The organism is uncultured Endozoicomonas sp. (assembly GCF_947495845.1).
Lineage (GTDB): Bacteria > Pseudomonadota > Gammaproteobacteria > Pseudomonadales > Endozoicomonadaceae > Endozoicomonas.
In genome coordinates this window covers 1-115,343 of record NZ_CANMAO010000001.1, presented here as the reverse complement: position 1 = coordinate 115,343, position 115,343 = coordinate 1, and the positions used below count along the sequence as shown (strand labels likewise).

General features: G+C 47.9%; 95 protein-coding genes and 1 tRNA gene (1 of these 96 running past the window's edge). 54 read left to right on the top strand and 42 right to left on the bottom strand.

The window, feature by feature from the left end:
* Positions 1-300: the end of a dipeptide ABC transporter ATP-binding protein gene (locus Q1B11_RS00480; protein ID WP_299725674.1), read on the top strand. 711 nt of this gene lie to the left of the window's left edge; 300 of the gene's 1,011 nt are visible here — the last part of the coding sequence; its start codon lies beyond the left edge, outside the window; the stop codon is at positions 298-300.
* Positions 301-595: 295 nt separating this feature from the next.
* Positions 596-1,849, top strand: coding sequence for a conjugal transfer protein TraF (gene traF, locus Q1B11_RS00475; RefSeq protein WP_299725671.1), 1,254 nt, complete (start codon positions 596-598; stop codon positions 1,847-1,849).
* 102 nt (positions 1,850-1,951) lie between these two features.
* On the opposite strand, the gene Q1B11_RS00470 is transcribed toward traF, so the two are convergent.
* The 6 genes from Q1B11_RS00470 to Q1B11_RS00445 all read right to left on the bottom strand — a co-directional run bounded on the left by Q1B11_RS00470 (position 1,952) and on the right by Q1B11_RS00445 (position 9,398).
* On the bottom strand, positions 1,952-3,445 hold the full coding sequence (locus tag Q1B11_RS00470) for a DUF1302 family protein (RefSeq protein ID WP_299725667.1): 1,494 nt from the start codon (positions 3,443-3,445) through the stop codon (positions 1,952-1,954).
* A gap of 114 nt (positions 3,446-3,559) precedes the next feature.
* A complete protein-coding gene (locus Q1B11_RS00465; protein WP_299725664.1) occupies positions 3,560-4,945 on the bottom strand; it encodes a DUF1329 domain-containing protein in 1,386 nt (461 codons plus the stop codon).
* A gap of 271 nt (positions 4,946-5,216) precedes the next feature.
* Positions 5,217-6,113 carry a VOC family protein gene (locus tag Q1B11_RS00460; protein WP_299725662.1) on the bottom strand — a complete coding sequence of 299 codons (897 nt, stop codon included), beginning with the start codon at positions 6,111-6,113 and terminating at the stop codon, positions 5,217-5,219.
* Positions 6,114-6,158: 45 nt separating this feature from the next.
* The gene (locus Q1B11_RS00455) at positions 6,159-7,985 is read right to left on the bottom strand and encodes a long-chain-acyl-CoA synthetase (RefSeq protein WP_299726380.1); all 1,827 of its coding nucleotides are present in this window, start codon (positions 7,983-7,985) and stop codon (positions 6,159-6,161) included.
* A 6-nt stretch (positions 7,986-7,991) separates the two neighbouring features.
* Positions 7,992-8,630: a nuclear transport factor 2 family protein gene (locus Q1B11_RS00450; RefSeq protein WP_299725659.1), complete on the bottom strand. Its 639-nt coding sequence runs from the start codon at positions 8,628-8,630 to the stop codon at positions 7,992-7,994.
* Between the two features lie 36 nt (positions 8,631-8,666).
* Entirely contained in the window at positions 8,667-9,398 is a 732-nt protein-coding gene (locus tag Q1B11_RS00445) for an SDR family NAD(P)-dependent oxidoreductase (protein WP_067514780.1), read from the bottom strand.
* Positions 9,399-9,592: 194 nt separating this feature from the next.
* Between Q1B11_RS00445 and Q1B11_RS00440 the strand changes: the two genes are divergently transcribed.
* Complete coding sequence (locus Q1B11_RS00440) at positions 9,593-10,423, top strand: alpha/beta hydrolase (RefSeq protein ID WP_299725652.1); 831 nt, start codon at positions 9,593-9,595, stop codon at positions 10,421-10,423.
* A 17-nt stretch (positions 10,424-10,440) separates the two neighbouring features.
* Positions 10,441-12,561, top strand: coding sequence for an FAD-dependent oxidoreductase (locus tag Q1B11_RS00435; protein ID WP_299725649.1), 2,121 nt, complete (start codon positions 10,441-10,443; stop codon positions 12,559-12,561).
* 307 nt (positions 12,562-12,868) lie between these two features.
* Here Q1B11_RS00435 and Q1B11_RS00430 read toward each other — a convergent pair whose 3' ends face one another.
* From Q1B11_RS00430 to Q1B11_RS00395, 8 genes are all read right to left on the bottom strand, one after another.
* Positions 12,869-13,309 carry a hypothetical protein gene (locus Q1B11_RS00430; protein WP_299725646.1) on the bottom strand — a complete coding sequence of 147 codons (441 nt, stop codon included), beginning with the start codon at positions 13,307-13,309 and terminating at the stop codon, positions 12,869-12,871.
* Positions 13,310-13,486: 177 nt separating this feature from the next.
* On the bottom strand, positions 13,487-14,254 hold the full coding sequence (locus Q1B11_RS00425) for an SDR family oxidoreductase (protein WP_299725643.1): 768 nt from the start codon (positions 14,252-14,254) through the stop codon (positions 13,487-13,489).
* A gap of 13 nt (positions 14,255-14,267) precedes the next feature.
* Positions 14,268-15,257: a flavin reductase gene (locus tag Q1B11_RS00420; RefSeq protein ID WP_299725640.1), complete on the bottom strand. Its 990-nt coding sequence runs from the start codon at positions 15,255-15,257 to the stop codon at positions 14,268-14,270.
* Positions 15,258-15,290: 33 nt separating this feature from the next.
* Positions 15,291-16,874, bottom strand: coding sequence for a FadD3 family acyl-CoA ligase (locus tag Q1B11_RS00415; RefSeq protein WP_299725638.1), 1,584 nt, complete (start codon positions 16,872-16,874; stop codon positions 15,291-15,293).
* A gap of 17 nt (positions 16,875-16,891) precedes the next feature.
* A complete protein-coding gene (locus Q1B11_RS00410) occupies positions 16,892-18,583 on the bottom strand; it encodes an FAD-binding protein (RefSeq protein ID WP_299725636.1) in 1,692 nt (563 codons plus the stop codon).
* Positions 18,580-20,352, bottom strand: a complete 1,773-nt coding sequence (locus tag Q1B11_RS00405) for an FAD-dependent oxidoreductase (protein ID WP_299725633.1) — start codon at positions 20,350-20,352, stop codon at positions 18,580-18,582. Before Q1B11_RS00405 ends, Q1B11_RS00410 begins: the two co-directional genes overlap by 4 nt.
* Positions 20,353-20,638: 286 nt before the next feature.
* Positions 20,639-22,339, bottom strand: a complete 1,701-nt coding sequence (locus Q1B11_RS00400) for a class I adenylate-forming enzyme family protein (RefSeq protein WP_299725630.1) — start codon at positions 22,337-22,339, stop codon at positions 20,639-20,641.
* Between the two features lie 138 nt (positions 22,340-22,477).
* Positions 22,478-23,551: an MBL fold metallo-hydrolase gene (locus tag Q1B11_RS00395; RefSeq protein WP_299725627.1), complete on the bottom strand. Its 1,074-nt coding sequence runs from the start codon at positions 23,549-23,551 to the stop codon at positions 22,478-22,480.
* A gap of 251 nt (positions 23,552-23,802) precedes the next feature.
* Between Q1B11_RS00395 and Q1B11_RS00390 the strand changes: the two genes are divergently transcribed.
* Positions 23,803-25,173 carry an MFS transporter gene (locus tag Q1B11_RS00390; RefSeq protein WP_299725624.1) on the top strand — a complete coding sequence of 457 codons (1,371 nt, stop codon included), beginning with the start codon at positions 23,803-23,805 and terminating at the stop codon, positions 25,171-25,173.
* A gap of 52 nt (positions 25,174-25,225) precedes the next feature.
* Positions 25,226-26,317 (top strand): Rieske 2Fe-2S domain-containing protein, encoded by a 1,092-nt coding sequence (locus Q1B11_RS00385; protein ID WP_299725621.1) that lies wholly within the window; start codon positions 25,226-25,228, stop codon positions 26,315-26,317.
* A 70-nt stretch (positions 26,318-26,387) separates the two neighbouring features.
* Here Q1B11_RS00385 and Q1B11_RS00380 read toward each other — a convergent pair whose 3' ends face one another.
* Positions 26,388-27,662, bottom strand: a complete 1,275-nt coding sequence (locus Q1B11_RS00380; protein WP_299725618.1) for an L-serine ammonia-lyase, iron-sulfur-dependent, subunit alpha — start codon at positions 27,660-27,662, stop codon at positions 26,388-26,390.
* Positions 27,663-27,798: 136 nt separating this feature from the next.
* On the opposite strand from Q1B11_RS00380, the gene Q1B11_RS00375 reads away from it, so the two are divergent.
* Positions 27,799-28,266, top strand: coding sequence for an Lrp/AsnC family transcriptional regulator (locus tag Q1B11_RS00375; RefSeq protein WP_299725615.1), 468 nt, complete (start codon positions 27,799-27,801; stop codon positions 28,264-28,266).
* A gap of 206 nt (positions 28,267-28,472) precedes the next feature.
* Here the strand turns inward: Q1B11_RS00375 and Q1B11_RS00370 are convergent, their stop codons facing one another.
* Positions 28,473-30,905 (bottom strand): efflux RND transporter permease subunit, encoded by a 2,433-nt coding sequence (locus Q1B11_RS00370; protein ID WP_299725612.1) that lies wholly within the window; start codon positions 30,903-30,905, stop codon positions 28,473-28,475.
* A 29-nt stretch (positions 30,906-30,934) separates the two neighbouring features.
* Complete coding sequence (locus Q1B11_RS00365; protein WP_299725609.1) at positions 30,935-31,903, bottom strand: YCF48-related protein; 969 nt, start codon at positions 31,901-31,903, stop codon at positions 30,935-30,937.
* Positions 31,904-32,312: 409 nt separating this feature from the next.
* Here Q1B11_RS00365 and Q1B11_RS00360 point away from each other — a divergent pair, with 409 nt between their 5' ends.
* The 7 genes from Q1B11_RS00360 to Q1B11_RS00330 all read left to right on the top strand — a co-directional run bounded on the left by Q1B11_RS00360 (position 32,313) and on the right by Q1B11_RS00330 (position 40,055).
* Positions 32,313-33,536 carry an acyl-CoA dehydrogenase family protein gene (locus Q1B11_RS00360; protein WP_299725606.1) on the top strand — a complete coding sequence of 408 codons (1,224 nt, stop codon included), beginning with the start codon at positions 32,313-32,315 and terminating at the stop codon, positions 33,534-33,536.
* Between the two features lie 84 nt (positions 33,537-33,620).
* A complete protein-coding gene (locus Q1B11_RS00355) occupies positions 33,621-34,754 on the top strand; it encodes a dienelactone hydrolase family protein (RefSeq protein WP_299725603.1) in 1,134 nt (377 codons plus the stop codon).
* Between the two features lie 35 nt (positions 34,755-34,789).
* Entirely contained in the window at positions 34,790-35,563 is a 774-nt protein-coding gene (locus tag Q1B11_RS00350; protein WP_299725600.1) for an SDR family NAD(P)-dependent oxidoreductase, read from the top strand.
* A gap of 10 nt (positions 35,564-35,573) precedes the next feature.
* A complete protein-coding gene (locus Q1B11_RS00345) occupies positions 35,574-36,644 on the top strand; it encodes an alkene reductase (RefSeq protein WP_299725597.1) in 1,071 nt (356 codons plus the stop codon).
* 413 nt (positions 36,645-37,057) lie between these two features.
* A complete protein-coding gene (locus tag Q1B11_RS00340) occupies positions 37,058-38,257 on the top strand; it encodes a helix-turn-helix transcriptional regulator (RefSeq protein WP_299725594.1) in 1,200 nt (399 codons plus the stop codon).
* A gap of 17 nt (positions 38,258-38,274) precedes the next feature.
* A complete protein-coding gene (locus Q1B11_RS00335) occupies positions 38,275-38,772 on the top strand; it encodes a GAF domain-containing protein (protein WP_299725591.1) in 498 nt (165 codons plus the stop codon).
* Positions 38,773-38,873: 101 nt separating this feature from the next.
* On the top strand, positions 38,874-40,055 hold the full coding sequence (locus Q1B11_RS00330; protein WP_299725588.1) for an MFS transporter: 1,182 nt from the start codon (positions 38,874-38,876) through the stop codon (positions 40,053-40,055).
* A 34-nt stretch (positions 40,056-40,089) separates the two neighbouring features.
* Here the strand turns inward: Q1B11_RS00330 and Q1B11_RS00325 are convergent, their stop codons facing one another.
* Positions 40,090-40,875: an enoyl-CoA hydratase gene (locus Q1B11_RS00325; RefSeq protein ID WP_299725585.1), complete on the bottom strand. Its 786-nt coding sequence runs from the start codon at positions 40,873-40,875 to the stop codon at positions 40,090-40,092.
* A 144-nt stretch (positions 40,876-41,019) separates the two neighbouring features.
* Between Q1B11_RS00325 and Q1B11_RS00320 the strand changes: the two genes are divergently transcribed.
* From Q1B11_RS00320 to Q1B11_RS00295, 6 genes are all read left to right on the top strand, one after another.
* On the top strand, positions 41,020-42,018 hold the full coding sequence (locus Q1B11_RS00320; protein ID WP_299725582.1) for an OB-fold domain-containing protein: 999 nt from the start codon (positions 41,020-41,022) through the stop codon (positions 42,016-42,018).
* Between the two features lie 3 nt (positions 42,019-42,021).
* The gene (locus Q1B11_RS00315; protein WP_299725579.1) at positions 42,022-43,155 is read left to right on the top strand and encodes an acyl-CoA dehydrogenase family protein; all 1,134 of its coding nucleotides are present in this window, start codon (positions 42,022-42,024) and stop codon (positions 43,153-43,155) included.
* On the top strand, positions 43,127-43,555 hold the full coding sequence (locus Q1B11_RS00310) for a MaoC family dehydratase (protein WP_067582942.1): 429 nt from the start codon (positions 43,127-43,129) through the stop codon (positions 43,553-43,555). The genes Q1B11_RS00315 and Q1B11_RS00310 overlap by 29 nt, the downstream gene beginning before the upstream one ends.
* 21 nt (positions 43,556-43,576) lie before the next feature.
* Positions 43,577-44,752 (top strand): lipid-transfer protein, encoded by a 1,176-nt coding sequence (locus Q1B11_RS00305; protein ID WP_216636479.1) that lies wholly within the window; start codon positions 43,577-43,579, stop codon positions 44,750-44,752.
* 10 nt (positions 44,753-44,762) lie between these two features.
* On the top strand, positions 44,763-45,932 hold the full coding sequence (locus Q1B11_RS00300; protein WP_299725564.1) for an acyl-CoA dehydrogenase family protein: 1,170 nt from the start codon (positions 44,763-44,765) through the stop codon (positions 45,930-45,932).
* 330 nt (positions 45,933-46,262) lie between these two features.
* Positions 46,263-46,640, top strand: coding sequence for a polymer-forming cytoskeletal protein (locus tag Q1B11_RS00295; protein WP_299725561.1), 378 nt, complete (start codon positions 46,263-46,265; stop codon positions 46,638-46,640).
* A gap of 78 nt (positions 46,641-46,718) precedes the next feature.
* Here Q1B11_RS00295 and metE read toward each other — a convergent pair whose 3' ends face one another.
* Positions 46,719-49,037 (bottom strand): 5-methyltetrahydropteroyltriglutamate--homocysteine S-methyltransferase, encoded by a 2,319-nt coding sequence (gene metE / locus Q1B11_RS00290; RefSeq protein WP_299725558.1) that lies wholly within the window; start codon positions 49,035-49,037, stop codon positions 46,719-46,721.
* Between the two features lie 138 nt (positions 49,038-49,175).
* Between metE and Q1B11_RS00285 the strand changes: the two genes are divergently transcribed.
* Together Q1B11_RS00285 and Q1B11_RS00280 are read left to right on the top strand one after the other, a co-directional pair.
* Complete coding sequence (locus Q1B11_RS00285; RefSeq protein ID WP_299725555.1) at positions 49,176-50,108, top strand: LysR family transcriptional regulator; 933 nt, start codon at positions 49,176-49,178, stop codon at positions 50,106-50,108.
* Positions 50,109-50,285: 177 nt separating this feature from the next.
* A complete protein-coding gene (locus Q1B11_RS00280; RefSeq protein WP_299725551.1) occupies positions 50,286-52,277 on the top strand; it encodes a hypothetical protein in 1,992 nt (663 codons plus the stop codon).
* A 13-nt stretch (positions 52,278-52,290) separates the two neighbouring features.
* On the opposite strand, the gene Q1B11_RS00275 is transcribed toward Q1B11_RS00280, so the two are convergent.
* Both Q1B11_RS00275 and Q1B11_RS00270 read right to left on the bottom strand, forming a co-directional pair.
* On the bottom strand, positions 52,291-53,883 hold the full coding sequence (locus tag Q1B11_RS00275; RefSeq protein ID WP_299725548.1) for an ATP-binding protein: 1,593 nt from the start codon (positions 53,881-53,883) through the stop codon (positions 52,291-52,293).
* 38 nt (positions 53,884-53,921) lie between these two features.
* Positions 53,922-54,638, bottom strand: coding sequence for a winged helix-turn-helix domain-containing protein (locus tag Q1B11_RS00270; protein WP_067517047.1), 717 nt, complete (start codon positions 54,636-54,638; stop codon positions 53,922-53,924).
* 548 nt (positions 54,639-55,186) lie between these two features.
* Between Q1B11_RS00270 and Q1B11_RS00265 the strand changes: the two genes are divergently transcribed.
* The 4 genes from Q1B11_RS00265 to yfaE all read left to right on the top strand — a co-directional run bounded on the left by Q1B11_RS00265 (position 55,187) and on the right by yfaE (position 59,331).
* The gene (locus Q1B11_RS00265; RefSeq protein ID WP_299725540.1) at positions 55,187-55,387 is read left to right on the top strand and encodes a hypothetical protein; all 201 of its coding nucleotides are present in this window, start codon (positions 55,187-55,189) and stop codon (positions 55,385-55,387) included.
* A gap of 20 nt (positions 55,388-55,407) precedes the next feature.
* The gene (nrdA, locus tag Q1B11_RS00260) at positions 55,408-57,678 is read left to right on the top strand and encodes a class 1a ribonucleoside-diphosphate reductase subunit alpha (RefSeq protein ID WP_299725537.1); all 2,271 of its coding nucleotides are present in this window, start codon (positions 55,408-55,410) and stop codon (positions 57,676-57,678) included.
* Between the two features lie 180 nt (positions 57,679-57,858).
* Entirely contained in the window at positions 57,859-58,989 is a 1,131-nt protein-coding gene (nrdB, locus tag Q1B11_RS00255; RefSeq protein WP_067517043.1) for a class Ia ribonucleoside-diphosphate reductase subunit beta, read from the top strand.
* Positions 58,990-59,052: 63 nt separating this feature from the next.
* Complete coding sequence (gene yfaE, locus Q1B11_RS00250) at positions 59,053-59,331, top strand: class I ribonucleotide reductase maintenance protein YfaE (protein ID WP_299725532.1); 279 nt, start codon at positions 59,053-59,055, stop codon at positions 59,329-59,331.
* A gap of 140 nt (positions 59,332-59,471) precedes the next feature.
* On the opposite strand, the gene Q1B11_RS00245 is transcribed toward yfaE, so the two are convergent.
* Together Q1B11_RS00245 and Q1B11_RS00240 are read right to left on the bottom strand one after the other, a co-directional pair.
* Complete coding sequence (locus Q1B11_RS00245; RefSeq protein ID WP_299725529.1) at positions 59,472-60,788, bottom strand: anaerobic C4-dicarboxylate transporter; 1,317 nt, start codon at positions 60,786-60,788, stop codon at positions 59,472-59,474.
* Between the two features lie 390 nt (positions 60,789-61,178).
* A complete protein-coding gene (locus Q1B11_RS00240) occupies positions 61,179-61,952 on the bottom strand; it encodes a Nif3-like dinuclear metal center hexameric protein (protein WP_299725526.1) in 774 nt (257 codons plus the stop codon).
* A gap of 70 nt (positions 61,953-62,022) precedes the next feature.
* Here Q1B11_RS00240 and Q1B11_RS00235 point away from each other — a divergent pair, with 70 nt between their 5' ends.
* A complete protein-coding gene (locus tag Q1B11_RS00235) occupies positions 62,023-63,132 on the top strand; it encodes a trypsin-like peptidase domain-containing protein (protein WP_299725523.1) in 1,110 nt (369 codons plus the stop codon).
* Positions 63,133-63,429: 297 nt separating this feature from the next.
* On the opposite strand, the gene Q1B11_RS00230 is transcribed toward Q1B11_RS00235, so the two are convergent.
* Entirely contained in the window at positions 63,430-64,728 is a 1,299-nt protein-coding gene (locus Q1B11_RS00230) for an OprD family outer membrane porin (protein ID WP_299725520.1), read from the bottom strand.
* 599 nt (positions 64,729-65,327) lie between these two features.
* On the opposite strand from Q1B11_RS00230, the gene Q1B11_RS00225 reads away from it, so the two are divergent.
* From Q1B11_RS00225 to Q1B11_RS00190, 8 genes are all read left to right on the top strand, one after another.
* Complete coding sequence (locus Q1B11_RS00225) at positions 65,328-65,636, top strand: PTS sugar transporter subunit IIB (RefSeq protein ID WP_299725517.1); 309 nt, start codon at positions 65,328-65,330, stop codon at positions 65,634-65,636.
* Positions 65,637-65,693: 57 nt separating this feature from the next.
* The gene (locus Q1B11_RS00220) at positions 65,694-67,025 is read left to right on the top strand and encodes a PTS sugar transporter subunit IIC (protein ID WP_299725514.1); all 1,332 of its coding nucleotides are present in this window, start codon (positions 65,694-65,696) and stop codon (positions 67,023-67,025) included.
* Between the two features lie 68 nt (positions 67,026-67,093).
* Positions 67,094-67,408, top strand: a complete 315-nt coding sequence (locus tag Q1B11_RS00215) for a PTS lactose/cellobiose transporter subunit IIA (RefSeq protein WP_095210295.1) — start codon at positions 67,094-67,096, stop codon at positions 67,406-67,408.
* 72 nt (positions 67,409-67,480) lie between these two features.
* A complete protein-coding gene (locus Q1B11_RS00210) occupies positions 67,481-68,479 on the top strand; it encodes a LacI family DNA-binding transcriptional regulator (protein ID WP_299725507.1) in 999 nt (332 codons plus the stop codon).
* Between the two features lie 25 nt (positions 68,480-68,504).
* Positions 68,505-69,815, top strand: a complete 1,311-nt coding sequence (locus Q1B11_RS00205; protein ID WP_299725504.1) for a 6-phospho-beta-glucosidase — start codon at positions 68,505-68,507, stop codon at positions 69,813-69,815.
* 70 nt (positions 69,816-69,885) lie between these two features.
* Positions 69,886-70,623 (top strand): chitin disaccharide deacetylase, encoded by a 738-nt coding sequence (gene chbG / locus Q1B11_RS00200; RefSeq protein ID WP_299725501.1) that lies wholly within the window; start codon positions 69,886-69,888, stop codon positions 70,621-70,623.
* Positions 70,624-70,638: 15 nt separating this feature from the next.
* Positions 70,639-71,520 (top strand): BadF/BadG/BcrA/BcrD ATPase family protein, encoded by an 882-nt coding sequence (locus Q1B11_RS00195; RefSeq protein ID WP_299725498.1) that lies wholly within the window; start codon positions 70,639-70,641, stop codon positions 71,518-71,520.
* A gap of 301 nt (positions 71,521-71,821) precedes the next feature.
* Positions 71,822-73,369 carry a hypothetical protein gene (locus Q1B11_RS00190; RefSeq protein ID WP_299725495.1) on the top strand — a complete coding sequence of 516 codons (1,548 nt, stop codon included), beginning with the start codon at positions 71,822-71,824 and terminating at the stop codon, positions 73,367-73,369.
* A 90-nt stretch (positions 73,370-73,459) separates the two neighbouring features.
* On the opposite strand, the gene hisD is transcribed toward Q1B11_RS00190, so the two are convergent.
* From hisD to ilvA, 3 genes are read right to left on the bottom strand one after another with little or no spacing between them, the layout of a single operon-like run.
* Positions 73,460-74,776, bottom strand: coding sequence for a histidinol dehydrogenase (gene hisD, locus Q1B11_RS00185; RefSeq protein WP_299725492.1), 1,317 nt, complete (start codon positions 74,774-74,776; stop codon positions 73,460-73,462).
* On the bottom strand, positions 74,773-75,414 hold the full coding sequence (hisG, locus tag Q1B11_RS00180; protein WP_067516977.1) for an ATP phosphoribosyltransferase: 642 nt from the start codon (positions 75,412-75,414) through the stop codon (positions 74,773-74,775). Before hisG ends, hisD begins: the two co-directional genes overlap by 4 nt.
* Before the next feature lie 54 nt (positions 75,415-75,468).
* Positions 75,469-77,031 carry a threonine ammonia-lyase, biosynthetic gene (gene ilvA / locus Q1B11_RS00175; RefSeq protein ID WP_299726378.1) on the bottom strand — a complete coding sequence of 521 codons (1,563 nt, stop codon included), beginning with the start codon at positions 77,029-77,031 and terminating at the stop codon, positions 75,469-75,471.
* Positions 77,032-77,148: 117 nt separating this feature from the next.
* On the opposite strand from ilvA, the gene rpiA reads away from it, so the two are divergent.
* From rpiA to Q1B11_RS00160, 3 genes are all read left to right on the top strand, one after another.
* Positions 77,149-77,823, top strand: a complete 675-nt coding sequence (gene rpiA, locus Q1B11_RS00170; RefSeq protein WP_067516973.1) for a ribose-5-phosphate isomerase RpiA — start codon at positions 77,149-77,151, stop codon at positions 77,821-77,823.
* 507 nt (positions 77,824-78,330) lie between these two features.
* Positions 78,331-79,467, top strand: a complete 1,137-nt coding sequence (locus tag Q1B11_RS00165) for a branched-chain amino acid ABC transporter substrate-binding protein (RefSeq protein WP_299725475.1) — start codon at positions 78,331-78,333, stop codon at positions 79,465-79,467.
* A 344-nt stretch (positions 79,468-79,811) separates the two neighbouring features.
* Positions 79,812-80,723, top strand: a complete 912-nt coding sequence (locus Q1B11_RS00160) for an HAD-IIA family hydrolase (protein WP_299725472.1) — start codon at positions 79,812-79,814, stop codon at positions 80,721-80,723.
* A gap of 18 nt (positions 80,724-80,741) precedes the next feature.
* On the opposite strand, the gene Q1B11_RS00155 is transcribed toward Q1B11_RS00160, so the two are convergent.
* From Q1B11_RS00155 to Q1B11_RS00120, 8 genes are all read right to left on the bottom strand, one after another.
* Positions 80,742-87,728 carry a hypothetical protein gene (locus Q1B11_RS00155; protein WP_299725469.1) on the bottom strand — a complete coding sequence of 2,329 codons (6,987 nt, stop codon included), beginning with the start codon at positions 87,726-87,728 and terminating at the stop codon, positions 80,742-80,744.
* 710 nt (positions 87,729-88,438) lie between these two features.
* Positions 88,439-89,701: a UDP-N-acetylglucosamine 1-carboxyvinyltransferase gene (gene murA, locus Q1B11_RS00150; protein WP_299725466.1), complete on the bottom strand. Its 1,263-nt coding sequence runs from the start codon at positions 89,699-89,701 to the stop codon at positions 88,439-88,441.
* Positions 89,702-89,711: 10 nt separating this feature from the next.
* Positions 89,712-89,963: a BolA/IbaG family iron-sulfur metabolism protein gene (locus Q1B11_RS00145; protein WP_067516962.1), complete on the bottom strand. Its 252-nt coding sequence runs from the start codon at positions 89,961-89,963 to the stop codon at positions 89,712-89,714.
* Positions 89,964-90,269: 306 nt separating this feature from the next.
* Positions 90,270-90,581 carry an STAS domain-containing protein gene (locus Q1B11_RS00140; protein ID WP_067516960.1) on the bottom strand — a complete coding sequence of 104 codons (312 nt, stop codon included), beginning with the start codon at positions 90,579-90,581 and terminating at the stop codon, positions 90,270-90,272.
* Positions 90,578-91,273 (bottom strand): ABC transporter substrate-binding protein, encoded by a 696-nt coding sequence (locus tag Q1B11_RS00135; protein ID WP_299725456.1) that lies wholly within the window; start codon positions 91,271-91,273, stop codon positions 90,578-90,580. The genes Q1B11_RS00140 and Q1B11_RS00135 overlap by 4 nt, the downstream gene beginning before the upstream one ends.
* 15 nt (positions 91,274-91,288) lie before the next feature.
* Positions 91,289-91,753, bottom strand: coding sequence for an outer membrane lipid asymmetry maintenance protein MlaD (gene mlaD / locus Q1B11_RS00130; protein ID WP_067516956.1), 465 nt, complete (start codon positions 91,751-91,753; stop codon positions 91,289-91,291).
* Positions 91,754-91,765: 12 nt separating this feature from the next.
* Positions 91,766-92,560, bottom strand: coding sequence for a lipid asymmetry maintenance ABC transporter permease subunit MlaE (gene mlaE / locus Q1B11_RS00125; RefSeq protein WP_366139422.1), 795 nt, complete (start codon positions 92,558-92,560; stop codon positions 91,766-91,768).
* Entirely contained in the window at positions 92,550-93,416 is an 867-nt protein-coding gene (locus tag Q1B11_RS00120) for an ATP-binding cassette domain-containing protein (protein ID WP_366139421.1), read from the bottom strand. The genes mlaE and Q1B11_RS00120 overlap by 11 nt, the downstream gene beginning before the upstream one ends.
* Positions 93,417-93,619: 203 nt before the next feature.
* On the opposite strand from Q1B11_RS00120, the gene Q1B11_RS00115 reads away from it, so the two are divergent.
* The 6 genes from Q1B11_RS00115 (at position 93,620) to Q1B11_RS00090 (ending at position 97,927) form a co-directional block, all read left to right on the top strand.
* Complete coding sequence (locus tag Q1B11_RS00115; RefSeq protein WP_067516952.1) at positions 93,620-94,582, top strand: calcium/sodium antiporter; 963 nt, start codon at positions 93,620-93,622, stop codon at positions 94,580-94,582.
* 12 nt (positions 94,583-94,594) lie between these two features.
* Positions 94,595-95,569, top strand: a complete 975-nt coding sequence (locus tag Q1B11_RS00110) for a KpsF/GutQ family sugar-phosphate isomerase (protein WP_067582744.1) — start codon at positions 94,595-94,597, stop codon at positions 95,567-95,569.
* Positions 95,570-95,590: 21 nt separating this feature from the next.
* A complete protein-coding gene (gene lptC / locus Q1B11_RS00105) occupies positions 95,591-96,199 on the top strand; it encodes an LPS export ABC transporter periplasmic protein LptC (RefSeq protein WP_299725432.1) in 609 nt (202 codons plus the stop codon).
* Entirely contained in the window at positions 96,186-96,701 is a 516-nt protein-coding gene (lptA, locus tag Q1B11_RS00100; protein ID WP_067516946.1) for a lipopolysaccharide transport periplasmic protein LptA, read from the top strand. Before lptC ends, lptA begins: the two co-directional genes overlap by 14 nt.
* Positions 96,702-96,746: 45 nt before the next feature.
* Positions 96,747-97,472: an LPS export ABC transporter ATP-binding protein gene (gene lptB / locus Q1B11_RS00095; RefSeq protein ID WP_299725424.1), complete on the top strand. Its 726-nt coding sequence runs from the start codon at positions 96,747-96,749 to the stop codon at positions 97,470-97,472.
* Between the two features lie 80 nt (positions 97,473-97,552).
* On the top strand, positions 97,553-97,927 hold the full coding sequence (locus tag Q1B11_RS00090; protein WP_299725421.1) for an STAS/SEC14 domain-containing protein: 375 nt from the start codon (positions 97,553-97,555) through the stop codon (positions 97,925-97,927).
* A 54-nt stretch (positions 97,928-97,981) separates the two neighbouring features.
* Here the strand turns inward: Q1B11_RS00090 and dcuC are convergent, their stop codons facing one another.
* Positions 97,982-99,352 (bottom strand): C4-dicarboxylate transporter DcuC, encoded by a 1,371-nt coding sequence (gene dcuC, locus Q1B11_RS00085; RefSeq protein WP_299725418.1) that lies wholly within the window; start codon positions 99,350-99,352, stop codon positions 97,982-97,984.
* Between the two features lie 338 nt (positions 99,353-99,690).
* Between dcuC and Q1B11_RS00080 the strand changes: the two genes are divergently transcribed.
* From Q1B11_RS00080 to Q1B11_RS00070, 3 genes are all read left to right on the top strand, one after another.
* The gene (locus Q1B11_RS00080) at positions 99,691-101,163 is read left to right on the top strand and encodes an RNA polymerase factor sigma-54 (protein ID WP_299725415.1); all 1,473 of its coding nucleotides are present in this window, start codon (positions 99,691-99,693) and stop codon (positions 101,161-101,163) included.
* Positions 101,164-101,472: 309 nt separating this feature from the next.
* Positions 101,473-101,760: a ribosome-associated translation inhibitor RaiA gene (gene raiA / locus Q1B11_RS00075; RefSeq protein WP_067516852.1), complete on the top strand. Its 288-nt coding sequence runs from the start codon at positions 101,473-101,475 to the stop codon at positions 101,758-101,760.
* Positions 101,761-101,888: 128 nt separating this feature from the next.
* The gene (locus Q1B11_RS00070) at positions 101,889-102,338 is read left to right on the top strand and encodes a PTS sugar transporter subunit IIA (RefSeq protein ID WP_299725410.1); all 450 of its coding nucleotides are present in this window, start codon (positions 101,889-101,891) and stop codon (positions 102,336-102,338) included.
* Between the two features lie 685 nt (positions 102,339-103,023).
* On the opposite strand, the gene Q1B11_RS00065 is transcribed toward Q1B11_RS00070, so the two are convergent.
* On the bottom strand, positions 103,024-104,094 hold the full coding sequence (locus Q1B11_RS00065; RefSeq protein WP_299725407.1) for a hypothetical protein: 1,071 nt from the start codon (positions 104,092-104,094) through the stop codon (positions 103,024-103,026).
* Between the two features lie 270 nt (positions 104,095-104,364).
* On the opposite strand from Q1B11_RS00065, the gene rapZ reads away from it, so the two are divergent.
* The 4 genes from rapZ (at position 104,365) to Q1B11_RS00045 (ending at position 107,917) form a co-directional block, all read left to right on the top strand.
* Positions 104,365-105,222, top strand: a complete 858-nt coding sequence (rapZ, locus tag Q1B11_RS00060; protein ID WP_299725404.1) for an RNase adapter RapZ — start codon at positions 104,365-104,367, stop codon at positions 105,220-105,222.
* The gene (locus Q1B11_RS00055) at positions 105,222-105,491 is read left to right on the top strand and encodes an HPr family phosphocarrier protein (RefSeq protein ID WP_067516844.1); all 270 of its coding nucleotides are present in this window, start codon (positions 105,222-105,224) and stop codon (positions 105,489-105,491) included. Before rapZ ends, Q1B11_RS00055 begins: the two co-directional genes overlap by 1 nt.
* A 72-nt stretch (positions 105,492-105,563) precedes the next feature.
* Entirely contained in the window at positions 105,564-106,922 is a 1,359-nt protein-coding gene (gene mgtE, locus Q1B11_RS00050) for a magnesium transporter (protein ID WP_067582711.1), read from the top strand.
* Positions 106,923-107,179: 257 nt separating this feature from the next.
* Positions 107,180-107,917, top strand: coding sequence for a class I SAM-dependent methyltransferase (locus Q1B11_RS00045; protein ID WP_299725396.1), 738 nt, complete (start codon positions 107,180-107,182; stop codon positions 107,915-107,917).
* A gap of 108 nt (positions 107,918-108,025) precedes the next feature.
* On the opposite strand, the gene pmbA is transcribed toward Q1B11_RS00045, so the two are convergent.
* Positions 108,026-109,387, bottom strand: a complete 1,362-nt coding sequence (gene pmbA, locus Q1B11_RS00040) for a metalloprotease PmbA (RefSeq protein ID WP_299725393.1) — start codon at positions 109,385-109,387, stop codon at positions 108,026-108,028.
* Positions 109,388-109,607: 220 nt separating this feature from the next.
* Here pmbA and yjgA point away from each other — a divergent pair, with 220 nt between their 5' ends.
* Entirely contained in the window at positions 109,608-110,150 is a 543-nt protein-coding gene (gene yjgA, locus Q1B11_RS00035) for a ribosome biogenesis factor YjgA (RefSeq protein ID WP_299725390.1), read from the top strand.
* Between the two features lie 67 nt (positions 110,151-110,217).
* Here the strand turns inward: yjgA and Q1B11_RS00030 are convergent, their stop codons facing one another.
* Positions 110,218-110,934: a glycerophosphodiester phosphodiesterase family protein gene (locus tag Q1B11_RS00030; protein ID WP_299725387.1), complete on the bottom strand. Its 717-nt coding sequence runs from the start codon at positions 110,932-110,934 to the stop codon at positions 110,218-110,220.
* Positions 110,935-111,184: 250 nt separating this feature from the next.
* Positions 111,185-111,260, bottom strand: a tRNA-His gene (locus Q1B11_RS00025).
* A 210-nt stretch (positions 111,261-111,470) separates the two neighbouring features.
* On the opposite strand from Q1B11_RS00025, the gene Q1B11_RS00020 reads away from it, so the two are divergent.
* Positions 111,471-112,460 carry a caspase family protein gene (locus Q1B11_RS00020; protein ID WP_299725384.1) on the top strand — a complete coding sequence of 330 codons (990 nt, stop codon included), beginning with the start codon at positions 111,471-111,473 and terminating at the stop codon, positions 112,458-112,460.
* Positions 112,461-112,492: 32 nt separating this feature from the next.
* Here the strand turns inward: Q1B11_RS00020 and Q1B11_RS00015 are convergent, their stop codons facing one another.
* Positions 112,493-113,374 carry an EamA family transporter gene (locus Q1B11_RS00015; protein WP_299725381.1) on the bottom strand — a complete coding sequence of 294 codons (882 nt, stop codon included), beginning with the start codon at positions 113,372-113,374 and terminating at the stop codon, positions 112,493-112,495.
* Positions 113,375-113,656: 282 nt separating this feature from the next.
* On the opposite strand from Q1B11_RS00015, the gene Q1B11_RS00010 reads away from it, so the two are divergent.
* Positions 113,657-114,589, top strand: coding sequence for a LysR family transcriptional regulator (locus tag Q1B11_RS00010; protein ID WP_299725378.1), 933 nt, complete (start codon positions 113,657-113,659; stop codon positions 114,587-114,589).
* Positions 114,590-114,881: 292 nt separating this feature from the next.
* Here Q1B11_RS00010 and Q1B11_RS00005 read toward each other — a convergent pair whose 3' ends face one another.
* Entirely contained in the window at positions 114,882-115,145 is a 264-nt protein-coding gene (locus Q1B11_RS00005) for a hypothetical protein (RefSeq protein WP_299725375.1), read from the bottom strand.
* Positions 115,146-115,343 lie beyond the last annotated feature (198 nt).

The window sequence follows — 115,343 nt, the reverse complement described above, 5'->3', positions numbered from 1 at the left end:
AATGTGATGGAGATTGCGGATAAAGATGATCTCTACAACTCACCACAGCATCCTTATACCCAGGCGTTAATTTCAGCGGTTCCAGTGCCGGACCCGGAAGCGAGAAAGAAGCGGGTTGTACTGAAAGGTGATCTTCCGTCGCCTATTAACCCGCCTTCTGGCTGCGTGTTCAGAACTCGCTGCCTTTATGCAGATGAGCAATGCGCGCAAACAAAGCCAGAGTTAATCAATATGGGTCATTCAACGTCAGGTGAAAACCATCAGGTTTCTTGCCACAAGGTCTCGGTGCTTGATCAGTAAGGCAGCCAACAGGGCTAAAGTATTCATTCTCTCCGGAAAACTCGTTCCCATGCAGTGCGTGGGAATGCATATCCCTGAATATTCAAAGAGATAGAAGTATGGGAACCATGGCTTTTGCGACAACCTCAGAGCCTGGAAACCAGGTTTTTTGCAACATCCTCATTTCGCGTGGTAACGAGTCCCACCAAAGGTGGGGAACGGAGGTTACTGCCCACACCACTGAAACCATTCAACATCTCAACCATCTTCTTATACCAATGGCAATTGCCAGCTGGACCTAAGAGCGCTAAGTTAAGTGATTGGATATGAAGATGGCGCATTATGCACCGATACTTCATCGCCTATTTTTTTGCTGCAAGGAAGTCAGCAAATAAATCTACAACCTGATCTGGAAGGGAATCTCTTGAAACTGATCCGAACCATACTGCCGGTATTATTAATGCCCCTGGCCTCTCAAGTCTCCGCTGCGCTCTATAATGCCAAAACCATTGGTCAGGGAGGGGCTGGTGTCGCCGTTGGTGACTACACCACTTTCATGACCAATGTCGCCCATCTCGCAGAGTTTGATGAAGATGATGATATTGGCTTCAGTCTGGGTTTTGGCCTGCTTTTGCAGGATAAAGATGACATGGTCGATCTGGCGGATAAAGCAGCCGATGCCATTAATGATCTTGAAGGCAGCCCTAACTCGACTGAACAGTTGGAACTGGCCAAATCCAGCCTGCAGAAACTGAGCAATAAAACCCTCAGTGCCAAAGCAGGCACGGGTGGTTATGTCGCTATCCCCAACAGCGTAATGCCTGCCAGTTTGTTTGTGGATGTTGAACTCAAAATGGCCACCAGCTTTATTTTTGATGAAGACGATTTGACGGATATAGATGGCGCGAGTGGTGGCCTTGATCTTGATCTTCTGGAATCAGAAATTATTGCCAGTGCCATTATGATCACCGAAGTGGGTGTTGCCATGGCAAACCGCGTTGAAACACCACTACCAGGACAAGTGAATTTGGGTGGTGCTGTCAAATATCAGGATGTGTCGCTGATTGATTACCGGGAAAAAGTGGCAGCTTTTGACGATGGCGATCTATTGGATACCGAAACCAGTGACAGCAGTATCAACCTGGACCTCGGGGCCAGTTATCAACATAATGACTGGTTATCCTTTGGCCTGACTGCCAAAAACCTGATTGCCAAAACCTATAAATCTTCCAACTCTGATACAACTTATAAAGTTAAACCTCAGTTGACTGCCGGTGTTGGTGCCCGTTACGGTATTGCTACTATCACGGCAGACCTGCAACTGGCTAAAAACGAAGGTTACGGAGCGGTTCAGGAAACCCAATATGCGTCTCTGGGCGTTAACTTGGATTTCTGGGAAAATGCCCGTCTTGCAGCTGGCTTTCGTCAGGATCTCGAAGACAACGATGTGAATGTAATGACCGTGGGTATCGGCATTTCTCCCTGGGATATTTTTGGGTTGGATATTGCGGCCATGATTGGGGAAGACAATGCGTACGGCGGGATCGTTCGTTTTACGGCTAAATTCTAGCTCTCCGTTGTAACCCCATCGTTCCGGTGGGATTTTTATACGATTTAAGGAATAAAAAAACAGCCAGGGCCACCACAACCCCGGCTGTTATAAGGCAAAATTTTAGAAAGCGTACTTCACCGTCAGGGAAACGTTATCCCGGTCGGTGAGTTTCTTTTCTTTGTAAGCTTCTGTATCAGCATCATGATCTCCCATATAAGCGAGATACTTGACCCCTACCTGCACACCCGAGCGGTGATGGGTAAAGTCCGCACCGATACTGAAACGATGATCACCTTCACCCCCAACACCACCGGTCATAGTTCGACCTTTCACCTGGCGTGAATAGCTTACAGGAACGCCCATATCCCAGGATTCAGTGATCCCCGGATAAGCGAGATTTAAGGACGCGGATGCAGCTAAACCATAGCTAGTCCATGCAAGTTCATCACTTCCAATTACGGGCTCATCTTCAACACTCTGAATATCAACATAAGCGACTTCCGTAGTAAGTGTTGCACTATCAGAAATCGGTGAGCTACCAAAGTTCACTATCGCATTCAGGTTCGTCTGCAGCACATCGCCTCGAGTTGGATTAGACAATGCTCCAGCCAGTACAGGCGCACCTTTCTTATAAGTCACCTCACCTGCGATTGAGGCTATCCCCGCACTCGTCGTAAACGTTAAACCATACAAGTCAATGTCATCCATATATTTGACCTGATACGTAGCTGAACGCAGCCCAGTCATTGTGGTTACAGGTGTTGGAATACGAGAGTTATAGCTTAGGTAGTACAAACCAAGCTCGGTTAGATCACTCATACGATAACGAGCACCGACTCCCCACTGATCATGATCAGGTGTAATATCTGCCTTGCGTTGTCCAAAACCGCACCCATCGGGTGCCAGCGCACTGGGTATCAAACAAACAGCGCCATTACCCACCGCTTCACTGGTGCTAAGATAAGAGCCGGGTTCCGATACCACAGTCTCATGCCAGTCATACTGATAATGAGCCAAGAGAGAAAGATCAGGTGTAATTTCCAGCTGCATGGAAACCTGCTCTTCTGGCAACAAGATATCTTTCACCTCTGTGCCCGGTATACCGGATTTAATCGCATCAGAAGGCCCCTGCGCCAGAGACATGCTTGGGAAAAACAGAGCCTCGCCCCATGCCACTACATGGCTACCTAAACGAAAATCGGCATAACCACTTTCACCAAAAGGAAATGCAGTGTAAACATATGCATCCAGGAGACGGGTGTAACCACCATGATAGCGTTCAGCATCATCAGTAAACTTATCATCGTGGTAAACGCCGTCGTAAAAAGTGCTACCAGACAACACCAGACCACTATTACCAAATCGCAAATGGCTTTCCATTAATAATGAAAGGCCATTATTCACCAAATCACCTTTATCAAAATTGGTGTTACCACTGCTGGTTAACTCTTTATTCTGGTCGTCCAGCCGTTGTGCTGCCGAATACGTCAGCGTGCCTTTCCAGTCCAGGGTGACGTCATTTCCCAGTTCAATGGTTTCGCCAGCCAACGTGTTACCGGCAAGACCAAGGCTCAACACAGCCATGGCCAGTTTGCTTTTCTTGAATGTATGCATTTTCTTATTATTCCTTGTAGGCCGGTAACCGTAAGGTTGCCGACACCACCTCAGCAATTTTGATCGGCAATCCATTCAGGATTGCCGACGGACGAGCTGTGGCATTCAAAACAATTAATGGCTTAAACGACGAAGCGCCGCTGGCGTGTACATATCTTTGGTCATGTTGCCGGCATTAAGAATTGGGCCTTTAGCCTTTTCCTGGAACAGGTTGTAACCCACATAGCCGCCAGAGGTCAGATCATGGTAAAAGCTGCTGCCCGCCTGCCATGCCTGCATATCGTAGGCGTAGTAGTAATTGATGTAAGCGTGCTGAACCAGCTCATCACGAGTGTCATAAAAATCCGACACCACGCCATGCCAGGTATCTTCATCAATGTACATTGTGCGTCGACCATACTTATGGCGATAGTCGTCTTTCAAGCGACCTTCAAGCACCCATACACGACGCAGTTCGTAACGCATGAAATCCGGATTAGCATGGCCTGTCTGAAGCAGCTCATCATACTTCACATCGCTACCATGAACTTTGTAAGCATTAGCTGGGATATAAATCTCTTTTTTACCCAGAGAGTGCCATGTGTAACGTTCCGGTGAACCGTTCATCAAACGGTCTGAATCCAGTGTCAACTTGCCCGCTGTAGAAGCTAGCGGTGTATCAAAGCCGTACTCCGGCAACTGTCTTACACGACGAGTGCCCGGATTATAGTTCCATGCCAGTCGTTTACCCTGGGCAAAGTTCACCGGTTCAATCGATACTGTCGCGCTGCCTTTACTCCGGATGGGTTTGGTGGTGGCAGTGATGCCGTAAGCCATAATGTCCAGCATGGGCTGGCCAATGTAATCCGGATGATTTACCAGACTCAGACCTTTGTTCTGCTGGGCACCCCAGCTGATCTTGCCTGTAGAGCTGACGTCGGCCACATCCCGGTCTGTCTGATAGGTATATGCGCGGAATGGAAAGTTATGGTTTGCGAGAATCTGCATAGGCTGATCTGCATCAGGAATGGGAAACGGAACCCCGCCCATATAACCGGTAAAACCAAAACCTTCATCAGTCAATTCTGAGTCTGCAGCATTCCTTTTCACTACGTCACAAACCACATCGGGATAACGGAAATCACGACGCCCTGCATATACCGGAATTTCAAAGGTATCAGGAAAACGCTCAAACATAGCCTGCTGACCAACGGTCAGGTTTTCCTTATATTCCTGCCAGTTAGCGCCGGTAATGATCAAACGAGGATTGTCGTCTTGATACGGATCAATTGGATGTTGGCCAACATTTGGCGTGTATTCAATGCCTGGAGGTGTTCCGAGCCATTTGCCGGAAAAAGGAGGAATCGTGCCATCTGCATTGCCAGCGGCTATCGCACCGGTACACGTCAGTTCATTTCCAAGCTTGGCGATATCTTCAGGTGATGCTTTTGCCAGAGCGAAGCCACTACCGGAGAGCAGCAGTGCCGTCATTATGGGCGTCACTAGCCGGTTAATTTGCATTCTTATTATTCTCCCTGGGAAGAGATTCAGCATGTATTAATACATCTGAATCTCTAACACGGTTGGTTTATTATTTTTCTTATCCCGGGATCATTTTTTTGCAATTACACAAGGGCGTGAATCGTCCTTACGGACTAGGCCAAATTTTCAATAGACACCAGTAACCACGAGGGTTATAACCATATTATAAACAGGGTTATTTTATCGCAGACAACAAAAAACTCCCACGCTTACGCATGGAAGTTGGAAATAGAAAAGTAGAGTCTATTGGTTATTCAGTAGACTGCCCTACCGAGAAATCATGCCCCCACATACTCACTCTGGTGAACTCAAACGCGCTGTGCTCTTGCCAATCCACCTGCAGGCCGCCATAACCAAATTCCATATCAAAACCTGACGGTGTTTTCATATAAAAAGAAGTCATTTTGTCGTTTAAATGCTGACCGATTGTAGCTGATAGCTTCACACCATGAGCTTGATGACGATCATGAGCACGACCAACCTCGGTCATGTTTTCCACTTCCACCATGGCATGCACGCAGCCAGAAGGAACAGGAAATGCGCAGATAGCCAGACTGTGATGACGTGGGTTACTGCAATGCAGAAAATAGATTGGCAGCGGATCAGCATCAGGCGCTGGCTTGAAATTGAAAATATCAGACACGGCAAAGCCCAGAACCTCTTTCAAAAAACTCAGGGTTTCATCGAAGTTCGGCGCTGGCAGTACGGTATGCCCCAACCCCATATCACCAGTGACAAACTTTGGCACACCTTGAGGTGAAATAAATGGCTGGCAGTCTGAACAATAACCCCAATAGAGCTCATGAAGATTACCGGAAGGGTCACGAACCAGAGCAATATCCTGAACGCCGCGCTGCTGACACATCGTACTGTCGCCTTTTTCCCAGGCAATGCCTTTTTCATCGAGAAGCTCTGTAGCATTATTAAATGCTTCGAGAGATCCCAACTCCCACCCTGACGACAAATAACGTTTATCATCACCTTCAACAATCAACATTCTGAACGGGCGGTCATCCATTTTAAGATAAAGACCACCATTCGGGGCTTCAGACGTCATCATACCCAGCACATTTTCTGCATAGGCTTGCCATTCCGGCAAGTTATCCGTCTGAGCAACAAAGTAGCCAAGGGAGCGAATATCCATCATGAGTTCATCCTCTTCTTATTATAATTTGATAGTGTCGTTTTCTTTTTATGCGTCAGCCTCAATGGCCGACAATCCAAGCACCTGTAAAAGCAACTCATCGTAGGGAAGATAGCTTTTTGCCCGACTGTCCCTGATGTAAATGGGCTCCTGGCACAGATCAGGATCATACCCCTGCTTTTGCAGGTCTATTTTTCTTAATTTGAAGGTACTGGTCAGATCAGCAGACTGACATATTCGTAGAAACTGTGGCGCTGCATAGTCGGGTAACTTTTTTGCAGTTAAAGCATAAAATGCCTCAGGATCAAATCCGCCCCCCTTCTGCATAACAATCGCAGCCATGCCCGCCCGGCCCTCATGCCCCGGAACCTGAACACCATAGACATTAATCAGCTCTATACCTTTAGCATCACCAAGAGCGATAGCCACTTCCTGAGTAGAAACATTCTCACTTTTCCAACGAAAGGTGTCCCCTAAACGATCAACAAAATAAAAGTAACCATTGTCGTCAAATTTCAGAAGATCACCGGAACGCCAGAAGCTGTCCCCTTGCTGGAATACATTACGAAGTATTTTCTGCTCTGTTGCTTCTGCGCTGGTATAACCTTCAAAGCGGCCGCCGCCCATATCAGGGCTGTTAATGATATAGCCCAGAGCCTCACCGATTTCACCTGCCTCACAGGGAATAAGATAACCCTGTTCATCCCGAAGGTATTCATTGCGTTCCAGGTCAAACCGAACCAGCCTGAGATTGGTTTTATTCCAATCCGGAATTCGACCACAGGAACCCGGATAGTTATCCATGTTCAGAAGATTGGTGTTCGCTTCGGTAGCTCCCCAACCTTCATAGATATCCATCTGTCCAAACTTGGTGAGCCATTGCTGCCATGTATGCTCGTTCAAGCCAGCACCAACAATGCAGCGCAGACTGTGCATAGGCGCATTGTCGTAGAAGTTCAGGAGATAGCGGCAAATCTCCCCAATGTACTGACAAACCGTGATCTGATAATCGCAAACATCATCCCAGAATCGTCGAACACTGAATTTTCGCCGGAGTACAATGGTCGCCCCTGCCGACAGTGCAGTAGAGGTAACAGAGGTTGCTGCCGCACCGTGATATAGCGGTAAAAAACAATAAAACACATCTCTCTGATCCGCCTTGATGCTGACTTCCATCACATCACCAGACGACAACCAACGCATATGACTGTAGATGGCGGCTTTCGGTAAGCCTGTGGTACCGGAGGTGTATATCAAAATGGCTGGGGATTCAGCCGTTATCGATGCTCTCAGCTGAGCATCAACAGGTTCAGCAGATGCGGTATTTATAGCCTGATAAAATGCTTCATCCAAACACTCAAGATCGGTGCTTTTGGCAGGTTTTTCCTCATCAGGTAACAACCATAACTGCAACCCCTGTAAACCTTCTGCGGCTGAAAAATGATGAGCACACTCCTCACCCACAATCACAGCACGAGCACCAGAGGCATAAATAGCATGCTTTAACGCGCTCCCACTCACCTGCGTGTTCAGGAAGGCGATCACCACACCCACTTTCACCAACCCAAACCATGCATGATAAAAGTCTGGCCGATTCTCCAGAGCCATCGCACAAACGTCACCGGCAGTAAGCCCCATAGCCAAAGCCGCACGGGCTACTTGATTTGCTCTGCAATCCACATCGCGGTATGAATGAGACTGGTCTCCATAGAGCAGAAAGGGATGATCTCCGTGCTTATCCACCCTTTCTTGCCAACGGTCAGCAATCGTATAGGCAGCATCAGGCTGAACACGATTAGCAACAGCAGTCCTCTCATCCATTTTGGCCTGAGTCTCTGCTCGCTTGGGAATTATTACTTGACCAGTGTCTTTCATCACAAATCAACGCACCCGGATTTTCGGAGCAGGCGTATCTTTACGCATACTCAGCAGAAACTGCTCTAAAGGTGCAGGCTCAGCAACCTCCGGTAGCTGATCATCAACTGGCCGGTTGGCCCAGAATTCTTTCCAGGAAGGAAACAGGTCATGAAAAGTGCCTTCATAAGGCTCACGACCTGGCCACCGCATCTTTAGATCACCAATGGGTTGCTTATTTAAATCTGATGCATACCAATAGCAGGGCAAACGACGACGAAAATACCAACGCCCATCAATGCGTTCATAATCGTCCCAATACAGCATCTGCATGGTTACCCATTCCGGGCCGGTTTCATGTTCGTTTTTTGAGTAAACGACACCAATAGCATGATCCGCATCCACAAACTCAATAATATGCTGACCAAGATGATGAGAGGTGCCGGTGAACTGATCCCGAAGTGTTGAATCAACCCACTGTTTCAGATGTTCTCTTCCGGTTCTACCTCGACCTACCCGCACATCTGGCGCAAACAAGCCTACATGGGCATCCAGATCCCGCATATCCAGCGAGAGAGAATATTTACCGGCAAGCTGTCGAATTTCTTCCGTTGATTCCAGACGGTCAATCCGTTGTGCTAACGATGAGAGCGATGACTCAGGCATATCGACTTCCACTTTATTTGCCGCTCATGGCTGTTGTTATATAAATGCCATGCCACCGTTGGCAGCAATGTTTTGTCCGGTGATGAATGACGACTCATCGGAGGCCAGAAAAGAGGCAACGCTGGCAATTTCTTCTGGCTCACCCATACGCCCAAGCGGAATGCCTGCAATCATTTGATTGGTCCACTCATCCGGAATATCCGCCATCATTGGCGTATTTGTCGGGCCAGGCACAATGGTGTTTACACGAATACCATTAGGCGCCAGTTCGCGTGCAATACTGCGGGTCAACCCCATCACGCCAGCTTTGGCAGCGCAATAATGGCTTGGGCCTTCACCAGAAACAGCAGCGGTGCTGGAGATATTAATAATGCTACCACCGCCGTTTTTCTCCATCAGGCGGGCACCTTCACGACAGCAATAAAATGTGCCGGTCAAGTTAACACCAATGACTTTCTGCCAATGGGCATCGGGGGTATCCAGAAACGCATCCACAGAACCAACACCAGCATTATTAACGACCACATCCAGTTGACCAAAACGCTCCTCAACCTTTGCCATGGCAGCCCGAACGGATTCTGCATTGGAGATATCACAGCCTACGGGCAGCACACTGTCTCCCAGATCACTGGTGGCATTGGCGACGGTTTCTTGATTAAGATCGACAGCAGCAACCCGGGCACCTTCCGCAACAAACTTTTTAACCACCGCCAGCCCCATACCCTGAGCGGCGCCGGTCACAAAAACGACTTTATTCTTATGCTTCATGACTTCCGTTTTCTCTTATTATTTTTCTGATCAACGCAAATCACATTAACGGTTTTGATATGCCCGAGACTGGTCTGAATGGACGATGCTGAAAATGGTGGTGAACCTTGATATTTGGCAGTCAGGAATTTGCCATTTGTTCTGTCTGCGACCCATGACAGAACGCTAAAACAATAATAAAGAAGGGTATTAACATGTCTCAGAATGACCTGCCGCTGCCAACCGGTGAGTTTGCCAAGCTTGATAATGGCATCACTCTGCATTATTTGGATGAAGGACATGGAGAGACTATTATCTGGCTACACGGCAGCGGTCCAGGCGCCAGCGGCTACAGCAACTTTAAAGGCAACTTCCCTTCTTTTATTGAAGCAGGCTATCGCAATATTATTCTCGACCTTCCCGGTTTTGGCCGTTCCGATAAGCCAGACGACATTCAGTACAATCTGGACTTTTTTGTTGAAACCCTGAACCTGTTTATCACCCAGCTAGAACTCACCAATTGCATTTTGCTCGGCAATTCTCTTGGCGGAGCCATTGCCCTCGGTCAGGCACTGAAACATCCGGGCACTGTGAGCAAACTTCTGTTAATGGCACCCGGAGGGGTTGAAGAGCGCGAAACCTACTTCCAGATGGAAGGCATTCGACGTATGGTTGAGGTGTATCAATCTGGCCCAATGGGTGTGAATGAAATGCGTCAAGTCATGCAGCTGCAGCTGTTTGATTCTTCACAGCTTTCTGATGAGCTACTGGAGGAACGTGCTGCCGTTGCCAAGACTCAGCCGGCCAATCTGTTCTCCACCATGATGGTGCCAAACATGACCGAACGGCTCCATGAACTGGACTGCCCGATTTTAGGTTTCTGGGGCACTAATGACCTGTTTAACCCACCAGAGGGCATGTTCAAGTTCCTCCATAACGCCAAAGAGTGCCGTTTCCTGATGCTGAATCAGTGCGGACACTGGGTGCAGGTGGAACACGAAAACCTGTTTAACCGCACCTGTATCGATTTCCTGAAAAATAATTAATACCAGAGAGTCGTTGTATGTCTACTTTCGAACATCTGTCTAAACCGGGCCGAATTGGTTCTCTGGATCTGAAAAACCGCATAATCATGGCGCCTATGGGCTCAAACTTCGCTGAAGCGGATGGTCACTGCGGCGAACGCATTCAAGCCTATTACGAAGAGCGTGCCAAAGGTGGAGCATCATTGCTGACCATGGGCGTCTGTTCTGTGGCATACCCCCACGGCACAGCCGAGCCTTATCAGGTGGGTATTTCTGATGATCAGTTTATTCCCGGACTGAAACAGCTAACCGACAGAGTGCACAAGCACGATGCCAAAATTGCTATTCAGCTTCAGCATGCAGGTAAGACTGCAGTAAGGGATCTGGCTGAAGGTCGAGAGTTATGGGTGCCTTCCCTGCCCAAGCCTCAGAAAACCGATATGATGAGCTCCCTCACTCTGGGAGAGCTTGGTTCATTTATTCGTCCAAAGGCAGGCACCAAACCCACTATTCGGGTGATGGATAAAGACGACATTGCACAAATGGTTGAATGGTTTGCCTCAGCAGCAGAGCGTGCCGTAAAAGCCGGTTTTGATGGTATTGAGTTACATGCAGCCCATACCTACATTATTGCAGGATTCCTTTCTGCCTACTCCAACGTGCGGGATGATGAATACGGTGGACCATTAGAAAACCGTGCTCGTTTTTTAATGGAAGTGATTGCCGCGGTTCGTGAGCGAGTGGGTAAAGAGTTTCCGGTCTGGCTCCGCCTGGATGCCCATGAACTCAGAATGGAAGGCGGTATTACTGTAGATGACTGCATTGCCGTCGCCAAAATGGTCGAAGCCGCAGGGCTGGATGCCGTGCATATCTCTGCCTACGCCAATACCAACAGTGGCGATGCGTTTACCGAAGCACCATTAGTTCAAAAGCCAGCCGGCTTTCTGGATTGGACAGCAGAAGTTAAAAAGCACATCAAGATTCCGGTGATTGCCGTTGGCCGACTGGAACCAGACGTTGCAGACAAGGCCATTGCGGATGGTAAGTGCGATTATATTGCTCTGGCTCGAAAGCTGCTTGCCGACCCTGAATTTCCAAGAAAGGTCATTGAAAACCGCCCACAGGATATTCGCCCCTGCATTTACTGTTATGTTTGTGTAAGCCAGATATTTGTCAATGAACGTGTAAAGTGTGCTGTGAACCCCATGACCGGGCACGAATCAGAAATTCAGCTGATCGCAACCGATCACCAGAAGCACATTGTCGTCATTGGTGGAGGCCCTGGGGGCATGGAAGCGGCCAGAGTCGCTGCCACTCGCGGGCATCGAGTCACTCTGATCGAACGCAGTCAACGATTAGGGGGAACCTTGTTTTTTGCCTCCCTCGCTTATCCAGAGAATGGTCCTTTACTGGATTATCTGGTGAATCAAGTAAAGCAGCTTCCTATTGATGTTCGATTGAATACTGAAGCTAATGAAGCTCTTTTAAACGAACTGAAACCCGATGAAGTCATTGTTGCCACGGGTGCTCTGCGTAATGCACCCAATATCCCTGGCGCTGAGCAGAAACATGTTTGGTCCGGAGATGAACTTCGTCGCCTGATGACGGGTGACGGTGACGATATCGCTAAAAAGAAACTCAGTGTCGCTCAACGGATGATGATGAAATCCGGTTCAATGATTGGAGCCACCAACAGCACAGAAGCCATTCAGCAACTATCAAAACTTTGGATGCCTCTTGGTAAGCAGGTCGTCATTGTTGGCGGTGGTCTGGTTGGACTGGAGCTGGCAGAGTTTTTGGTGGAGCGCGGTCGGTCAGTTACGATTCTGGAACCAGAAAGAGATCTTGGCACCGAATTGAGCATAGTTCGCCGCTGGCGGGTACTTCACAACCTGAAAACCCATAATGTTGATACCGTTACGTTTGCCAACGTTACTAAGATTGATACGTCAGTGGTTTACTATCAGGATAAAGACGGCATCGAGCATCAATTGCCTGCAGAATCTGTTGTTCTGGCCGTTGGCGCTGAACCGGATCATGGCTTTGCCAGTCAATTGGCGGAAGCAGGGTTTAATGTTACGAACATCGGTGACAGCTCCGATGTCGCTTATATTGAAGGTGCTATTAAATCAGGATTAAATGCAGGGATGCAGTGCTAATACCAATTCTGTTTTTAAATTATGGGCTGCGCAGCCATTTTGACCGACTGGATCAGCGTTGAAGTTCCTCGCCATAGCTACGGCTATGACTCGTCGCTTCGCCTTTATGCCCTGTGGGTATTGCCCAGTCGCCCAAAATAACTTGCTCGTTCCAAAATTTAAAAACGCCATTGGTATAACCATATAATGACAGGGCTTCATGCCCTGTCATTTCTTAGCCAATTTAGAGATTGTATGTTCCGGGAGAAAGATCCTGTAGGTTGGGGAAATTGTCAGACTTATGTGACATGAGCCTACAAGCCCTTCATCAGGCAAAATCCGGTCTGAAGTGACATTTTGAAGTATCCACTGATTCAACAAGAATAAAATCGTATTGCAGCCCTTTAGACTCATCCACAATGACACGAATACGCTGCTCTCCATTGTCGTTATTTTGGAGGCTCCCATGATTACCTGATATCATTTTTGTCACACTGTCCAAAGGCTCAACAACTCGCCCCTCAAAGCTGTCTGACGCCTGATTGTATTCAAGATTGGTATATATGCAGTGAAGTTTTTCATTGTTGCCATAGAAATAGCTCAGAATTAAATGTGGTTGACGAACCTCCCGATCGGCTACTAAATAAGCTCTGGAAACCTGAATCTGAGAAACATCTCTGCACCAAGCCGTACCATTCGAACTACTCTGATCAGTACACTGCTCTGATGCTGTAAAAACTTGGTTGATTCCAGTAAATGACGGTGCCACCTCCATTCTCAAAAATGCTCTCTAATACCTTTGACCGCATTAGCATAGACGACTTCCTAACGGCCAACAGCCTTACTAAAACACAAAGATACGACATTCAATTCACCAATTAGAGGCTTAATGAATAGCAGACGACTGAAGAGGAGGAGTCAGGCCATAAGACCTGACCATCTCTATTTAAAAAGCGACAGAACGAACCATGGCATCCATTCCACCATCCACAAAGAACACGCTGCCATGGATAAAGCTGGCTTTATCCGACTGCATAAATGCAATCACTTCCGCAATTTCTTCCGGGCTTCCTGCACGACCAAGAGGTGCAACAAAGTTGCGGGTCACTTCACCAAAGCGTGGATCTTCCAGCGTGGCATTCAATAGTGGCGTTTCTACCGCACCGGGTGCCACCACATTGATGCGGATACCCTTCTTGCCATACTCAACTGCTTTTTTTCGGGCAAAAACGGTCACTGCATACTTGGAAGCTGAATAGGCAATGTGTGGCATACCACTGTCGTTTGCCTGCTTAACAGCACTGGCTTCATCGTTATCCAGCAAGAATGGCACCATAGCATCCTGATTTGCCAGCTGCTGATTAGCCGCGACGGAACCAATAATCAGAATCGCGGGCTTTTCCCCTTTTTCCAGTGCTGGTTGCAGCCCTTCTACCAGAGAAGTAGCACCAAAATAGTTAACACTTACTACAAGACCACTGTCTGGAGCTGTTACACCCAAGCCAGCGCAACAGATCAGACCATCGAGTTTGCCATCACACTGGGTGAGCACTTCATTAATCGCAGCATCTCTACCGGCTGGTGTCGACAGATCCGCATTCACCTCGGCATTGGCTCGATCGATACCAATAACCTGATGACCAGCGTCTGACAGTACTTTACAAACCGCGGCTCCGATACCAGAGGCAGAACCAGTCACTGCAGTAACAGGCATAATCAATCTCCCTTTATTCGTTGTTATTGTCATTACTGTTTGACCAAAGATCCGGCAAACCAGGATCTGTTTTCGAAATAACCCGTTTCAATAACAGTTTTAGCGCCATAATATCGCCCGCCCCCAGCTGATCTCCGAGGGATTCTTCAATGGCTCGAGCCTGAGCAATATTATGAACCGAAACTTCTCGTCCTTCGCCAGTCAATTGATAAATCTCACCCTGCTTATCCAGTGCGACCAACTCCTTCTGAATCAATGTCTCCATTTCATCCGCTGTCACGGATTGACCGGTGTAATCAATAAAACTGTTTAGCTGCTCAAGGCTCTGTTTGTCTTGAATACAAAGAACGGAGAGAATGAAAAACTGCAGTTCATCCAGTTCATGCTCCTGCAACCGGGCACGCATACTATGAATCATCTGGAAGTGAGCTCGTCCCAGCAAGTAACCCAGTAAATCTTCGGTATAGCCGGATTCCACGGCATCCGAAGAAGACGACAGATTCACTCCTTCATAGGGCTTCTTTGCAGTCAGCGCGTAATGTCCATCCTGATAAACCAGGGGAGGCAGGTCATTTTTATCAAAGCTCAACACCTCACCCACCAGGATAATGTGATCACCGCCATCGTAAGTAAACGCTGTACGACACTGGAAACGAGCAGTGCAGTTATTCAGCAGCGGCACATTGTTAATACCTTCTTCATAATCCAGTCCGGCAAACTTGTCTTCGCCTTTAGTGGCAAAACGGGTGGACAAGTCTTCCTGTTCCACCGACAGCACATGCACATTCCAGTTTTTGGATTCCGTGAAAAAGGGCACTGCAGCTGAGGATTTCGCCAGACTCCAGAGGATCAGAGGTGGGTCTAAAGACACGGAATTAAAACTATTAGCCGTAAGACCAATCAGATCACCGTCTTCAGATACGGTCGTAATAATGGTCACCCCCGTTGTAAAGGTGCCTAATGCTGAACGAAAAGTTCTTGTATCAAATGGCGTTTGTTTCATAACAAATCCTTTTATAATTATATTTATTATTTTTTAAAACTGATTCGCCAGCTCCGCCTTGACCACCTTGTTCGAGGCATTCATTGGCAGTGTTTCCACAAAGCGGATATGTCTGGGCACTTTATAGTTCGCCATGTTGTTGCGAGACCATTGAATCACGTCATCACTTTCTAATTGGTGGTTAGGTTTCAACACGATGAAAGCACAACCCACTTCCCCCATACGTTCGTCAGGCACACCTATCACCGCTGTTTGTGCGATGGCAGGATGCGTTACCAGCGTGGCTTCAATTTCTGCGGGATAGCAGTTAAATCCACCGTTGATAAACATGTCTTTTAGACGATCAGTAATTCTCAAATACCCACGGTCATCCAGCGTGCCGACGTCACCGGTATGTAACCACCCGTTGTCGTCAATGGTTTTTTTGGTCGCTTGAGGATTATCCAAATAGCCTTCCATAATGTGGAAACCTCTCAGACAAATTTCTCCAGCTACACCCGCCGGTAATGGCTTGCCTTCCGGATCAAGAATCGCCACTTCTGTATTGGCAATGGCTTTACCACTGGTCGTCGCAATGGTTTCAGCGTCATCATCCGGCAAACAAATCGTGGTGAGCCCGCCACATTCGGTCAGTCCATAGGCGGTCGTTACGGTTTTAAAGCCTAACTCATTGCGCATTCGCTCAATCAACACCGGCGGGATGGTTGAAGCCCCGGTAACAGCCACTCGCAAAGACGACAAGTCCGCTTCAGCTAATCGTGGGTGTGCCAGTAATGACAAATACAGCGTGGGCGGGCCTGGAAGAACATTGATCTGCTCTTCTTCAATACGCCGGAAAACATCGTCTGCATCGAACACGGTTTGCGGGATAATCGTAACGCCAGCTAACAGTGCAGAAAGCCATCCAGCCTTGTAGCCAAACGCATGAAAAAATGGATTCACGATCAGGTAACGATCACCGGGTTGCAGGCCAATAATGTCGACGTACTGGGAAAATGCCTGGATACAGGCACCATGACGACTCATAACCCCTTTCGGTTTTCCGGTCGTACCAGATGTAAACATCACATCTGAAACATCACTGCCTGTGACAGCTTGTGCACGACGATGTGCTTGCTCTTTGTTGCCCTGATTACTGTCGTTTATAAAATTTTCCCAGGACAGTGTTTTGGAAGGTTCTGTACTGGCTCTTGAACTGATTTGAACCCTTAACCGGACACTCTTTGGGCAAGACGTTTCAATGAGTTTCGGGTAATCCACATTCAGGAAATCACCCACGATAAACAATGCTTTTGCACCGCTGCGCTCAAGAATATCAGCGGCTTCACGGGCTTTCATCCGGGTATTGATGGGTACCAGAACCGCACCTGCCATCTGCAAACCAATGGCCGCCAACACCCAGAGTGCGGAATTAGGTGCCCAGATAGCTACACGATCGCCAGCATCTATTCCGTGGTGAATCAGACTGGCCGCTACTGCCAATGCCTGTTCTGGTAGTTCGGCATAATCAATTTTTGTACTGCCATCTTCGATGGCGGGGATACCGGCAAACTGTCCGGCAGCCTTGAATACTGCATCAGGAATTGAACAAGCCTGATGACACTTCTTCTCTATCATTATTCGTTCCCTGCCGTTTATCCAACAGCGGCCTCGATCGGAGGTTTACTAACGCTGCTCATTTTCTTTTCCAGGCCAGCCATGGACTGCCCCGCCCGGCGACCAGAGAACACACAGTCTGCAAGCGATAATCCACTGATATAAAGATTGGACGGAATACCAATTGCTGCACGTCCAGCGGCGTATAAACCATTAATGCCATTACCATGATCATCCAGAACCTGACCGGTCTCTTCGTTCACATTCATGCCGCCCAGGGTCAGCGAGCCCAGAGGAAACACCGGACTTTTCACGGAGATATCCAGCGCATAAAACGGCCCTTGTTTTACTGGAAGACTGTAGTCTTTTGATTTACCAAAAGGATCCACTTCACCATGGGCGATTGCCTGGTTATAAGCATCAATATCACGTTTAAACGCTTCTGCATCCATGCCACACCTTGCTGCTAACGCCTCAAGAGTTTTGCTTTTTCTTGCACCCAGAATCATCAACACCAAAGCGGGAACCGACTGAAACCACCAGTAGCCTCCAAACAGGCACTGCTTGATTGAAGCCCAACGCAGATTTTTATCCAGCACCAGCCAGGCTTTGCCTTCCTGATGCTCGCACATTTCATAACCCAGCGTTGCGCCATACACTTCTTCATTACAGAAGCGTTTACCTTGTGAGTTCACCACTATGCCTTTAGGCCAGTAACCGGGAGGATTTATAAAACGCCAGGCCGACACTCTGTCCATACGGTCTGATGAGGCATCGACACTGGCACCTAGGCGCACACCACTACCATCACAACCCGTAGCGCCAATTTTGAAGTTTCGTGTGTATTTCGGCGCCTGCTGTTTCAACAGCTCCCGGTTAAAAATAAAGCCACCGGTGGTTAAGGCAACACCTTTGAGCGCACGTACAAGCATCGGCTTAGCATGCTGCTGCTCAATATCAGCCACTCGTCGTCTTAAACGGTCGCAATAGGCGGGGGACAGGTTCTGCAACTTCTCTGCTCGGGCAGAAAGCTTATGATGCAAACGGGCTTCTGGTGTGTCTGCAGGAATACACATCATCTCGGCACCAATGACTTGGCCAGAACCATCTATCACCAGTCGTCTAGCTGCAGATTGAGTCATGGTTTTGATGCCTTCTTTCAGACAGGCTTCTTTTAAGTGATGATACAGCACCACACCGCCATGACCTTTCCCAACCGTGCGATGGCCTCTGGGCGCATGTGGATAACTGGATTGATACGCGGGAACCTGCTCATTCCCGGAGTAATAAAGATAGTAACCATCCGGTGGATACGAGGTCTTTCCACTCGGCGGAACTTCATGGCTGTAGGGTGTGCCTTTTGATTCCAACCAGGCCAGATTGTCACGGCTCTGGTCACAAAAACGTTTCAACGTTTCATCAGAAATAACGCCTTGGGTCTCATGTTTAAGGTATTCAAACATGGCTTCAGGAGAATCTTTATATCCAGCTTTCTGCTGCTGCGTTGTTCCACCGCCGGCATAAACGACACCTCCGCTTTTAGCCGATGCGCCACCACCATCAAAGCGATCAGCAATAATGACGTCGGCGCCATTGGCTTTAGCTTCTAATGCAGTACAAGCCCCGGCAGCTCCCCAACCAATCACAAGTACATCACAGACCTTACCCCATTGAGCAGACTCCGGCCTTTCGATGTGAATTGGTGGAAGTATTTCTGTCGTATAACTCATGCAACAGCTTCCTCTTCAACCCTAGGCTCACGAATGCCTTTCGGTTTAACTGCTGCAATATGATGAGCAGCAATGTAGCCAAAAGTCATGGCCGGACCAATGGTTGAACCTGCTCCCGGATAACTGGTTCCCATCACGGAAGCTGCGGTGTTGCCAATGGCGTAAAGGCCACCGATAACAGAACCATCTTCTCGTACTACCTGACCATGTTCGTTAGTTACCAGTCCGCCTTTAGTGCCGATATCACCGGGCTCAACACGCATGGCATAAAATGGCCCTTTACGCAGTGGCGCCAGACAAGGGTTGGGTTTTACATTGCGGTCACCGTAATAGCGGTCAAATACATTGGCACCTCGCTGGAAATCTTTATCTTCTCCATCTTCAGCAAACTGATTAAAACGATCCACCGTCGTATTCAGGCCTTTTGGATTCACGCCAATCGCTTCCGCCAGTTGATCCAGACTGTCCGCTTTCCAATACAGAGACTGACGCCATGCCTTGGGAAGACGACTATCGGGCATTATCTGCGCTGGCATTAAAGGGCCCATGGCATAATTGAAGCGGAAGTGACCATCAAAAATGACCCAGGCTGGTAATGATTGACCTTCGGTCTTCTGGTTATCGCGATAAATGGCATCACCGCATTCAAGATAAGGCTCGGACTCATTCACAAAACGCTGGCCTTCACCATTCACCATAATGGCACCAGGAAATGCTCGCTCAACAAACAGAGGTCGAGCTTTTTTCTCTCTCGGTACCTGCATGGTGGGCGTCCACCAGGCCCAGTCCAAAAGATCCGTTGCAGCGCCAAGCTTTTGCCCGGCAATTAATCCGGCACCGGTATTCTGGCCTTCTGGTGTTGCACTCCACTCAACGCTGGTGGGCTTAGGCAGATATTGCTCCCGGAGCTGCTGACTCTGCTCAAAACCACCAGCACCCATAATCACACCTTTGCGAGCACTGATTCGCAAGGGCTTACCGTCATGTTTCACCATGACGCCAGATACACGACCATCTTCAACAATGAAGTCTTCAAAGTCAGTGTTGAGCCAAAGGGGAATATCGCGATCCAGCATAGAATGGCGAAGTGATGCTATCAGCGCACTGCCCAGCGCTGCACGACGATCACGTTTCGTCTCGTGCTTTTTGCGCCAGCGGAAGTCCAACTGATATCGCAACATTTTCCACAGAATCATCAAACGCCAGCCGGACTCTTTGGACACAGCCTTATGGGCATCCCGGGCAGTCCAGGCGATCTTACCCATTAACAATGTGGTCGGTGAGGCTTCACGCAGATTGCTCAGCTCATCACCCAGCGCGCTGGTGTCGTACAACTCAGGATCCAGCGTTCTGCCACCTGGAAGTGCGCCAGGAAGCTCAGGGTAATAATCGGGGTATTTTTCCGCAACGGCGTATCGGACTCGACTGTTCTGCTCCAGATAACGCACCATTCTGGGTGCGGATTCCAGATAGGCTTGCAGCTTTGATTCTTCCACCTTGCCGCGAGTCGACGCGTTCAGATAGACCATCGCTTTTTCAAAACTGTCATTTCCACCTTTCTTTTTGAACTGGTCGTTATTGGGAATCCAGATACCACCGCCAGAAATGGCCGATGTGCCGCCATACTTATCACTCTTCTCAATGACCAGAACGGATAACCCCTGATCCACTGCAAAAATAGCGGACGACAATGCACCGGCACCAGAACCAACAATGACAACGTCAGCAATCGCATCGCGTTCCTGAGGCACTTCCACTTGAGATTTCATCCGAATCTCCCCCCTTTATTTTTATTCTTTATTTGCAGGCTCTTGGCATGAAGAGAGAGCAGGCATGATGTCAGGGTCTGTTGACGTTTCGTTGCGTGCTCAGCGGGTGACTCAGAAAAATGCCCCCCGCTTTGTCAGACTTGCTCGGCGTAGAATGACTACGCACTTCACAAGCCTTTCGCGCGGTTGACATTTTTCTGAGTCACTGAGCCTCGCAACGAAACGTCAACAGACCCTTGGCATCATGCGCTGTCTGGTGAAATTGACTCATCGTCAAAGTGGACTATTACGCTTGTTGAAACGCTTTTTTGAGGTCAGCTTTCAGGATTTTACCGGTCGGATTTCTGGGAAGTGCATCCGTCTGCAAATTAATAATGGCGGGCACTTTATAGGCCGCAATATGACTGGCGACAAACGTCTTCAGGTCCTCTGGAGACAGCGCCTCAGTATTTTCAACATGAACGGTTGCGACCACCGCTTCACCGGTTGCCTCATCAGGCACACCAAAAACGGCAGCCTCCAGCACTTCGTCATGCTGCATCAGGCAGGATTCCACTTCCGCTGCAGCAATGTTTTCACCGGCCCGGTTAATAACATCTTTTAAGCGGTCAACAATGTAGAGATACCCGTGTTCATCGCAATAACCAAGATCACCCGTTTTCAACCAGCCATCGCGGGTAAAAGCACTGTTGGTCGCATCCGGGTTACTGAAATAACCATCCATAACCGCAGCGCCCTTCATCTGAATTTCACCGGTTTCCCCTTCGGGAAGCACTTCACCTTCCGGTGAACAGGTGCGTATTTGCATGATCGGAGATACGACACCTGCCGCTTCAGGACTATGACGGAAGATATCACCAGAACCTGCAGAGGCAACGCCATTGGTTTCAGTCATACCATAACCAATGCCCACCATCTGATCTTTTAAATTATCCAACACAAATTCAATAGTACTGCTGGGGATGCCCGCACCACCAAAACCAAGGCCGGACAGATTTTGTCCAACCTCTTTAAACTCAGGCTGTCTCAATAACTGCAACACCATGGATGGCGCGCCATTAAACTGAGTAACCCTCTCCGTTTTAATCAATTCAATCACCGTTTCAGAATCCCACCGGTGCATGAAGATAACTCGTCTGCCGGACCTCATGGCAGTGAGCAACTGGGCATGCAAACCACTGACATGGAAAAGGGGAACAGCAGTCAACAATACTTGGGGAGCTGCTTTTGCCATGATTTTGCCCACCAACTCCGGTGAACTCATACCCGACAATGCCGCAATATAATCGATATTAAACAACGCCTGACAAACCGCACGCTGGGAAGAGACCACCACTTTTGCGCGACTGGTGGCACCCGATGTAAAGAGAATCAGGGCGGGATCATCCCCGGTCAGGTTCAATTCAGGCAGCTCTCTCTGATACCCGCTAACGACATCAGCAAAGGCATATGTAGAAATGCCTTCAACCTCATCACCGACCAGCAGGACCTCACAGGACGGCGCAACACTTTCTGCTTTCAACCGGTTTAAACGCTCGTGGTCGCATATAAACAGAGCCGGCTGAAGGTCACTCAAGGCGGTAACCAGCTCTTCCCCAAGACCAAAACTGTTCAGCGGGGCAGGCACAGCACCAATCATCGCCGTAGCCATAAATGCAACCGCCCACTCCGGACGATTCCGCATAGCAATAGCGACACGCTGCCCTGGCTGAATACCTTGCTGATGAAGCCAGCCAGCCACTGAATCCACCGCATTAAAGAACCGCTCGTAAGACCAATGGTCGTGCATATAAGAGAGAAACAGCGCACTTCCCTCTTTCTGAACATCGCCATTTCGCGCTGCTCGAATAACATCGATCAATGTCTGGGGTGCGTTTTTGTATATCTGACAAACACCACGCTCCGTGGTTATGTCACTCAGTTCAAAAGGTGCACCCGGCGAAACGAGAGTAGCCCGCGCCTGAGATAACCGGTCAATAAACTGCATGACTTGCTCCTTTGTTATTATTTTTGTGTTTCTTTTTTAATTCTTATTTTTATTCTGAAAATGTAGCCACGACAGTATCGAAAGCCATTTTCTTTTTTAGCGTGAGCCTTCCTTTTTACTCACCGCTTTTTGATATTTCTAAATTATTGAGTATTGGTTTACACCATTTTCATCAGTCTTAAGCGTAAGTTCTTTATTTTCGATCAACCAGTTTATATGAGCCAATGTTTCGCCCACCGCCAGAATTTGATCCATCGGAGACAGTTGGCGACGGAATAGCCAACCCATTACCTGATAAGTCGTTGCACTGCTTACTCGCAGCATTTTCTTACGAATAATCTCCAGCTGCCTTATGTGATGGTTTCTCAACTGCGCCGTTCGCTCATGAATATTGAGAAATACAAGACCGTGGGCTGGTAAAGCCAGTGTTTCCCGGTGAAGCCCATCGAGCCGATCCAATGAATCCATCCAGAAAGCCAACGGATTGCCATATGGCTCAATATCCGTGACCAGCACGTTGGAGCTGATCGTTGGCAGCAACTGATCACCGGCAATCAGCAGTTTATCTTGCTCACTATAAAGACAAGCGTGCTCTGGAGAGTGCCCATTACCAATGACTATCTGCCACGCCCTATCACCAATATTGAGCGTTTGCCCTTCACTCAAACGAATAAAAGACGATGGACCGTCAATGATAAAAGGGTCATCAGAACAAACTCTGAAAATATCCTTGATCAACGAATCTTCAAGCCCAGCTTTTTGGTAATACCGATACTGATCTGATCCACCCAGTTCCTGATGCCTGGAAAAAAAGACACGCATCGTGAAATACTCACCATGGGTCATGTACACCGGCACTTTAAAATACTCACTAAGCCACCGCGCCTGACCAGCATGATCATAATGAAAATGGGTACAGATGACCGCCTTCAATGGTTTTTCCGAAAAAACGGTCTCTGTAATTTTCAACCACAGGTTACTGATCTCCTGAGAACAGAGACCAGTGTCTACTATCCACCAACCATCATGATCTTCGAGAAGATAGACGTTGATATGGGATAGCGACCCTGGCATTGGCATACGAGCCCACAACAATCCATCCGCCAACTGCACAACTGAGCCATCTGCTTCCGGTGCCGTATGGGGATATTCCAATGCTTCCCGCTCCCTTACTTTCCGGGACTTTTCCGTCTTCACATCTGTTGTGCTCAATGGCAACCTCGGACAGTCCGTTTCCAGAAGGCTCTGCAATTTATTAATCGCTTTTTATTGATCGATTGTTCTTCGAACAGAGCCCCAAAGTAATTACTTTTGACCTGGATCAAATAAATGAAATTACAGCGTTCTTAACTACGTCCATAAGGACGATGTTCATAGCAGAGCATATAGTGAATCCTTGTCGTGCACAGTAAAAAACAGAGTTGAATTACATTCTGTAAAAGAAAAATAACAATAGGTGCCCAATGCAAAATACCGCTGTTGAAGCAGCACCGGAAGTGTCCAGCAATGATCGTCCTGCATGGCGAACTCATCTCACACTTGTGCTGCTTGCATTGATTTATGTCTTTTCATTTATTGATCGCAATGTCATTGCCATCGTTCTTGAGCCGATCAAACAGGAGTTTGGTGCATCAGACACCATGATGGGGCTGATCAGTGGACTGGCCTTTGCAATTTTATACGGCGGCCTTAGTTTACCTCTGGGACGACTGGCCGATCAGGGCGCTGATCGCCGTAATATGATCGCCATCTGCTGTTCATTATGGAGCTTGGCTACCATGGCCTGTGGCATGGTTGGTCAATTCTGGCAGTTGTTTATCGCCCGTATGTCCGTTGCAGTGGGTGAAGCAGGCGGCATGGCACCTTCTGTTTCCATGGTTTCTGATCTTTATCCAAAAGAACGCCGCTCCCTGGCCATCAGTGTTCTGATGATGGGACCTCACATTGGCGTACTCGCCGCCATGGTGCTGGGTGGCTGGATTGCGCAGGAGTTCGGCTGGCGTTACGTCTTTATCATTTTTGGTGCACCAGGCATCGTCCTTGCGTTGGCACTTCGCCTTATCGCCCGCGACCCGGGTCGTGGTGGCGTGAATAATCCTCAGTCACAAGCTGCGGCGCTTAACAATGAAGAGAGTGCACAGAAAACGCCTTTTATTGAACAATTAAAAGCCATTTGTCGTATTCCAGGCTTTCTTCCGATCAGCCTGGGAGCCGCTGCGGCCGGCATGGCCGGTTACTCCTTCGGTATCTGGACGCCGACGTTCATGGTGCGAAACTGGGATATGTCCCTCGCTCAGGCAGGGCTGATCTTTGGTTTATCCAGTGGTGTACTGGCGGTGATTGGTTCCACATTCAGTGGCTGGTATTGTGATCGTTTGACCAAGAAGGATGCGCGTTGGCAGGTTCGCTTGCCACTGATTGGGCTACTAATCAGCCTGCCATTTGCCCTCGCCTTCCTGCTATGGCCAGCAGAAAAATCATTCAGCTTCGGCGGCTATTTATTGCCACAAGCCATTATCTTCGCAGCAGTGTTCAGTTTCTTTAATAGTTGGTGGCCCACGCTAACCTACGCTGCTATCAGCCATGTGACGACAGATAGACAGCGGGCAACGGGCGCAGCTGTGCTTAACCTCCTCATCACACTGTTTGGTGCAGGCCTTGGCCCATTAACCACCGGCATTCTCAGCGATCAATTGTCCGGCACCTTCGGAGATGATGGGCTGAAGTATGCACTAGCCTGCACAACCCTTGTTTTATTTACGTTATCTGTCGTGTTCTACAAATTGGCATTAACACCTTATAAGCAGCGCATGGCTGATTTACAAAGTCAGTAATATTTTATTCATAAAAAGCGAAACAAAAATAAGAAAGAAGGAGCGACTCACTATGGCAACAACGGCTGATTACAAAATCGGGGAGTATACCTTCCCCCGCGGCTGGTTCATGATTGCAACCTCCGAAGACATCAATACCCATAAGCCTTTGGCCATTCGTTTTTTTGGTCAGGAACTTGCCCTGTATCGTGGTCGTGCAACGGGTAAGCCTGTGTTGATGGATGCTTATTGTCCTCATATGAAAACTCATCTTGCTGCACCAAACGACACTTCCTATGTGATTATCGACGGTGGGGGCACCAACATTGAAGGCGATAGCATTCGCTGCCCATATCATGCCTGGCGCTTCAACGACAAAGGTGAGTGCGATGATATTCCATACCACTCAGGCCCCATTCCAAAAAAAGCCTGCGTTCGTACATGGACAGTCAAAGAAAGCCTGGGCGCTATCTGGGTATGGCACGATCCGGAAAACGGCAAGCCCGACTGGGATCACCCAAGCCTGCCAGAATGGGATGATAAAGCCTGGGTACAGTGGAAGTATGATGACCTCGGAGAGCTGGAGCAGCACCCCCAGGAAGTCATTGATAACATATGCGACTATGGACACTTAAGTCCGATCCACGGCTCGACCGTGCAGCGCTATGAGAACGAATTCTCCGGCATCTATGCCATTCAGCGCCAGTGTGGACCTCACAGAACTCTGGTCGGTGAAGATGGTGCAAGTCCGGTGCTTCATACCAATACGGTATATCACGGACCTGGCGTATTGATTTCACATCTTACCGGGTTCTACGAGTCTATCCTGATGATCAACCACACACCGGTTGAAGATGGAAAAATTCGCGTATGGCACGCCTTACTGGTGAAGTCGCCTAATGGCAATGAAGAAGTCACAGTAGAAGATGGCATTGCTGCAGCTCAATTTCAGCACGCCAGTAAACTGGCCTTTATGCAGGATTTTGAAGTGTGGACAAACAAAGCACCTTGCCTAAACGGTATGTTTATCCCAAGTGACGGACCTTTTATGAAAGCCCGTATCTGGTATAAGCAGTTTTATAATCCACGGAGCATGAGCCAGGAATTTCTTGAGCGCTGTGAAGGGGTTTATGTGCCTAATGGTACAGAGCCTTATACGGCCTGAATACGACAACGCTCCGGTTTAACCGGGGCGTTGTCTTTCAACAATGCTTTCCAACTTGGCCTGACTACTTTTAGCCCGCCATCATACGAATAATGACATTATCCGTTTCTGCCAGACCCTGATTAGCAATCAAGCCGATATTATCGATTGTCTTTTCAACACTGTCTTCAATAATACCTTCATGGGATGTAATTCGAATCCCTTCCATTGCCAATAGTGCAGCCTTAATAGCAGACTGTGCTGAAGTGGATACTTTCAGAGAGCAACCAGAACCGGCACCATCACAAAGGATACCCGTTACATCTCCCGTCATATTAAACAATGCAGACTCAGCGTGCTCTTCATTGCCACCCAGAAGCCACGTGATCGCAGCAGATGCACCTGCAGCAGCAGTGGTTGCAGCACAGAGCGCAGAAAGCACGCTCATATGGGATTTGATATGAATAGCCGTCAGGTGACTCATAATCAACGCACGGGTTAATTGCTCACGAGAGGCGCCAATCGTTTCAGCAACAGCAACAACCGGCATGGTCGCTGAAACCCCCTGGTTACCACTGCCAGAATTGCTCATAGCGGGTAACAGTGCGCCCCCCATACGAGCATCGGATGCAGCGGCAGAACGGATCATCGCCTGTGACATCAAATCCGTGGTTTGAAGGCCGTCTCTGGTGGTTTTCAACAGAGTTTTACCAATTCGAAGACCATAATCCTGAGCCAAACCTTCGGCGGTCAGGGCAGAATTCAACTCCGCTGCCTTCATAATAAACTCAAGCTTCGCAAGATCACCCTGAGTAGCAAACTCAAAAATAGCAGAAACACTTAATTCGGGTTCTTCTTTACCGGCGCTAGCTGCATCACTATCCAAGCCACTGAACAGAACATCGCCATTCAATGTTTTGCGAACCATATTCGTATGGCCATCTTTAATAACGACAGATGCCGTTGATCCAGCCCCATGGCAGATCACTTCTGCATAAAGCTTGGAATCCGTATCCACCATTCGCACAGACACCTGATCGCTCTTCATCATGGTTCGGGCCTGTTCCACATCATTTGGTGCAACATTGCCGAGCACTTCAAGGCCTTGGTCAGGATTACCACACACCGCTCCCAGAGCCGCGGCAATATGCAAACCAATTTCACCCGTGCCAGGAATACCCACACCCATGCCATTTTTCAGTAGATTGCCACTGACTAATACTTCAATTTGTTCCGGAGCCTTGCCCAAAATTCGCGTAGCTTCTGCAGCGGCCAGAGCTGTAGACACAGGCTCAGTACAGCCAGTTGCTGGCGCGACACGGTCATTAATTAAACGGACATAAGCATCCCATTCATTACGCCACATAATTCTCTCCCCCAAGATCCTTTAAATTTGATAACTAGTGTAAAAAGAGTGATTGGAAAAAATCTGTTCGTTCTGATTTCGGATTTCAGTATATTGAGCAAAATTATTTCGCCTTAACTGCTATTCGAGAAAAAAAATGATCGACCAGAAAGATATCGCCATACTTTCAGCGCTGCAGGAGAACGCTGATTTATCCATAAATGATCTGGCTGACAAGGTCTGTCTGTCAGTGGCTCCCTGTTGGCGACGTTTGAAAAAACTGGAAGACAGTGGCTTTATTCGTAAACGAGTAGCGCTTCTCGACCCTGATAAGGCCGGCGTGCCTTTGTCGGTATTTGTGCAAATTAAAACCAATAACCATTCCATTGACTGGCTCAATCATTTTGCAGAAACCGCCTCTGCCTTTGCTGAAGTTATGGAGCTGTATCGTATGGCGGGCGAGTGGGATTACATGATGCGAGTTGCCGTGAAGGACATTCATGCCTACGACCATTTTTATAAAAACCTGATTCAATCAGTGCCTGGGATTTGTAACGTTTCAAGCAATTTTGCCATGGAACAAATAAAGTACACGACAGCACTGCCTCTTAGAAGCTGTTCATGATCTTTTGCGAATAGCGAAAAAGAGGAGAAAATGTTCCTGTTTTTCAGTTTTTTGAGGCGCATAGTGGCGCTACGTAACGAAGAAAACTGGTAACCAGGGGCGTTTTATCATCGTTTACAGCTCGCAGAAAGATTGTGAACAGCTTCTTAAGCCGGCTATAAAGTAAAAAGCCCTCAACATGAGGGCTTCATCATTATGATATGCACTTATTTAACGGGCATCTCTGATGCTTCAAACACGCCACCAGTATCTTTAGATGTCTCCACCTTGATGGTTTTGTTTACCTTACGTTCAGGTTTCACATCCAACCAACAGGCCAGAGCCGGCAACAGAAAGATCGCACCCAACACATTCACCAGAAACATAAACGCCAGCAGAATACCCATATCCGCCTGAAACTTCAGCGCAGAAAATGCCCAGGTGCCAACCCCGATAGACATAGTCACGGCCGTAAAGACGGCAGCTGTCCCACGTCGATACATGGCTTCGTAGAAAGATTCCCGAAGGCTGTGCCCTTGTTTGAGGCTGTGCTGCAAACTTTCATAGATATAGATGCCGTAATCCACACCAACCCCCACACCCAAAGCAATAACGGGTAATGTTGCCACTTTAAGCCCAATACCCAACAGTGACATCAACGCATTGCAAAGTATGGTCACCAGAATCAGTGGAACAACTACGCACAATACCCCACGCCATGACCGGAAGGTAATCCAGCAAAGTAAGGTGATTGCACTGAAGATGGCGGTCAGCATTTGAGCTTCTGCCGTCTCAACCGCCTGATTGGTCGCTACGGCAACTCCGGCATTACCACCCGCCATACGGAACGTGGCATCGGATACGGATTGCTCAGCAAGGTATTTCTGAATTTCACCGGAGACATGTTTCAGCGTGGCATCCTGATGATCGTCCAGATACACCATCATATTAATAATTTTACAACCATTGTCGCTCAATCCCTGCTGTGGGTGCGCCGCACGAGCACCGGCAACCAGTGCATAGTTATCTCTCTGCAAGGTTCTCCAGCGTGGGTTCCCTTCATTATTTCCAGAGACGTATAGTTTGCTGAGCCCAGCGACCGTACGTACCGACTGTACCCCGTCAACACCCCGCATATGCATATCAAAGCGGTCAACAGCGTTCATGACTTCCCAGTCCAGACAAGCTTCTTCACGGCCACTGGTTTCCAGATACACCGACAACACATCCATACCAATCTGGTAGTTTCGGGCGATCTCATCATTATCTTTATTGTACCGGGACTCTGCACGTAACTCGGGCACACCTGAGCCTATATCGCCTGTCAGCAGTGAACGGGACTGCCACGTTCCACCCACCAGCAATACCAGCATGCAGGCCAAGCTGATCATGGCGGCTTTGGGTGTTGCCAATGCAGAAAGTTTCCACCAGATCGGGTGCTTTACATCAGGCCGATCCGGCCCACTGAATGCCATATTCTCAAGCTTCAGGTGAGAAAGAATAATCGGCATAAACATTTTGTTGGTAACGATCATCATGGCAACACCCAGGCAAGCCGTCACACCCAGCTCATGCACCATGGGAATATCGATGACCATGATCACCATAAAACCCAGCGCATTCGCTAACAATGCGACAGTGCCCGGAATAGCCAGCTTACGAAATGCGCTCTCAGCAGCATCGATTGGCGTCATGCCCATCAGCACATCCTGTTTCCAGGTATTGGTCATCTGCACAGCATGGGAAACACCAATGGAGAAAATCAAAAAGGGAACCAATACGGACATAGGATCAATGCCGTAACCAATCAACGGCAACGTCCCCATCAGCCAGATGACCGGCAACAGAGCCACGGCAATAGCCAGCAGAGTCAGTTTAAGTGAGCGGGAATAAGCCCACAGCAGCGCCATGGTGATGCCAAAAGCCACTATAAAAAAGATCAATACATTGACCAGGCCGTCCATGACATCGCCCATCACCTTGGCAAAACCGATGATGCTTACTTCAATATTGTCATTCGCCAGCGCCGTACGAATGCTTTCTAAATGTGCGGCTACTGCCCGATAATTTGTTTTATCTCCGGTAGCCTGATCAAACTCCAACAGCTCTGCCTGCACCATGGCAGATTTCAAATCCGTAGATACTAGGTTTCCGACTTGCCCGGATTTATTCACATTCGAGCGTACGGCTGATAGTCCTGCCTCGTCTGCAGTGAATCGGGATGGAATCACTTCACTGCCCATAAAACCAAATTCTGTGACTTCTACATAGCGGACTTCGGGTGTATAGAGTGATCTGACAGTGGTTCGGTTAACGCCCGGTATAAAGAAAACTTCATCTGTCGCTTTTTTTAACTGCGCCATAAATTCGGGGTTGTAAATATCGCCTTCACCTTTCCACTGCAGGTTCACCATGATTCGGTTAGCACCTGAAAACTTTGGGCCATGATCAAGAAAGGCCTTCATGTAATCATGATTCATCGGAATCAATTTATTAAATCCGGCATCGAAGCGGGTCTGCATCGCTGAATACGAAAAACCAATGGTCATTAAAATAAATAACACACCAAAGAAGCGTCGTTTTGATATGAGTAGCCTGGCAATGCCATCGACAAATCGATCCACAAAGGATCCGGGCGAGTTGTTGGATTGGTTAGCCATAAGAAAGATCCTGAAAATTATTATTGATATCAATTAAGCAGATTAGACAGAGCAACAGACTGCACACCGCTATCGCTACTCATTATTAAGTCGCCATTTTCAAGAGGCTGTAGATCGGTTACCGACATTCGCCCACCCCGGTAAACCATTTGGAATGACTGACCATTGTCGCTACTACGAAGTATCATTCCCCCTTGGCCAGCAAGGAGAACACTTCCGTCGTTTAAAAATTCATGGGCAAAAATTGAAATAGGAATAGTAAAATCGAGCTTCTGCCAGCTTTCACCATTATCACTGGTGCGGAACAAATTGCCTCGCATGCCATAAAGCAGCCAGTTCTCACCGCCCAGATGCAAGCCACCATAAAAAGAACCATGGTAAAACTCAGGAAGTGGCTCCCAACTTTCACCTTGGTCCAGTGAACGGAACACCGTGCCCGCTTCACCGGCAATCAACCAGGATTGAGCATCGTCTGAAGACAACAAGGCATTAAGATGCCAATCGGTACCATTGGGTGGAGGCTCGATATTCCAATGCTTTCCCTGATCGTCTGAGCTCACGAGCTTGCCAAAACCACCAATGCCGACCCAACGACCAGAAGGCAGCTGTTTTATATCCAGAATTGGTTCATTTCTTTCTTTATCAAACGACACTTCAGACCAACTCTCACCACCATCTTCGGTTCTCAGAATCCAACCTTCATGACCGGTAGCAAAACCCAGAGTGTCATTCTGAAAGTGTAAGCGGGTGATCAGGGCGTGGCGCTGCTTATCGATCTCTGCAAAATTCCAGCTCTGCCCATCGTCTTTAGAAACCAGAATATGCCCTAGCTCGCCAGCGGCAACGAGGCCAGCAGCACTGCTGCTCAGGCTGGTAATGTTCATATTATTAATAGGAATATTACGCTCAGCCAGAGACTCAGGAATGCGTGGGGAAAATGCGAAAATCCCGGCTGCGGCAACAACAATCGAAATACCAATGCCAATGGCTGCTCGCATAATTAATTCCTCTTTTATTCTTATTTTTGATTCTCACGCATTATTGCCCCCACGGTAAAACCAGCATCGTCCAAATGTAGTAATACCAATTCTGTTTTTAAATTATGGGCTGCGCAGCCATTTTGACCGACTGGGTCTGCGTTGAAGTTCCTCACCATAGCTATGGCTATGGCTCGTCGCTTCGCCTTGCCCAGTCGCCCAAAATAACTTGCTCACACCACAATTTAAAAACGACATTGGTATAACCCCACCATTCACACCACTTTCCATGAGCTGGCGATAGTCCATATTAACGATGAGCCTTGTCTGTACCATGTGGAAACCTGTAGTCAGTATCCAATCAAGTCGGCCAGAATAAGCCGCAATCTTTCGGCCAAAAAAAGTCAAAATAATAAAGAGGGCTTTAACGATGAGTGAACAAACCAATCTTTTCGACATGTTGGACGGGGACGATTCTTACATGACTCCGGAAGCCGTCGCGCTGGTCAAGGCCGCCAGAGAAATTGCTCCCCGCCTTAAAGATCGAGCAAAAATGACAGACGAAACCGGTTCGGTACCGGTTGAGTCGGTGAAAGAAATTATCGAAGCAGGTCTATTCCGAATTCTCCAGCCTAAACGTTGGGGCGGTTCTGAAATGGATCCGCGCGTGTTTTATAAAGCTCAAATGGCACTGGCAGAAGGGTGTATGTCCACTGCCTGGATCTTTGGCGTCATCGGTGTTCACTACTGGCAGCTCTCTCTATTTCCTGAAAAAGCACAACAAGAAGTGCTTGCTGATAACCCGGCAACGCTGATTGCCTCCACCTACATGCCTACAGGCCAAGCCACCAAGGTAGAAGGCGGTTATCGTTTTTCTGGTAAATGGGAATTCTCCAGCGGTGTCGAACATTGCTCATGGATTTTCCTCGGCGGCCTGTTGCCAAAACCCAACGGTGAAGAAGGTCTGGAACACACCACCTTCCTGTTGCCTGCTTCGGATTTCAAGATTGAGCAAAACTGGGATGTCCACGGCCTGCGCGGTACCGGCAGCCATGACATCGTCGTTGAAGATGTTTTTGTGCCTGAGCACCGTACTCAACGTACTAATAATTACAGTGATGCCGGCTGTCCGGGCCGCGAGACCAATTCAGGCTGGCTTTACAAAATCCCGTTCATCCAGGTATTCCAGCGTGCAGTATCCTCCGCCTGTATGGGTGCCCTGGATGGCGCCGTAAATGAGTTCCGCACCCGCGCCGCCGCTCATATTGGTAAGCACGGTGCAAAGACGGCAGAAGACGTAAATGCACAAATGGCGGTGACTGAAGCCATGATTGCGTCCGATCAGCTTAAGCTGGTACTGACCAGAAACTATCAACGCATTGTGGATAACGCCATGAACGGCACCACCATGGAAGTGGAAGAGCGATTGTTACAACGCGCGCAATCTGCACGGGTACCAAAAATCTGTGCCGAACTCGCGGATGAACTGCTTCGTGCCAGCGCTGGTGCCGGATTGAGAAAATCAAACCCCATTGAGCGCATTAATCGCGACCTGAAGCAGGCGCGTGCTCATATTGCTAACAACGCAGATGCCTATGCACGTGCCCACGGCGCCGTTATGCTTGGCTTGCCCAATATGGATCCTTTTGTATAAACGATCTTAGAAAATCCAACACGGCTGGCTCTCACTTTGTGTCGGAGCCAGCGTTATAAATGATAAGAACATTGGAAGCGCACCATGACACGGTTAAAAAAGGCTCTGCTTTTTTCCGGCCTGGTTATCACCACTATCGGTGCAGGTTTTATCTATCACATTGAGACCGAGTATGCCGGTATAGGCCTGCCCTGGACGTCATCCATTAAACTGCCGGATTTACCGGAGCTGCCAGCGCCTAAAACGACACTGACTGAAGATCAGTCCGGAGATATCTACTTTTCAACACGCAGCCCTTACGATTTCTCGGAACTGCTGACGAATTTTGATAACACGCTGCAACACACTGGTAAAGGCGAACTGGTTCTACCTAAGGGTGCATCGGCAGAAAATCCTGTACCTGCGATCATCATTCTGCACGGCAGTGGTGGTATAGAACCCAACCGGGAACCCGTTTATGCACAGCTGTTTGCTGAGAATGGCATTGCATCACTGATTATCGATTACTATTCAGTTCGAGGTGCCACCAAAGACTCCACCTACCTGATGAAGACGCTATCAGCCTCAGAAACAGACATTCTGGTGGATGCCTATTCTGCACTCAAAGTACTGGGAACTCACCCCGCTATTGATGCCAGTCGAATTGCCGTCACTGGATACTCATACGGTGGCATGGTCACCCGCTACGCTCTGGACCCCAGAGTCAAAGCGATTATTGCGCCAGAAGTCCCACCCTTTGCCGCCCATATCGATGTATACGGACCCTGTCATCAAACGCTGGGAACCACAGAAACGACTGGCGGCGCCTATCTAGCTATTTTCGGGGACGACGATAACAGCGTTGATATCAATGTGTGTGAACAGGTTCATGGTGACATTGCCAAAAATGGCCCGGTCGAAACACTGCTGATTCCCGGGGCCGGGCACGCATGGGAGTCTGACCGCCCACGGGATCTTTACGACTTCCCTTACATCACTAATTGCTCTTTTTCTTTCGATGAAAAAACAGGCTCTGCTCTGATTAATGGTCAGCCTGCTGCCACCGCTCCGCAAGACGCTGGCCGAAACGAAAGAGCCTTTGCTCGCGCTATGGTGATGGTGGATGCTCCTGAGTGCATCGGCAAAGGCTATGTCATTGGTAGCGACAAAAAAGCAGATGCAGCGGCAAAACAACGCATGCTGTCGTTTATGGACACTTACCTGAAAGACGCTGGTTAAGTTTTAGATAAGAAGAATAAGAAAAGGAAATAACTATGGCAGGTTCACTGCAAAACAAAATTGCCTTTATTACTGAAGGTGGCAGCGGCATTGGTGCTGCCACGGCCGAACGTTTCGCCAGGGAAGGCGCTACTGTCATCATCTGCGGCAGGCGGCTGGACCCGCTACTGGCCGTTGAGGAGCAAATCAAACAACAAGGGGGTTCTGTGCACTCTGTGGTCGCGGATGTCAGCAACGAAACACAGTTTGTTCAAGCCCTTGAGAAAGCATCTAACGACTATGGTCGTTTGGATGTTCTGGTGAATAACGCCATGGCTTTCACTTGGGGTGGCATTGAAGACATGACCACAGAACAGTGGCATGAAAACTTCGCTACCTCCGTTGACGGCACCTTTTGGGGCACACGAACCGCCATGAAGCTAATGCGCCAATCCGGTGGTGGTGCCATTATCAACCTTTCATCCATTTGTGGTGCTTTGGGCACAGCTTATATGGCTGGCTATTCCGCATCCAAGGCCGCCGTTGTTAATTTCTCCCGTGCCGCTGCAGCAGAAGGTGCCAGAGACGGTATCCGGGTCAATGTGATTACCCCTGCCATTGTAGAAACACCAGCCACTGCGGGCATGCTTTCTGACGACAACAGTCGTCAGAACACAGAAAAGCTGATTCCTATGGGCCGGGTTGGGCAGCCAGAAGAACTGGCCAGCGCCATTACGTTTCTGGCCAGCGATGATGCTTCCTACATTACCGGCGCGGAATTGCCTGTTGATGGCGGACGCTCCGCCGTATTGATTACGGCGCTGGATTGAGGTGACCACTTTGCATAATTCACTCTCATTATTATCGCCAGTCACCATTGGCGATATTGAACTGAAAAACCGTGTAGTCATGGCACCCATGACGCGTAACCGGGCATCGGCTGACGGCATGCCTAACGAACTGATGGTTCAATATTACGCCGACCGTGCTCAGGCAGGATTGATTGTTGCGGAAGGGACATGGCCGGTGGTGACCGGCCAGGCGTATTGCCGTCAACCGGGTATCGAAAGCGAAGAACAGGTGCTTGCCTGGAAAAAGGTGACCGATGCCGTGCATGCCAATGGTGGCAAGATTGTGCTTCAGGTGATGCACGCTGGCCGTATTGGTAGCAACAAGATCAAACCTGCGGGTATAGAAACAGTAGCTCCTTCTAGCATTCAAGCTCGTGGTGAACTTTATACGGATCAGGCTGGCATGCAGCCATTTGATATACCACGGGAACTGTTGACCAGTGACGTACAATTGGTGATCGAAGAACATCGAGTGGCAGCAGAAAACGCCAAACATGCGGGCTTTGACGGCGTAGAACTTCACTGCACCAGTGGCTACCTGCCCATGCAGTTTCTCTGCTCCGGAACCAACCATCGGACCGATGAGTTTGGCGGTAGCGTTGAAAACCGGGCACGGTTTGCTGCTGACTGTCTTAAGGCCATGGCCTCAGTGTTTGGCAGTGGTCGTGTAGGCTTTAGAATGAATCCCGGCAATGCCTTTAATGATACTCAAGACGACGATTCGGCAGGCAGCCACATTGAATTGCTCCGCCAGATTGCCCCCCTCAACCTGGCTTACCTTCATATTATGCGTGCTCCCGTTGAACATATTGATGCCTTTAAGTTAGCCAAGACTCACTTCAGCGGTTCAATTATTCTCAACGATAACTTTGATTCGGACGCCGCCAATCAGGCGATCAGCTCAGGTCAAGGTGATGCGGTGTCTTTCGCACGACACTTTATTGCTAACCCTGATTTGGTTTACCGAATCAAAGAGCGTATCCCGTTAACTCGATTCGACCGGAAAACACTCTATACGCCGGGAGAGAAAGGTTATAACGATTACGAAAAAGCAGTTTAAGCCCTGATCGGCTTCACCCGTTGTGGTGCAGCCAGACTGATTAGCAAGATTATTTTTCTTATCCCGATGAATACTTGTTATGACGCTGGTTGTGTCCACTTTTACCTCTTGTGAAACGTGAACTCAAACGCAAAAGAGCTGCCAACAATAACAACGAAAGCCTCACTATCTAAACAACGGATATTAGATCCAGCGTTATTACAGAACATCCCCATTTGGGAAACTATTCTTCAAAGAAGGCTGTTTCCAGTCAGTGAAAGGTAATTCACTTGCTACCTGCCAGTATTATTCATACAGTATGGGCACAGAATGGCTATCTCCCTGACAGACGGGGAGACTCGTCAAGCCCCATAATAATAACCTGGCATCACTGCACCTAACTAAACGTCAGTGGTCTGTAGCCTGATAATAATATGAGGTCCGCTTTGACGCACATCACTCAAGATTTTGATCAGTACGATTCTCTGATTGGTCTTATATACGACGCAGCTCAGGGAGAGACCGGCTGGGAAACACCGCTTCGGGTGTTGAAATCCATATTCAAAGCCAATTACGTCACCCTGATTCTCAAAACCCCCAAGCATCAGAACGAAGAAGAACTTGGCCTGATGATTGTGGTTGGCGGCACTTTTGATAATGAAGTGGCAGTGCAGTATCGACCATATATTCATCAACTTACGCCCTTTGCCGGTCGTGAACCGGACACAGTTTTCACTGTTGCCGACTTAATGACCGAAGGTGAATGGCGCAACAGTGATTACCGTATGCACTGGTGTGCGCAGAAAGACGTCTATCATGTCATGTCCGTTGATATCACTGTGAACAATGGTGAAAGGCTCCGCTTCCGAATCACCCGCCCGGAAAGTAGTGACGATTTTTCAAAAGAAGATCGTGAATTCTGCGAGCTTATCGTTCCTCATTTGCGCCGTGCACTAAACGTCAATAATCGTTTGGTTCATAACCAGTCTCTGCGAAACCTTTATTCGCAGGCAATCGGCAAACTCTCCATCGCCACACTGATTATTGATCGACAGGGCAACATCCTTGAGCAGAATCTGTTTGCGCGTCATATTCTGGAATCTGGTGATGGCTTTAAAGTCATCGCCGGCCGACTGGAAGCGTATTACCCAAGTGACAACAAAGCGTTAAAGAAGCTAGTCAAAGAGGCTTTTGACCGAGCCGAAGAGCCAAAAACCCCTGGACTTCCTCTGGCAATGTCGGTCGCACGGCCATCGGGCGAAGTGAATCTGGGCTTGGTAATAGAAATGATCCCCCGGTTCGATATGTCAGACCACGACAATAACTCATCCGCTATTGTTTATATTCGGGACTCCGCCGGCACCTCTCAGGCCAGCAGTGATATTGCCAAGAAGCTTTTTGGCCTGACACCTGCAGAAACAGCACTATCCTTACAGCTGGCCAACGGCAATTCGCTGGAAGAGTCTGCTGAAGCGTTGGGCATTCGTCGTAATACGGCTCGCGCTCATTTACGCTCCATTTTCTCCAAAACCGGAATCAAGCGACAATCCGACCTTGTTCGTATATTCCTCAACAGTGTTGCCGCTCTGGGACAAACAGCCCACGAAGAGCTACCTGAAGAAGCAGAAGCTTAAGAGTTCAAAATTACAGTATGTTTGAAGTGACTGACTACCCAAATGAGAAAGCCGCTTTTTACCGTCTTCTCAACCAACAGGCCACGGCATTGATCTCTGGTGAAGAGGATGCCATTGCCAATCTCGCCAATATTTCCAGCCTGCTCTATCTATCGATGCGGGATGTAAACTGGGTCGGATTCTATATTGTTCGGGGCGATACCCTGGTTCTTGGACCGTTTCAGGGTAAGCCGGCCTGCACGAGAATTCCTGTTGGCCGAGGTGTCTGCGGAACCGCTGCAGCACAGAAAACAACGCAATTAGTTGATGATGTATTGGCCTTTCCGGGACATATTGCTTGTGATGCCGACAGCCGCAGCGAACTGGTGATTCCGGTCATGGTTGATGGTGTTGCAGTTGCCGTTCTCGATATTGACAGCCCAAACGCTTCCCGCTTTGACCTTGAAGATCAAGCGGGTCTTGAGGGTTTGGTATCTCTGATCAACAAAGCAGTTAACTTCAAGCAACTTACCTGACGTCTATATCGCATCCCATAGTCCATTTATGGGATGCTCCCTCCTTCACTATCGCTGATTGTTTTCCAGTTAAATCGATTTCTTTCGTCTGGAGAATAATAATGACAATGACGGGACGACCACTGCTGGCATTGATGTTAGCCGCAAGTTTTGCCTCCACCATTGGTGGCTTACCTTTTAACGCATTGCCAATCCTGCTTGGCTCACTGGCAGATACCTTTCAACTCACTCCCAGTCAGGCTGGCTTCCTTGGCTCCGCCTGTTTTACCGGCTACCTGACCGGCACCTTTGCTGCGTTTTTCCTGATGAAACACACGTCGCTGAAAAAACTGACCATTGTTTCAGCCGTCATCATTGCCACTTTACTGTTTCTGTCTTCTATTGCCGGTTGGCAGTTCCAGATGCTGCTTTGGTCTGCTTTAGGTTTCTTTGCTGGATTGATGACATGTCTTGGCCTTCACATTATGGGGGAAATGGCCAACAAAGAGCGGGCTCTTGGTTTAAGGCAAGGCGTCGAACTGGGGGTAACAGCACTGGTTCTATTTCTCCTACCCGCTTATGTCACTGCCACCTATGGCTATCAGGGAACTGCTCTGACGCTACTGGCCATTGTATTACTGCTTGGTATCAGTGCGATTGTACTTCCGGAAAAAGTCAGCGCATCTGTCGAGCCATTCAGCTTTCGCAAACAATTAAAAATGCCCCCCGTCGTTTGGTTGGCCGTGTTCACTTTCTTTATTTTTGGTGCTGGCAATATTGGTCTCTGGGCATTTCTGGAAAGAATGGGTAATAGCCTTAATCTTGCCCCAAATGAGCAGGGCATTGTTTTTGCTGTGTTGAAATTGTTGGGAGGCGCCGCGGCATTTTCAGTGGCCATTGTCGGTAATCGTCTCGGTCGGTGGTTACCCTACCTGATCGTATTTGCCGTTCTTAATGGCGGCCTTGCGCTACTCTGGTATGCCAATGGTTTTCTGCCTTTTGCCATGGGCGCGTGGATTTGGGAAGTGGGCTTTACTTGGGGTTGCGTGTATATGACGGCCATGATCGCTCAACTGGACTCTCAAGGTCGTGCCATCATGCTGATACCTGCAGCCTTTGCATTAAGCTCAATGGTCGGGCCTGCTGTTGCGGGTATGCTGATTGAAACCAGTTTTGTGCCTCTGTTAATGTTTGCGGCACTCTCTACAATATGCGCGATTTTTATCTTTACGACGATTCTGCCTTCAGCCTTAACAAAGGCTCGGGATGATTCAGGCAGCAGTGAACCCGAATTGGTTTCCTGAGACTATAAGAAAGGGAGCTAATCGCTCCTTTTTGTTATTGACCATTAAACTTCGGATGACGTTTTTCCAGAAAAGCGGTCATCCCTTCCTGCTGATCTCTGGAAGCAAACAGCATTGCATTGGCTTTACGCTCCATAGCCAGTGCACTTTCCAATGAGGCATCCATGCCCAACAAGATCACTTCCTTAATTTGCTCAACTGCCAGAGGTGGCATACGGGCAATATTTCTGGCGATACTCAGGGCTTTCTCCTGAACATCCTCATCAGGCACTAATTCACTGACCAAACCAGAAACCCAAGCTTCTTTTGCTGTGATCGGTTTTCCGGTCAATGCCATTTGCATGGCTTTGGCTTTGCCGACAGCTCTTAATAAACGTTGGGTGCCGCCTATGCCCGGCATAATGCCAATACGAACCTCTGGCTGACAGAAACTGGCACCTTCCCCAGCCACAAGAATATCTGCATGCATAGCCAGTTCACAGCCGCCACCAAAAGCGTAACCACAAATCGCAGCGATCACAGGTTTTGGACAATGCTGAATGGGAGCCCACAGTCGTTCAGTATGACGCTGATAAATTTCAATAGGATCTGCATCCATCATGGTGGTGATATCGCCACCGGCAGCAAATACCTCGTCTCCGCCGGTTAAAATAATACAGCGAACTGCACTATCCACAGTCAGTGCAGTAAATTGTTCAGACAGTTGCTTTTGCAATTCCAAACTCAGCGCGTTAGTAGCATCTGGACGGTTAAGCGTCAGTCGGGCAACACCTTCTTCCGGATAATCCAGCAATAATACGTTCTCTTCTGCCTGCGACATGCTCGCACTCCACACCTTTTAAGACTTATGTAAATACTCGTAATAGAGCCTTCGAGCAACATCGTCCATTTAGACGAAGCTATGAGGTTGGCCTGATCATTAGACTGCTTTCCAATGAAAAAAAATAAGAACAGGAGAGATAACTTGGCTAGTGAATGGTTATCCGAATTGAAGGCCATGGTCGGACGGGAATACGGCCGTGTTTATGCATGGGATAAAGTCAACGCGCCCATGGTTCGCCAATGGTGTGAGGTGATGGGGATTGATAACCCACTCTACACCGATGAAGAGTACGCCAAACAAACCGAATTTGACGGTATTGTTGCACCACCGGCGATGCTGCAAGCCTGGTGCCTGGAAGGTTTGCATCAGAACAATTATCCACAGGGATCGACTGATGAGAACCCTTATGGTGCCCTGAAACTGATTGAAGAGCAGGGCTATCCCGCGGTTGTCGCCGTTAACTCGGAACTGAGTTTTGACCGCTATATCACCATGGGGGAAAAGCTGTACTACGTCACAAAGCTGACGGAAGTGGGCGATGAAAAAACCACAGCGCTCGGTACCGGGTTCTTTGTCACACTGGTGATGACCTTCTTTTCCGAAAAAACCTCAGAAGCCACCGGTGATGATGAAAAGGTTGGAGAATTACTGTTCCGGGTATTCAAATTCAAACCACACCAGCAGCCAGAAAAAAACAGCGCACCTGCTGAAGTGCCGGTAATCAAACGACCAAAGCCTGGTATAAGCGATGACACCCGTTTCTTCTGGGAAGGCTGCGAAGCTAAAGAGTTACGGATTCAACACTGCAAAACTTGTGATGAGCTTCAACATCCACCTGCGCCAGTGTGCATGCACTGCCAATCTTTTGAGTTGGACTATCAAGTTGTTTCCGGCAGCGGTGAACTCTACTCTTTTGTTGTGATGCACTACCCGGAAGTACCGCCATTTGATTACCCAAATCCCATTGGCCTGATTCAGCTGGACGAAGGTGTTCGTGTACCTGCCGGTCTGGTCGGCGTTGATAACAAGAATGACCTTAAAATCGGACAACGGGTGCAGGTAGAGTTCCAGACCTTCGATGAAGAGCTGACTCTGCCCATGTTCCGGATCATCGATAGCAATGCGCAGGCACGGAGCTAATCCATGGATTTCTCACTGAATGATGACCAGCGAGCCATTGCCGATATGGCCACTTCGCTGTTTAGCGACAGCGGTTCTGATGAAGCTCTGATTGCCTTTGATGAATCTGGAAAAACGACTATGGATGACCTTTGGCAATCCTGCATCGAAACCGGACTTCACGCCCTTTATCTACCCGAACAATTTGGTGGCAGTGAACTGGGTATGACGGAACTGATGCTCGTTCTGGAAGCTCAAGGCGCAGCGTTAGGTCAGGTTCCCCTGTGGCGCCATCAGATTGCCGCCGCAGCCATTGCCAAATTTGGCAATGAAACGCTTTACCCTCTGGTGCACAGCGCTGCTTCTGCTGAGCTTTTGCTTACGCTATCTCAAGCCGATCAAAGCCGCGCACGTGACGTCACCGTGAAAGCAGACACGACACCCGATGGCTATTTGCTGAATGGTCGTGTCGAGGGCTTACCCGAGGGCAATAGCACCAATATTGCCATTATTTCTATTGAAACTGCTGACGGCATTATCCCAACGGTTTTAGATCTTTCTACTACAGGCATTCAGAAAGTCGAAGGTGTTTTCACTCAAGGTGAAGGCATTGCAGACCTGGCTCTGGATAACGTGATTATCCCACGCACACATGCTTTATCCGTAGAAGCATTGGAATGGTTGGAAGTTCACAGTATTGCTGCGCAAGCCTCCATTCAGTTAGGCGTCAGTAGTCAACAAATTAAACGTACTGTTGAGTACATCAACGAGCGAGTTCAGTTTGGTCGCCCCATTGCTCAGTTTCAGGCAGTGCAGATGACCATGGCTGACTGTCATATTGCGCTTGAGGCACTTCGCTCCAGCCTATGGCACCTTTGTTACCGACTGGATGCAGGACTGCCCGCGCAGTCAGAAGCATTGGCCGTTGCCTGGCAAGCCTGCGAAGCCGGCCACAGTATCGGTCATAAAGCTCAACATGTTCACGGTGGTTTTGGCGTGGATATAACGTATCCAATACACCGTTTTCTTTATTGGAGCCGCGCATTGAGTCTTGGCCTGGGCGGCAGCCGGGCTGTTCTGGAGAAGCTGGGGGACTGGCTGGCAATCAACGATAAACTGGGATGGAAGTATGACCTCGATGAAAACACGACAGTTTAATGACGTCAGCCTTGGTGACAGGCTACCAAAAATGGAAGTCCCGATTACCTCCACCCTGATCACTGCTGGCGCTATTGCCACCCGTGATTATTTTCCGGGTCATCTGGACAAGGACGCCGCTCAGGAGCTGGGTTCCCCCCATGTCTTTATGAATATCCTTACCACCAGCGCACTGGTTCAGCGTTTTGTGGAAGACTGGGCTGGCCCAACTGCCCGCTTCAATGACCTCAAGATCAAACTGGGAGCGCCAAATTATCCCGGAGATACCATGGTATTCAACGGTGAGATATCCGATGTAAGCCCTGAAAAGAATGCCGTAGAAGTGACCCTGAAAGGCAAAAACTCCATGGGGAATCACGTCACTGGCACTGTTTCTGTCGTGCTGCCCAAAAACGATTGAGAGATTAAGAGAATAAAAATAATGGATAAATCACTCAGCGGCCGGGCTGCCATTGCCGGACTCGGCGCCACAGAGTTTTCAAAAAATTCCGGTCGCACAGAGCTTCGACTGGCCATGGAAGCCACTCTAGCGGCATTGCAGGATGCAGGCATTGACCCATCAGAAGTGGATGGCTTCAGCAGTTATTCCGTTGATAAGGTACCGGAATACGAAATCGCACGACTGCTGGGCTGCAATAATGTGAAGTTTTTCTCCCAGATTCCTCACGGCGGCGGTGCTGCCTGTGCCCCCATTCTTCATGCAGCCATGGCGGTTGCCACTGGTGTTGCAAAAACGGTTGTCGTTTATCGAGCGATGAATGAACGCTCCTGGTATCGCTTTGGTTCTGGCGATTACGGTTTTGCCAACACACCGACCTTTGAAAATGTGAACTATGGCTGGTACATGCCCCACGGTTTTCATACGCCAGCAGCCTGGGTAGGCATGTTTGCCCAGCGTTATATGCATACCTACGGCGCTACTTCAGAAGACTTTGGTCGTGTAGCCGTCGCTGCCCGCGATTTTGCAGCAACTAACCCTGAAGCCTTCTTCTATGAGAAGCCAATTACTTTGGAAGATCATCAAAACTCCCGCTGGGTTTGTGAACCGCTGCATCTGTTGGATTGCTGTCAGGAATCCGATGGCGCTGTGGCCATGGTTATTACCAGCGCTGAAAGAGCTAAAGATCTGAAGCAAAAGCCGGTAGTTATTAAAGCCGGTTCTCAGGGCATTGCACAGGGACAGCAGATCATGACTTCCTTCTATCGTGACGACATTACCGGCCTGCCAGAAATGGGCGTGGTTGCCAAAGAACTGTACGCACAATCTGGCCTTGGCCCGGATGCTTTCCAGACAGCTGTGATATACGACCACTTTACGCCATTCGTACTGACTCAGCTGGAAGAGTTTGGTTTTGCGCCACGAGGCGAAGCTCGCAACTATGTAATGGATGGTCATCATGCCCGAGGTGGCACACTGCCTATCAATACTCACGGTGGTCAGTTGGGTGAAGCTTACATTCACGGGATGAACGGTGTTGCGGAAGCGGTTCGTCAGGTGCGTGGTTCTGCCATCAACCAGGTAGACGACGTAGAAAATGTATTAGTTACTGCCGGCACCGGTGTGCCGACCAGTGGCCTGATTTTAAGCGCAGCCTGAGGAGGTTCGGATGTTTGTTGATCTGACACCGGAACAGCATCAGCTGCGCCGGGAGATACGAGACTATTTTACAGAGCTGATGACGCCGGAATTAAAGGCATCACTGCGCGGTAAAGAAGGCGGTGATGAATACCGTAATGTCATTCGTCAAATGGGCAAAGATGGCTGGCTGGCGGTTGGTTGGCCAAAAGAACATGGCGGTCAGGGTTATCAAGCCACTGAGCAACTGATCTTTTTTGAAGAAGCCAACATTGCCGGCGCACCACTGCCGTTTGTTACCATCAGTACCGTGGGTCCGGCGTTAATGCAGTTTGGTACCGAGCTTCAGAAGGAGAAATTCCTGCCGGGCATTGCCAACGGTGAGCTGATATTTTCCATCGGTTATTCCGAACAAGGCGCAGGCTCTGATCTGGCGACGTTGAAAACTACCGCTACTCTGGATGGCGATCACTTTTATGTCAATGGTAGTAAGCTGTGGACCTCCGGTGCTGAAGCCGCGGATTACATCTGGCTCGCCGCCAGAACTGACCCCGACCTTCCTCGGCACAAGGGCGTTTCCATACTGATTCTGGATACCAAAGAAGAAGGCTTCTCACAAACCGTCATTCCAACGACGTCTAATCCAACGGCAGCAACCTATTACGACAATGCTCGTATACCAAAGGAGATGTTGGTTGGTGAATTAAATGGCGGCTGGAGACTGATCACCTCTCAGTTAAATCATGAACGCCTCGGCCTCGGCTCCTGGTCTGATAAAGTCACCGGACTATTCCGGAAAGTTTATCTATGGGCTCGGACTGAAGATGAGTTCGGTAAGCGTGCCACTGATAAAGCCTGGGTTCGTTCCGCACTGGCTGAATGTTACGCACGGCTGGAAGCCATGCGGATGATTAACTTCCGTATTGCCGCGGATCTGGAGCAGGGGCGTATGGATATCGCCCTGGCATCATCGACCAAGGTTTATGGTTCTGAGTCAGCCATTGAGATTCTTCGCCGCCTGATTGATATTGTTGGCGCCAATGCCATGGTGCGGCAAGGTTCTGCAGCCAGCCTATTGATGGGTGAATTGGAGTATGAAGTGCGAGCTTCGGTGACTCTGACCTTTGGCGGCGGCACTAACGAGATACAACGTGAACTGATCGCTCAGTTTGGGCTTGGAATGCCAAGACCGATGCGTTGATATTTCTCCCTGTTAACAACTTTATATAGTTAGCCAAGGAATTGGCCTTGAATAACTTCACCGCTCATAGAAGCGCTTTCCGTTTACCGTTATCCGTAAAAGCACAGCCAACACGGCTTTTACGGATAACGGTTCTGGCTAAATGTGGAAGTTATTTTGTGACAGACCCCAAGTTATTATATAAAGTTGTTCCTCTCCTATACTCCAACACTACCCTCTCTTATCGCACGCTAAGCCTAAATAATTTCCATTTTTAATCCTTGAACAGGTTCCTGCACAAATCTCTTTATTCATAGTTTTTTATTTATCCAACAACGGAGACGACAGTTGATGTTCAGTCGTAAAAAAGAGGCCGACAACAGCAAGTCTACAACGACCCTCATATCACCAGAGACTAATATTACCGGTGATATTGTCTTTGCTGGTGCCGCGCATGTTGAAGGTAATATTCATGGCAATATCAGTTCAGATAATGGCCAGTTAATCATTGTTAAAACGGCCACTATCACCGGGGATATTCATGCTCGGCATGTGGTCATCTATGGCACCGTCAATGGCAACGTTTATAGTGAAAAGTATCTTGAGCTGGTTTCTGGTGCAGTGATTAACGGAAAGGTTTTTTATAACGAGATCGAAATGGAAAAAGGCGCTCAGGTCAATGGCAGTATAGAGTATCGGCCTGGAAACGACGCCTCAGAAAACAGTTAACAACCAACGTCATTTATATTTGGTGGAGAGAAGTTAAAAAGGTCTTCGAGATTTCAACCCGAAGACCTTGTTTGAATGTTAACTACGAAGAGACTTCGCCGCCTCCACCATATTTTTCAGTGCTGCTTCAACCTCAGGCCAATCTCTGGTTTTCAAACCACAATCTGGATTCACCCAAAGGCGTTCTCTGGGAATCTTTTCTGACGCCCTGCTCATTAACTTTTCGATCCAGGCAATATCCGGCACATTGGGCGAGTGAATGTCGTAAACACCCGGGCCTATCTCATTTGGATACTCAAATGCCTCAAACGCATCCAGTAATTCCATATCCGAGCGTGAGGTTTCAATGGTGATAACATCGGCATCCATGGCCGCAATGTATTCGATGATGTCATTGAACTCGCTGTAACACATGTGGGTGTGAATCTGGGTTTCATCCTTCACACCACTGGCGGTGATTCGGAAGCATTTCACCGCCCAGTCGAGATACGCGGGCCAATCTTCCTTCTTTAGAGGAAGGCCTTCCCGGATGGCAGGTTCATCAATCTGAATGATATGAATACCTGCTTTTTCAAGATCGACCACTTCATCTCTCAACGCCAGCGCTAATTGCTGACAAGACTGCTCGCGCTCAACGTCATCCCGTGGAAATGACCAACACAGAATGGTGACCGGCCCGGTAAGCATGCCTTTCACAGGCAGTGCGGTCTGATCTTGCGCAAAACGACTCCAGGACACAGTCATCGCCTCAGGACGACTGATATCACCAATAATAATGGGTGGTTTTACACAACGACTGCCGTAACTCTGCACCCAGCCATTGGCGGTGAAAGCAAAACCGTCCAGCTGTTCACCAAAATATTCAACCATGTCATTACGCTCTACTTCACCATGCACCAGAACATCCAGCCCCAACTGTTCCTGTTTTTCCAGCGTGACTTTGATTTCACTCTGCATGGCGGCGATGTAGGTTGGCTCATCTAACTCGCCTTTGCGGTATTTCAATCGCTGCTGACGAATTTCTTTGGTTTGTGGAAACGAACCAATCGTCGTGGTTGGAAACAACGGTAACCCCAGTTTTTCCTGTTGCTGTTTCGCTCGTACCGCAAAAGCGGACTCACGCTGATCAACCTGACTATCGTTTTTGATCGCTGCTACACGCTGCTGAACCTGTTTATTATGAACACGGGCAGAGGCCGCTTTGGATTGCACTGCTGCGCTGGATTCAGCAAACGCGTTCAGCACCAACTCATCTTTGGCAGCATCGCCACCACTGAGGGCTTTACCGAGCACCGCCACTTCTTGACACTTTTGCCTGGCAAACGCTAACCAGGATTTCAGCTCTTGATCGAGGCCTTTGCCATGCTTCCCTTTGCCGTATATCAATGTTTCACTTTCCAAGTCTACTGGCGTATGGAGCAAAGAGCAGCTGGGCGCCACCCAGAGACGGTCGCCCAGCCGTTCAGCGGCAGCAGACAACTGCTGTTGTATTTTCTGCAGATCGGCGCGCCAGACGTTTCGACCATTCACGACACCAGCAGACAGTATTTTGTAAGCTGGCAGGCGATCCAACAGCGCAGGCAGTTGTTCCGGGTTTCTGACCAAATCAACATGCAGCCCTGCCACCGGCAAATTAACAACGGTTGTCGTTGAACCATTTAAGCCGCCAAAATAAGTAGCCAGCAATAGTTTCACATTATTGCTCTGTAGCTGGTTATAGGCAGATTCAAACGCCTGATGCCATTCCTGAGGCAAATCCAGCACCAGAATAGGCTCATCAATCTGCACCCATTCCACATTCAGCTCAGCTAATTCATTAAGCACCTGACCATAAACTGCCAGCACACTGTCCAATAATTCCAAACGATCAAACGGTTCCCCTTTGACCTTTGATAACCATAACCACGTCAGTGGACCCACCAGCACCGGCTTGGGATTAAATCCCTGATCCAGGGCCTCACGGGTTTCATCCAGCAATGCACGATTCGCCAGGTAGAACTGCTGACCTTTGGTCAGCTCAGGCACAATATAGTGGTAGTTGGTATCAAACCATTTGGTCATTTCACAGGCAGCGGCCGGTTCGCCACTGGGAGCACGACCTCGCGCCATGCGGAACAGTGTGTCGATATCCGATGGAGCCGCAGGGATAAAACGCTCGGGAATCGCCCCAAGCATTAATGAATGATTAAGCACCTGGTCATACCAGGCAAAATCGCCAGTAGGGACAAAATCGAGCCCGGCGTCTTTCTGCACCTGCCAATGCAATGAACGCAGACGAGCACCTTCAGCCAGTAACTGTTCCTGAGACATATCACCACGCCAATAGCTCTCCTGAACTTTTTTCAATTCGCGGTGGGCGCCGATTCTGGGAAAGCCCAGATTATGGGTGGTGGTCATGTTGTGTCTCCCGACAGAGGTTATTGTTTGGGTTGAGAGTGACAACAAGTCTGGGGAATGATCAAAAATGAATCAATCTCATAATATTAATGATATAGTTGAATAAATTTAATAATAAAATGCACTGTACGTTTCGATATGAGTATTCAAAACCTTGGGCTTGAACTTCGGCACCTGAAAACCCTGAAAGCCATTCACCAAACCGGCAGCTTGGTAGAAGCCTCCAGTCGTCTGCACCTAACGCAGTCAGCACTGTCCCACCAGCTGAAAGATCTGGAACACCGGATTGGCATGGAGGTGTTTGTCCGAAAAACCCGTCCTCCCCGCTTCACCACTGCCGGGCTAAAACTGCTGGAGTTGGCGGATGAAGTGCTGCCCATGTTCAAAGCAGTGGAACAGAGCCTGCTCAAGCTGGCGGGTGGGAAGTCCGGTCGGTTGCACATTGCCATTGAGTGTCACAGTTGTTATCAGTGGTTAATGCCCACGATTGATGAGTACCGGAAGCACTGGCCAGAAGTGGAGATGGATTTTTCCACTGCGTTTAATTTTGCGCCATTGCCTGCGTTGTCACGGGGGGAGCTGGACCTGGTAGTCACTTCAGACCCAACGCCCATTGATGGCATCGATTATCTGCCCTTGTTTCGCTACGAAATGTTATTGGCTCTCGCCCGAAATCATCCTTTAGCCGGTCAGGCGTTTGCCAACCCTGAAGATCTGAATAATGAAGTTCTGATTACTTATCCGGTAGGACAGGAGCGTCTGGCTGTTTTCTATGATTTTCTGGACCCTGCCCAAGTGGAACCCGCTTCCATACGCACAGCAGAACTCACATTAATGATGCTGCAACTGGTTGCCAGCCAGCGAGGTGTTTCCGCCTTACCTTGCTGGGCGCTGGCGGAGTATCTCGATAAAGGACAGGTACATGCGGTGCCGCTTGGTGAGAAAGGGGTGTGGTCAACATTATATGCTGCCGTGAGAACGGAGCAGAAAGAACAACCTTATATGGACAGTTTTATTAACTCTGCTCGAGAAACCTGTTTTACGACACTGAATGGCATTAAACCGGCTTGAGATACAAGCCTCGATCATTCAGAAAAATAACGAAATATCAGGCAATACACAAAGTATTCAACTATAGGTTATTTTTAAAAATCTCAAAGTATCTGAGTCAACTAATAATAACCTGTATTGTATTCAATGTTTTTTATTACACATCTTTTCCATTTTTTGAAAAAAGACAGACTGTTTATGATTGTCAGTTTTTTTTCAATCCTATTGCTTCAGAGTCATCTCGCCTTTGCCGACCAATCTGACAACATCTATCAGTTAATTCACGATGAGTTATCTCAGTTGCACTCCGTTGATAATTATCAAAATGCTATCAATTCCCGGCACCAAAAGCAGGAGTTACCGGATATTCTGTTAGCGCCCGGCGAAAAACGCAGCATCTTACTGCAAGCGTTTGCTAAATTTTCCGACAGTGCCACGCCCGTCCTCTCTGCCCAGACCGTTAAAGACCTTCATATTCTCAGTGGCACCCGTCAACATCCTGCAGAAAGCCTCCTCAGTAAAATTGGCCCCAGCCTGACAATCTCCGGTGAAATTATGCTGGCTAAGTTATTGATCTCGCCAATTGCGGATATTCGCGTTCTCGATCAGCGACAGCAGGCCATTAAATATCTGATTAACCACCCCAATGTGTTTCGCCGATTTGAAGAACTGCTCATACGTTACGCCATTGATGAAGATGGGTTGATTGCACTGTTCGATCCCTACGATGCCGTCAATAGCCCAACCTTTGGTGAGATTGACCGCAGAACTCATCTGCCCGGCCTTAGCGGCAGCGGTACCCAGGAAGAGATTGCCCGGCGCTTGAATGACGCCTTTCATATCGGCACCGCACTGAACGCGCCCCTGGGGCTGTTGGGTTCAACTCTGGTGGGTACCTTTACCATCAAAAATGGCATTATCAACGGCCTGTTGAACTCCACTGTTCATCTGCCTTCCCATATGATGAAGGTACTGTCCGATATTCAACTGAAATTCAGCGACCTTTCCAGCCCTATTAAAATTTTCAGTGCTGGCAGTTTTGTCGTACTTCAGGCGGTTGCTCTCTACAAGTCTTATTACCGTTTTCGCGAACACATGCGAGCCTATCGTTTTATTGTCGAACGATCCCGGCGGGCTGGAAGAGCATTAGAAAGTGCGGTTGAAATGGAACAGTTGCTGGAGAAACACCCACCAGTGCAAATGGCATTGGGCTCCGGAAAAGGCTTCCTCAAACTTCACAACTCCACTTCCATGGTGGAAATCATGTCATTATTGAAAGATGCCCCAGAAAGCACACCAACATTTCTGGATTATGTGAGCGCCAATATGGGGCGCTATAAGCGCGGTTTGACGTTATTAAAACGCAACCATTTATCATTAAGCCGGGTCATGGAGTCGGTGGGTGAACTGGGCGCATGGATTACAGCAGCCAATCACCTCCGTTTGTCATTGGACTGGCAACCAAATCGATTAATTTTTCCACTCTACCTTTCTCCGCCAAGCCAGACACAAGTCAGTATGGAAAAACTCTGGAACCCATTACTGCCTTCATTTTCAGCTGTGGCAAACCACTTCGCCAGTGGCAACAACAACCCCATAAGCACTGTTATTACGGGCCCTAATGCCGCCGGAAAATCCACCATGGTCAAAGGCATTGGCTTAAACATCGTGCTCGCTCAAACACTGGCCGTGGCTGCAGCAGAGCATATGGATTTCACCCCTTTCAGCTTGATCCACACCCACCTGGTTAATGAACCCGAAGTCATTTCCGGGGTATCCAGCTTCAGTGCAGAATCAAAAAGAATTATTGAATTGTTGAATACACTGAAATCACTGCCAGCAAATCAATACAGTGTCGTTTTTTTTGATGAGTTATTTTCGAATACCAATCCGGAAGAAGGTGAAACTGCTGCACTGGGGCTAATCGAAGCAATGGCCATGAACCCGAGCAATCTGAGTATTACATCAACACATTATCCCCGAATAGCAACACTGGAAAGCCAATCTCCGGGGAAGCATCAGAACTTCCATTTCAATGCGATGGTCAACCCGGATGGTTCGTTAAGCTATGACTATCGACTATGGCCAGGCGCTTCAACACAAAACGTTGCTTTTGATATTCTCAGAGAGGAAGGCATTGATAGTGGCTTTCTCAACATTATTCAGGGTATGGATCGTCCCCCTGAATAATGTTGAGAATGCATCAGTGACGCTGCTTTCTGGGCCAAACCAGACTAAACCGGGCACCACCCAATGCGCTGTGACTGATCAACGCTCTGCCTCCATGCCAGTACATAATTCTGCGAACAATGGAGAGCCCCAAACCATAACCACCGGACTTACGAGTGCGGCTGTCGTCCAGACGTGAAAAAGCAGAAAATACCCTTTCCCACTGTTCTTCTGGAATCCCCGGCCCATCATCATCCACATCAATACGACAGGTATCTTGTGTTGAGGAGAAACGTACCTGAACTTTACTGTCGGCATAACGACAGGCATTACCCACCAGATTCTGAACGGCTCGATGAATATAACGACGATCAATCTCAACAAAACGACGAGGGTTTAGTACATTACAGGGAATATGATCCAGCTCGATCCGATTCTGAAGACGAAGATGTTCTCCCACCACCTGGGCTACGACTTTATCCACATCATGCCGTTTCAAGCTCAAAGTCGGTGCGCTTTGCTCCAAATTGGCGTAGGTCAGAAATTCGTCTACCAGATGATCCAGTTCTTCAATATCCTGATCCATGCCTTCCAGCTGGGTTTCCCGCTGCTGCTGCGTTTCTGCATCTGCAATCAAGTCGAGACCAAAGCGCAAACGGGCAACCGGTGTTCTCAACTCATGGGAAACACCGCGAATCATCTCTTTCTGTAAATCCAGCAGCCGTTGAATATGATCCGCCATAGCATTAAACGCCATGGATAGACGACCAATGGAATCGGCCCCTTCCACATTGACCCGAACATCAAAGTCGCCGCGGCTGAAGCGGGTGGCAGCCCGCTCCAGTTTTCTCAGACGCGTCTCCATCCCCCGCACCAATATATAAATGGCCAGACTGATTGAGAGCAAAACAAAAAGCCCGATCGTCAGAATTAATTTGAACGGATACAGATTCAGCAAGCGAATCGGCCCCAGCCTTAATACCTGATCACTGTCGGTCATTTGCGCATATAACTGCAGCGTTTCATCACGAATGCTTAATACGGTCACGATGCCGCCTTGCTGGAGCTGATTCTGTTGCAGTGGTGTTAATTGCAGGCTGGCTGGAGACTCCGCCAAAATCACCGGAATACCCAATGATTCGGGCGATTGTTGCGCCAGTATGGCGGATCGCTGCTGTGGAGAGTATTCCTGTAACAAGTGACGAAGGAAGATCATTGTGCCGCTGGCCATCTGTTCAGAGATTTCTGGCACGATGCCCTGTAGCAACCATTTATCATCAATCTGGGAAGTAATGATGGCCGATGTTTCATTCAACATCCTGACATCCACATCACCACGGATGAGTTGTTTGGCGGTGTCTTCGTCAAAACCGGCCTGATCCATGGGCACCATGGAGAACGGAATCGACAACTTATACCCCCAATCCCGCAGCCACTTTTGGCGCTCATCACCGGGCAGAGACGACAACACGTCTGACACCAGCCGAAAGGTGCCACTGGCCATATCTTCGCGATATTCCACCAGCCGCACACTGTTCACAATCGTCACCACAATGCCGGACAACACCGACACCAGAACCAGAGAAAATAACAGGCCGCCATAAATGCGGAGAAAAATACTACTCATATTCGCTGGTCATGGTCGCTGATCATAGTAGGTAGGCGTTATTCACTTTTGACAAACAGATACCCTTTACTGCGCACGGTTTTGATTAACCGTGGATGCATCGGGTCATCCCCAATCTTAGGTCGAATTCGGGATACTCGAACGTCGATAGAGCGATCCTGACCGTCGTATTCAATACCACGGAGCTGAGCAAAGATTTCTTCACGACTCAGCACCCGGCCGGCGTTGGAACAAAGCAGCCAGAGCAAATCAAACTCGGCACTGGTCAGATCAATGCTTTCATCGTTCAACCAGGCTTCCCGTTGTGCATTATCCACCACCAGATTACCGAAGCGGATGCTTTTCGGGGCTTCCGTCTCTTCTTCTAATGGCGCTGCGCTGCGTCTCAACAAGGCACGAATCCGCGCCAGTAATACTCTTGGGCGCACGGGCTTGGCCACGTAATCGTCAGCGCCCATCTCCAGCCCCAGCACTTCGTCCAGATCGTCGGTTCTGGCGGTCAGCATCAGAATCTGGCCATGGTATTGGCTGCGCACCCGACGGCAGATAGACACACCGTCTTCACCCGGCAGCATCAAATCCAGCACCACCAGATCCGGACGCTCGCTGAGAATCCGTTCCACGGCCTTGCCGCCATCACCTTCTACCGTTACCTGAAGGCCATTATTTTCAAGATATTCACGGGTCAGTGTTGCCAGACGCTCATCGTCCTCAACAATCAGGATGCGACCCGTTTCAGCATTATCCAAAGCCATGTTATACACCCCAACACAAAATACGTTTTACTGCCGGCAGTCATCGCCCGCTTTGTTCAAATGATTGGTTTTCCGAATGCTGATGTTACACTACCGGCGCTCTTACGTCCTACCCTGAGCTTGTAACAAACCGTACACTCATGCAGCACGTCTTCCAGCTCTTTTTGAAAGCGCCAAAATCACCCAGAAAAACATTTTATTTTTTCTCGCCCGGATTCTTTTGCTTGCAAATTCTTTACTTTGTCTGTCTAAGCCACTCGGCAGTTAGCAAATACCAACCATAGGTATTACCCACAATTTATCCACAGCATCTCCCCAGCTTTGTCTGCTTGAAATTCTTTATAGGGCGCATTATCTTGTGTATGAAAACAATGACTACACAACATATGGTGTTTTTCGTTTTCTGCCGATACAACTCGTTAACAGCCTCGTTAAGAGCCCCAAACAGGTAATCAACCAGTTCAACGGAACGAACTGGCTTTCCGGGATCAGCGCAGTGAATAGCATGAACAGGGAGTAGGCATTGTTAACAGGGACGTGTGCTCACAATGGGTTTCTTCAGTGTTCGGGAGTTGCTGGCATCGTTGCCAGCACTCTGGCGTCACGTATTTATGGAAACTGTGGCGATCTGGCTCAACAGATCCCCCGGCATTATCCCCGGATACACGCTCCACTCAGGCCAGGGCTTAAGCCCTCTGCCGCAAACAACAGTGGGCGACTCAGAGCAGTTAACCTATTGTTTTGAATAGATTTTACAGGTAATCACTGAATGAACAAAAACCTTCTGGTCACTAAACGCCGCAGCGACAAGGAACCGCTGGATCTGGAAAAGATCCACAAAGTCATCACCTGGGCTGCCGAAGGTCTGGACAATGTATCGGTGTCCGAAGTCGAGCTAAAGTCCCATATTCAGTTTTACGATGGCATCAAAACCACAGACATCCATGAAACACTGATCAAATCCGCTGCCGACCTGATTTCAGCCCAGGCTCCGGATTATCAGTATCTGGCCGCTCGTCTGGCCATTTTCCACCTGCGCAAAAAAGCCTTCGGCCAGTTTGAACCGCCCCGGTTGTTCAACCATGTGGTCAAACTGGTAGAAATGAAGAAGTACGACCAACACCTGCTGACCGACTACACCGAAGCAGAGTTCGATCAGATGGAAAGCTTCATCGATCACGGTCGTGACATGAACTTCAGCTATGCCGCCGTCAAGCAGCTGGAAGGTAAGTATCTGGTACAAAACCGGGTGACAGGTGAATATTACGAAAGCCCTCAGATTCTTTATATGCTGATCGGTGCCTGCCTGTTTGCTGGCTATCCGAAAGATACCCGTCTGGACTTTATCGAGCGCTTCTATAATGCCGTGTCCACTTTCCGCTTATCGCTGCCAACCCCGATCATGGCCGGCGTGCGTACGCCAACCCGTCAGTTCAGCTCCTGTGTATTGATTGAATGTGGCGACTCTCTGGACTCCATTAACGCGACATCCAGTGCCATCGTTAAATACGTCAGTCAGCGTGCAGGCATCGGCATTAATGCCGGTAATATCCGTGCACTGGGCAGCCCGATCCGGGGCGGTGAAGCCTTCCACACCGGCTGTATTCCTTTTTATAAACATTTCCAGACCGCAGTAAAATCCTGTTCACAAGGCGGGGTTCGTGGTGGTGCAGCCACACTGTTCTACCCAATCTGGCATCTGGAAGTGGAAAACCTGCTGGTACTGAAAAACAACCGGGGCGTTGATGACAACCGGGTGCGCCACTTAGATTACGGTGTGCAGTTTAACAAACTGATGTATCAGCGTTTGATCGAAGGTGGCAACATCACGCTCTTTTCTCCAAGCGATGTACCCGGCCTTTACGATGCTTTCTTCGCGGATCAAGAAAAGTTTGAAAAGCTCTATGTCCAATACGAACAAGACCCATCAGTGCGTAAAACCACACTGAAAGCCATTGAGCTGTTCTCACTGTTTGCCTCCGAGCGCGCCAGCACCGGACGCATCTATCTGCAAAACGTGGACCACTGCAACACCCACAGCCCATTCGATCCGGCTGTGGCACCGGTGCGCCAGAGCAATCTCTGCCTGGAAATCGCCCTACCGACCAAACCACTGACTCATATTCACGACGAAGAAGGTGAAATCGCCCTCTGTACGCTGGCAGCATTTAACCTTGGCGCACTGAAAGATCTCAACGAACTGGAAGAGCTGTCCGAACTGATTGTTCGTGCTCTGGACAGCTTGCTGGATTATCAGGATTACCCGGTCGCTGCCGCCTATAACTCCACCATGGGTCGTCGTCCATTGGGTGTGGGTGTGATTAACTTTGCCAACTACTTGGCCAAAAACGGGGTGCGTTATTCCGACGGTTCTGCCAATGGCCTGACTCACCGCACCTTTGAAGCCGTTCAGTATTACCTGCTGAAAGCCTCCAATAAGCTGGCCAGAGAACAAGGTACGTGCACCAAGTTCCATGAGACTACCTACGCTAAAGGCGTTCTCCCGATCGATACCTATAAAAAAGATTTGGATGCCGTTTGCGATCAGTCGCTGCAGCTGGATTGGGAATCCCTACGGGAAAACATCAAGGCTCACGGTCTGCGCAACTCGACACTGACGGCGCTCATGCCATCAGAAACATCTTCGCAGATCAGCAACGCCACTAATGGTATTGAACCACCCCGGGGCTTTGTCAGCGTTAAAGCCAGTAAAGATGGCATCCTGAAACAAGTCGTACCGGATTTCGCCGAGCTACAAAGTCAGTACGAACTGCTTTGGAGCATGCCGAGCAACGACGGTTACTTACAATTGGTAGCCATTATGCAGAAGTTTGTGGATCAGACCATTTCCGCCAACACGAACTACGATCCGAATCTATTTGAAGGCGGTAAAGTACCCATGAAATTACTGCTGAAGGATTTACTGACGGCGTATAAACTGGGCGTTAAAACACTGTACTACCACAACACCCGGGACGGCGCTTCCGATACTCAGGAAGACATGGATGACGGCTGTGCTGGCGGCGCCTGTAAAATCTAAGTGCTAACACGATGTAAATAAGAAAGAAAACTGTCGTGCAGCGCTCCCGCTCACGGCAGCCCGGGAAAAGAGGGAGCACTATCAAAGCCGGTAGCGCAAATGCTTATAGATAACAAACGTCGTACGCTGCATCCTTACCGGCTTCGTCCACGGAAAACATGATTCAGGGCTAATCAGACAATGACATACACCACCTTTAACCAGGAACAGTTTAACGCCACTAAGGAGCCCATGTTCTTTGGTCACCATGTCAATGTATCCCGTTACGATGTCCAGAAATACGCGGTATTTGAAAAGCTGATTGAAAAACAACTGTCGTTTTTCTGGCGCCCCGAAGAAGTGGATTTATCCACCGACCGCCGAGACTTCGCAGCATTGCCAGATCACGAAAAACACATTTTCCTCAGTAACCTGAAATATCAGACGCTGCTGGATTCCGTGCAAGGTCGCTCGCCCAACGTGGCGCTGCTACCTATCGTCTCCTTGCCAGAACTGGAAACCTGGATCGAAACCTGGGCCTTCAGTGAAACCATTCACTCACGCTCGTACACCCATATCATTCGCAATATTGTCAACGAACCCTCCGTCATCTTTGATGATATTGTCACCAATGAAGCCATCACCAAACGTGCTCGTGACATTACCCGTTACTACGATGCGCTGATCGAGGGGGTTAGCCTTTATCATCGCTTGGGTGAAGGGCAGCACACGATTAATGGTGAAACCGTTAACGTAAGCCTGCGTGATCTGAAGCGGAAACTGTACCTGACCATCGTCTCGGTGAACGTACTGGAAGCCATCCGTTTCTATGTCAGCTTTGCCTGCAGCTTTGCTTTTGCCGAACGTTCCACCATGGAAGGCAATGCCAAAATCATCAAACTGATCGCCCGGGATGAAGCTCTGCACCTGAACGGTACCCAGCACATGCTACACCTGATGGCGGACGGTAAAGATGATCCGGAAATGGCAGAGGTGGCCAGAGAGTTAAAAGACCAGGCTCGTCAAATCTTTATCGATGCCGCTGAGCAAGAAAAAGACTGGGCCGACTACTTGTTCCGTGACGGCTCCATGATTGGTTTGAACCGGGATATTCTCGGTCAATATGTCGAGTACATCACCAACCAGCGCATGGTATCCGCCGGGTTTGAACCCGCCTTTGCCACAAAACAGAACCCGCTGCCCTGGATGAACAGCTGGCTGAACAGCGACAATGTTCAGGTAGCACCACAGGAAGTAGAAGTCAGTTCCTACCTTGTGGGGCAGATCGACAACGAAGTGCAGTCCGAAGACTTCAGTAATTTCTCGCTGTAAGCCATTCATGACGTTCAGGGTGCCCTGTTACGAACAGCGCCCTGAATACACACAGGCAATGTCATGGCACACATCATTAAAATTCTGGAAGGCTTCAGCTTTATTCCCCGTAAAGAACAAACGGTTCTGGAAGCGCTGGAACATCAGCAGGTGGAAATAGACTTTCAGTGTCGTGAAGGATTTTGTGGTAGCTGTCAGGCCACCCTAATCGATGGTGAAGTGTCATACACCACGGAACCTATTGCTTTTATCCCGGAAGGTAAAATTCTCACTTGCTGCTGCAAACCAGAGAGTGATTTGGTGATAGAGCTCGCTTTTGGCTGCAAAGTAAAAAGCTCATGATTTGAATTCAGGTTTCAGAAAAGAATGACAATCATTGAAAATAGATTGTCACTTCAGCTTCCTAAGCCTCCGAGGCTGTTAATACAAAAAAAAGCTTACCACTCTCGGTGATAAGCTTTTTTTGAACAGCGATTCTGTGATCAGAGCATGATGCTACCGAATACAAAGCCCGCCGCAACAGAAGCAATAATGGCAATCAGCCCCGGAATCATAAAGCTGTGGTTGAACACATACTTACCGATTTTGGTGGTTCCTGTGCTATCAAAATCCAGAGAAGCGATAATCGGGCCGTAGTTCGGTACAAAGAAATAGCCGTTTACTGCCGGGAACATAGCAACCAGAGAAGCAGCTGGCAGCCCCAGGGCAACACCCAATGGCATCAAAGTAGACGTCGTTGCACCCTGACTGTTCACCATGACGGACAGAACAAACAGTGCAATAGCAAACGCCCATGGAGCAGAGTGAACTAAATCAGTAATACTGCCTTTCAACAGTGCATCGTGGGCACCGAAGAAACTGTCACCCAGCCAGGCAATACCAAAGATCGCAATAATGGCACGCATACCAGCAGTGAACACATCACCACGGCTGGCTTCACCCACATCTGCCTTGCCGACAAATACCATCAATGCAGCAACCGTCAGCATGATGATTTCAATGGTATGCGCCATACCCATGGCAGAACCGTTGAAGTGAGGACGCAGGGCAGGAATTGCACCCATGATCACCACCATTACCGCACCCAGCAGGAACAACAGAACAGAGATTTTTGCACCGGGCTTCAATTCAGAAACGGATACCTTGGTGGTTTCTTCCATCTTACGACGGAATTCAGGATCCTGAAGACGACGCTGGTATTCTGGATCATCCTTCAGCTCTTTACCCAGCTTGTTGGTTACCAGAGCGGCAATAAATAAACCGACCATGGTCGCAGGAATCGTGGTTCCCAGAATTTGCCCAAGAGTTACATCGTACTTGGTGGACAAAATAGTCAGCATGGCAACAGTCGCCGCAGCAATCGGGCTAGCCACAATCGCCACCTGAGAAGCAATAACCGCCATGGACATTGGACGCTCAGGGCGAACACCGGTACGACGGGAAACTTCTGCAATCACTGGCAGCACAGAGTAGGCAACGTGGCCAGTACCGGCAAACATGGTGAAGAAATAGGTAACCGCTGGCGCAATAAAGGTGATCCGCTTTGGGTTTTTACGAAGAATTTTCTCAGCAATCTGAACCAGATAGTCCATACCACCCGCCGCCTGCATACAGGCTGCTGCAGTCACTACCGACAGAATCATCAACATAACGTCAATCGGTGGTGCGGTTGGTTGGATACCAAACAGAAAGGACAGAATGGCAAGACCCACGCCTCCCATCAAACCAAGACCAATACCTCCAATGCGTGCACCCACCAGTATGCACAGAATAACGATGGCTAATTGCAGCCAGATCATATTACTTCTCCCCACAGTTCTTCAGAACTGCCCACGCAAGTAAAAACCCTTCTGCCTCTGCTGTTTTTCTTTACAGAAACAAAAGGAATTAAAAAGACGAGGGGAGTGTATGCCAGTTATTTTTTGATCAAATTGATTTACGACAATGTTTTATTCACTGCTCAGAAACCAACAAAATAGGTAGTTTTACCCACACAATCAGAACAAATATGAGCGTGTTTTCACATGTTAAACCAATGACGTTTTTAAATTGTGGAACGAGCAAGTTATTTTGGGCGACTGGGCAAGGCGAAGAGACGAGTAATAGCCGTAGCTATGGCGAGGAACTTCAACGCAGATCCAGCCGGTCAAAATAGCTGCGCAGCCCATAATTTAAAAACAGAATTGGTATTATACCGGAGAATCAATATCCACGAATGTATGTTCAATGCCGGTTTCATTGTGCAACCATCTCGCTAACGCCTGAACTCCGTAACGCTCAGTAGCGTGATGGCCAGCACTGACATAGTGGATACCATTTTCTCGCGCAAAGTGAACGGTGGATTCTGAAATCTCACCACTGACAAATGCATCTACGCCCAGAGCCAAGGCCTTATCGATCATACTTTGAGCGGCACCAGTGCACCAGGCGATGGTTTTTATGGCATGATTACCACCAGAAATCAGCAGCGGCTCGCGGCCCAGTTTATCCGTTATCTCCTGACCGAGGCTGGCCAGTGATAGTTCACTGCGGGTGGTGCCCCAATTTCCCACGGGCAGCTTTGCTCCGGGCTCCATCCCGCCAGCTGACGTCCACTCCATTAAACGAGCAAGTTCTGCATTGTTCCCCATGACCGGGTGAGCATCCAATGGCAGATGATAAGCGATCAGGCTGATATTATTGGCCAGCAGTGATTCAATACGACGCCGTTTAATCCCGGTAATCACCGACTCTTCGCCTCGCCAGAAATAACCGTGATGAACCAACAGGGCATCCGCTTTTAATTCAATGGCTTTATCAATCAACGCCTGACAGGCCGTTACACCGGTCACAATTTTTTTAATGGGTGCATCAGGCGATACCGATGCATCCACTTGAATCCCATTCGGGCAGTAGTCTTTGAACTGCCCCGGTTGCAATTCCTGATCCAGCAAGGCGACCATATCTTTTAATGTCAGGGCCATCGGTTCTCTCCATCCCTTCATAGATGTATATTGATTATTTACGACAGTATAACCAGCCACGGGGCTATGAATGAAAAAACTGCTTAAATCCGTTGGCCTGCCCATCGCCATCGGGCTTTTTTCCGGGCTGATCGTATTGTTAGTTGTGCCGAGTCTTGCCGGCATTTCTGAACGATCCAGAAATCAGACCGTGGAGCAGTTTACCCGGGTATTCAACCTCAGTGGTCAGGTTTCTTACAGTGATGCGGTAAAAAGAGCTGCGCCCGCCGTGGTCAGTATCTCCACCACCAGCGTTTCTGGACGCGGCGACAGCAATCTTCCCTTACCTGAGCGAAACGCTTCCAGAGATGCGCCTGAAGGCTCCGGGGTTATTGTTAGCCCAGACGGATACATTCTGACCAATCATCACGTGATTCAGAACGCATCACGACTGTTGATCACTCTGCTGGATGGCCGGGAAATAAAAGCCGCACTGGTGGGGACCGATCCGGAAAGTGATTTGGCCGTATTAAAAATCGGTTTAAAGAATTTGCCCTATTTGAATCTGGTGGATTCCAGCAAAGCGGAAATCGGTGATGTGGTTCTGGCTATTGGTAATCCCTTTGGCCTTGGGCAAACAGTGACCATGGGCATTATCAGTGCTACCGGTAGAAACGATCTGCAATTGAACATTTATGAGGACTTCATTCAGACCGATGCCGCCATCAACATCGGTAACTCCGGTGGTGCGCTGGTGAATGCCTACGGCGATCTGGTGGGTATCAGCACACTGTTGTTTTCCCGTGGCGGCGGCAGTGAAGGCGTTGGTTTTGTTATCCCGTCGAACATGGCGCGCTTTGTGATGGAGTCCATTATTAAGTATGGCCGAGTTATACGAGGATGGATGGGTATTGAATCACAATCCCTGAGCGCATCACTGGCAAAAGCTTATGGCGTTAATCCAAATATTGGCATTCTGATTACCGGCGTTTACGAAGGCGGCCCGGCAGATCTGGCGGGCATTCGCAGAGGCGATATTCTGATTGGCATTAATGGTCAGAGTACCCGGGATGGACGCAAAGTCATGAATATGGTGGCGCAGATTCCGCCCGGGCAGTCGATGACCATGCAGGTGTTGAGGGATGGGAAGGCCATTGAGCTGGTCGCCCAGGCGACCACAAGACCGAAAATAGTGAACTGATCAAATATAAAAAAAACGGGTCTTTCGACCCGGAAATAACGCACAGAGCACTTCTTATACCAATGGCGTTTTTTAATTGTGGAACGAGCAAGCTATTTTGGGCAACTGGGCAAGGCGAAGAGACGAGTCATAGCACGTAGCTATGGCGAGGAACTTCAACGCAGATCCAGTCGGTCAAAATAGCTGCGCAGCCCATAATTTAAAAACAGAATTGGTATTACAGAAAGCAGAGAAAATGGGTTCCCATATTATTAACGGGAACCTTTTTAGCCATTGTTTTTAACCAATATTGAGCAATTAGAAGACACTGATATTGTAAGTAGCCATCACTTTGATGTCGTTACGATCATCCTTTACATCCGTATCGGTGGTACGAAGGAAGCCCGGGAATACACCCAGCCACAATCCTTCCATTGGGCCAGATTGAACGGCATAGCTGAACTGGAAGTCCAGTGCGTGCATTTCACCATCACGGTTTTCAGTCGCCTTGTCACGATCGTTGTAATTATCCCAACCGTAATTGTAATTAGCACCTACCGTAAAGCCTTTCAAGTCACCTTCGAAATTGTAGGAGGTAGCAAACTTCACAACTTTCTGACCATCCCACAGGTAGTCATCCAACTGTGCCCACGTTTGCAGGAAGTTACGATGATCGCTGTTAGCCCATGCAGTTAAACGGAGCTGATATTCACCACCGTCTTTGGTTTCTGTCTGACCATATCCGGTAATGAAACTCCAGTTTCCTTTACTCAGCGCAGCACTAGAACTCCACGTATATCCTCTCTCAGAACCGGAAGCCTCATTTTTACCTGACTGGTAATAAGATGTAAGGGTTAGCTTCCCTGTGTCGTTCAAATCAAAACTATAGGCTCCAGCCAGGTGGTGATTGGTTCGATAGTCTTTACCCTCACCATAAGCCACATCAACCCAGCCATTTCCATCCAGATCATAACGGGCACCGATGGAATGAATAAAATCGATCTGCTCACCACCGGTGTTATTTTTGTTTTGATGCCATGAGTTGGTCAGATCACGGAACCTGTCGTCCCAGTCATTTTGAAACTGATCCGCCCGGCCATAAGCCAATTGCAAGTTTTCTATATTGAGCTTGGCGTCAACACCACGATAAGCATGGGCATTAATGCCCGAAGAGGTGCCAATAACACCGGCATTGATATCGGTGTAACCTGCTTTGATATCAGCGCCCAGAGCCTCGTCGCCAAACTTCATTTTGATGCGTGCTTTCGAAATGCGTTCGGAGCTGCGCTCATCACCCGGGTTTTTATTATCGTAATAAAGCACTTCAGACTGACCGTGGCCGCTGCCACCCATCAAATCGATATTGCTTGCTGCCGAAAAGTCAGCGCCCAGCCAGTCGTTATAATAACCAGACTTAAAATTGGCATTCAGACCCAGTGCATGAACACGAATTTGGTTGCCAGCGTTTTCATGATCCCGCTCACGACCATAATACATAACCCCCAAATCCATGGAGGAACCATCAATAAAACCTTCACCGCCATCAGCAACAGCAGTACCTGAAGAAAGAACTGCCGCAGTGGCAATGGCGCTGGCAATCAGTGATTTTTTAAACATTCTAATTAATCCCCATTAACTCCTGGTGTGTGTCTGTTTTTTTAGAAAGACAGCACTTTCTGTTTATGCTGGCTGCAGGAATCTGTACCCCTCCAATTCCCCCCACCTCTGGATATCATTCTTACTGTCAGAAGCAGTTGCCGTATTAAACGCTGGTCAGTTTATTCCAGCGCAAGAAAAATGTAACCGGTTTCTGCAACCGGTTACAAGTTTTTATTTATTGCTTTGCCTTGAGTCAATAATCAAATAAAGACAACAAACCTCAGACCCAACCGTTGATGCGCATCAAAGAAATCAAAAACAAGACACACCAGAAGACAGTAAAAAGCGAAATATCAGCTAAACGACAATGACCCAACAGCCACCTATCAAAAAACAACCCCTTATTTTTCAGACAGTTAACCAAGGATAATGGGCGATAAAAAAACAACGACCATTAAAATGAAACCGGTTACAGAAACCGATTGCATGAAGGTTTTTTATGTGATTTCATAATCCTCAGTTGAATTTTGTTATACCCGTTTCCCCCGGCATTCACTCAACGGCTCCTAGACCCGCCAACAAAGAAGCCCCGGAAACATAACGTTGGAAACTAAGTGATGAAAAAGATTTTCCTATGCTGTAGCGCCGGTATGTCCACCAGCATGCTGGTCAAGAAAATGGAACAAGCGGCAGCAGGCCGCGGTTTGGACGTTGAAATCGCTGCAGTCGCTATGTCTGGTTTTGATGAAGCCATTGAAGCTTACGACGTCTGCCTTCTTGGCCCACAGGTGAAGTTCAAGCTGGCTGACTTTCAGGCTCAGGCGGCGCAACTGAACAAGAAAGTAGAAGCTATCGAACCAATGGCCTACGGCATGATGAATGGGGAAAAAGTTCTGGATCAGGCATTAAGCCTGCTGGAAGCATAAGAAAAAGCAAATGCAGCAATGTTCGCTTACTAACAAATGTTCTTCTGGGGATAAGCAATGAAACTGTACGACCAACTCATAAAATTTGTAGAGCAGAAGCTGGGGCCGATCGCCGGTAAGCTGGGTGCTCAACGACACATTACCGCGCTGCGCGATGGCTTTCTGGTGGCAATGCCTTTCATTATTGTGGGCAGTTTCATTCTGATCTTTGCCAACCCTCCTTTTGCTGCAGATACAACAAACGCCTTTGGTCGTGCATGGCTGGATTTTGTTGCCGCACATCGTCCAACCATCGTTATGCCCTGGACCATGAGCATGGGCATTATGTCCCTGTTTATTACCATGGGTGTCGCGTACTCACTGGCTAAATCCTATAAGATGGACGGTATTGGTGCTGCGGCGCTGTCTGCCATGTCGTTCCTGCTGATTGCAGCACCGGAAAAAGGCTGGGCGCTGCCACTGAACCACTTTGCCGGCACCGGTATTTTTACCGCTATTCTGGCAGCATACTTCTCCGTTGAGCTGACGCGCATCCTGAAGAAGTACAACATCACGATTCGTATGCCTGAACAAGTACCGCCTGCGATTGCTGCGTCTTTTGCCCTGCTGGTTCCCGTTCTGGCCATCTTCCTGACCCTGTATCCATTGAGCCTGTTTGTTCAGACCAACTTTGGCATGCAGATTCCTGAAGCGGTGATGGCGGTCTTTAAACCACTGGTGTCTGCCTCTAACAGTTTGCCTGCGATTCTGGGTGCGATTCTGCTGAGCCAGCTGCTGTGGTTTGCCGGTATTCACGGTGCCAACATTGTTGTTGGTATTTTGTCGCCTATCTTCCTGGCAAACATTGGTGCAAACGCGGCGGCCTACGCGGCAGGCGAAACCGTACCCAACCTGTTCACTCAACCATTCTGGGATTTCTACATCTTTATCGGCGGTGCCGGTGCGACACTGGCTCTGGTATTCCTGATGAGTTTCAGTAAAGCCACTCATCTGCGCAGCGTTGGCCGCATGAGCTTCCTGCCAGGCGTATTCCAGATCAACGAACCGGTTATGTTTGGTGCTCCTGTTGTCATGAACCCAACCCTGTTCGTACCTTTTGTACTGGCTCCGGTCATGAACGCCATCATTGCTTACTTCGCAGTAAACACAGGAATCGTTGATAAGGCGATTGCTGTCACGCCCTGGACAGCTCCGGCTCTGATCGGTGCGGCATGGGGTGCTGGCTGGGCATTTAAAGCCTCTATCCTAACAGCCTTCCTGCTGGTGCTTGATGTGCTGGTTTACCTGCCATTCTTCAAGGCTTACGAAAAACAACTGCTGGCTCAGGAAAACGCCAGCCTGTCCGGCACAACCCAAGCTGAAAAAACTGGCCAACCGGTTACCGCATAATATCTGACCTTTTCTTTCCCGCTTATCTTATGTAAGCGGGAAACCACCACCTGATTATGGAGACGACCATGAACGTAGATAACGTCATCATGGAACTGATTGTTAAATCCGGCGAAGCCAGAAGTCTGGCGATGGAAGCCTTGTCACAGGCGCGTTGCAGCGAATTCGACAAAGCGGAAAAATCCCTTGCTGATTCCCGCGAAGCTGGCAGACTGGCTCATAAAATGCAAACAGCACTGATTGCAGCGGATGGCAATGAAGGCAAAGTACCGGTTTCTCTATTGCTGGTTCATGCACAGGACCATCTGATGACCTCAATGCTGGCACAGGATATGGTTGAAGAGATGGTTCGTCTCTATCAACGACTGGATCAAAACAATTAATCAGACGACTGAACACGGTCATTTTCAGCAGCGCAGTAAAACGCAGCACCAGAAAGTGATCAGGAGAAAATAATGGCGAGCATAAAGGACGTAGCAGAACTGGCAGGGGTCTCAAGAGCCACGGTATCCCGTGTACTCAATGAGACCGGCCAGATCAAAGCAGCAACACGTGACCGCGTCCACAATGCGATGAAGAAACTGAATTACCGGCCTAATCCGCTGGCGCGTTCTTTAGCCACCTCGTCATCCAACACGGTTGGTCTGGTTGTCACTTCCTATCGCGGCTCTTTTTTCTCCGAGCTGATGGCGATCGTTCAGGAAGAGATGGATCAACAGGGCAAATTTCTTCTGATCAGCCGGGGCAAGCGCTCCCGGGAAAGTGAAGTACACGCCATTCAACGGCTCACCGATATGCGCTGCGACGGTCTTATTCTTCATGCCCGCAACTTATACGACGAAGAGCTAATAGAGCTGGCGCAACAGGAAACTCCTTTTGTCATCCTGGACCGTATGGTTGAAGGGCTTGAGGATCGCTGCATCGATTTTCAACATGAAGCCGCAGGACAGCTGGCCGTCAATCACCTGATCGAACACGGCCACCGGAAAATCGCCTGCCTTGCAGGGCCCAGAGAGCGTTTAACCGCCCGCCTGCGTTTCAAAGGCTATGAACAGGCGCTTAGGGAACACCACATTGAGGTGGATGAAACTCTGGTCGCCGAAGCAGACTACGACCGCGAAGGTGGCTATCGGGCGATGGCGGATATTCTGGAAAAACATCCGGATATCACTGCCGTCTATTCCTGTAGTGAAGAGATGGCAGTCGGTGCCTTTGATCTGTTTCGTGAACGAAATATGACTGTGCCCGGTGATATCTCTCTGGTGAGCTTTGACAGTGTTAGCGTCTGTACCATTTTGACCCCTTCAGTGACGACAGTGCATTTTCCGATCAAGGAGATGGCCGAGCAGGCATCCGCCGCTTTATCCGGCCTGATGAAAGGCCAGCCATTACCTGCACTGCCCACTTTCAAACCTGAATTAAGAACAAGAGAGTCCGTTCGCCGCCTTAAATAGGGGAATGAACTCTCGGGAATACAACATGAAAGATCTAAAGCTGACGATTATTGGCGGTGGCAGTAGCTACACACCCGAGCTGGTTGACGGCATTATCCGCAGAATCCGTGAGCTTCCGGTGACAGAAATCTGTCTCGTGGATGTAGAAGACGGTGCTCGTAAAGTGAGCATCATTGAAGACTTTACCAAACGGATGCTGGACAAGGCCGGCGTTAATATCAAAGTATGGTCAACCCTTGATCGCCGTGAAGGTATCAAAGGCGCTCAGTTTGTTATGTCTCAATTTCGTGTTGGTGGTTTAGCTGCCCGCGCCCGGGATGAACGCATTCCATTGAGATACAACGTGATTGGTCAGGAAACCACCGGCCCCGGCGGTTTTGCCAAAGCCCTGCGTACTATTCCGGTGATTCTCGACATCTGTCGTGATATTGAAGAAGTGGCGCCCGATGCCTGGCTGATTAACTTCACCAATCCAGCGGGCATGGTGACTGAAGCGGTTATTAAACACACCAATGTCAAAGTGATGGGGCTTTGTAATGTTCCTATCAATATGCACTACTCCATAGCACGCATGCTGGGTGTTAAGCCCGAAGAAGTCTCCATGGATTTTGCCGGCCTGAATCACATGGTCTGGGTTCATAAAGTGTCTGTAGCCGGTGAAGACAAAACTCAGGAAGTACTGCGCCTATTAGGCGACGGCGCAAGTCTGAATATGAACAACATCAAAGAAGAACCGTGGGACAAAGCGTTCCTGAAAGCCCTCGGTGTCGTGCCCTGCCCTTACCATCGTTACTTCTATCTGAAAGAAGCCATGCTGGCGGATGAACTGGAAGCGGCAAAATCTGGCGGCACCCGGGCTGAGCAGGTGATGAAAACCGAAGAGGAATTGTTTGCGCTGTATGCCGATCCAAACCTGGATCATAAGCCAACGCAATTGGAAAAACGTGGTGGCGCCTATTATTCAGAAGTATCTCTCGATCTGGTGGATTCCATCTGGAATAACAAAAAAGCGATCAATGTCGTTAATACCCGCAACAATGGTGCAATCAACGGTCTGCCTGATGATGCGGTTGTTGAAATCAATGCCATGGTAGATGCTGATGGTGCTCATGCTATTTCGTTTGGCTCCATGCCTACGCATCTGAACGGCTTGCTCCAGCAGGTGAAGGCGTACGAAACGCTGGCTATTGATGCAGCCGTTTATGGCGATTACGACAAGGCACTGATGGCGATGGCCCTCAACCCACTGGTTCCTGATCTGGCAACAGGCCAGAAGATTCTTGACGACATCATCGCCGAGAACCGGGATTACCTGCCACAATTTGCCAATAAGTAACTCTTTTTTCCTATCAATACTCTCTCTGCTCCTGCCTACCACAGGAGCAGCAGAGCTGGAAGCCTAAACCATGAAGCTAATCGTCAACGCCGATGATTTCGGCCTCACCCGTGGTGTCAATCTCGGCATTATTGAAGCCTTTCAACAAGGCATTGTACGCTCTACAACATTGATGGCCGGTATGCCTGCGGAACTGCATGCAGCCGAACTATCTCGACAGAATCCGGAGCTGAAAGTCGGTATTCACTTGCGCCTGACAACAGGTCAGGCCATGGCCGAAGATGTTTATTCACTGATTGATTCAACCGGCCAGCTACAGAACCAGACAATGTTCTGGGAAAACAAAACCATGAGCACTCAGGAAATCGAAAAAGAGCTGCGGGCCCAGGTCGAACACTTCCTGAAACTCGGCATTGAACTCAGCCATATGGATGGACACCACCATTGTCATCGTCATCCGCTGGTTGCGCCGGTTGCCCAAAAACTGTCTGATGAATATCAGGTTCCCCTGCGTCCTATTAATGAACTGACTCAATACAAAAATAAGAGCCTTGGCTTTTCTGATAAATTCTACGGCGATAACCTGACTACCGAGAGTCTGCTTGATATCGTAAAACATTATCTGGGTAGGGTTCAGGTGTTAGAGCTGATGACTCATCCAGCCCTGGTTGATGAACCACTTCTGAAAACCAGTCGCTATGCCAGTGCAAGAACCCGTGAGCTTGCTATTCTGACTACCCCGAATCTACCACAGAAGCTAAACAACATCGGTGTTACCATCTCCGATTACAGCTGCCTGAACGACTGAGATAGAATGTCATCTATGACGAACATTAGAAAAGAAGATGTATTGCTATTGGGTGTAGACGGCGGTGGTACATCCTGTCGTGCCCGTATTTCAGATATCAATGGCGCCACCCTTGGTGAGGGCTTTGCCGGAAGTGCAAACCCAAGAACGGGTCTGGATTCTGCTTGCAACGCGATCATGCAAGCAACCCGTGCAGCCATGGACAATGCAAGGCTTAAAGAAAACGACTTTGATCGTATGTATGCCGGACTGGGTCTGGCGGGCGTAAACCAGCAGAAAGAGCGGGATATGGTTCTGGGCTGGGGCTTCCCGTTTGCCGGAGTTTTTCTGGAAACTGATGCTTATGCGGCTTGCATGGGGGCATTTGAAGGTAAAGATGGTGCCATACTGATTCTTGGTACAGGCTCATGTGGTGCAAGCTTTCTCAATGGTGAAATGAGAACTCTTGGCGGCTGGGGTTTTCCTGTTTCAGATCATGGAAGTGGTGCCAGCCTTGGCTTAGCGGCTATTCGATATTCACTGCTTGCCCATGAAGGCATGAAAGAAAGTACGCCACTTAGTAAAGCTATTATGGCTACGTTTGATAATACTCCAGAGAATGCCGTTGCCTGGCAGGACAGCGCCTTGCCACGGGATTATGGCTCATATGGTCCCCTGATCGTAGAACATCTGGGTTATGGGGATAAACTGGCAGAGCAGCTTATTCAGGAAAGCGCGAACGATGCTGCCATGATGATTCGGGTACTTCATCAACGCGGTGCCAATAAATGTGCACTAGTGGGTGGACTGAGTGAATTTGTTCTGCCCTGGTTGCCAGAAGATGTTTCACCACTGGCAACCTTACCAAAAGGTGATGCTATGCATGGTGCACTATTAATGGCAAAAAGCCTGCTGTAAGCGATACGTTATCCCCAACTCTCTTTCTCAAATATCCCTGTCTATTGGCAGGGAATCACTTGTCTACCAAGAAACTCCAGCCTTGTTACAGCATGATTTCAAATATGAACTAAATTATTAACCTGAGTTGAGTTGGAATCATGCATTAATGTTCTTTCTGCTGGCTGTGCAAGTTCTCATGAAAACTCAGGGTAAGTGCATGCCAGCGATTGAACCGCAGAGAGGGGTATAAGGATTCTGTAGCCCAAACTCCAAGTCTATTTCAATAAATTGAACAAAATACAATAGAGGAAATATCATTATGTCTATGCCCGGAGTCGTTTCAGCTTCGAATGTACGTCAGTCTCCAGCTGTCTTATCTCAAGAACTAGCAGCTCCTACACCCGAAGGACAAACTTATTTTGGAGTTACGGTAAGAGAAGCTAGGGATTCAGAGATAATGCCATTGCCTACTCGAGTCAAAACGGATGTTCCGAGCCTATATGGAGACAGTGAAAAAACTGGAATTAATGTCAGGCTGATTAACTCGTTCAGCGCTGAAGCAGTTTACAACAGGGAAACAAAAAGCGCAGAAGTTCTGGTTAACCCTGCCCCGGGAAAATGCATTAAGCATGGAGGCGATCTGGATCCAATTCTGTTTTATTCAATGACTGCCCAAACATTCGAACTATCTACCCTTGATTCAGAGGACAAATCTGCTCATCTAACACTGCTATCATCATCCGGCGCTGGAAACTACGAAGATTTTGGTCACTTACTTAACAATGAGAAGAATGCAGTTTCAAGAGAACTTTTGCATGAAATGATTGGTGATGGTGATCAACCATTAGTACACCATGCAAGACAAGGCCCTTTCTTCAATAGCGATAAAGAAGTCACTGCTGATTCTTTTAATAAACTATCACAAAGCCCCTTATTCAAAGAGGACGGCACAGCCAGTGATGCGAACTTCACATTAAAGGATGTACAAAGAAGCTGTGATCATAAAGCCTGTGATTTCCCACAAAACTTTAAAGAAAAGGCTAATTTCCTTGCAGAAGAGGCTAAGGATGCACCAAAAACAACTGCCAACCTACAGCTCGCCTTAGTTCAGTACCTTAGAGATCAGGAAAACACCAAAGTGGATACCATGGTGTTGAGCAGAACTTCAAAAAAAGAACTCGAGACACTTATAGAAACGGCTAAAAATGACAGTGACCTTGGTGAACTGGAATTCCATCGGGCTGTTCAAAATGGTTCTCGATGCGAGTCTTTGGGTGAGCTGGATGATAAGATCAGCTTCACTCATACGGCATTCGTAAATATTCCCTCCCACATGGAAGAGCATGGATTTAACAAACCAGCTCCCGATGCAGAGGACGAGATTGCACGCGTTATTGACGAATGCCCGGGGATTGAAGGATTCCCGAACAGGAAAACGGGGGAAAGAGCCGTTACTAAGCCATGTCTGGCTGGATTCTCCTGGGGTGACGAAGAGCCGGGTTCAAAACAAAATATCGCGGTTATTCAGTCTTTCCTTTCACCTCCACATGGTCATTATTCTGAAAAACAGGAAATCCTCAGCAGCAACTGTCAGAAATTATTTGAAAAGCTGAATGCTACAGTCATTACTGGCCCTGTGAGTCAGAAGGACGATAAAAATTCACAGGTAGTCATTGATACAGATGCAAAACTCCCCCATCAACCAGTTCCCAGTGAGCAGGGGATTACGGCGCATCCGCATTACTACATCAGTTCCGAAGCTCATGACCAGTTTGGCAGCAATAGAGAAGAGAACATAAGCTCGCTGAAGCAAATGGTAGAAGAGAAGAAGGGTTCGAAAGAATCAAAATCTACCTCTGATCATTAAGCTACCGACTACAATCGTTTATACGCAGGAGGGTTCAGACAAACGTTCCTGCGTATAAAATGCAACTGCCTTCCTACAGTTTGTTATTCATCAGGTATCCAGAATACGATACTCTGCGGAGCGGGCATGGGCGGTTAACGACTCCCCTCTTGCCAGCACTGAAGCAACTTTCCCCATCTTCGATGCACCATCTGCAGAAAACTGAATCACAGAAGAACGTTTCTGAAAGTCATAAACACCAAGTGGAGAAGAAAACCTTGCTGTGCCTGATGTGGGTAAAACATGATTAGGGCCTGCGCAATAGTCACCAAGCACTTCTGCGGTATAGCGCCCCATGAAGATAGCACCGGCGTGACGAATTTCTGGTAACCACTGTTCAGGGTTTTCTACAGAAAGTTCGAGATGTTCTGGTGCAACGCGGTTCACTAATTCAATGGCAGCGTTCATATCTGGCACGGCAATTAATGCGCCACGCTCTTTTAGTGAAGTCGCAATGATTTCTTTGCGCTCCATTGTTGGCAGCAAACGGTTGATGCTTTCCTGAACGGCATCCAGAAAATTCGCATCTGGTGAGATCAAAATGGCTTGGGCATCTTCATCGTGTTCAGCTTGAGAGAACAAATCCATGGCAATCCAGTCTGGATTGGTTTTGCCATCGCACACGACAAGAATTTCTGATGGGCCAGCAATCATATCGATGCCAACTTGACCAAACACTTCCCGTTTAGCAGTAGCCACGTAGATATTGCCCGGACCAACAATTTTATCCACACGGGGAATGGTTTCTGTACCATAAGCCAATGCGGCAATCGCTTGTGCGCCACCAATGGTAAAGACTTTATCCACTCCGGCTACGGCAGCCGCAGCAAGAACCAGTTCGTTCAACTCACCTTCTGGAGCAGGCACGACCATGACCACTTCTGGCACTCCCGCCACCGCGGCCGGAATGGCATTCATTAGAACCGATGAAGGATACGCCGCCCGCCCGCCAGGCACATAGAGACCAACACGATCCATCGGCGTCACTTGCTGACCCAGCAATGTGCCGTCCGCTTCTTGATAGTTCCAGGATTTTTGTTGCTGGTGCTCGTGGTAATCTCTGATTCGGCTTGCAGCGGTTTCAAGAGCAGACCGTTCTTCAGCCGAAATCGCATCAAGGGCTTTTTGTAGGCGATCAGCGTTCAGAATAAGTTCATCCATCGCGCCGACATGACGTCGATCAAAACGACAGGTGTAGTCAATCACCGCCTGATCGCCGGTTTGACGAACCTGCTCGATAATGGCTTTTACGCGTACCTGAACATCGTCGTTTGATACCGACTCCCATGCCAGCAGCTGATCAAGCTGGGACGAGAAACCCGAGCTATTGAAGTCCAATCGAACAGGGTTTGCTACATCAGACGTCATTCCTGCCTTTCCTCCACAGCCTTGGTCAGTTGTTCCAGAATTTTCCCGATTAGCTTGTGCTTCACTTTCATGGAGGCGCGGTTCACCACCAGCCGGGAACTGATATCAGCAATCAGATCCCGCGGCTCAAGACCATTGGCACGGAGCGTGTTACCAGTGTCCACAACGTCGATAATAATATCTGCCAGACCCACCAGCGGCGCCAACTCCATGGAACCGTAGAGCTTGATGATGTCCGCCTGAGTTCCCTGGGAGGCGTAATATTGTTTGGCAACGTTGACAAACTTGGTGGCAACTTTTAAACGGCCAGTAGACTCGGGAACACCCACCTTTCCTGCAGTCATTAGTTTGCACTGGGCAATCTTCAGATCGAGGGGTTCGTACAGTTCAGAAGAGCCGTGTTCCATCAGCACATCTTTACCGGCTACGCCCATATCGGCGGCGCCATATTCCACATAGGTAGGCACATCACTGGCACGGACAATCAGCAGGCTCACATCCGGATGGGTTGTGCCTATGATCAGCTTGCGGCTTTTATTTGGATCTTCCGCAGGCTCAATGCCAGCCGCCTGCAACAGAGGCAGCGTTTCTTTCAAAATGCGCCCCTTGGAGAGCGCGATGGTGATCTGGTTAGACATACTTCTCTCGGATTATTCTGGATTTTTTTTGCCAAAGCGAAGGTGTATTAAACCTCAGTCGCCCAAAAATGCCTTGTAGGCCTCGTTATCGTTTTCGCACCAATACTGGTAGCCAATGGCATCAAGGTATTCCGGAATCTGGTGACGTTCGTCCTCTGGCACATCAAGACCAACGGCCACCCGGCCATAAGCTGCACCATGATTTCGGTAATGAAACAGTGTGATATTCCAGCGTTTGCCAAGCTTGCTCAGGAAGTTCATCAATGCCCCCGGGCGTTCCGGAAACTCAAAGCGGTAGAGCTGCTCATTTTCAACGACTTTACTGTGACCACCCACCATATGACGCACATGAAGCTTGGCCATTTCATTATCGGTTAAATCGGTCACCGGATAGCCATGTTGTCTCAGTTCTTCGATCAACTGGTTGGCCGGCATTTGATCCGGATCCACCTGAACGCCCACAAAAATTTTGGCTTTGGTATGATCGTGGTAACGATAATTGAACTCAGTGATGCTGCGACGGCCTAATAGTTCGCAGAATTTCCGAAAACTGCCCGGTTCTTCAGGAATGGTCACCGCAATAATTGCTTCCCGCTTTTCACCCAGCTCTGTTCGTTCGGAGACATAACGCAGTCGGTCGAAATTGATGTTAGCACCGCTGGCGATCGCCAACAGCGTCTGACCTTCTGCCTTCTCCCGGGCTACGTACTTTTTCATGCCGGCAATGCCTAACGCACCAGCCGGTTCGCAGACAGAACGGGTATCATCAAAAATATCCTTGATGGCCGCACAGATTTCGTCCGCATCAACCGTGATCACCTCATCAACACAGCTCTGGCAGATACGAAATGTTTCTTCGCCGATCTGTGCAACGGCAACACCATCAGCAAAGATGCCCACGTGTTCCAGAATGACACGTTCTCCTGCTTCCATAGCCGCCTTTAAGCAGGCGGATTCTTCAAACTCGACACCGATGATTTTGATATCAGGGCGCAGGTATTTGATATAAGCACTGACACCTGCCGCCAAGCCACCGCCACCCACGGGGATAAAAATAGCATTCAGAGGACCGGTGTGCTGACGCAGAATTTCCATACCGATCGTGCCCTGACCGGCGATGGTATCGATATCATCATAGGGGTGAATAAAGGTGTAGCCGAACTGATCCACCAGCTCAAAGGCGTGCTTTAATGCCTGATCGAAGGCATCACCAAACAAAATAACATCCGCACCGTAAGCACGAACGGATTTTACTTTGATTTCCGGTGTGGTAACTGGCATCACGATGGTGGATTTAATACCCATCTCTCTGGCGGCCAGTGCAACGCCCTGGGCATGGTTGCCTGCAGAAGCGGCAATAATGCCTTTTTGTTTTTCAGCATCCGTCAGTTGAGCCAGTTTGTTATAGGCTCCACGTATTTTAAAAGAGAATACAGGCTGAAGGTCTTCCCGCTTCAGGAGAACCTTGTTCTTCAAGCGCTGACTCAGGAAGCGAGCCTCATGGACCGGTGTTTCGATGGCAACATCGTAGACCCTGGCTTCCAGTATTTTACGAATATAACTGTTTGGCATGCTGTCCTGCTGATGATGTCGGTTAGCTTTATTGGTTTCAGGCAGTCACAGTAGTTTACAGGAAAGCGGCTGAGGATGGCACATCCCATACGCTCTGAAATGATGTAATATAACGCGGTATTTTTACCGCCTGACCAACAGCCCCAGTCAACAGGAATCACCATGAATCAGGATCAGTTGAAAAAAGCCACCGCCGACGCTGCGCTCCAATATATTCTGCCCCATCTTGAGAAGGACATGGTGATCGGCATTGGCACCGGCTCAACCGCCCGTTTTTTTATCGATGCCCTGGCAGAATACAAAGATGAGTTTGATGGCTGTGTATCCAGTTCCGAAGCATCCACTGAACAGCTGAAATCCCACGGCATTCCGGTTTATGACCTCAATTCCATTGCCGACCTGCGGTTTTATATCGATGGTGCCGACGAAGCCAATGAACATCTGCACCTGATTAAGGGCGGTGGCGCTGCCCTGACTCGAGAGAAGATTATCGCCGCTGTTGCTCAGGAATTTATTTGCATCGCGGATGAAAGTAAGGCCGTCGGCGTGCTGGGTGAATTTCCGCTGCCTGTTGAAGTGATTCCGATGGCGCGTAGTCACGTTGGACGTGAAATTGTTAAGTTGGGTGGTGACCCAGCGTATCGTGAAGGTGTTATCACCGATAATGGCAACGTGATTCTGGATGTGTGGAATATGAAGATTCTTAACCCGGTAGAGCTGGAGCGTCAGTTGAATAGCATTGTCGGTGTCGTCACGAATGGTCTATTTGCTGGCAGACCTGCTGATGTGCTGCTGATTGGTACTTCTGAGGGAGTTAAAACGATCAGAACAAAATGACAGGATGAGGTCACCTGAGTTAGAACATGGTTTGCTCTGACTCAGGAACCACTGAATATAAAGCTCAGAGCGACCACATCAAGAGTGATGGCTAACGCGAGACAAGCGGCCTTTTGCAGTGATGAATTCTTCTTTTCCGTCGGCATATCGATTCCCCAATTTTCTTAAACGTACTAATAACTATAGAGAACTGAAGCCACTCAAACCTTATCCTTTAGTAGACATTTCACACAACCCAAGCAACCCATTGATTTTATTGCAACTTTCAACACTCCTTTCTGGTTTCCCCTTCATCAAAGCTATCTTTGCTGCGTACTGAGCAACCAATCAACATTAATAACCTTGTGTTTTCTCTATTTTTCTTCAAAAAACATTTCATATCACTGGAATGGCTGTAAAAAATCTTTAATATGACTAGGGCTTGGATTTGTTGATGTCTTGCTGAGTGACCAAGACTCTCAACGGCACATCAACAGACCCGAATAACAACAATAACGAGTGACTGACATGCTGAAACCATTCAATAAGACCTTTAATAAGAGCGTGGCTGTCTTGACTGCTGCTATTGCCCTGAGCAGTGCGTCAATCGCATCCGCTGCTGACACCATCAAAATTGCCCTGGCAGGCCCGGTTACCGGTCCGGTAGCTCAGTATGGCGATATGCAATTCGTCGGCGCTAAAATGGCTATTGAGCAAATCAACAAAGCTGGCGGTATCAATGGCAAGAGTCTTGAAGCGGTTGTCTATGATGACGCTTGTGACCCAAAGCAGGCCGTTGCCGTGGCCAACAAAATCGTTAATGACGATATCCGTTTTGTGGTAGGCCACCTGTGCTCATCTTCCACTCAGCCAGCGTCCGACATCTACGAAGATGAAGGCGTTCTGATGATCACTGCTGCCTCTACCAGCCCGGATATCACCACCCGCGGTTATCAACTGATATTCAGAACCATCGGTCTGGACAGCATGCAGGGACCAACCGCTGCTGGCTATATCACCAACGCCATCAAACCCACCAAGATGGCCATCATCCATGACAAGCAACAGTATGGTGAAGGTCTGGCTTCCAGTGTTCGTGACGGCGTAACCGCTGCCGGTATCGACGTAGCTCTGTACGAAGGCGTAACCGCTGGCGATAAAGACTTCTCTGCCCTGATTGCCAAGCTGAAAAAAGAAGGTGTGGACTTTGTTTACTACGGTGGTTATCACCCAGAGCTCGGCCTGATTCTGCGTCAAAGTGCTGAAAAAGGCCTTGATGTGAAATTCATGGGCCCAGAAGGTGTGGGTAACAAAGACATTTCCGCCATCGCCGGTGAAGCCTCTGAAGGCCTGCTGGTCACTCTGCCAAAGAGTTTCGATCAGGACCCTGCCAACGCTCGTTTGGTTGAAGCATTCAAAGCCAAAGAAGAAGACCCAACCGGTCCTTTCGTATTCCCGGCTTACTCTGCAGTACAGGTTATGGCTGATGGCATGACTCTGGCTTCCAGCGAAGACCCGGAAAAAGTAGCCGCTACCCTGCGCGCCAACAACTTCAAGACACCTACTGGTGAACTTGGCTTTGATGGCAAAGGCGACCTGAAAGACTTCAGTTTTGTGGTTTATGAGTGGCACTCAGACGGTACCAAGACTGCACTGACTAACTAATAATATCTATCCTCCACCGATGGTGGAGGATTTCACTTAGACCCACCTCTCTTAATACCGCCTTCTCGCCTCTAAGTACCCGATCATATGAAATCGAATATTTCTGGCTCAGTGGGTAGTTACTATGCAAGGCGCATCGAAGTGAGCATAGCCGTAGCTATGTGGTCGTAGATGTAACGCTGCAGAGTGGCTGACCACTGAGCCAGAAAATATGGTTTCGTATGGTTGGGTACTTAAGATCTCATTTCTCTTTTTACCAGTTCTTATCGTAACCAATACAGGGTTTGATATAATCCGCGCCAGCGAAGACCTATATTCAAATGACTTAGCTTCAGGCAAATACAATGATCGTTCTTGAGCCAGACCTACTGAATTCTTATTACTCCAGGCATCTTGACTGGTATCCAGCGATCAAAAAACCTGCAACACCAGCAAAATTCATTGCCGGTCTGGCAGATATCACAAATTTTTTCGACCTGATTCTTTTAGACTCTTACGGCGTACTTTGCCGTGGAAATACACCGATTGAAGGCGCACCTGAAGCCATTCAATTACTGCGTGCACGTAATATTCCGTTCTGTATTGTTTCAAACGACACCATGACCAATAAAAGCACTGCTGCAGAAAAATACAAAAGTCGTGGCTTTGACTTTACCAGCAATGAGGTGCTGACCAGTCTGGATATTACTGAAGCGTTTCTGCAAAAGAACCCTGTCTCCAGTAATGTGGGCGTTATAGCGCCGATGGAGCACCCATCTGATGCACTACTAAAAGACAGCGCTCGCTTAAACCATCTGATGGGTCATATCCCAGACAATGTTGATACATTGCTGTTTATAACGGGTACCGGCTGGACCAGTGAGATGCAGGAAGGTCTGGTGAACTCTGCAAAAGGTCGTCAGTTCGAATTACTGGTGGGCAACCCCGATATTGGCGCTCCCTACGGAGACAAAGTTCTGGCCACGCCGGGCTACTTTTTAATGGATTTTGTTGAGCGGACCCATCAAGTTGCCAAGCCAGTACTCTTTGGAAAACCTGATCAGGCTATTTTCTCAGATGTATTCAAAAGCCATGGTATCTCTGCCCCATCAAGAGTATTGATGGTTGGCGATACGCTGTACACAGACATTTTGGGTGGAAATGCAATGGGCTTTAAGACTTTACTGCTTCAATGTGGAGTGTACTCAGGTCAAAATATCGAGCAGTTAATTACTGAAACCGGGATACAACCAGACTTTGTTGCGCCGCACTTATAATAACAGCTCCTTCTGAAATCAGGCTCTCAGTTGAGCCTGTTGGGGTAACTCATTTTCAGTATCATTATCTGCCGAGAATAAGGACGATACACCATCAGCAGAAAATAAGTCACTGGATGGACCTTCAGCCCCTTCATCTGATACGTCAGACTCTGATGAGTAACCTCCTTCACTATCATCATCGGAATCTCCTCCGAGATCAGAGAGATTGCCAACATCTGAAACATCGCTTGCAATCGATCCCTTTTCAGAAGCATAGCCATCATCAGCTGAAAGCTGCCTTATAGGAACAGCAACAGAAGATAAAAACTTATCCTTAAATTCAAACGCGGGGTCCATTAGAGCAATCAGATCCGGAGGAAGAACTTCATTAATTAAACCACCATGTTTCTGAAGCTGTTTAGCTGCAATATTGCCAACCTGACTGACGAACTTCTTCTTGATAGCAACCTGCTCAATGCCTTTATAAATACAACCATCAGGACTGTTCTGGCTATTTTCATAGTACTGCAATAACGTCCCTAACTTCTCCTGCTCTTCCAATAAAGGCAGAATCATAGCCTGCTCATAAGGCTCACCCTTCTCAGGCTCAGTGATTCTTGCCTTTATAAAGTCAATAATGCCATTAGAATCCCCGGTATCACGCCCAATCTTCTGAAGCACTGACACCGCTTTTTCAGGTTCAGCAGTCGCTAATAAGGCCAATATTTTCAGGGCACTCACTCTTTGAGAGGATTTTCCTTCAATACGGGCATCTTGCAGCATGGTATAAATGACTTGCTCAGAGACAAGGCGTAGTGACCGGTTAGCCGATGGTACATGCCCTTGCCTCATATCCATAAACACGGTTTGCTTCCAGCTCTCAATACGCTTCAGTCTCTCAGCTTCACTGACATCCTGTTTATCATCAGTCTTACTGATTCCCTGTAACGCGCCCTCGTTACTTTGTTTATGAATCGATACCGGCCATGGGAAAATACTGTCAACGAATATCAGGAAGTTGAATTTACCAAGCAGCCCCTCTTCCCCTGGCTCCAATCTTGAGAAACCCGTAAACGGTATTTTGATTTTGATGGTAGAAATGAAAAACGAGAAGAAGAAGTTTGCTGCTTTCGCAAAAAAATTTAGCACTTTGTTGCCGCGTTTTTCATTAAACAATTTTGCCTTCAGCTTAAGCACATGCCCTTCTCTTAGCCTGAAAACTCCGGGGTCACAGGCCTTAATCGTATTTTTTATCATAGCGTGGCACAGCGGCTGGAAGAATGGCCGGTCACAGTCAATTTTCAGGTTATCCGTACTATCGAGATATCCCACACCATTCTTCACGATAAAACGTGCTTTTACTCGGACATCACCCACCAGCCAGTGGATTAATTTACTTTGCCTGGTCGGGTCAAAAATAAAGCTGATATCTGCATGACCATTTCTTTCATTATCCAGTTTAAGCGCCCCCTGAACCAACTTGACAATACCATCACTGGATAAGTCCAGATTCACTTCCCTTGGAGCGTGGATATTCATATCCATATACCCGGCTGGGTAATGTTTTTGAACATTGAAATCTGCTTCAACATCAGAAATGTCAAAATTAATGGCGGCTGTTGATTGATCGTAAGTCCAATAATCCTTAAAGCCACCTTTAATCTTTCCAGCTGTTATATGAGCCTTGTTTGGAAATAACTCTTTAAACAACGTAGAAGCCAAGTTTTCTGTGGTTAAAGAACCAGCAGCAGCCAGTATAGCGGCCTTTCTGAGTTTACTGTTTTCCGGTAATTGGTAATCCAGTGATACATCACTGGCACTGATCTCCAGACTATCATCCGGAGTAGGCTGGTTTGGCATTTCAAAGCTCAGCTTATCCACCCGGATAGAGCCATCAGCCATAACCTTCAGCTTTGCCTTGATGTTTTCAAAGCTGTCTCCATTAATTATCAGGCGATCAACATACATGCCTTCTTCAGCCTTTCCACCCAGCGCCTTATACAATTCGACTTTCTGAATTAAAAAACACAGGACTTTTGGCAGCTCTTTCGGGATACAAGTCTTTTTACCAATAGAGACGACACCTTCTGTCATCTTTTCAAGATCAAACGTCTCAGGAATGGCTTGAGCAACCTTTTCCGCAAGCTCGCTTACATCCATCTGATCGACTTTTCGAGCAGCATTCAACAGTGCCACGTTTCTGATTTCCTCATGAATGACCGGTGCTGCAGCATCAATCATTTGATCCCCATGAGAAGATAGCTCGGCTACCATTGCTTCACGATTCTGTTTACTCCAGTCAGAGAGCGATTGGACAACCTGATGGCTGACTTCCTTCATCAACGGTTTAACCAGAGGCTTAACCATCGGTTTAATACCAAGACGAACAGACTCAACATCGCCACCAATCTTTTCAGCAATCTCTGCAGCAGCCGCACTGGTCACCAACTTCGTCACCAACTTAGTAACCGTCTTTTCAAGGCTGCTCACCAGAGGGTTGATCAGCTGCTTCACATTTTCATCGTTCTTTTGCCAATCCAGTGCAATGTCGAGCGCTTCTGTCTGAGCCAGCCTCAGCGTATTTTTCATTTGTTCTTTAATGCCGGGGACCACTTCATCCCAGATTTCATCCTGATGTTTACCAATCCAACTTCCGCCCTTGGCACATATATGATCCATGGCATTTTTTGCAAACTGCTGCAACAGTGGGATAGGTAAAGCCGGGTTGTCTCCAGCAAGTGCACCAATCTTACTGTCCACGCTGGCAAAGCTTTTCTGTATCACACCGTTAATCGATGTCGAGAGGTTTCTTCCTAATTTCTCAACATTGAAGCCTTTATCTTTTTTGCCATCCTCATTTTCATCAGGGGTGAGGCCATTGACGATTTCGCCTCGAATTTCTGTCAGACCTTCTTTGCTCGATAGGTAGGCAACCAGGCTATCCGTATTCTCATTTATTAACGTATCCAGATGCTGGGACACATTATTTTCGACATGTAATCTAATGGCTTCCGTTACTTTTTTACGGTTAGCATCCTCAGGGCCTGCTGTTTTCTCAACACCTTTGAATACAGCAACACTCACCAACCTGTTCGCAATAGTCTGCGCATGCCGTTTAACAGCAGGAACGACTGCAGGCTTATTTTTCGCAATAAGTCTGGCGACTTTACGAGTCAGCTTTGTCACACCGTTGGCAAATTGCTGAATCAGCTCACTCTTATACTTGCTGAAGATGTAATTATTTTCATTCTGAGCTGCTGGCGCTTTTTCTGAAGCCTGTTTCGCCTTCTCGGATTCTGCTTTCAGACGATCTGCTAATCCCTGAACACCCGCCCTCTCTTGAGGGGCTATTCCCGAATCTTTCTGAAAGGCTTTAAATTCTCTATTTCCGTTTAAATACAATTGCTCTGATAAATCAGCAAGCTGTTTGAGCTCCTGTAACCTTTTGTTTGCCTCAACATCATGCCGGTCACCAGCAACGCTGAAAATAGGGCGAGGCTTTTGTTTTGCTTCCAGATAATTTTTCTTGTGCAGGTCAGCCACACTTTGAAGCTGTCTTAATGCTTCCTGCTTGTGAACATGCCTGTTCTGCAGGTCCGCAGACGATTGCAATGTCTTCAGGCGATCTCTGGTCACAGTCAATAACTCATGCTCAGATGCTACGACCAACCTTTCAATGCATTCCTGTGCCTCACTACTTCTGGAATCAACATCATCTGCCCATTGAACCAGGCTATTCAATTGAATGTCTACAGCCTCACCAAACACCTTATGAACATTATCACTGATGAATGGAGAAATTCTTGCAATATCTACGGCTCTAGGGGGCTGACCGGTCGCACCCATCAACAATTTATGGGCAATAAAATCAGTCACTATTGGTCGCAGAGCAGGTTCCATTCTGGCAACCAAACGAGTTCTGTTCTCCTGCTGATTAAGCCATTTCACCGACTCTTTTAGTGCCTTTTTCAATTCGTTAACTACAGCTTTATGCACAGGAATCTGGAGGCCTTTAAACCATTTATCATCCATATCGGGGGCTATTCGATTTAATAATGTTGCCCCCTTCTCACACTCTTTACTCAAGGCATCCAAAATGACCGTTTCAATAGCATTGGCTACCAGAGGGTGAGATAAAAATTGATTATCGAGTTTGAGATGACTGAATTCATTGGCTTTATCTGCAGCAAAGCCCGCTAAGCCTATATCGACTTTCTCATTAAGCACCGGCTTTAATTGCTTTTGAAGATATGCCTCCAGTGTCAAGGGTGGCTGCTGATCTTTCTCTATTGCATCCTTTTTATCACCCAGCCCCGCTATGGTTTTTCTGACAAGACCTTCAGGACTCAGTTGCTCTTCTACAAACCCAGCAGTTTGATCCAGAAGGATGCCTGCAAATTGATGTACCAGTAGAGGTGAAAGATGACGCTCAAAACTTTTTTCAATACGCTTTGCATCCTTACCATTCTTGTTCCCCACCTGACTATCAACCCATTGAGCAACCGTGGTCATCGCTTCTGACGTAACCACTTTCAAGGATGATTCCAGTACGTTCTGAATTGTTGCTCTGCTGGCTTTAAAAGCATCCAGTACATCATTTACCGACGCAGCAGCACTTTTGCCTAAAGCAACAAGGTCTGCTTGTCTGTATTGGTAAGGCTCATCATGAGTTGCTGTAGCTTCTGTAGCGGCTGTCTCTTGTACCGCTTGCTCAGCTTGCTGACTATTTGCAGCCATTTCTGCTGTCGCATTTTTTATCTGTAATTTGTCTTCTGACTTAGCTGTTTGTGATTGCAACCTGCCTGCAAAGCGATTAAATCCTTGATCATTTTCTTCACAGTCTTCGGCAGTGGCTTTTAATATTTCCAGCCGTTGCTCAACGGCTTCTAACAACTGCTGTTTTGATTGATCAACTAACTTTCCAAGTTCTCCTTTTATCAAGCGCTCGGTGTTATAAGCTTTCTTTTCCTCGACATCAGTCTCTGAGTCAGCATTTTCCGTAAATAATTCCTTAATACCTTCTAACTCATATTCATCTTCGTCAGGGAAGTCTCCCATCCATTGGATCGCACTATTGAGTCCCATTTGCAGCAGTGAGTCCATACAACTATCCAGAACACCCTCCAGATAATCATCAACCTTGGACCAATCAGCATCCGCAGGGTTGTACCCATCTATATACTCAGTCAGCATCAAACTGATCTGTGCTTTTGCCAGAGGCCGAAAAGCCTGTCTCAGGTTGCTGATCAGCTGACGTGCATTATTTTCTTGCTGTGCCCACTGAGTAAAACTATTTACTCCCTTCTGATAGACACTCCACAACTCTGCTTTAACGACATCAGCAAGCGGGTTGATGACTTTCTCTTTCTTGATTCGGTCAAGCTGATCTTCAGCCTTCGATAGCGATGGGTTCACCATTCCCTGAACAATCTGATCAATACCATTGGTGATGGTTTTGTTCGACAACGGGTCACTCGCTTGAAGAGCACGACTCAAACGATCAGCAGCATCTTTTGCGGAACCAGTCGTTATCTCTTCAAGCTTTGTGTAAGCAGCTGATTTGAGAGAACCAGCGGACAATGTTGAAACACCAGTTCCTTTCTGACGGTCATCAGGGCTTAGTATTCTCTCGTTGCCATCCTTACCAGCTTCTCCTGTTAAGGCCGATCTTATTTTCTCTTTCAGCTCACCGGTTTTAAATCCTTCATCCAGCCACTGAAAACCAGACTCTATTGCCTCGTGAACTTTATGCAGCAATACCTTCTTCCAAATAGGTGCCATAACGCCAGAGAACTGTTTGGCTTCTTTACTTAATTTATTACTTTTTGATGACTTTCCTGTTTGATCAACATATTGAATGCCAGTCTTAATCGATTCATCAATAACTGTCTCGACATTCGATGCTACGGTTTGCTCAACTTGCTTTTTATTCTTATGCATCGATTGAAAAAAAGGTAAAGCTGCTAAAGCAATACCATCAGCGACAGTACTCTTCATTTCAGCAGTTAGTTCATTTGAATGAGCTTCATTTGAAGGAGCTTCATTTGAAGGAGCTTCAGCTTCGCGCCATAGGTGCGCCTTTTGTATTTCCTGAGCGCCAGTGGTAATGGCACGTTTTGCTACTGGCTCCAATACATCAAGCCCTTTAGAAACATTCTCTTGCACCCATTCCTCTTTCTCAGGTAATGAAATAATAGCGGTTGCAAGTTTTTGCTTGATGAGGCTAAAGGAAGAAAAATAATCAACAAGACCCGAAACAGACCTTTGAGAGCGAGAGTCGCGTTCTTCACTTTTATAATCACTTCTGACATTTTCTAACAATAAATCAATATAATTTCTAACCGCTGCCTCCATTCTTCCATCAGCCAATTCAAAACTAAAAAGAGCATGACGGTTTTGATATTTTTTTAAAAACGACGTTTGGAGTTCTTGTCGAAATAAACTGACCAGAGAGTCAATAACCGGTTCATCTACAGATATACATTTCGCACTATCAATACCAGATTGGATGCCTGTGTTTTGGTCATTTGTAATAACAGTCACTGCATCTTTAACTGATCTTTCCAAAATATCCATAATCGCAGTGCTGAAAACTGACTTATCCAGATACAAAGGTAAACTGTGATAAAGCAACTGCCCAATGCCTGATATCTTTTCACTAACGGCATCACTAATCTCTGCTGTTTTTTTCTGTATTAGTTCACTTACAGCATATTCTAATGGATCGACAGATGAGCCTTCTTTTTTCTTCCATGCAATACCCAGAAATTCCGCAAGACTGGATTCAATAACCTCCTTAAGGGTCTCTTTATTTTCAACATTCTTCAGGCCCGACTCTGCAGCATCCAGAATAACAGGAGTTAATTTCTGATATGCGATGGCAATAGCGGTATCAACAACAATTTGACTTTGATTTTCCGTCAGATCATCACGACTATTCAGTCGATTGACAATATAACGAACTGGATTTTGCAATGCCTCGATTAAAATATCATTGAAAATATCTAGAGTTTTTCTGCGCAATAAATTTAATTCATAGTCATCGCTAATCTGATCTTGCGGATCATTTACAGTTACCTCGGTTAAATTCCGAAGGTTCGTAAACTCTTCAAGGATTTGCTCTACAATTTTTTCAGCGACTGATCCTAATATGCGCTTTGTTTCAGCAGGAGCTAAATAATCAAATGGCTTTGCAACCATCTTTTCTACTGAAGGTAAATATTTAAGAGGTGTTTTTAGCAAGCTTATGGCTTTTTCTTTAAGACTCGAACTTTGATTCGAAGTTTGCGGTTCAGAGGACTGGGATTGACTGACTAAGTCAATCTGAGCGTCCGGTGCAGGAGAGACAGCTTGAACATTACGTGATAGATGATCAGCGCTTGATGATGCGCCACTATTCTGAGAAGTGTTATTTCCTGCAGGTACAGAGTTATCTGGCTGATTACTTGCGCCCCCATTCCACCAGAGTTTTATAGTATTAATAGGATTGAATGGCACTTACTCACCTCTGCAAACATCCGATTTTAAAAGGAAAGTGCCTCTGAGTTTAGTGATCAGGCGGTTAGCATGATTAACTATCTGATGGACTTATCCATGGGAGCATACATTGATTCACGGATAAACAGCGCCCTAAAAACAAAAATAATCCGACGGCATTTTTATTAGAATGGTAATCATCAGAAAAGTTCCCCTATCTGACCAAAAGAACAGACAGGGGCGGTAAGGCAGGATAATCAGGCAGGAACGCGACGGATTTTGGCACCCAGCTGTTGCAGCTTTTCTTCAATGCACTCATAACCACGGTCAATATGATAGATTCGCTCTATCACCGTATCGCCCTCAGCAACGAGGCCAGCAATCACGAGGCTTGCAGAGGCACGAAGATCAGTCGCCATGACCGGTGCAGCATTGAGCTTCTCAACACCTTTTACGATCACGGTGTTACCTTCTACGTCCACATCCGCGCCCATACGTGTCAGTTCCTGAACGTGCATAAAGCGATTTTCGAATACGGTTTCCGTAATTCGGCCAGTACCTTCAGCGATAATGTTCAGCGCGGTAAACTGAGCCTGAATATCCGTCGGCATGGCAGGATAAGGTGCTGTTGTCAGGTTAATCGCTTTGGGGCGCTTTCCTTTCATATCCAGCTCAATCCAGTCATCACCCCACTCAACGGAGGCACCGGCTTCGCGGAGCTTCAGCAAAATAGCGTCCAGAATGTCCGGCTGGGCGTCTCGCAAGCGAACACGACCGCCAGTAGCAGCAGCGGCAATCAGATAAGTACCGGCTTCAATACGATCTGGCACTACAGAATAGGTGCAGCCATTCAGGCGCTCAACGCCCTGTACGCGGATAACATCCGTACCATGACCTTCGATCTTGGCACCCATGGTGATCAGGCATTCTGCCAAATCCACCACTTCAGGCTCACGAGCAGCGTTTTCGATAATGGTTTCACCATCTGCCAGGGTTGCTGCCATCAGGATGTTTTCGGTACCTGTCACAGTGACAGTATCCATAAAGATGTGAGCACCTTTCAGGCGATTTTTAACTTTTGCCTTGATGTACCCATCTTCGACAACAATATCCGCACCCATGGCTTCCAGACCACGAATGTGCAGGTCAACCGGACGACTGCCAATAGCACAGCCACCTGGCAGAGAGACTTCCGCCGCACCAAATTTAGCCAGCAGCGGTCCAAGCACCAGAATGGACGCACGCATGGTTTTCACCAGCTCATAGGGTGCTTTCAGTTGTTTAATGGTGCTGGCATGCACCTCAACGTTCATTTTCTCGTTGACCAGTAGTTCAACACCCATGGTGCCAAACAACTCACACATGGTGGTGATGTCATGGAGGTGAGGCAGGTTACAAACCGTTACCGGCTCATCAGCCAACAATGTTGCTGCAAGAATAGGGAGTGCAGAGTTTTTAGCACCGGACACGCGAATTTCGCCATCAAGACGCTCGCCTCCGGTGATGATCAGTTTATCCATGGTTTCTCACTTAGTGCTGGCTATCCAGTTGTCTGGCACGCTCTGCAGTGGTTAGAGCGACCATTGACACTGCATGAATGGCACCACTGGTAATGAAAGGATTCAGATGAGAGTAGATCAGCTGCTGCCGCTTTACTGGTCTCATGGCTTCAAACTGGTCGCTGATTACGGTCAGACGAAAATCACAGCCTTCGCCCTCAACCAATACTTCTGCACCCGCAATCTCTTTTTCCAGCAGCGCCTTGACCTCTTCGGCTTGCATCGTCCAACCTCTCAGGGAATTTCATTCAGGTAAAAAGTAATTGTTCAAATGCCTATGTCATTTGAACAATTACCTAAATATAAAGTGGTTTAAGTATCCGATCATATGAAATCGAAGATTTCTGGCTTAGTGGGTAGTTACTTTGCAAGGCACATCGCAGTGAGCATAGCCTTAGCTATGTGATCGAAGATGTAACGCGGCAGAGTGGCTAACCAATGAGTCAGAAAATATGATTTCATATGGTTGGGTACTTAATCAAACCGTGGAATGATACTTGACTGAGAGCGTCATGAATAGACTGAGCGCCTATTTTGCAGCGCATGTCACGCTATTAATCACATCGTGGAGACCACACACTATAGAAAGTGCATCAAGCTTGTCGGGAATATTAGCAAAACAAAGGTCTTTCTTATGTTTTTTGGCCAGCCGAGCCCAGGCCAGCATGACTGACAGCGCGGAGCTGTCAGCTTTCACGACACCGGCCAGATCAATTTCCCACCGATTCAGATCGTCTTTTAATAAAACCTTCTCACCGGCCAGAGCGATGTTGGGTGAATTATCAAAGGTGATTGAACCTGACAGTTGGAATTTGCCCGGTTCAACTCGGGTCAGCGTCATGATTTCTTTTCCGAAGCCGCGTTGCCTTCCATGATTTTAGTCCAGTTATCAATCACATACTGAACATCACCATGTTTGTTCATAGCGTCAGCAAACTGGTTACGGAACTGAATACCAATATTGATGCCATCGACAATGATGTTTCTCAGCTTCCAACGGTCATCCATGTAAACCATGGAGTAGGAAAGAGCAACAGAGGTAGTCGACGTTCTTACTGACATATCCACCGGAATCAGACGTGCCTTGCCGGCTTCATAATCTTTAAGCACTGACTCCGGAACCGTTTTCACATTTTCGATGGTTAACTGTGTATCATCGAGCTTTAACAGCGCTTTGCCATAGAAATTAATTAGACTTGATTTAAAGACCTTGGTGAACTGATCAAGTTGCTCAGCAGACACTCGTCGTGAATATTTACCCATCACGCCTTTAGCAATGGAGTCAAACGCAACCACTGGAGACAGCTGTCGATCCACCTCTGCTATAAACAGATCAACACCAGCATCACCCTGCTTTTTGTAATTGCCGATATTTTTCTCAAAGGTTGCCAGCAAATCTGTGGTAATCCGCTCCACTTCCTGCTGAGGAGATTCCAATGATGCTACAGCGCTGGATGACCACAGCACTAACGCGGCATTCATTGCCATAAAGAGCGCCATAAAAGGCTTCATGTTCACCTTCATCCATTTCATACCAGGGAACTCCACTTAGTTATCCTTACCCACTGAGCCTAATAGAAACTTGCCTATCAACTCTTCCAGAATCAGCGCTGACTGAGTATCTTCAAAACGCTCACCATTCTGCAGATAAATATCATCACCACCGATGCTGATGCTGATAAACTGCTCTCCCAGCAAGCCTGCGGTCACGATGGCTGCAGTACTGTCGATTGGTATATTATCAACTTTACTGTCAATCCCCATTACGACTTTAGCCATATAAGAGTCCTTATCCAGCTCTACTCGCTTGATCTTACCAATGGTGACGCCAGCCATGGAGATTTTAGCCCGGGGCTTCAGAGAGCCAGTGTTATCAAAATAAGCAGTGAGCTCATAAGTTTCACCTGAGCCACTTGTCGTCAGACCACTGACTTTTACAGCCATAGCCACTAATGCCAACATCCCTGCCAACATAAAAGCGCCTACACTAATTTCTACTGTGCGCATCCGCATTTCCAGCTCTCCTTAAAGCTCTCCGAACATCACTGCGGTGAGAATAAAATCCAAACCCAGCACCGCAAGGGAGGAATAAACTACCGTCCTTGTTGTTGCACGACTAATGCCTTCTGATGTCGGTGTTGCGTCATAACCTTGAAATACAGCAATCCAGGTCACAACAATACCAAACACCAGACTTTTCACCATGCCGTTGCCAACATCATCTATAAAATCAACGGACTGTTGCATGCCGGTCCAAAAAGAACCTTCATATATACCCAGCCAATCAACACCCACCATGGAGCCACCAAGAATACCCACCAGATTAAAAATGGCAGCCAGCAATGGCATGGAAATAACACCAGCCCAAAATCTCGGTGCGATCACCCGCTTCAGCGGATCAACGCCGATCATCTCCATGCTGGATAACTGCTCAGTGGCTTTCATCAAACCAATTTCAGCGGTCAGCGCTGAACCGGCACGGCCGGCAAACAACAGCGCCGTCACTACAGGGCCGAGCTCTCGTACAAGGCTCAGTGCTACCAGCTGCCCCACCGCACCTTCCGATCCGTAACTGACCAGAATGCTATATCCCTGCAATGCCAGAACCATACCAATAAAAAGCCCGGATACTGTCACAATAATTAACGACAGAACACCGACATTGTAGAGCTGACGAATCAGCAGCTCACCTTTGTTCTTGAAACTCGCTCTGGAGAAAATAGCAAGAAACAGAAAAATACCGGATCGCCCAATGGACTGAATATGACCCAGCACAAACTGACCCAGCTGCGCCAGCCGGCCCAGTACGTCAAACTTCATCAAACACCTCCGGTGTTAACAATTCCTTTTGGTAATCATTGGCCGGGTAATGGAAAGGCACCGGCCCATCCGGCATTCCCTGCATAAATTGGCTTACTCTTGGATCAGTGGAGTTAAGCATCTCTTCCGGGGTTCCGCGACCTATGACTTCACCATCGGCAATCAAATATAAAAGGTCAGCGATGCTGGCCGTTTCATGAAGATCGTGAGACACAATGATACTGGTGATACCCAGCGCCTGATTCAATTTACGAATCAGGCCAACCAGCACACCCATGGCGATAGGATCCTGCCCTACAAAGGGCTCATCATACATCACCATTTCAGGGTCAAGCGCAATAGCCCGCGCCAGTGCGACACGACGATTCATGCCACCGGACAGTTCACTGGGCATCAGCGACCAGGCACCACGTAAGCCAACCGCCTGAAGCTTCATGAACACAATATCGCGAATCATACTTTCAGACAGTTCAGTATGGATACGCAAAGGGAATGCCACGTTTTCGAAAACAGTGAGATCAGTAAACAGCGCACCGCTCTGGAACAACATACCCATCTTACGACGAAGGACGAATAATCGTTCTCGGGACAAACTGGCAATATCATGACCATCCACCATGATCGAGCCTTGATCAGGCACCAGCTGTCGGCCTATCAACCTCAGCAACGTGGTTTTACCTGTACCCGACGGTCCCATAATACCGACCACTTTCCCACGGGGAATATCCAGATCGATATTATTAAATATCACTCTTGAGCCACGGTAAAAACTCAGCCCGCGGACTTCAATAAAATTATCCGTGGTCAGCACATCGCTACTGTTATCAGTTGATTGATTAGTTGAGATGGTGTTCATCGGGTAAGCAGATCCCTGCATAAGATAAGTACAAAATCATCCAAGCCGTATATTATGACCTGATTCACAATTTTATTGCACCCTCACTGGCGATTTGTGCAACAAAAAACGAAGATAGTACATCGACAGTTAAAGTTGCATTAAAGCCCCTGTTTTCCATAAACTCCTCTGTTTACTGTCGACACCTTGAGAAACTCTCCGCAATGAACCCTGCGATCCTCGCTATTATAGCCATCATTATTGGCTTCATACTGCTTACTCTGAGCGCCGACCGCTTTGTCGGCGGCGCCGCTGCTACGGCAAAAAACTGGGGTATTTCCCCAATGCTGATTGGCCTTACCGTGGTCTCCATCGGCACATCGGCTCCCGAAATTCTGGTATCTCTAATGGCCGCCCAGCAGGGGCTTGTGGATATTGCTGTGGGTAATGCCATTGGCTCAAACATTGCCAATATCGGTCTGGTGCTAGGGTTAACGGCACTGATAGCGCCACTTCCAGTCAAAACAGCACTGGCCAGACGGGAGATTCCATGGTTGGTCTTTGTTACCCTGATTGCCGGCGCCTGTCTGTGGAACAGCTACCTGGGCTTGCTGGAAAGTCTGGTACTGCTGTCGGGGCTTTTTGTGACCCTGTACCTGATGGTGTACTGGCAAAAGTCACATCCGGAAGAACCTCTGGTTGAAACGGAAGAACTGGAAGAGATGCCAAAAGGCCGCGCCTACCTTGAACTGATTGGCGGGCTGGTCATGCTTTTGATTAGCGCCCAAATACTGGTTTGGGGTGCAAAAGAAATTGCGACGATTCTGGGCATCAGTGAATTGGTGATTGGCCTGACCATTGTTGCCATCGGCACAAGCCTGCCAGAACTTGCCGCGTCGGTAGCCAGTGCGATTCGCGGGCATCACGACATCGCCATTGGTAATGTTGTAGGATCAAACATATTCAACCTGCTGGCAGTACTGTCCATGCCGGGGATTGTAAGGCCCGGCGCATTGAACCCATCAGTAATGGACAGGGATTATCCAGTCATGCTGGCCTTTACTCTGGTTCTGGCAGCGTTAGCCATGATTGGCAAACAACCAAAAACCCTTGGACGCTTTACCGGTGTCGCCCTGATTACTGGCTATTTGGCCTATGCAATCTGGCTTTACCTGCAAACTAATTGAGACTAGTAAGTAATGAGCTCTGACCAAACATTTATCAATAGTGGCCGTCGCACCATCGAAATAGAAAAAGACGCCATTGAAGCTATCCTGCCAAGAATTGGTGAAGACTTCAGCCGTGCCTGCAGAATCATGCTGGAATGCAGTGGCCGTGTGGTCGTAGTTGGCATGGGTAAATCCGGCCACATCGGCAACAAAATCTGTGCGACTCTGGCCAGTACCGGCACACCGGCATTTTTTGTGCATCCTGGTGAAGCCAGCCATGGTGATATGGGCATGATCACCGCAAAAGATGTTGTATTGGCCATCTCCAACTCCGGCGAAACCTCTGAAGTTGTTACACTGCTACCGTTGTTTAAACGCATGGGCGCCCCAGTCATTAGCATGACGGGAAAACCAACATCCACTCTGGCGCAAGCCGCTGAGATCAACCTCAATACAGGTGTTGATAAAGAAGCCTGCCCTCTGGATCTTGCTCCGACATCAAGCACCACCGCCCAACTGGTAATGGGTGACGCTCTGGCCATCGCTTTGCTGGAAGCCCGTGGTTTTACCGCGGAAGACTTTGCTTTTTCCCATCCCGGTGGTGCGTTGGGTCGCAGGCTGCTACTGAAAGTTCAGGACATCATGCATTCCGGAGACCGGATTCCTGCGGTTAACAAAGGCACTGCCCTTGGCGAGGCGCTACTGGAAATGACGAGAAAAGGCCTTGGCATGACCACGGTTGTGGACGACAATCGTCAACTGGTGGGCATTTTTACCGATGGTGACCTTCGTCGTGCATTTGACCAGGGCGTTGATCCTCACAAGACCCTGATTGATGACGTGATGACGGTGCAATGCACCACCATTACTCCAGACATCCTGGCAGCCGAAGCGTTAAAAATCATGGATGACCGAAAAATCAATGCTCTGATCTGTGTTAACGAGAACCGTCAGCCGGTTGGCGCCATCAACATGCACGACATGCTGAAAGCCGGCGTCGTTTAAATAGCTATTTACGGAATCTGAATGACCTATCGTACCACCCTGATTCTCAGTGCTATCCTGCTGGCGATTCTGGCACTGGTCTATTGGCTTGCCGATAGTCCTGCCTCTATCGTCATAAATAGCCCGACAGAAGTCATTGATCAGGACGCCGACTACTTCCTGACAGATGCTCTGATCAAAGAACATGACATTACTGGCTCATTGAAGTACCAACTGAAATCAGACAGCATTACCCATTATCCCTATAATGATCACACGCTGCTGCAAATGCCGGTGCTGAAAAATCAGGGCGACAACGGTCAGATCACGACTTCCCGCGCGGATAATGGCAAACTATTGCCCGGTGGCGATGATATTGAGCTCTGGGATAATGTGGTTGTTATTCAGGACAATACTGCCGGTCGATTCGCTACCGGAATAGCCAATGAAAACAACCAGAGCACCGGCAGAGTTCGAATGGATACAGATTTCGTTACCATTTCACTGAAAGAAGAAGTGGCAGATACCCATCGCCCGGTGCTGATCATTACCGATAATGGTGAAACCCGGGCAACCGGCATGACCGCTTATTTTCAGCAGGGACAAATCCACTTGAAATCGAGAGTGCGGGGGACTTATGAGCCTGAATAAAAGCCTGATCGCTGGATTGCTGTTTATTCCCGCACTGGCACTTGCTTTACCTGAAGATCGTCAACAGCCCATCAATATTCGCTCGGATACTGCGGATATTGATAACAAAAAAGGCATCTCCATTTACCGGGGTGATGTGATTGTCACTCAGGGTACCACCCGCATTGTAGGCGACACAGTTACTGTATTAACCAGTGGGCAGGAAGTCACTAAAGTGACGGCTCAGGGTAAAAAGAAACGTGCCTACTACGAAGAGCTTCAAGCCAACGCTCAGGGAACGGTGCAAGCCTGGGGCTATACGATTCATTACAGCATCAAAAAAGATGAAATTGAACTGATACGCGATGCACAGCTGACCCAGCAAGGTGACACCTTTAAGGGTGATAAGATCAACTACGACCTGGCAAAACAGACGGTAAACGCCAAGGGTTCTCAGTCACAGAGTGATGGTGGCCGGGTACAGATGGTTATTCAGCCGAAACAAGCGACAACAACCAAATAATGGTTGTTGTGCACTATATAAATTACTTGATTTACAGATGAGCGGATGGCAACCCTAAAGGCAGAACATCTCAGTAAGAGCTACAAGGGCAGAAGCGTTGTCAAAGACGTTTCTCTAGAAGTGAATAGCGGGCAAATTGTTGGTCTGCTAGGCCCTAATGGTGCCGGAAAAACCACCTGCTTCTATATGATTGTTGGTCTGGTCAAAGCTGACGGCGGTATCGTAAGCATCGATTCTCAAGACCTGACCTTTCAGGCCATGCATCATCGCGCCCGCGCAGGCATTGGTTACCTGCCTCAGGAAGCCTCAATATTTCGGCGTCTAAGCGTCAAAGATAATATTCTTGCGATACTGGAAACTCGGAAAGATCTCAACAAAAAGCAGCGCGTTGCCAAAATGGAATCCCTGCTGGAAGAGTTCAATATCGGTCATATAAAAGACAGCGCTGGTATGGCTCTGTCTGGTGGTGAGAGAAGACGAGCAGAGATTGCCCGGGCACTGGCAACCGACCCTACATTCATCCTGCTAGATGAACCCTTTGCTGGTGTTGACCCCATTTCTGTGGGTGATATCAAATCGATTATTCGTCACCTGCAGAACCGGGGAATCGGGGTACTGATCACTGATCACAACGTCCGGGAAACTCTGGATATCTGCGAAAAGGCTTATATCGTCAGCGAAGGGCACATCATTGCAGAGGGTGATAGTCATACCGTACTGGCCAATCAAAAGGTTCGTGACGTTTATCTTGGGCATCAATTCAGCCTCTAACTCAGCTGCTATCCTTCTTCTTATTGATATTGAGGCTGCGTTTAATACCGCAGCTTCAATCTTTATAGGAGAAAATAGCCATGATCGAACTACTCCCAGAAAGCAAAGGCGCCATTGTCGGCTTAGACGTCACCGGTAGAATTGCTTCAGAAGAAGAGCAGCGATGGATCAATAAGATACAAGCAATGATCGATCAGTACGGCAAACTCAGCTTTTTGATCGTTTACCACCCCGATGCTCATTTCACCGCAGCAGCAATGTATGAAGACCTGAAATGGACACTGGGGCACCTGAAAAACATCAATAAAATCGCCATTGTGTCAGATAGTAAATTGATCAAACTGCTGGTTCATGCGGACAGCCCATTCGCCAGAATGCTCCACATCAAGGAAAGATACTTTAATAATGCAGAGCTTACAGATGCTTGGAAATGGATAAAGCAATGTGAAGAGTGATAGATCACTCCCCAGTACAAGGTGATTATACTGGGGAGATGACGTGATCAACCATCAAACAAACAAAATCAGATGCAGAACCATACCAACCACAAATGCACCAACCATCGGCACCGCTGTTCTTTTCACCACTTCAAAGGGTGAGATCTTCGCAATACCCGCACAGGCAATCACGACAGCAGCAATCGGCGACATTGAACGCCCCATGGATGCAGCAAAGTTCATTGGCAGCAACATGGCAACCGCTGGAACCCCAAAGGTCTTCGCCACATCTGGAGCCAGCGTGGCAAACGACAGAAATGCAGCATTACCAGAGCCCATCATAATGGCGGCCACTGCGATCAGCATTGCCATAAAGACGGTCATACCACCAGCACCAATGCCAAGACCCTGAGCAGAGCCCAACAAAGAATCAATAGCGCCAATGTGCTTTAAGCCAGTGGCAAACACTTCAGCACCAATAATCAACCCGACAACAGGACCAAACACTGCGCCCATTCCGTTCAGGAAACTATCAAAACCATCCAAAGATTCTTTGATCTTGCGGGAACGAATCAGCTCACACAGCATGCCAGCAAACACACTGATCAACATGGCCACCACCAAGTTCATCTTAATGGACGTCACCATCATCTTGGAGAACGTAAGCAACAGGAAAAATGGAATCATTGGCAGCAATGCATAAAAAGCAGGCGCTTTTGGCTTGTCGTCATCGGATTTTTCGATGCCTTCACCAACATGCTCTGCTGCAATATAACCGTCTTTCAGATCGCAGCGACGCTGCCATACAAAATGCAGCCCTGCCGCCACCAACGCCATAGGGACGGTAATCCAAGCCTGATAGTTCAGAAAATACTCAGTAATCTCAATGCCAGACTGACTGGCCGCAAAGTTTGCGTTAACCTGAGTCACACCAATCTCAAATGCTGCTGGAGATGCGATAACGGCAACCGCAGACGCAGGGCTCAAACCAATGTTTCTTAACACCGGATAGAGCGTCACCATCAATAGAAGACCAAGGCCTGTGGCAGAAGTAACAAACATCTGAAGTACGACACTGAGCAGATAACAAAGTGCCAGGACGGTATACGGTGATTTGAATTTACTGATGGGTTTTACAGCAAGACGAACCAGTGATTCAGAAGCGCCAATATGCGACATATAACTGGCAAAACCACCACAAGCCATAATGGTTAAACCCAGACCCGCCATACGGTTTTTAAACACCGCATTCATCAGTTCAAACAGATCAAACGGCATAAAGCCGGTTGCCTTGGCTTCGGGCAGAATGCTCTGCTCCCCCATCAACGCAGCAGCACTCAGCAATACCAGGCCGGCAATGGCCAGTGATGCTGATGCACTGTAATTTTTAACAATGGCATAAATAACCAGCGCAACGACTGGGATAACAATTAGAAAATCCACAAAATAACCCAATGCTTTTTACAGCCTCGCAGGATATTTTTTGTACAGCGATTTGTAATTGACCAATGTCAAACAAACCTCAGTTCATTTTTTAATCAGTGCAAATAACCAACCATAAGGTTAATGCCGTTTGTTATGACTGCTGTCAGACAATCTTTCGACCCCATGCTTTTTTCAATAGCTACTCTATGGTTATAATCAGGCTCACATGGAGAGTGCTCGCAACAGCATCCGTGCAAATACCTATTTTGAAATGACGAGCCCCTGTCTGAAACTTCATGGCCGTAGACAGGTAAACTCACCGGCACGGACAACGAAGTAAAGGTATACGGTTACCGATGAAGCCTTCTTTACAGCTCAAGATGGGGCAGCAGCTGGCCATGACGCCACAGCTGCAACAGGCGATACGTCTGCTTCAGCTTTCTACACTCGACCTTCAACAGGAAATTCAGGAAGCCCTTGAGTCCAACCCAATGCTGGAGCCCGATGAAGCTCAGTCCGATGAGCCTTCTACCAGCAATGACGGTGAGAATGATGGCAAAGAAAATCTGGTAGACCTAAGCGAAAACAACGCCGAGGCAGAGCCTCAGGAAATGGCTGAATGGTCAGACAGCATTCCCAATGACCTTCCCGTTGATTCAGCCTGGGATGATGTTTACTCCAGCCTGCCAGCCAGTAACCGTGATGATGATTATGATCCGCTGGCAAAATCCAGCTCCACCGAATCCCTTCAGGATCATCTCGAATGGCAGCTTGATCTGACACCCATGGGCGACAGAGACCGTTTAATCGGCCTGGCCATTATTGAAGGCATCAACCCCGACGGTTATTTGACCTGTTCACTGGATGAAATCTATCTTTCCCTGCAAAGCCAACTGGAAGAATTAGAGATTGAAGAGATCAAAGTTCTTCAGCACCGAATTCAACAGTTTGATCCGGTAGGTTGTGGCAGCCTCGATCTACAGGAATGCCTGCTGGTACAACTGCTACAACTGCCACCCTCAACGCCACACTTTGATAACGCTCGTAAATTATTGTCCGATCATCTTGATGCGCTTGGTACGCGGGACTACGCAAAAATTATGCGTCGATCCAAAATGAAAGAAGATCAACTGCGCAATGCCCTGGCACTGATACAAAGTTTCAACCCAAAGCCCGGTAGCAGCATTGACCAATCGGAAGCGGAATACGTTGTGCCGGATATCTCTGTCCGCAAGATTAAAGATCGTTGGACGATTGAGTTGAATTCCGATGCACTACCCAGAATACGCATCAACAACAGTTATGCGTCCATGGTGCAACGAGCCAACAACAGTCGCGACAATGTTTTTATGAAAAGTCACCTGCAGGAGGCTCGCTGGTTTCTGAAAAACCTGCAGAGCCGTAATGAGACTTTAATGAAAGTCGCCAGCCAGATTGTCGCTTATCAGCAAGCGTTTCTGGAGCAGGGTGATGAAGCCATGAAACCATTGGTACTGGCCGACGTCGCAGAAGCAGTCGGCATGCACGAATCCACCATCTCCCGGGTGACCACTCAGAAATACATGCATACGCCCCGGGGTGTCTATGAGCTGAAGTATTTCTTTTCCAGCCATGTCAGCACAGCTGAAGGCGGCGAGTGTTCTTCAACGGCAATTCGTGCTCATATTCGAAAGCTGATCGCCGAAGAGAGTCCCAGAAAACCCCTTAGCGATAATAAGATTGCAGCCATTCTGGGAGAACAAGGCATTAAGGTAGCCCGGCGCACAATCGCCAAATACAGGGAATCCATGAATTTCCCACCATCCAATGAGCGCAAACAGTTGGTATAAGTAGTTGTGCAAATGAAATCGAATATTTCTGGCTAAGTGGATAATTGCTATGCAAGGCGTAGAGCAGGGAGCATAGCCGTAGCTATGTGACCGAAGCTGCAACGCTGCAGAGTGACTGTCCACATAGTCAGAAAATATGATTTCATTTGGACAACTGCTTAAGTCAACAAACATTTTTTTGCTCTGAGGCATTCCAAGGTGGGATGACAGTGGTAGAATCGAAGTTAGCCAGTACGAAGCATCCCGCGCACTGGTCAACATGGTTAACATGTTAGCTTCTTTATAATACAGGGATCAGGAGAGCGTCACATGCAAGTCAACATCAGTGGACATCATGTCGAGGTAACAGAAGCTCTGCACGATTACGTGATCAAAAAACTGGAACGCCTTGCGTCGCATTTTGATCAGATCACCAATGTACAGGTGACTCTCAGCGTCGAAAAGCTGGTACAGAAGGCAGAAGCTACCCTCCATGTCCCGGGTGCTGAAGTCAATGCCACCGCAGACCACGAAGACATGTACGCAGCCATTGACCTGCTCTCGGACAAGCTGGATCGACAGCTGGTTAAACACAAAGAAAAATCCTTAGGTCGATAGCCCGGCGTCAGTCAATTCAGTCCAGTCAAGAATGGTGTCAGATATGTTGTATACAGCCCGTACTGGCACCATCCACATTTTTGACGACTTCGTTTACCGGTTATCGGATTTACCTATAAAATAGCAGCATGATTATTCATCGCATCCTCACACCCGCGCGAACCTTTGATGGCGTGCATGGGGTCAGTAAAAAGAAGATTCTGGAATTTATCGCCGAGCACATCAGCAGTGAGGTGCCCGAGATTAATGGCAAGGATTTATTTGAAGCTCTGATTTCCAGAGAGCGTCTTGGCACCACAGGCCTGGGCAATGGCATTGCCATTCCCCATTGTCGTTGTAAAGCATGCCCGGAGCCCGTTGGCCTGTTTATTCGTCTGGCAGAACCTGTGGATTTCGATTCCATCGATCAGAAACCTGTGGATCTGGTGTTTGCCTTGATTGTGCCAGAAGGTGAAAATCAGGAGCACTTGGAAATCCTGAAAGCACTGGCAGAACAATTTCACTCCGATCGGTTAATGGCATCCGTGCGGCAAGCAGAAAACGTTCAAAACCTGTACGACTGTATTACTCATCATTAGCGTTAATACGGAAGTCTTGGGGTTTTGTTCAGACAAAAAAAAAGCCACTACAAAGATAGGCTGATAAGTTATGCGGCACCTAAGTTGAGCTTGGGTGCCGGTTTTTATGCATGAATTTCAACCACTTAGAAATTCCAAATCCAAGGAAAACCGTACGATGATGTAAAATTTATTTTTAAAAACAAAAGGTTATACAACGAACTAAAAAAAATGAGCCATGAATAATTGAGAATGCTGTCAAACTGCTGGTTTTATATACGGATTCCCATGATTCACATCGAATATATAGGGTTATCTCCACAAGAGAATTCTATACAAGAGGTATTATGGCTATAGGATTTAGTAACAGCCTGATTGCATAAGGAATTTTGTGCTGATTTATAAACCCAGATTCGGAATTTATGGTGCTTTTTTTTGGAGTTCGATGCGTAAGACATTGTTATTAAAGGACAAAACAACATCATCCTACGCTAAATCGCAATTTGCAAAAAGATAACTAACTGATTTATAAGAGATTAAATGGGGACTGAATCAAATTCAGGTGCCCCATAACTTATCAGCCTACTACAAAGAGTGGCTTTTTTCATACCTGCGATTAACTAGCTTTTTCCAGTAAACAAGTTGTACAGACTTTCAACAACCGGAATGCTTTGAAGCACGCTTTCAGCCCCCTGTTTCAGATAGCCTACGACTGGAGCAACAACAGGCTGTTCAACGCTTCAAAGCCTTTAAGATTCTCAGCCGCTTTACGCGCGTATAGCTTTTCATCCAAAGCCGCTTTTCTGGCTGCCATCTTTTCATCAAAAGCTACTTTAGCTGCAAGCATTTTAGCTGAAGCTGGATGTTCAATAACTTCATAGGCTAATCCACCCGCTTGATGCTTCACTGCAGCCTTAGCAATACCTCTGGTTGCGTACACATTATCTCGGGCGTGTTTTTCTTCCAGAGCAATACCTTTTTCAATATAAGCAATGGCACTTTTTGCCTCTTCTGTTTCACCAAGCTCGCTTTTTATTTTTGCAATAAGCGCATTATCAGAGTTGTGCTCAACGAAGTCCTTTCTCTTATCTTCTTCAATCTTGGCACGTTTTGCTTCAATGTCAGCAATTGCTGCCAGCGCTTTACGATCCCTCTCTTCAGCCTTTTGAAGCAGTTTGATGTTGGCTTCAGAGAAAGTATCATCAGCATTTTGACCAACACAAGGAGAACTTGAAGCAGTTTTTGCCATAATAGGCGCGGCTACGCCTCGCGCTTCAAGCTTAGCTTTCAATGGTTCAAGAAGCTTCGCTTCTCTCTCAGAGTTAGCAGCAGCTCTACGCGCAAGATATAAATCTACTTTCGGAGCGACTAACTCCCTAACTTTGTTAACACAAAACTCTAAACCTATTTTTTTGTAAACAACCTCAAGAACGGCAATTACCCTGTCAGTAAGTTTCTTAGCTACTTCTTTCACTGTTTGGAAAAAAGTCTTTGGTTCCAATGCTTTGTGTTCTGCTTTTGTAGCAGCTTCCGTTTTTCTTTCAATATATTTTTCTTCACTCTCGATTACGCGATCTTTGGCCACAACAACTTCTGGCAGCTCTGATGTTAATTTACGCTTAACCTCCTCATTGCTAGCTCTAATAACAGCCAATCTAACTTCGCGTCTATTATGTTTAGCAACCTTTTCATCAGTCTCCTGACTTTCAAAGTTTTTATCGTTAAGTGGGAGCGAATCTGAATTTGTTGGCACTACTTGGGATTTTACTGGAGTCATTTTATATTCCTTCAACTATGGGTTATGAGACAAACAATTAATAAAACACCTTAAGTACAGTTCTTATATAATGTGTTGAAGTAAAAGATAGACGAGAGTCTTAAATAAATACCTAACCAAACGGTTAGTATTCCTAACAAAGTACGAAGAAAAGATTAAAGAGGTTGTTACATTCAGTTTCCGAAGCATCGTTTTTAAAAAAATAACTTCTCTATCTCAGTATTAAACGTAGAATATTAGGTATTTGCCAAATCCTATAAAGGACTAATCATGAAACTGATCATCATCAGCGGGCGATCAGGCTCCGGAAAAAGCTCTGTGCTGAACACCCTTGAAGATGAGGGATTTTACTGTGTTGATAATCTGCCCGTCAGCCTGCTTAGCCAGCTGCCAGGCACTTTGAAGAGCCACAGCCAAGAACCACCAAAAATGGCGGTCAGCATTGATATTCGCAATCTGCCAGGGGCGCTAAACACGTTCCCGGAACTCATTAAAACACTCAAAAATCAAGGGATTGACTGCCAGGTTCTCTACCTGGACACCGACAGCGAAAAGCTGGTCAGCCGCTACAGCTCTACTCGGAGAAAGCACCCTCTGAGCAATGATCAGATTTCATTAAGGGAAGCGATTGAGCAGGAGCAAACACTGCTGAAACCGGTGCTGGTCAGCGCCGATCTGAAAATTGATACCACACCGCTTTCCGTTCACCAAATTCGCGATTTAATTAAACAGACGTTCTGTACGGACAGTAAAAATGCCATGACAGTACTGTTCCAATCCTTTGGTTTCAAAAACGGCATTCCTTCTGATGCGGATTATATTTTCGATGTTCGCTGTCTCCCTAACCCATTCTGGGATGAAACGCTGCGTGAATTTAATGGGCTGGATGAGCCGGTCGGCAATTTTCTGAAAGATGATCCGATGGTCATCGAGATGGTTGACGATATTGCCACCTTTGTGGATAAGTGGCTCCCTCGCTTTGAGTCCGCCCAACGCAGTTATATGACCATTGCGATTGGTTGCACTGGAGGACAGCACCGCTCGGTCTATATTTGTAAAACGCTGGGTGAGCATTTCACCGGAAGACTAGAGCGGATTCAGGTCAGACACAGAGAACTTCATAAATAATGATTACCTATCGAAAAAAGATCATCAATAAACTGGGATTACATGCAAGGGCTGCCTCTAAATTCGTCACTACTTCAGCGGCCTTTGCCTGCCAGGTGGATGTTGTTTTTAATGGCCGGAAGGTGGATGGCAAAAGCATTATGGCTATCATGATGCTGGCTGCCGGTCAGGGTTCAGAGCTGGAGCTCCATTGTGATGGTCATGATGAAGAAGCCGCGGTTGAAGCATTGTCCAACCTGATCGATGAACGCTTTGGAGAAGATGAGTGAGCCAAGTTTGCTCACCCACATACACTTCCTATATCTTGTAAATTCAACCATTTTTTATCCGGGCAGACGTCCATGGCACAACAGCTGCAATTGAGCATCGGTGAAGCCGAGCTGATCAAACTCAATGATGCCCTTGAGCATGGCGTGTCTTCCGAGTTGCGCCATATGCTCAATATGTTGCCGCCTGCCGATACTGCTCACCTGTTGGAATCCTCGCCTCCCAAGCTGCGCAGCCTGCTCTGGCGCCTGATTGACCGGGAGCAGGAAGGCGATGTACTGCAAGAGTTGAGCGAAGAGGTTCGTCAGTTCTTTTTGGACCGCATGAACATTGCGGAGCTGAAAGCCATCACCGAAGGTCAGGACGTAGACGACATTGCCGACCTTCTGCAGCAATTGCCCGACACCATTACCCGGCAAGTACTGGATTCCATGAACACCATGGACCGCCAACGGGTTGAAGTGGTTCTGGCTTATCCGGAAGACACCGCCGGCGGCTTGATGAACACCGATACCATTACGGTCCGGCCCAGCAATACGGTGGATGTTGTTCTTCGTTACTTACGCCGTCATGAAGGCATTCCTGAAACCACAGACAATCTTTTAGTGGTCAACCGCCGTGGTGAATACATTGGTCGCCTGCCGCTTACGGTGCTACTGACCACCGACCCGGGCGCTACGGTTCGGGAAGTGATGTTAACCGATCTCGACCCCATTCCTGCCGATATGGACGACACTCAGGTTGCCCAGTTATTTGAGCGACAGGATTTGATCTCTGCTCCCGTGGTTAATGAAAATGGCAAGCTGCTGGGGCGTATCACCATCGATGATGTGGTGGATGTTATCCGGGAAGAAGCGGAACATTCCATGATGAGCATGGCCGGTCTGGATGATGACGAAGACACCTTTGCTCCCGCACTGAAAACAGCACGCCGCCGAGCCGTTTGGCTGGGGGTTAACCTGATTACGGCATTTATTGCCGCTTCCGTTATTGGCCTGTTTCAGGAAACCATCGACAAGGTGGTTGCTCTTGCTGTTCTTATGCCGATTGTTGCCGGTATGGGTGGCAATGCTGGAAGTCAGGCACTAACGCTGGTGATCAGGGGCATGGCGCTTGGCCAAATCAGCACCACTAACTTGAAATGGTTATTGAGCAGGGAGTTAGTGGCAGGCTTTCTGAATGGCCTGTTATGGGCCACGCTGGTCGCAACCATCGCCTGGTTCTGGTTTGATGACCCGATCATTTCTCTGGTTATTGCCTGCGCTATGGTCATCAATCTGAGTGTGGCGGTGATTACTGGCGCCACTCTGCCCGTTCTGCTCAAGTCTTTGAATATTGACCCGGCTTTAGCGGGAACCATCATCCTCACCACTATTTCGGATGTGGTTGGCTTCTTTTCTTTTCTTGGATTGGCGACGTTGTTCTATGGATAGGAACTGTCACAAAATAACTTTCACATTTAACCAGAACCGTTTTCCGTAAAGCCTTGCTGATTGTGCTTTTACGGAAAACGGATAACGGTAAACGGAAAGCAACACTTCTCTGAGCAGTGAATTTATTCAGGAACAATTCCTTAGTCCCTTGCCCCTCTTTTCTTCACACCATTCTGACCACGCTGTCTAAATTTCCCATCTATTCATCAGATACCTACTGGAAGCACCCTTTTTCTTACGCCAGTCAGGAACCCATCATGCCTGAACCCGTCAAATTACTTAATGCAGAGCAAGTCGCTGCCTTCGATGTTGAATACATTGACGATTCACTGTTTCAATACTTCAACAAAGCCGTCAATGAATTTATAAAGAGCCCCGAAAATCTGCACTTGCTCGATGTGGGTGGTGGTAATGGTTCTTACGCAGACCGATTTCTTAAACATTATGCCGGTAGTCAGGTAACCATCGTTGAGCCCGATGAAGCCATGCTGGGTAAAAACAATGTTCATCCAAACAAGCATTTACGTCACGGTATTTTCCAGAAATTTAATAACAGTGAAACCTTTGATCTTATTCAGTTCAACTGGGTACTGCACCACTTTGTGACATCCGGCTACTCATCGACTCATCAGTTACAACGACAGGGTTTGCTGGATGCCTACGATATGCTGGCTCCCGGTGGGCTGATTATTATTTTTGAGAATTTTTATGAAGGCAAGAACGACTCAAACATCCCCGGAAAACGTATTTTCCATTTAACCGCTTCAAAGTGGCTGAAAAGGCTGACCCGCAGGCTGGGCGCAAATACTGCTGGCGTGGGTGTTTGCTTCAACTCTGCGTATCATTGGCAACAACAACTGCAGGATGTGGGATTTGAGGTTGTACATACCAGCCATTGTTACAATTTTGGCAACCTGTCTCTGTGGCAAAAGTGTTTGCTAGGTATCAAAAGACAACGGGTGGGGTTGCTGGTTGGGCAGAAGCAGATATCGTAGATTAGTAACCTGAAGGGTTGCCGGCATTCAACTCCTGCAGGTCTGCGAGGTGTCGGCAATTCTTACAGAATTACCGACCTTCGGGTTTCACCAAAGCCCCATAAACCGTTAAGCGCCAGCCAGTTTCATTTTATTCAATAAAATAGAGCCGGTTTGAATGGTGCTTCTTGGGTCAACATCATTACCAACCGCCACAATATCCCGATACATATCTTTCAAATTGCCAGCAATGGTCACTTCCGACACGGGGAACTGAATCACGCCGTTTTCCACCCAGAAACCTGCAGCGCCTCTCGAATAATCACCAGTTACCGTATTGACACCCTGCCCCATAAGCTCTGTTACCAAAAGCCCGGTGCCCATTTGCTTCAACAGCTCAGCCTGACCACCCGCATTGCTTTCAACAAAGAGATTATTCACACCGCCCGCGTTTGCAGTACTTTTCATACCCAGCTTTCGTGCGGAGTAAGTACTCAGTATGTAGTGTTCCAGAACGCCGTCTTTAATAAAGTCTTTGGCATAGGTGGCCAATCCATCATTATCAAAACTGGCCGAGCCCAACATGCCTTGCAATAACGGTTGTTCATGAATTCGCATCCATTCAGGGAATATCCGCTGACCAAGATGATCCAACAAAAAAGACGCCTGACGGTACAAATTGCCACCACTGATCGCTCCCAGAAAATGAGAAATCAAACCGGCGGCCATATCCGCTGAGAACAGCACCGGCACCTCGGCAGTATCTACTTTACGAGCCCCAAGGCGGCTGATGGTTCTTTCTGCAGCGGTCTTTCCGACCTCTACGGCATTTTCCAGCAAACTGGCATTACGATTCACTGTGTACCAGTAATCCCGCTGCATCTCCTCTTCCTGCATGCCAATCAACACTGCACTTAAACTGTGCCGACTGGAAACATAACTACCAATAAAACCATGACTATTGCCATAAACACGTGCGCCTTGATGGCTGGAAACACTGGCGCCATCCGAGTTAATAATTTTCTTACTGTAGTTCCGGCCGGCATCTTCACATTGAAGTGCCAGATCAATAGCTTCGGGAGCTTCGATACCCCAAGGGTGATAAAGGTCCAGATCGGGAAGCGCGGCAGCATCTGCCATTAATGCTCTTTCAGCCAAGCCGGAGAATGGGTCTTCTGAGGCATACCGGGCAATATCCAATGCCGCACGTACGGTGTCCTTAATGGCTTGAAGGCTGCTGTCGGAAGTACTGGCCGAGCCTTTTTTCTTACCCAGATACACGGTAATACCAAGACCCTGATCGCGATTGAACTCGACGGTTTCCACATCGCCCATACGGACACTGGCAGATAACCCGGAGTCCAGGCTAATCCCTACTTCTGCCCCATCCGCTCCCTGTCGCGCCGCTTCATCCAGAATATCGCCAGCCAGCCCTTTCAGCCTGGCTTCTTCAGCACGTGGATCCAGTACCGCATTGGAAGTTTCGCCCATGATTCCACCCTGTCTGTTTTGTTTATGCTTTTTTGTATTTTGCCGCCGGAATGAAAAGAATGCACCTGATAAGTAGTTGTCCATACGAAATCAAATTTTCTGACTATTTGATCGTCTGCCTACAACTACTTATACAAAACATCCCAATTCCATCAGATTCTGAAGTAAAATAGCATGTATTAATTCCCGCAATGGCACCCTCCCCCTTAGAGAAAGACTTATGAGTAAAAAAAGCCGTCGTATTCAGGAAGCCTGGGACGATGAAGAGCAAGAAGAAATCATCTACGTCAGCCGCGCTGAGCTGAAGCGAGATATGGATGCGCTTAAAGAGATTGGCACCAGTCTCATGGAGCTCAAACCTTCGCTGCTGGATAAACTGCCGCTGAATGACCGCCTGCGCGCCGCACTGGACGAAAGTAAGCGTATTACCAGCCACAACGCCCGTAAGCGCCATCTTGGATTTATCAGTAAATTGCTGGTCGATCAGGAGATGGAGCCAATCACCGAACTGTTAAATCAGCTGAACTCTTCCAGTGAAGAACACAATCGTCGCTTCCACCAGCTGGAAAGATGGCGCGATCGCTTAATTGGAGATGCTGACGGCAATAAGGCTTTGACCGACTATCTGGAACAGTACCCAAATGCGGAGCATCAACACATCCGCCAGCTGGTTCGCAATGCTCAGAAAGAAGCGTCTCAGAATAAGCCACCCGTAGCAGCTAAAAAACTGTTCAAATATCTGCGGGAAGTGGACGAGCTATAAACGACATAAAGCAGACATTCCCTGTCTGCTTTTTCTTACCTTTATATTTACTTACCTATTTATCCAACTATTGATCCAGCAACGATGACGTGTCTGTATAAACGCCATCAACACCCCACGCCAGTAACTGTTCAAACCGCTCTTTAGAATTCACGGTGTAACAGTAGACTTCATAACCGACAGTCTTCACTTTCTCTATTTTTCTTCTCGACACCTTTGCTTGCCCTAGATTGATCGATCTCGCATTTACCTTTCTTGCCTTCCTTTTCCAGCTTAAAGGCAAGCGCTCAAAAAGGCAGGCCGTTGCGATATCAGATTCATCCGCAAACATTTTCAGAGCACTGTAATTAAAGCTGGAAACCACCAGCCTATCTTTTGGAAATCCCGTGTTTTCAATTTCTTTCAGCAGGGCAGTCACCAGTTGTCGTTTTGAACAGCCATTGACCTTAATCTCAATATTAAGACCTACATTAAGCTGCTTGATTGCAACCAGTGCTTCATGAAGTGTTGGAATCGGCTCCCCGGCAAACTGGCTTGATAACCAGCTACCCGCATCAATGTCAGCAAGCAAAGCCTTGCTCGCAGCACGCAGGCTTCCCTTTTTATTGGTAGTACGATTTAAACGACGATCATGAAACAGTACCGCTGTCTGGTCACCCAATAGAGTGACATCAACCTCTATCCACCGAAATCCCTTTTCAGCCGCCATACGACAGCCAGCTAACGTGTTTTCAGGCGCCTCAGCAGCCACACCCCGGTGCCCGATAACCTTATCCATTAACATATTTATCAACCCTGCTTCTGCTCAATCTGCCGGACCAGACTATTCTTATTTGACGTTTTTACAACAGGCTAGCATAGCTGCTCTGTAATCATGGCCATAAACAGCTAGAAATATAGGAACGCACAGAACAAATGAGCCTTGCCGTACAATACCTTACTTAGTGAACAAGATACGGGGCAATAAGCACTATCAAACAGAAGCTTCAATACTGAAAGAGGATTAACGAAAGCTATGAAGGGAATAATTTGAATGGGGTGGGCGAAGGGGCTCGAACCCTCGACCGCCGGAATCACAATCCGGAGCTCTGCCAACTGAGCTACGCCCACCATCAAAGAATATCTGACCAGAAGATTTCACCCCTCACCAGACGCCGCTGATTATAAGGAAAGCTGATCAGCATGCAAGCATCCATCACGCTTTTTTTATTGGTATTTTCCCCTGTCCACTAAAATAACTCTGCTAACCTGAGTAACCACACTTTGCATGATATCACCCTCCTCTACATTGCTACTTCATGGTTTACTATGAGGAACTGTATGACTGTCCCCCTCAAGCGCTACATACAACAGCTGATTTTTATTTCTCTACTATGTTCAGCCCTACTTACTCACCACCCCGCTGTCGCGTATTCAACCAGTAATTTTTCATCACAAAACTCAACGCCATGTTATGACAACCAGTGCCCTTTCGATGACGATTACTATTTCGAATTCGAAAACATGCATCACATCATGGGATTGTTTACCGGCCAGAATTATGACCACACCCCTGAAGTCCCTACTTTGAACGGTTGTCGAAATGACGCCTGGAATTTTTTCCAATGGGCTGCCATGACAAAGGGTATTCCTGCGCACTCGTTGAATGTTAAAACCGATTTAAGAGAACCAATGGGCAAAGAAAAGTTATTATCGGAAATCCGTAGCCTTGCAGAGAAAACACATGCTTCACCGGGGCCTCACCGGGTAATTATCAGTTTCAGTGGTCATGGTACCCATACAACAGACCGGAATAGTGATGAGTCCGACAACATCGATGAACTTCTGGTTGCCGGAAAAGAGGTGATTGCGGACGATGAATTACACGACGCTTTTAAAAAGTTCCATAAAAGTACCCGGCTGTTAGTCTTTGTTGACACCTGCCACTCCGGTACCATGTTTGATTTACCTTACCGCTACGTCTACAACGCCCTGAATCCGAATATCATCGAAGAAAGTGAAACCCGAGGCGGGAAAGATATTCCGGCATATATGGTCGTAGTCTCTGCCAGTCGAGACAGTGAAACATCAGCGGATGCCTATTTGCCCACACCCGACGATGAACGACACTGGAGCAGTCAAGGGGATTTTAGTAACCGAATGCTCAAAGTCATGACGGATATTTTCTACGACAAACTCTATGTCAAAAATATCCCAGCACTCTTAAGAGATCAGAAACTGGTCAATAACGTCAAATATAACCTTGACCAGCATGCAGTACTGACCAGCAACTTCAAGCTCGACAAGAACCTGAAGTTGTTTGGCTGGTAGTAAAGTGATCTAAAAATGCGAAGAGATGAAGCTCAGGCAGCCTGAGCTTCTTTACGTGAAAAGAACTGGTTAAAGGCCACAGCCATCAAAATCACGCCAAGTGCAACCCAAGTGTATACAGTCAAAGCTTCCCCATTAATGGTTGCGCCCAGCAGAACACCTATCATAGGTACAAGATAGTTATTCATCGATGCAAATACTGGACCTGCGTCGCGTATCAATACCATATAGAGAAAGTACACCAGCCCTGCGCACAACATACCGAGGTAAGTTATCGCCATCAGGCTGGATGTTGTCGGCGTTACCTCATTGACCGGCGACACAATCAACGCAAACAAAACAATCTGAGCAGAAGCACAGCCCAGTACATTTCTGGCAATCACTAATGGGTGTTCACTGTGCACACCTTTCAACAACAAGAGTGCGACTGCAAAACAAGCAGCAGCAAAAACGATGGCACCCGCTGCCAGCAGATTTGCACTGCCACTGCCTGACATTAACTCAGGATAGAACAGTGTTAACAACCCGGCAAAACCCAGCAAGACACTTCCCATACCAGCAAAAGTAATCTTCGCACCACGAATCACCAAAGGCGCAAGAATGACCGTAAAGAATGGAATGGTGCCCATCAGAATGGCGGCAATGGCGGTATCCAAATACTGTTGCCCCCAGGCTACCAGCACAAAAGGAATAGTTGCTTCCAGAAGCCCAATCAGACTAAACTTAAACCACTGCCCGCCATTGCTTTTGATTCTCAATACCTGACAGATGACCGCTAAAGTCATAAACCCGACCAGAGACCGCCCTGCCCCCACCCAAACTGGAGAGAGATCGGCAACAGCCATTTGCTGGAAGATGAACTGTGAACCCCAGATTACGCCTATTCCAAAAAGGAAAAGATAATTTCTTAACATGTTTACTGCTCAATTTTTGATTGCGCTAATAGTAAACAGCTCTATCCTATGCAGAAAATGAAACTTCAGCATTCAGCTATGGTTCATATCGATACTAAGTACCCGATCATATGAAATCGAATATTTCTGGCTTAGTGGTTAGTTACTATGCAAGGCACATCGGAGTGAGCATAGCCATAGCTATGTAATCGCAGATGTAACGCAGTAGAGTGGCTGACCACTAAGCCAGAAAATATGGTTTCATATGGTTGGGTACTTACTATTCTGTAACACTGGAAAGTTATGCGTGACCTGAATCGAATTGATTTAAACCTGTTGAGAATTTTCGATCTCCTGATGACAGAAGGAAGCGTCAGCCGAACGGCTGAAAAGCTAAACCTTTCGCAGTCAACGATCAGCCATGCGCTTTCAAGACTTAGAAGGCAGTTCAATGATGATTTGTTTGTCCCCGTGTATGGCGGTATGGCACCTACAGATCAGGCTCGTTTGATATCACCGGCCATAAGGCAGGCCATGTTACTGCTGGAGCAAAGTCTGACCAATGTTTCCGTGTTTGAGCCAGAAGAAAGTGAAGCCACCTTCAGAATTGCAGGAGGCGACTATGTTGAACTTATTATTGTGCCGGCTTTGATGGGAAAAATCTCAGGACAAGCCCCCAATATTAAACTGGAAATTAAGGATCTTAAGGCCACCGATTACTCCCAAGAGTTGGAAACCCGAGCTGTTGATCTTGTTGTCGGTTTTGAAAAGAGTGGTCGACTGTCAAAAAACCTTAAATCCACCCGTTTTCTCAGTGAACGGTTGGTTCTTGTTTCTCCAGAGCCAATTCATGATGCATCAGCGGTTATCACAGCCGACGCGATCAGAGCATTGAGGTTTATCTACCCTTCGATATGGGGGCACTCTCAAGCACTGATGGATGAATGGTGTGAGCGCCATGGTATTCAACGAACTATCGCAATACACACCACGGGGTTTCTTGCAGTACCTGAGCTTATGCAAAAACTTGGGCTGGTTACTGTGCTGCCGGCTGCTGTGGCAAAATATTATGCTGATCAATTTAATTTCAGCTGGTACCAGATAGAAGACAGTGAACTTTCCTACCAACACCTTCTTGCCTGGCACCCTTTGAGAGATAAAGATCAGAGTCTTCTATGGCTAAAAAAACAGTTACTGCACGTTGCTAAAACAATTGAAGTTCATCGTATTCAATGAACAAACTTCTTTTCCAACAGTCCCTATAAGGGACTGTTACACCTTTTGGCAAAGGAAAATCCATATCTAGTACTTTTTCTGCGCCATTAAGTAGTTGACCATTTGGAATCGAATATTTCTGGCTTATTGACCAGGTTCTCTGCAAGACGCAACGGCGGGAGCATAGCGAGCTATGTGACCAGAGTTGTAACGCAGTCAGAGAGCCTGATCAATGAGTCAGAAAATATGATTTCAGGTGGTTAACTACTTATGCGCAAGTGAGGCGTTGGTAAAAGATGAGCAGACTCATACTTTAATTCAGTGGTTTAATGTAGGTTCGATCCACTACATCCTCAATGCTGGTACCATAGTTTATCATGTTGTTTTTCTGGTACCAGCCAATCTGATTCTTCACACTTACAACGTCCAGAGCACCTTCAGGATTGATGTAGACCGGATAGTTGATAACTTGCTCTAGTGAAATCGGTGGCTTGATAAACTCAGCGATCAATGATGCCGCACGTATTTTCTCAGCACTGCATTTGTCCACATCACATTTGGGCTGTTCAACAAACATACCTAGATAGTATCTGACTGATTTATTGGCTCTTCAGGGATATCTGTGGGTAAAAAATGAACTGATTTAATGAAAAAAAGCACCAGCGATCAATTTCTGATAGATTTTTTTGTTTGCAGACAAAAAACAATAAGAAACGTCGCTGATGCTTATAAAAACTATCCTCAATAAAGTTCATAAACTCAAGTCATTTGTTTA

Bases quoted from the DNA above. Each gene is read 5' to 3' on its own strand.
- hisG (WP_067516977.1), bottom strand. From the start codon at position 75,414: ATGTCTAACCAGATCACCATCGCGCTCTCCAAGGGGCGCATTTTGAAA.
- Q1B11_RS00400 (WP_299725630.1), bottom strand. From the start codon at position 22,339: ATGCAGTTTATTGACCGGTTATCTCAGGCGCGGGCTACTCTCGTTTCG.
- mgtE (WP_067582711.1), top strand. From the start codon at position 105,564: ATGGCACAACAGCTGCAATTGAGCATCGGTGAAGCCGAGCTGATCAAA.
- raiA (WP_067516852.1), top strand. From the start codon at position 101,473: ATGCAAGTCAACATCAGTGGACATCATGTCGAGGTAACAGAAGCTCTG.
- Q1B11_RS00385 (WP_299725621.1), top strand. From the start codon at position 25,226: ATGGCAACAACGGCTGATTACAAAATCGGGGAGTATACCTTCCCCCGC.
- Q1B11_RS00205 (WP_299725504.1), top strand. From the start codon at position 68,505: ATGAAAGATCTAAAGCTGACGATTATTGGCGGTGGCAGTAGCTACACA.
- rapZ (WP_299725404.1), top strand. From the start codon at position 104,365: ATGAAACTGATCATCATCAGCGGGCGATCAGGCTCCGGAAAAAGCTCT.
- Q1B11_RS00330 (WP_299725588.1), top strand. From the start codon at position 38,874: ATGACAATGACGGGACGACCACTGCTGGCATTGATGTTAGCCGCAAGT.
- Q1B11_RS00295 (WP_299725561.1), top strand. From the start codon at position 46,263: ATGTTCAGTCGTAAAAAAGAGGCCGACAACAGCAAGTCTACAACGACC.
- Q1B11_RS00435 (WP_299725649.1), top strand. From the start codon at position 10,441: ATGTCTACTTTCGAACATCTGTCTAAACCGGGCCGAATTGGTTCTCTG.
- Q1B11_RS00460 (WP_299725662.1), bottom strand. From the start codon at position 6,113: ATGATGGATATTCGCTCCCTTGGCTACTTTGTTGCTCAGACGGATAAC.
- rpiA (WP_067516973.1), top strand. From the start codon at position 77,149: ATGAATCAGGATCAGTTGAAAAAAGCCACCGCCGACGCTGCGCTCCAA.
- Q1B11_RS00270 (WP_067517047.1), bottom strand. From the start codon at position 54,638: ATGGCTTTGGATAATGCTGAAACGGGTCGCATCCTGATTGTTGAGGAC.
- Q1B11_RS00280 (WP_299725551.1), top strand. From the start codon at position 50,286: ATGATTGTCAGTTTTTTTTCAATCCTATTGCTTCAGAGTCATCTCGCC.
- Q1B11_RS00370 (WP_299725612.1), bottom strand. From the start codon at position 30,905: ATGGCTAACCAATCCAACAACTCGCCCGGATCCTTTGTGGATCGATTT.
- Q1B11_RS00190 (WP_299725495.1), top strand. From the start codon at position 71,822: ATGTCTATGCCCGGAGTCGTTTCAGCTTCGAATGTACGTCAGTCTCCA.
- Q1B11_RS00145 (WP_067516962.1), bottom strand. From the start codon at position 89,963: ATGCAAGCCGAAGAGGTCAAGGCGCTGCTGGAAAAAGAGATTGCGGGT.
- Q1B11_RS00210 (WP_299725507.1), top strand. From the start codon at position 67,481: ATGGCGAGCATAAAGGACGTAGCAGAACTGGCAGGGGTCTCAAGAGCC.
- Q1B11_RS00350 (WP_299725600.1), top strand. From the start codon at position 34,790: ATGGCAGGTTCACTGCAAAACAAAATTGCCTTTATTACTGAAGGTGGC.
- Q1B11_RS00390 (WP_299725624.1), top strand. From the start codon at position 23,803: ATGCAAAATACCGCTGTTGAAGCAGCACCGGAAGTGTCCAGCAATGAT.
- Q1B11_RS00415 (WP_299725638.1), bottom strand. From the start codon at position 16,874: ATGATAGAGAAGAAGTGTCATCAGGCTTGTTCAATTCCTGATGCAGTA.
- Q1B11_RS00405 (WP_299725633.1), bottom strand. From the start codon at position 20,352: ATGAAATCTCAAGTGGAAGTGCCTCAGGAACGCGATGCGATTGCTGAC.
- Q1B11_RS00115 (WP_067516952.1), top strand. From the start codon at position 93,620: ATGAACCCTGCGATCCTCGCTATTATAGCCATCATTATTGGCTTCATA.
- Q1B11_RS00030 (WP_299725387.1), bottom strand. From the start codon at position 110,934: ATGTTAATGGATAAGGTTATCGGGCACCGGGGTGTGGCTGCTGAGGCG.
- murA (WP_299725466.1), bottom strand. From the start codon at position 89,701: ATGGATAAACTGATCATCACCGGAGGCGAGCGTCTTGATGGCGAAATT.
- Q1B11_RS00420 (WP_299725640.1), bottom strand. From the start codon at position 15,257: ATGAAACAAACGCCATTTGATACAAGAACTTTTCGTTCAGCATTAGGC.
- Q1B11_RS00120 (WP_366139421.1), bottom strand. From the start codon at position 93,416: ATGAACACCATCTCAACTAATCAATCAACTGATAACAGTAGCGATGTG.
- Q1B11_RS00015 (WP_299725381.1), bottom strand. From the start codon at position 113,374: ATGTTAAGAAATTATCTTTTCCTTTTTGGAATAGGCGTAATCTGGGGT.
- Q1B11_RS00010 (WP_299725378.1), top strand. From the start codon at position 113,657: ATGCGTGACCTGAATCGAATTGATTTAAACCTGTTGAGAATTTTCGAT.
- Q1B11_RS00275 (WP_299725548.1), bottom strand. From the start codon at position 53,883: ATGAGTAGTATTTTTCTCCGCATTTATGGCGGCCTGTTATTTTCTCTG.
- Q1B11_RS00305 (WP_216636479.1), top strand. From the start codon at position 43,577: ATGGATAAATCACTCAGCGGCCGGGCTGCCATTGCCGGACTCGGCGCC.
- Q1B11_RS00315 (WP_299725579.1), top strand. From the start codon at position 42,022: ATGGATTTCTCACTGAATGATGACCAGCGAGCCATTGCCGATATGGCC.
- Q1B11_RS00235 (WP_299725523.1), top strand. From the start codon at position 62,023: ATGAAAAAACTGCTTAAATCCGTTGGCCTGCCCATCGCCATCGGGCTT.
- Q1B11_RS00450 (WP_299725659.1), bottom strand. From the start codon at position 8,630: ATGCCTGAGTCATCGCTCTCATCGTTAGCACAACGGATTGACCGTCTG.
- mlaE (WP_366139422.1), bottom strand. From the start codon at position 92,560: ATGAAGTTTGACGTACTGGGCCGGCTGGCGCAGCTGGGTCAGTTTGTG.
- metE (WP_299725558.1), bottom strand. From the start codon at position 49,037: ATGACCACCACCCATAATCTGGGCTTTCCCAGAATCGGCGCCCACCGC.
- Q1B11_RS00065 (WP_299725407.1), bottom strand. From the start codon at position 104,094: ATGACTCCAGTAAAATCCCAAGTAGTGCCAACAAATTCAGATTCGCTC.
- Q1B11_RS00360 (WP_299725606.1), top strand. From the start codon at position 32,313: ATGAGTGAACAAACCAATCTTTTCGACATGTTGGACGGGGACGATTCT.
- Q1B11_RS00225 (WP_299725517.1), top strand. From the start codon at position 65,328: ATGAAAAAGATTTTCCTATGCTGTAGCGCCGGTATGTCCACCAGCATG.
- Q1B11_RS00425 (WP_299725643.1), bottom strand. From the start codon at position 14,254: ATGCCTGTTACTGCAGTGACTGGTTCTGCCTCTGGTATCGGAGCCGCG.
- Q1B11_RS00240 (WP_299725526.1), bottom strand. From the start codon at position 61,952: ATGGCCCTGACATTAAAAGATATGGTCGCCTTGCTGGATCAGGAATTG.
- mlaD (WP_067516956.1), bottom strand. From the start codon at position 91,753: ATGCGGATGCGCACAGTAGAAATTAGTGTAGGCGCTTTTATGTTGGCA.
- Q1B11_RS00195 (WP_299725498.1), top strand. From the start codon at position 70,639: ATGACGAACATTAGAAAAGAAGATGTATTGCTATTGGGTGTAGACGGC.
- Q1B11_RS00355 (WP_299725603.1), top strand. From the start codon at position 33,621: ATGACACGGTTAAAAAAGGCTCTGCTTTTTTCCGGCCTGGTTATCACC.
- Q1B11_RS00300 (WP_299725564.1), top strand. From the start codon at position 44,763: ATGTTTGTTGATCTGACACCGGAACAGCATCAGCTGCGCCGGGAGATA.
- Q1B11_RS00140 (WP_067516960.1), bottom strand. From the start codon at position 90,581: ATGACGCTGACCCGAGTTGAACCGGGCAAATTCCAACTGTCAGGTTCA.
- Q1B11_RS00080 (WP_299725415.1), top strand. From the start codon at position 99,691: ATGAAGCCTTCTTTACAGCTCAAGATGGGGCAGCAGCTGGCCATGACG.
- lptA (WP_067516946.1), top strand. From the start codon at position 96,186: ATGAGCCTGAATAAAAGCCTGATCGCTGGATTGCTGTTTATTCCCGCA.
- Q1B11_RS00375 (WP_299725615.1), top strand. From the start codon at position 27,799: ATGATCGACCAGAAAGATATCGCCATACTTTCAGCGCTGCAGGAGAAC.
- hisD (WP_299725492.1), bottom strand. From the start codon at position 74,776: ATGACGTCTGATGTAGCAAACCCTGTTCGATTGGACTTCAATAGCTCG.
- lptB (WP_299725424.1), top strand. From the start codon at position 96,747: ATGGCAACCCTAAAGGCAGAACATCTCAGTAAGAGCTACAAGGGCAGA.
- Q1B11_RS00265 (WP_299725540.1), top strand. From the start codon at position 55,187: ATGGGTTTCTTCAGTGTTCGGGAGTTGCTGGCATCGTTGCCAGCACTC.
- Q1B11_RS00465 (WP_299725664.1), bottom strand. From the start codon at position 4,945: ATGCAAATTAACCGGCTAGTGACGCCCATAATGACGGCACTGCTGCTC.
- Q1B11_RS00020 (WP_299725384.1), top strand. From the start codon at position 111,471: ATGACTGTCCCCCTCAAGCGCTACATACAACAGCTGATTTTTATTTCT.
- Q1B11_RS00325 (WP_299725585.1), bottom strand. From the start codon at position 40,875: ATGTCGCAGGCAGAAGAGAACGTATTATTGCTGGATTATCCGGAAGAA.
- Q1B11_RS00335 (WP_299725591.1), top strand. From the start codon at position 38,275: ATGTTTGAAGTGACTGACTACCCAAATGAGAAAGCCGCTTTTTACCGT.
- nrdB (WP_067517043.1), top strand. From the start codon at position 57,859: ATGACATACACCACCTTTAACCAGGAACAGTTTAACGCCACTAAGGAG.
- Q1B11_RS00455 (WP_299726380.1), bottom strand. From the start codon at position 7,985: ATGAAAGACACTGGTCAAGTAATAATTCCCAAGCGAGCAGAGACTCAG.
- Q1B11_RS00215 (WP_095210295.1), top strand. From the start codon at position 67,094: ATGAACGTAGATAACGTCATCATGGAACTGATTGTTAAATCCGGCGAA.
- Q1B11_RS00285 (WP_299725555.1), top strand. From the start codon at position 49,176: ATGAGTATTCAAAACCTTGGGCTTGAACTTCGGCACCTGAAAACCCTG.
- Q1B11_RS00220 (WP_299725514.1), top strand. From the start codon at position 65,694: ATGAAACTGTACGACCAACTCATAAAATTTGTAGAGCAGAAGCTGGGG.
- lptC (WP_299725432.1), top strand. From the start codon at position 95,591: ATGACCTATCGTACCACCCTGATTCTCAGTGCTATCCTGCTGGCGATT.
- Q1B11_RS00230 (WP_299725520.1), bottom strand. From the start codon at position 64,728: ATGTTTAAAAAATCACTGATTGCCAGCGCCATTGCCACTGCGGCAGTT.
- Q1B11_RS00340 (WP_299725594.1), top strand. From the start codon at position 37,058: ATGAGGTCCGCTTTGACGCACATCACTCAAGATTTTGATCAGTACGAT.
- chbG (WP_299725501.1), top strand. From the start codon at position 69,886: ATGAAGCTAATCGTCAACGCCGATGATTTCGGCCTCACCCGTGGTGTC.
- Q1B11_RS00070 (WP_299725410.1), top strand. From the start codon at position 101,889: ATGATTATTCATCGCATCCTCACACCCGCGCGAACCTTTGATGGCGTG.
- Q1B11_RS00055 (WP_067516844.1), top strand. From the start codon at position 105,222: ATGATTACCTATCGAAAAAAGATCATCAATAAACTGGGATTACATGCA.
- Q1B11_RS00365 (WP_299725609.1), bottom strand. From the start codon at position 31,903: ATGCGAGCAGCCATTGGCATTGGTATTTCGATTGTTGTTGCCGCAGCC.
- Q1B11_RS00090 (WP_299725421.1), top strand. From the start codon at position 97,553: ATGATCGAACTACTCCCAGAAAGCAAAGGCGCCATTGTCGGCTTAGAC.
- Q1B11_RS00135 (WP_299725456.1), bottom strand. From the start codon at position 91,273: ATGAAATGGATGAAGGTGAACATGAAGCCTTTTATGGCGCTCTTTATG.
- Q1B11_RS00165 (WP_299725475.1), top strand. From the start codon at position 78,331: ATGCTGAAACCATTCAATAAGACCTTTAATAAGAGCGTGGCTGTCTTG.
- Q1B11_RS00440 (WP_299725652.1), top strand. From the start codon at position 9,593: ATGTCTCAGAATGACCTGCCGCTGCCAACCGGTGAGTTTGCCAAGCTT.
- Q1B11_RS00445 (WP_067514780.1), bottom strand. From the start codon at position 9,398: ATGAAGCATAAGAATAAAGTCGTTTTTGTGACCGGCGCCGCTCAGGGT.
- Q1B11_RS00310 (WP_067582942.1), top strand. From the start codon at position 43,127: ATGACCTCGATGAAAACACGACAGTTTAATGACGTCAGCCTTGGTGAC.
- Q1B11_RS00160 (WP_299725472.1), top strand. From the start codon at position 79,812: ATGATCGTTCTTGAGCCAGACCTACTGAATTCTTATTACTCCAGGCAT.
- Q1B11_RS00470 (WP_299725667.1), bottom strand. From the start codon at position 3,445: ATGCATACATTCAAGAAAAGCAAACTGGCCATGGCTGTGTTGAGCCTT.
- pmbA (WP_299725393.1), bottom strand. From the start codon at position 109,387: ATGGGCGAAACTTCCAATGCGGTACTGGATCCACGTGCTGAAGAAGCC.
- Q1B11_RS00410 (WP_299725636.1), bottom strand. From the start codon at position 18,583: ATGAGTTATACGACAGAAATACTTCCACCAATTCACATCGAAAGGCCG.
- Q1B11_RS00005 (WP_299725375.1), bottom strand. From the start codon at position 115,145: ATGTTTGTTGAACAGCCCAAATGTGATGTGGACAAATGCAGTGCTGAG.
- yfaE (WP_299725532.1), top strand. From the start codon at position 59,053: ATGGCACACATCATTAAAATTCTGGAAGGCTTCAGCTTTATTCCCCGT.
- Q1B11_RS00380 (WP_299725618.1), bottom strand. From the start codon at position 27,662: ATGTGGCGTAATGAATGGGATGCTTATGTCCGTTTAATTAATGACCGT.
- Q1B11_RS00045 (WP_299725396.1), top strand. From the start codon at position 107,180: ATGCCTGAACCCGTCAAATTACTTAATGCAGAGCAAGTCGCTGCCTTC.
- Q1B11_RS00245 (WP_299725529.1), bottom strand. From the start codon at position 60,788: ATGATCTGGCTGCAATTAGCCATCGTTATTCTGTGCATACTGGTGGGT.
- nrdA (WP_299725537.1), top strand. From the start codon at position 55,408: ATGAACAAAAACCTTCTGGTCACTAAACGCCGCAGCGACAAGGAACCG.
- yjgA (WP_299725390.1), top strand. From the start codon at position 109,608: ATGAGTAAAAAAAGCCGTCGTATTCAGGAAGCCTGGGACGATGAAGAG.
- Q1B11_RS00110 (WP_067582744.1), top strand. From the start codon at position 94,595: ATGAGCTCTGACCAAACATTTATCAATAGTGGCCGTCGCACCATCGAA.